Here is a 98,356-nt window from a genome sequence, read left to right on the forward strand (position 1 = left end):
CGCGCGCGCTGAGCCGCGTGTCGCAGGTCGATGCCAATCTGTTCGGCAATTATTACGAAAGCGGCCTGCCCGGCGCGGACGGCGTCTACAATCTGGGTGCAACCGGCACCTACAGTCATCAGTTCGGCCGTCTCGGCACGATCGCGTCGCTCGGCGTCAACACCTTCGATTCCGAAGCGTTCGACAGCCAGTGGTCGGCGCAGGCGCTGCTCGGCGCGCGGTATACATTCTGAGGAACCCCGGCATGTACGAAGATCATTTCGGCCTGACCGAACGCCCGTTCCAGCTGACGCCCGATCCGCGTTACTGGTTCGATTCCGCCACGCATAAAAAGGCGATGGCCTATCTCGGCTATGGCCTGGCGCAGGGGGAGGGCTTCATTGTCATCACCGGCGATATCGGCGCCGGCAAGACGACTTTGGTCGGCCACGTGACTGAGCAGATCGATCCCGCCAACCTCAACCTCATCACCATCGTCTCATCGGCGATCGAGGCTGACGATCTCCTCCGCGTTGTCGCAACCGGCCTCAACATCGATTCGGCGGGGCGCTCCAAGGCCGAGCTGCTGACGCTGATCGAGCGCGGCCTCCACGCCGTCGCCCGCACTGGCCGCCGCACCTTGCTGATCGTCGACGAGGCGCAGGCGCTGCCGGTTTCCGCCCTCGAAGAGCTGCGCATGCTCTCCAACTTTCAGGCCGGCGGCCGCGCGCTGCTCCAGATCTTCCTGCTCGGCCAGCCTGAGTTCCGCGAGCGCCTCAACGGTTCCGATCGGCTGGAGCAGCTGCGCCAGCGAGTAATCGCCATCCACCACCTCGATCCGATGGAGCCGGAGGAAGTCGCCGACTATATCGGCCATCGCCTGCGCATCGCCGGGTGGAAGGGTACGCCCGATTTCGCCGATAACGTCTTCCAGGTCCTCCACCGCGCCACCGGTGGCGTCCCTCGCCGGCTAAACCAGTTGATGGGGCGCGTGCTGCTTCACGCCGCGATCACCGACGCGGCGGTGATCGACGCTGCGCTGGTCAACACGGTTCGCGCCGATGCTGCAAAGGATCTGCCGAGCGCTGCGCGGGTCACCCCGAATGTTCGTGCGGTGCCCGATCCCGCCCCGGTTACGCCGGCTGGTTCGCCGGCTACACCCGCTCCGGACCCGCAATTGCTCCAGAGGATCGCCATGTTGGAGACCCGCATCGAGGAACAGGACGCCGCGCTTCGTCGCATTCTGACCTTGCTGGTCGACTGGGTCGAAAGCGACGCTCCCGCTCCCCGCGGCGGCCTCGAAGCGGTGCGCGGCGCCGCGGCGTGAGATGACGATCCTCAACGGCATGTCCGTCGACGTGGAGGAATATTTCCAGGTCGGCGCGTTCGAGCGGACGATCGATAAAAGCGATTGGAATCGCTGGGAAAGTCGCGTCGTAGCGAACACCGGCATGGTCCTCGATCTGTTCGCCGACGCAGGCGTCAAGGCGACCTTCTTCACGCTCGGCTGGGTCGCCCACCGCTACCCCGCGCTGATCCGCCGCATCGTCCACGAGGGCCACGAAATCGCCAGCCACGGCTGGGATCACCAGCGCGTCTTCACTATGGATGCCAACGGCTTCCGTGCCGATCTCGCCAAGTCACGGCAAGCGCTGGAGGACGCCGCCGGGGTGAAGGTCACCGGCTATCGCGCCCCCAGCTTCTCCATCGACACCCGCACTCCCTGGGCGCATCAGGTTCTCGCTGAGGAAGGCTACACCTATTCCTCCAGCGTCGCACCCGTCGCCCACGATCACTACGGCTGGCGGGAAAGCCCCCGCTTCGCCTGGCGTCCGCTTGCCGATAACCGGTTGATTGAGCTGCCGGTTTCGACAGCGGAGCTGGCCGGCCGCCGCATGGCCGTCGGCGGCGGCTTCTTCCGCCTCCTCCCCGCCGCCCTCACCGACACCGCCGTCCGCCAGTCCAATTGCGCCGGTCACGGCGGCATGTTCTACTTCCACCCCTGGGAAATCGATCCGGCCCAACCTCGCGTCCCGAACGCGCCGCTCCGCTCGAAACTGCGCCATTACAGCCGTTTGAACGCCATGTCTGGCAAGCTGCGCAAGCTCCTGCACCGCCACCAATGGGGCCGCGTCGATGCGGTAGCCGCAGCCGAGCGCCACGCGTGAACGCCCATACGTCGATCCGCACCGACCTGACGGTCCGCGAGGCTGTCGGAGAAGACGTCCGGATCGACGCCTTCGTCCGCGCGCACCCCGCCGCCACCCCCTTTCACCTCCCCGCCTGGAGCCGCGCGGTAGAGGCAGGCTGTGGCCAGCGCGCCCGCTTCCTCATCGCGGAGCGGGCAGGGGAGATCGTCGGCTTTCTCCCGCTCACCGAAATGCGCTCGCCCCTGTTCGGCAAGGCATTGGTTTCGGTCGGTTTTGCCGTAGATGGCGGCGTGCTGGGCGAGGGTGTCGAACCCCTCGCGACCGCCGCCCGTGCCATGGCCTACCCATCGATAGAGCTACGTGGCGGCCCAGCCCCCATCGGCTGGACGGTGGAAAGCGACACCTATCTGGGCTTCAGCCGCCCTCTCGCCGCCGATGAAGAGGCCGAACTCCTCGCCATCCCCCGCAAGCAACGCGCCGAGGTCCGAAAGGCGCTCGCCAATGACTTGCAGGTCGTCACCGGCACTTCGGAACTCGCGGCAGAACATTACCGTATCTATGCGGAATCGGTGCGAAATCTCGGCACGCCTGTTTTTCCCAAACGGCTGTTCCGCGAGGTGCTGGCAACGATGGACGCCGACATCCTCACCGTCCGCCACAAGGGCAGGGCAGTCGCCAGCGTCCTCAGCCTCTACTTCAAGGGCACCGTCTATCCCTTTTGGGGCGGCGGCACCGAAGCCGCCCGGGCCCTGCGCGCCAACGACCGCATGTATTTCGCGCTGATGAGCCACGCGCGCGCGCGGGGCTGCACCCGCTTCGACTTCGGTCGCTCCAAGGTTGGCACCGGCCCCGCGGCGTTCAAGAAAAACTGGGGTTTCAACGGCATACCGCTCACTTACGCGAGATGGTCGAGCGGTCCGGCGCGTGACGTGAACCCGCTCAATCCCAAATACGCTCTGATGGTCCGCACGTGGAAGAAGCTCCCGCTGCCAATCGCGACGCTGGTGGGGCCATGGATCAGCCGCGGGCTCGGCTGAGGTGGAGATCCTCTTCCTGGCGCACCGCGCGCCATTCCCACCCGACCGCGGCGACCGCATCCGCAGCTACAACATCCTGAACTATCTGGCGAAGCGCGCCGGCGTCCACCTCGTCGCGTTCGTCGATGACGACAGCGAGGTCACCCCCGAGCACCGCGCTCTGGTGGACGAATGCGTGCTGATCCGCCGCACCAAATCTCAGGCTCGCGCTGCCGTCGAAGCCCTGGCGCAAGGCAAGCCCGTGTCCCTCACAGCCTTCGCCGACCGCCGGATTGCCGCTACGGTGAAGGACATCCTCGCCCGCCGCCCGATAGACGCCATCTACGCCTTTTCCGGCCAGATGGCGCAATATCTCCCTGCCATGGGCCCTCGGGCGATCATGGACTTCGTGGACCTGGACTCCGCCAAGTTCGAAGCCTACGCCGATGACTCGCGCGGCCCCATGCGCTGGATGATGCGCCGTGAGGCTCGTCTCCTCGCCGCCCACGAAGGCACCGTCGCCAACCGCGTCGCGGCCAGCCTGTTCGTCAGCGCCCCCGAGGCGGCGCTTCTCCCCGGCAGCCGTGCGGTGGAAAACGGCATCGATACAATCTTCTACGATCCACAGATGACAACGCCTGAGAAGACGCGCCATCCGCTGATCGTGTTCACCGGTCAGATGGACTATCGCCCAAACGTGGATGCCGTCATCTGGTTCGCGCAGGCCGTCCTGCCGCTTCTCCCCGACGCACATTTCGCCATCGTCGGCCGCGCCCCGACGTCTGCCGTCCGCGCGCTTGCCAGCGCCAGTGTCACGGTCACAGGCGAGGTGGCCGACGTGCGCGGCTGGCTCGCCGCAGCTGATGTGGTGGTCGCCCCGCTCCAACTCGCCCGCGGCGTGCAGAACAAGGTGCTCGAAGCCATGGCCATGGCCCGCCCCGTCGTCGCCAGCGCCGCTGCCGCAGAGGGCATCGACCACGCCGGCACGATCCGCATAGCCATCGACGCAAAAGGCTATGCCTCTACAATCAAACAGCTTTTTGCAGATCCCGCCGGCGCGTCGGCACTCGGCGCCGCCGCCCGCCGCCAGGTGATCGCGCGCTACGGCTGGGACGCCCGGCTCGCCCCGCTCAACGTGCTGCTCGGCCTCTCCGCGTGACGATCGCGCTCCGCCGGCCGGCCGCGACATTTCCCGCAGCATGGCGCACGCACCTCGCCGCGCTGGCGCTGGCGGCGCTCGCCATCCTGCTGCTGTTCCGCCGCGACGTCGCCGATCTCGCCACGCTGTGGTGGACCAGCACCACCTACGGCCACTGCCTCTTCATCCTGCCGGTCGTCGCCTGGCTGGTCTGGACCCGCCGCGGCGAACTCGCCCTCCTCACGCCCGCCGCCTGGTGGCCCGGCCTCGCGCTCGTCGCTGCCGGGGGCGCCGGCTGGCTGGTCGGCGAAGCAGCCGGCGTCGCCGCCGCGCGTCATTTCGGGCTGGTGATCGCGCTGCAAGGCGCCGTTGTCACCATCCTTGGTCCGCACGTCGCCCGCGCTCTGCTATTCCCGCTCGCCTTCGCTTTCTTCGCCGTGCCCTTCGGCGAGTGGCTCGAGCCGCCGCTGCAGGACGTGACGGCCGCGCTGGTCATGCCGCTCCTCCACCTCATGGGCGTACCGGCGGCGGTGGACGGCGTGCTGATCCACGCTGGCCCCTATTATTTCGAGGTCGCCGAGGCCTGCTCCGGCTCCAAGTTCGTCCTGTCGATGCTCGCCTTTGCGGTGCTGGTGGCGAACACCTGCTTCCGCTCGTGGCGCCGCCGTGCGGTGTTCCTTGGCGTGTCCTTGATCGTGCCGGTGCTCGCCAATGGCGTGCGCGCCTTCGGCACCATCTACGCCGCGCAGCTCGTCGGGCTGGAGGCGGCGACCGGCTTTGACCATATCGTCTATGGCTGGCTGTTCTTCGCGCTCGTCATGGCCGCCGTAATGGCGGGCGGCTGGCGCTGGTTCGATCGCGCGCCCGACGATTCCGCCTTCGATCCCGACGCGCTGCCGGCCCCCAAACGCCACCGAGCGACGCTCGGCGCGATGACAATGCTCGCCGTCGCGACCGTCGCGCTCTTCCCCGCCTGGTCCGCAGCGATCGGCGGCCGCGAGCAGCCGCTGCCCGCGCAGATCCACTTGCCAGACGTGCCCGGCTGGACCCGCTCCCCGCTCAGCACGCGTGCCCCTTGGGAACCCTTCTATCCCACCGCCGACCACCGCCTCATCGGCCGCTACGTCGATCGTCAGGGGCAGGCGGTCGACCTCGCCATCGCCGTCTTCGCCAACCAGCACGAGGGCAAGGAGCTGATCTCCTACGGCACCGGCGTGCTGCGTGAGGCCGATCGCTGGGTGCGCGTCGCGGACCTGCGGGCGATCGACGGCGGCGCAGCGACGCGCATCACCGCCACTGGCACGAGCGGCATGCCAGTAGAGCGCGTCGTCGCGACATGGTACCGCGCCGGTGGAATCGTGACTGCCCGCCCCGCCTTCGTCAAACTCGCCACGCTGAAGGCGCGCCTGCTCGGGGGCGAGCCCGGCGCCGTCGCGCTCCACCTGTCGGCGGAGAAACAGCCCGGCCGCGATTCCGCCGCGGCCATCGCGCGCTTCCGCGCCGCCCTCGGGCCCCTCGACCAGGTCACCGCAAAGGCAATGCGCTAGATGTGCGGCCTCGCCGGCCTCTATTACCCGGAAACGCCCAAGCCGGTCGATCCCGCGCGCATCCGCGCCATGACCGACGCCATGGCCGTTCGCGGCCCGGACGGGGAGGGGGTGTGGACCGCCCCCGGGGTTGGCCTCGGCCACCGCCGCCTGTCGATCATCGACGTCGAGGGTTCACCGCAGCCGATGCACGATGCCTCGGGCGCACTGTCGCTGCTCTTCAACGGCTGCATCTACAATTACCGTGAGTTGCGCGCCGAACTTGCCACCAAGGGTTACCAGTTCCGCACCGCCGGCGACAGCGAAGTACTGCTCGCCGCCTGGGCCGCCTGGGGGCCGGCGATGCTCGATCGACTGAACGGCATGTTCGCCTTCGTCATCCACGATGCGCGCACGCAACGCCTGTTCATGGCGCGCGACCGGTTGGGGGTGAAGCCGCTCCATTACACCCGCCTCGCCGATGGCGCGCTGGCGTTCGCTTCCGAGCTCAAGGGCCTGCTCGCCCACCCCCTGCTCCGCCGCGTCCCCGACGTGCACGCGATCGAGGATTATCTCGCCTTCAGCTACGTCCCCGACGACGCCTGCATCGTCGCTGGCGTCAGCAAGCTCCCCGCCGGCCACTATCTCCTTGTTGAGCGCGGCAAGCCCGTCCCCGCACCGGTGCGCTATTGGGACGTGTCCTTCGCCGATCGCGCCAAAGGCTCGGTCAAGGCGCTCGAGGAGCAACTGGTAGAGCATATGCGCGCCGCCGTCCGCTCGCGGCTGGTGGCGGACGTGCCACTGGGCGCCTTTCTGTCCGGCGGGGTCGACAGCTCGGCGGTGGTGGCGCTGATGGCCGAGGCCAGCCCGCAGGCGGTGCGCACCTGCACGATCGGCTTCGAGGAAGCCGGGCATGACGAGCGCAGCTATGCCGCCACCATCGCGGATCGCTTCCGCACCGATCACCGCGCCCGCGTCGTCCGCTCGGACGATTTCGGCCTGATCGATCGCGTGGTCGCCGCCTTTGACGAGCCCTTCGCCGATGCCTCGGCCCTCGCGACCTATCAGGTTTGCGCGCTCGCCCGCGAAAAAGTGACGGTGGCGTTGTCGGGTGACGGCGCGGACGAGATCCTCGCCGGCTACCGCCGCTACCGCTTCCAGGCCGCCGAAGAGCGCGTCCGCGGCCTCCTCCCGCCGCACCTGCGCAGCCGCGTGTTCGGTACGCTGGGCGCGTTGTATCCGAAGGCCGATTGGGCACCGCGCCCGCTGCGCGCGAAGACGACGTTGCTCGCGCTCGCGGACGATGGCGCCGAGGCCTATGCCCGGTCGGTCGGCGTGACGACCCCAGCGACACGCGCGCGCCTGTTCACCGACACCGCTAAACGCGCCCTCGGCGGCCACCGCGCAGAAGACCGCTACGTCGTCGCGATGCGCGACGCGCCCGCGCTCGACGCGATCGACCGCGCGCAATATGCTGACATCAAGATCTGGCTCCCCGGCGACATCCTCGCCAAGACCGATCGCACCAGCATGGCGGTGAGCCTCGAAGCGCGCGAGCCGCTGCTCGACCACCGTCTGGTCGCTTTCTCCGCGAGCCTTCCGGCCTCGCTTCGCCTGCGCCATGGCGAGGGCAAGTGGCTGATGAAGAGGGCGATGGAGCGCTATTTGCCCAAGGAAGTGCTCTACCGGCCCAAGATGGGCTTCGTCACGCCGGTCAGCGCCTGGTTCCGCGGCGCGCTGGCGAACGAGGCGGCTGCGCTCGCCAAGTCACGCACGTTGGCCGACACCGGCTGGTTCGATCTCCCGGCACTGGCCGATCTCGCTGAAGCCCACCGCACCGGCCGCGCCGAACACGGCCGTACCCTGTGGCAGTTCGTCATGCTGGAACGCAGCCTCAAGCGGCTGTTCGGCTAAAGGTCTGACCCACAGACTTCGTTTGCACTGAGCTTGCCGAAGTGCGTGCCAGCAGCGGAACGTTCGATCACACGCACTTCGACAGGCTCAGCGCGAACGGGGAAGGAGGGCGTCAGCGCCGCGCCTTCGCCTGCCACGCCTGGAACTGCTCCACCGCCACCGATCGCCTGAGCACCCGCGCCATCGGATCCACCACCACATGCGCCTCCGCCGGCACCGTCACCGCACCCCGGCCGCCCTCCATCGCCACCCACTCGATCCGATCGCCGATCTTCACCTCGACCGGCATCGGAAAAGCCCCACCTGTGCGCCACTCCAGCCGCAGCACGTCGCCCTTGCGCATCTCAACCAGCTCGGGCAGCGCAGCGCGCCGCAGATAGGCATCGAAGAACCAGCCGAGATCGCGCCCGGCCTCCTCCTTCACTATCTCCTGAAACTCCCGCGTCGAAGCGAACCGCGGCGCGAAATTCCCCGGCTTTGGATCGACGCGCCCGTAAACCAGCCGCCGAGTCGCCCGGAAGAACGCCTCATCCCCGATCAGCCACCGCAGCGTATGCAGCGTCCACGCGCCCTTGAAGTAGATGTCCCCCGCCGCGCCGCCTTTTGCCGGCTCGTACACCTCTTCCTCGGTCAGCAACTTGTCACGCACAACCGGCGCCGCATTGGTGATGCGATTGCGCTGCGCCTCCATCATCACCGCATAGCGCGCCTCGCCCTCGCGCCACTGGCCGTAGAGCGGCTGCATATATTGCGCGAATCCCTCATGCAGCCAGTAATCGTCCCAGTTCGCCGCCGTCATCTGATTGGCGAACCATTCATGGCTGAACTCATGCTGGAACAGCCAGTCGAACCCCTCCGGCGCCTTGGCATAGCCATTGCCGTAGGCGTTGATGGTCTGGTGCTCCATGCCCATGTGCGGCGTCTCGACCACGCCTACTTTCTCGTCGGCGAACGGATAGGGGCCGATCACTTGCTCGAAGAAATCGAGCGTTGGCGCGAACTCGTCGAACAAGGCCCGCGCCTCCGCTGCCTTGCCCGGCAGATGCCAGTAATGAAGCGGGATCTCATTGCCGTAGCGGCTGCGATAGGTGCCGCGTATCTCGTCATACGGCCCCACCGCCAGCGCGATCGCATAGGTGTTTGGCTGACGCGCCCGCCAGTTCCATCGCGTCCGGCCATCTGGCAGCGTCTCTACGCCAAGCAGCCGCCCATTCGACGGCGCCTTCAGCCCCGCCGGCACGGTAATGTGGAGATCCACCGATGCGGGCTCGCCCGCCGGGAAGTCGAGGCACGGCCACAACAGGTCGCAGCCATAGCCCTGCGTGGTGGTCGCCATCCAGGGCTTGCCCTCCGCAGTCGCGGACCAGACGATGCCATCGTCCCACGGCGCGTTGACCGCCACGTGCGGCGTCCCGCCATAAGTGATCCGCGCCCGCACCTTGTCCCCGGCGGCGAGCGGGCGAGGGAGGGCAATCGTCAACTGCCCCTCGGGGTTGGACCAGCCGCTCTTCGGCAACGCCGCGCCATCGATCGCGATGGCGGACACCGGCAGATTGCGATCGAGATCGATCACCAGCCGCGTCAGCGGCGCCCGCGCCGTGAACGACAGCGTCGCATCGCCCCGGATTCGCCGGTGCTTGGGCAGAACCTCGAACGACAGGTCGGCATGGTCGAACGTCACCGCCGTCTGCTCCGCCGGGCGCGGCCCGCCCGAAATCTGCGTTCGGGCGGTAAGCGGCGGTTCGCCTTTGTCGGGAAGCGGCCCGGCGGCGGCGAGCAACAGGAGAAACGGGATCATGCGTGGCTAGAATGCCGAAACACAGCGGTTCGCTCCCTCACGCGCGGCGATGATTGATGGACAAGCCTGCGACCCCATATAGATTGGGTAAGCCGCCTGTTCGAAGCGGCGCCGGAGTTTGCATGACCCAGACCTACCCCGTTCTGCCGCTGCGCGATATTGTTGTTTTCCCGCACATGATCGTGCCGCTGTTCGTCGGCCGCGACAAATCGGTCGCCGCGCTGGAAGCGGCCATGGCCGCCGACAAGGAGATCTTCCTCGTCGCGCAGCTCGATCCGGCCGAGGATGATCCCAAGGCCGACGACCTGTACGATATCGGCGTCACCGCCACGGTGCTTCAGCTGCTGAAGCTGCCCGACGGCACGGTGCGCGTGCTGGTCGAGGGCAAGCAGCGCGGCCGGCTCGGCGGGCTGGTCGATGCCGGGGCCTATATGACCACCGAAGTCGCCATGATCGAGGAGGTCGAGGCAGAGGGGACCGAAGTGTCCGCGCTGATGCGCTCGGTGGTTGACCAGTTCGAGAATTACGCCAAGCTCAACCGCAAGCTGCCGGCGGAGACCGCCTCGCAGCTTGGCGAGATCGAGGACGCCTCGCGTCTCGCCGACGCCGTTGCCGGCAACATCTCGATCAAGGTCGCCGACAAGCAGTCGCTGCTGGTCGAGGGTGATCCCGCGCGCCGGCTCGAGATGGTGTTCGCCTTCATGGAGGGCGAGCTTGGCGTCCTGCAGGTCGAAAAGAAGATCAAGAGCCGCGTCAAACGCCAGATGGAGAAGACGCAGCGCGAATATTACCTCAACGAGCAGTTGAAGGCGATCCAGCGCGAGCTAGGCAATGAGGGCGAGGAAGGCGAGGGCGACGAGGTCGCCGAGCTGGCGCAGAAGATCGCCACGCTCAAGCTGTCGAAGGAAGCGCGCACCAAGGCGACTGCCGAGCTCAAGAAGCTGAAGACCATGGCGCCGATGAGCGCCGAGGCCACGGTGGTGCGCAATTATCTCGACGTGCTGCTCGGACTGCCATGGGGCAAGAAGTCCAAGCTTAAGAAGGACATCGCCGCCGCGCAGGCGATCCTCGACGAGGATCATTATGCGCTGGAAAAGGTGAAGGACCGGATTGTAGAATATCTCGCGGTCCAGGCACGCACCAACAAGCTGAAGGGCCCGATCCTGTGCCTCGTCGGCCCGCCGGGCGTCGGCAAGACGTCGCTGGGCAAGTCAATAGCCAAGGCGACCGGGCGCGAGTTCATCCGCCAGTCGCTGGGCGGCGTGCGTGACGAGGCCGAGATTCGCGGCCACCGCCGCACCTATATCGGCTCGCTGCCGGGCAAGATCGTCACCAACCTCAAGAAGGCCGGCGCGGCGAACCCGCTGTTCCTGCTCGACGAGATCGACAAGCTCGGCCAGGATTTCCGTGGCGATCCCGCATCGGCGCTGCTCGAGGTTCTCGATCCCGAGCAGAACAGCAAGTTCAACGACCATTACCTTGAGATCGACATCGATCTCAGCGACGTGATGTTCGTCTGCACCGCCAACACGCTGAACCTGCCGCAGCCGCTGCTCGACCGCATGGAGATCATCCGTCTCGAAGGCTATACTGAGGACGAGAAGGTCGAGATCGCCGAGCGGCACCTGATCGCCAAGCAGGTCGAAGCGCATGGCCTCAAGGACGGCGAGTTCACGCTGACGCCCGAGGGCCTGCGCGCGCTGATCCAGCGTTACACCCGCGAAGCGGGCGTGCGCACGCTGGAGCGCGAGATCGCCAAGCTCGCCCGCAAGGCGCTGCGCCAGATCCTGGAGAACAAGGTCGCCAGCGTCACCATCACGCCCGACAACCTCCACGAGTTCGCCGGCGTGCAGAAGTATCGCCACGGCCTCTCCGAGGAGGAAAACCAGATCGGCGCCGTTACCGGCCTTGCCTGGACCGAGGTGGGCGGCGAACTGCTGACGATCGAAAGCGTGACGGTGCCCGGCAAGGGCGCAATCAAGCTCACTGGCAAGCTGGGCGATGTGATGAAGGAATCGGCGGAAACGGCGATGAGCTTCATCAAGGCGCGCGCGCCCAGCTACGGGATCAAGCCGAGCCTGTTCCACCGCAAGGACGTCCACGTCCACCTGCCGGAAGGCGCAGTGCCCAAGGACGGCCCGTCGGCGGGCATCGGCCTCGTCACCTGCATCGTCTCCACGCTCACCGGCGTGCCGGTGAAGCGCGAGATCGCGATGACCGGCGAAGTGACGCTGCGCGGCCGCGTGCTGCCGATCGGCGGTCTCAAGGAGAAGCTGCTCGCCGCGCTTCGCGGCGGCATCGAAACGGTGCTGATCCCGCAGGAGAATGAGAAGGATCTCGCCGACATCCCGCAGAACATCAAGGATGGCCTGAAGATCGTGCCCGTGACGCATGTCGACGAAGTGCTCAACCTCGCTCTGGTCGAACCGCTGGAGGCGATCGACTGGACCGACGCGGACGAGCTGGCGGCGCTGCCCCCTGCGCCAATCGCGCCGGCCGGGGGCGAACTGCACCACTGATCCGATATCGCGGGTCATTGTAAGAAAAGCGCAACCACGGCGGTTCATCGCAGCCGCCGTGGTTTCGTTTGACAGGGGCGGGACCACGCGCCTTACTGGTTTGATCGGCCCTTCGCGGCCGAATCCACATTTCTTTATACCGCACAGGGTAACGGGGGTCGGTGCATGAATAAGCAGGAGTTGATCGCGACGGTCGCGAATGTGTCCGGGCTCGCCAAGGGCGATGCCGTCCGGGCCGTCGAGGCCGTCTTCGATACGATCACTGCACAGCTCAAGAAGGGCGACGAAGTGCGCCTCGTCGGCTTTGGCACGTTCGCCGTGACGAAGCGCAAGGCGTCGACCGGTCGCAACCCGCGCACCGGCGAGCCGATGACGATCAAGGCGTCGAGCCAGCCCAAGTTCAAGGCCGGCAAGGTGCTGAAGGATTCGCTGAACTGATTTGATAATGCGGGCTGGACAGGCGGCGAAACGCCTCCTAAAGGCCCGCTTCCGGTTTCAACCGGGCGCGTAGCTCAGCGGTAGAGCACACCCTTCACACGGGTGGGGTCACAGGTTCAATCCCTGTCGCGCCCACCATATTCAGCCCCGTTGGTCGCACGACCGGCGGGGCTTTTTGGTTCGCGGTCTGGATTTTAACCCCGTCATCCCGGACTTGATCCGGGATCCAGCTTCTTCTTGTCGCACCCGCGCAAAGGCAGCGGGACCCCGGGTCGAGCCCGGGGTGACGGAGCGTCGGAGGGTCAATCAGCGGAGAATGAGCAACCGAAAGAGCGGCGCCGCAGCCGACTTACAAAACGTGCAGCACCGAGCCCCCTCAGTCCTTCCAGCACCAGTAAAGCTGCGCCGGCGGCACGTTCCACCATTCCATGTCATGGTCGATCCGCGCGAAGTGCGGCGCCAGGAAGTCGCGCACCTTGGGACTGAACTGATAGACAAGGAAGGCGCCGCCCGGCCGGATCACGCGCTGCGTCGCCGCCGCGATCGCCGGGCCTACGCCCGCCGGCAGGGTGGAGAAGGGCAGGCCTGACAGGACGAAGTCCGCCGCCGAATGCCCGCGCTCCGCGACGATCGCCTCGACCTCGGCGGCCGAGCCATGAACCGCCTCGAACCGCGAATCGACGATCGTGTGGTTCAGATAGCGGATGAAATCGGGATTGGTGTCGATCGCGATCAGTGTCGCGTCGGGCGCCATTCGCTCCAGGATCGGACGGCAGAAGGTGCCGACCCCGGGGCCGTACTCCACGAACACCTTGCAGTTCGCCCAGTCGACCGGACCCAGCATCTTGTCGATCAGCTTGCCCGAAGACGGGATCACCGATCCCACCATCACGGGGTGCTTCAAGAAGCCGGAGAAGAACATCTGCCACGGCTTCGGAACGCCGGCATTATCGGTTCGGGCGCGGCGCACCGCACTGGTGAAGCTGGGCATGGAGGAAAACGGTCTCCCCGGAAGAACTACAATGGTGCCGAACGCGGCACGGGCAAGAGGGTTGCCATAGCGGGGTTGCGCCGCGCCCCCAAGCGCCTAATCAAGCCTTTGCGGGTGAACCGGAACAGGAGGGCGGCATCGCAATAACCGCGCGGCGCAAGCGGAAAGGGCCTTCGTTCGACCGGCGCTTTGCACTGATGTTCATGGTGATGCTGACGATCGCGGCGGGGAACACCGCGCTGCAATCGGTGCTGCCCGCGCTCGGCCGCTCGCTCGGCGTGGCGGACAGTGCGGTGGCGGCGGCGTTTTCCGTCTCGGCCTTGCTGTGGGTGATCGCCGCGCCGTTCTGGGCCAATCGGTCGGATCGGCACGGGCGCCGGCTGATGATCCTGTTCGGCATGGGCGGCTTCTGCGTCAGCCTGCTGACCTGCGGGATCTTTCTCGCCGCCGGCATCAACGGCTGGATCGGCGGCACGGCCGCGTTCGTGCTCTTCATCATGGGGCGCCTGATTTACGGCACCTTCGGCTCAGCGGCGCCGCCTGCGGTACAGGCGATGGTCGCCGGCAACACTACGCGGGAGGAGCGCACCCGCGCGCTGACTTTGCTGGCGAGCGCCTTTGGCCTCGGCACGATCCTCGGCCCGGCGATCGCGCCTTATCTGATCCTCGGTCATCTCGGCACGATCGAGATCGGCCTCTCCGGCCCAGCCTTCGTGTTCGCGCTGTTCGGCATTGCGATGTTCGTTACCGTGCGCGCGATGCTGCCCGATGATCGCGGGCTGGCGTCGGAAACGCGTGGCGCCGCCAACGCTTACCCCTCGATCGGCGGTCAAGCGAGCGGGGCCAGCGTTCGCGCGGCCACCGAGCCGAAGGGCGGCATGGGCGTCAGCTATTTCGACCGCCGCATCCGTGCCTGGATGATCGCCGGGCTCGTCATGGGCCATGCACAGGCGATGACCGGCCAGGCGATCGGGTTTCTGGTTATCGACCGGCTCAACGTGCCCCCCGCCCAGGCGCTGGAGCCGACCGGCATCGTGCTGATGATGGGTGCGGGCGCCGCGCTGCTGGTGCAATGGGGAATCATCCCGACGCTGAACCTCGCGCCGCGTGCGCTGGTGTTGGTGGGCCTGGTGCTCGCCGCGATCGGCACTGCGCTCACGGGCATGGCCACCTCGCTCTACGGTATTGCCACCGCTTATGCGCTCGCCAGCCTCGGCTTCGGCTTCACGCGCCCCGGCTTCACCGCCGGGTCCAGCCTCGCAGTCGGCCCGGCACAGCAAGGCTCGGTCGCCGGCAAGGTGACCAGCGTCAACGGCGCCAGCTTCGTGCTCGGTCCGTCGATCGGCGTCGGCCTCTACACGATCTGGCATTCGCTGCCGTATCTCGTTGCCGGCCTCGGCTGCGTCCTGCTGCTGGTCTATTGCTGGTTCACCCTGCGGGAACCCGACGAACAGGAAGTCGCCGCCTTCGACGATCCGGTGGTCTAGCGATCTTTGTATCGTCTGGCGGGGAGGGGGTAGCCGGCCCGCCTGTCCTACATGACGGTGTTCGTGGCAGAGCGGTCCCCAGACAACGGGAGCAATGCGAATGTTGAGACCAACCGTGCCAGCGCCTCAACTTCCTCAACATTCGCGCCAACAACGCCGCGATTTCCGTCACTTGCGGAACGTCGATTCGGCGGGACCGCCGTCACACCGGGGCGAATGGGCGGCGCGGCGTACGTCGACGGTTGATGGTTCGCGCGACTCGCAATACAGGCCCGCGCCATGAGCGATACCGGCATCAAGCGCGTCGTCCTGGCCTATTCGGGCGGGCTCGACACCAGCGTCATCCTGAAGTGGCTGCAGCAGACCTACAATTGCGAGGTCGTCACCTTCACCGCCGATCTCGGCCAGGGCGAGGAGCTGGAGCCCGCACGCCGCAAGGCCGAGCAGGCCGGCGTAAAGCCGGAACATATCTTCATCGACGATCTGCGCGAGGAGTTCGTCAAGGATTACGTCTTCCCGATGATGCGCGCCAACGCGATGTACGAGGGGCTGTACCTCCTCGGCACCTCGATCGCGCGCCCGCTGATCGCCAAGCGCCAGATCGAGATCGCGCGTCAGGTCGGCGCCGATGCCGTCAGCCACGGCGCCACCGGCAAGGGCAACGATCAGGTCCGGTTTGAGCTTGGCTATTACGCGCTCGCGCCCGACATCAAGGTGATCGCGCCGTGGCGTGAATGGGATCTCACCAGCCGCACCCGCCTGATCGAGTTCGCCGAACAGAACCAGATCATGGTAACCAAGGACAAGCGCGGCGAATCGCCCTTCTCGACCGACGCGAACCTTCTGCACACCTCGTCCGAGGGCAAGGTGCTTGAGGATCCGTGGGAGGAAGTGCCCGATTACGTCTATTCGCGCACGGTAAACCCCGAGGATGCGCCGGACGCGCCCGAATATATCACGATCGATTTCGAGCGCGGCGACGGCGTGGCGCTCAACGGCGAGCATTGCTCCCCCGCGACCTTGCTGACCAAGCTCAACGAGCTCGGCCGCGCGCACGGCATCGGCCGGCTCGATCTGGTCGAGAACCGCTTCGTCGGCATGAAAAGCCGCGGCATGTACGAAACGCCCGGCGGCACGATCTACCATCTCGCCCACCGCGGCATCGAGCAGTTGACGCTCGATCGCGGCGCCGCGCATCTCAAGGACGAACTGGCGATCCGTTACGCCGAGCTGGTGTACAACGGCTTCTGGTTCTCGCCCGAACGCGAAATGATCCAGGCGGCGGTTGACCACAGCCAGGCCAAAGTCTCTGGCACCGTGCGACTGAAGCTGTACAAGGGCAGCGTCCAGGTGGTCGGCCGCAAGTCGCCCAATTCGCTCTACAGCGAAAAGGTAGTAACCTTCGAGGATGACCAGGGCGCCTATGATCAGCGCGACGCCGAAGGCTTCATCAAGCTCAACGCGCTGCGCCTCCGCCTTCTCGGCCGCCGCGATCGGGGCTGACCGGTCCTTAGGAACACCACGTCATCCCGGCCTTGACCCGGAATCCCGCTTCTTCTTTCTGCCGAGCGGCGAAAGGCAGCGGGCCCCGGATCAAGTCCGGGGTGACAGCAGTAATCAACGCCCCAATCCCACAACAGCACACCTCGCACTGCACGATCGTTGCCCTTCAGGAACGATCCTGCTCCAATCGGCGTTCATCACCGGCTTGGGGCGGCATCACGCCTCGCGTACAAGGGAGATTGCGATGAAGGGTGCAACATTCGGCGCGTTGCTGCTGGGCGCGACCGTGCTCACCGCCTGCGCCAACAACCGTGAGGAAGTGGTCGCCCCGGCACCGCCGATGGGTCCGGGCGCACTGGCCGGCACCGTCGCCGCCGATCGCGACGGCGATGGCATGGTAGATGGCTATTATACGCCCGATGGCACCTATGTGCCCTTCCAGGCGCCGCCGTGCCCGACCCCGCCGCCGCCGCCGCCGCCCACCCCTCGCGGCGAACGAGGCTGATCTTGCTGGCCGGTCAGGGTGCGCCGGTCCGGCGCGCAGGCCGGCTGGTGTCAGTTCTATTGCTCGCGTCTGCGGTCGTGCTTCCGGGTACGGCTGCGGCGCAATCCGACCCGCCAGCCGGCGCGTCGACCAATGCGGTTGCTCAGACAATCCGTAATCAGGTCGGCGGCCGGCTGAAGGATTTCTACCGCACGCGCGGCTATTGGCCGCTGTGGATCGTCGACGAGAAGCCGGGGCCGCAGGCGCGCGCGCTGATTGATGTGATTGAAACGGTCGGCGTCGATGGCCTCGATCCCGATCGCTATTCACCCGATCGCCTGCGCCGGTTGATTGACGAGGCCGAGGGCGGCAACTTGCGCGCGCTCGCCTATCTCGAAGTTGCGCTAAGCGGCACGCTTGCCGACCTGATCCGCGACATGCGCGATCCGCATATCGACATCCGCTATCTCGAGAAGTCGCTCGAGCCTACGCGCGACAAGCCCGATGCGATCCTGCGCCGCGTGGCGCTCGCCAAGTCGATGCTCGATTATGTCCGCACGCTCGGCTGGATGAGCCCCCTGTACATGCAACTGCGCGAAGCGTTGCTCATCGCCGATCCGGGCGTCAGCGGCACCGCCGACGTCGATGTTCCGGCGGGCCCATTGCTCAAGCCCGGCATGAGTGGCGAGCGCGTGATGCTGCTGCGCACCCGGCTCGGTCTGCCCGAGGGCGACCAATATGACGCGGCGCTCGCAACCCGGGTCCGCCGCTTCCAGGCCTCACGCGGCTTGCCGGTTGACGGGATTGCAGGCGGCCAGACGATTGCGGCTCTCAACGGCGGCGCGGCCGCCAGCGGCGTCGATCGCCGCGACCTGTTGCGCCTCAATCTCGAACGCGCCCGCCTGCTGCCTGACGCTTGGACGCGCCACATCGTCGTCGATGCCGCTGGAGCACGGCTATGGTATTATGGCGGCGGCGCGGAGCAGGGAACCATGCGGGTTGTGGTCGGCACGCCTGAAACGCAGACGCCGATGATGGCGGGCATGGTCCGCTATGCAACCCTCAACCCCTATTGGAACGTGCCGGTCGACCTCGTCCGCAAGCGGATTGCGCCCAAGGTGCTCGCCGGCACCTCGCTGGAGCGGCAAGGCTATGAGGCACTGTCGGACTGGACCAACGAGGCCGAAGTGATCCGCTCCTCCGCGATCGATTGGCAGGGCGTGGCCGCCGGAACGGTCGAGCCGCGCGTGCGCGAACTGCCCGGTCGGGGCAATTCGATGGGGTCAGTCAAGTTCATGTTCCCCAACGATCTCGGCATCTATCTCCACGACACGCCGCAGAAGAACCTCTTCGCCAGGCTCGACCGCCATTTTTCCAACGGCTGTGTCCGGCTGGAGGATGCCGGCCGCCTCGGCCGCTGGCTGTTCGGCAAGACGCTGAAGCCCGAAAGCTCGAAGCCGGAACAGCATATTCCGCTGATGGAGCCAGTGCCGGTGTATCTCATGTATTTCACCGCCAGCCCCGCCAATGAAGGCGTCCGCTACGTCGCTGACCCTTATGGCCGCGACGCGCCCGCACTCCAACACCTCGCGAGCTCCTGACCCCTCCCGTAAGCGAAGGGGAACTGATCCGTTAACTACACCTCAACCACCTTCGTTCATGCCGTGGACCCATGGATACGGGGCGGCTACGGATGGCGAATTCCTTCGGCACGGTGGACGTGGCGATCATCGGCGCGGGGCCTGCCGGGCTGACGGCCGCGTATCTGCTCGGCAAAGCCGGCTATTCCGTTACCGTGATCGAGAAGGATCCACGCTATGTCGGCGGGATCAGTCGTACCGTTGAGCATCAGGGCTACCGCTTCGACATTGGCGGCCACCGTTTCTTCTCGAAATCGAAGGACGTGGTCGATCTCTGGAATGAGATCTTGCCGGATGATTTCATCGAACGCCCGCGGATGAGCCGCATCTATTACGAGGGCAAATTCTACAGCTATCCGCTGCGCGCGTTCGAGGCGCTGTGGAACCTCGGCGTGTTCCGCTCCGCCGCGTGCATGGCGAGCTTCGCCAAGGCCAAGCTGCTGCCCAACAAGAGCGTGAAGAGCTTCGAGGATTGGACCGTTAACGCATTCGGTTGGAAGCTTTATTCGATCTTCTTCAAGACCTACACCGAGAAGGTGTGGGGCATGCCGTGCGACGAGATGTCGGCGGATTGGGCCGCGCAGCGCATCAAGGGCCTGTCCCTCTGGGGCGCCGTCACTGACGGCCTGAAGCGCAGCCTCGGCCTCAACAAGCGCCCGAACGACGGCATGGCGGTCAAGACGCTGCTCGAAAGCTTCCGCTACCCCCGCCTCGGCCCGGGCATGATGTGGGAAGCCGCGCGCGACCATGTCCTCGCCCAAGGCAATCAGGTGCTGATGGGCCACAAGCTCAAGCAGCTCGCCTTCAACGACGTGACGCAGACGTGGACGGTCACCGCGACCGACGCCGATGGCGCACCCGTGGCGATCAAGGCGGCCCACGTCATTTCCTCCGCACCGATGCGCGAACTCGCCAGCCGCCTCCATCCGCTACCCGCCACGCTGCCAGAGGCCGCGAACCTCAAGTATCGCGACTTCCTCACCGTCGCGCTGATGATCCGCTCGCCCGATCTGTTCCCGGATAACTGGATCTACATCCACGATTCCAAGGTGAAGGTCGGTCGCGTCCAGAACTTCCGCTCCTGGTCGCCCGAGATGGTGCCCGATCCCGACGTCGCTTGCGTCGGCCTGGAATATTTCTGCTTCGAAGGCGATGGCCTCTGGTCGTCGAGCGACGAGGATCTGGTCGCGCTCGCTACCAAGGAGATGGCGCAGCTCGGCCTGTGCGACGCCGATCAGGTCGTTGGCGGCACGGTCGTGCGGCAGGAAAAGGCTTATCCCGTCTATGACGAGGATTATGCCGCCAACGTCCACGCGCTGCGTCAGGAGATCGAGGCGCGCTACCCGACGCTCCACTGCGTGGGGCGCAACGGCATGCACCGCTACAACAACCAGGACCACGCGATGATGACCGCGATGCTCACGGTCCGCAACATCGCCGCCGGCGCACGTGTGTACGACATCTGGGCGGTCAACGAAGACGCCGAATATCACGAAAGCGGCAATGAGGGCGCACAGGCCGCGCTGGCCAGCGTCCGCGCCGTACCCGAGCGCCTGAAGGCGGCGTGATGTGGCCGCGGGCAACCAACTGACCCCCCGTCACCCCGGGCTTGACCGGGGGTCCCGCTACCTTGCCCCGTCGCAAGAAGAAGAAGCGGGACCCCGGATCAAGTCCGGGGTGACGGAGCAGGAAGCGAGTATCTGCCGCCCCATCCTGATCGGCTGGTCCCTCGCCGCGATCGTCCTCACGCTGGCGATGGCCGACAGCATCATCACGCTGCGCTTCATCGACCCTGATGACGCGATGCGCCTTATGGAAGCATGCGACTGGCTCGCCGGGCAAAGCTGGTGGGACGTGTCCCAGCATCGGCTCAATAGTGGAGACTTCCCGATGCACTGGTCGCGGCTCGTCGACCTGCCGCTCGCCGCCGGCCTGGCGCTCACCGCGCCGCTCGGGGGCGCCGCCGCGATTCGGATCACGATGGTCGTCGTGCCGCTCGTGTCGCTGCTTACGGCCATGGCACTGGTCGCGCAGATCACCCGCCGGCTCGCTGGCACGGACCGCGCGCGCTACGCCGTGCTGCTCGTCCCGCTCTCAGCCTCGCTCGTCTATCAGCTGCGCCCGATGCGGATTGACCATCATGGGTGGCAGATCGTGCTCGCCCTCGCCGCCACCGCGCTGCTGCTGGCGCAGCCGTCGCGAAGGGTAGGGGCGCTCGCCGGCCTCGCGCTCGCCGCACTTCTGACCATCTCGCTCGAAGGGATGCCGATCGCCGCGAGCATCGCTGGTGTCGCCGCGCTCGCCTGGGCGTGGCAGCCCCATCGACGCGGTCATCTGCTCGCCCTGGTGTGGAGCCTGTTCGGCGGCGCGCTGCTGCTCCACCTCGTGACTCGCGGCCCAGCGTTCTTCGCACCAGCCTGCGACGCTATCGCACCAGGCTGGCTGGCGATGCTCGGCACCGCTGCGATCGGCACCAGCCTCGCCACGCTGGCGCAGCCCACGACCGTGGCGATCCGCATCGCCGCGCTCGCCACCGCCGGTGCTGCCACCGCTGCCACGCTCGCCCTCGTCTCGCCCGCCTGCCTCGCTGGCCCCTTCGCCACCCTCCCGCCGCTTGTGCACGACATCTGGTACGTCGGCGTGTCCGAAGGCCGTCCCTTGTGGGAGCAGACGGCCGACTGGGCCGCCATGACGATCGGCCTGCCGCTCGTCGGGCTGATCGCTACGGCGCACGCCTGGCGCTGCGCAACGGGCGAGGCGAAGCTCCGCTGGGCATTGCTCCTCCTGCTGCTCGCTTCGGCGACACTGGTGGCGATCATGGTCAACCGTGCCGGCGCCACCGCCAATGCGCTGGCGATCCCCGGCGCGGCCACCTTGCTCGCCGCCTTGCTCCACCGCGCGCGCGCCATCCCCAGCCTCGGCAAGCGCCTCGCGGCCACCGCCGGCGCCTTTCTGCTCGCCTCCCCCGGCCAGGTCGCCGCCATCGGCGTCGTCGCCGCCAAGACGCTCACGCCGGCAGACGGCACCCGGCCCAGCGAAGGGCAGCACGTTCCCCCATGCGAGCGCGTCGGCGACGTGCGCGTGATCGATCGCTTGCCGGCGGGCATGATCTTCGCGCCGATCGATATCGGCCCAGACATCATCGCCACCACGCACCACCAGGCCCTCGCCGGCGGCTATCACCGCGCGCCACGGCCCATGGACGTCGTATTGGAGGCCTTCACCGGCCCACCCGAAACGGCGCGCCGGCTGATCCTGGCGAGCGGCGCCGATTATCTCGCCGGATGCCCCGGCTTTAACGAAACCGAGATCTACCGCCGCGATCACCCCGATGGTTTGTGGGCGCGGCTGGAGCGCGGCGAGCGCTTCGACTGGCTTCAGCCGATCGCCACCGGCACCCCCGCGCTCGCCTGGCGAGTCATTCGCCCCTTGCCCTCGCCGAACCCGCGCCCGTAAGGCGGCGCGATGGAGCAACCGGGGGCGCCCCTTCGCTGGTGGCAGACGCGCGCGTTCGTCATTGTCGCGACGCTGATCACGATCGTGCCGCTGCTGTGGCCGCAGATCCCGCCGCTGGTGGATCTGCCGGGCCACATGGGCCGCTACCGCGTGCAGCTGACGCCGCATGATCAGGCGCCGTGGCTGGCCGATTGGTTCAACTTCCAATGGTCGCTGATCGGCAACCTCGGCATCGACCTGCTCGTCGTCCCCTTTTCCAAGCTGTTCGGGCTGGAGCTGGGGGTCAAGCTGATCGTCATCACCATCCCGGCGCTCACCGCCGCCGGCCTGTTGTGGATCGCGCGCGAGGTGCACGGGCGCATCCCGCCCACCGCCTTGTTCGCGCTGCCGCTCGCCTACAGCTATCCGTTCCAGTTCGGCTTCGTGAACTTCGCGCTGTCGATGGGGCTGGCTTTGTGCCTGTTCGCCTTGTGGCTGCGCATGGCGCGGCTGGGGCAAGTTCGCCTGCGCGCCATCGTCTTCGTCCCGATCTCCTGCCTGCTGTGGCTGTGCCACACGTTTGGCTGGGGCGTGCTGGGCGTGCTCGCTTTCTCCGCCGAGATGATCCGCCAGCACGATATCCGCAAGGACGCCGGCTCCGGCCATTGGATCGAAAGCTGGATCCGCGCTGGCCTCGGCTGCGTGCCCTTGGCGCTGCCCATGGTGCTGATGATCTTCTGGCGGTCGGGCGATCACGTTACCGGGCAGACCGCGGATTGGTTCAACTGGCAGGCGAAGGTCGCCTGGATGCTGATGGCGCTGCGCGACCGGTGGGAGCTGTGGGACGTCGTCGGCATCGGCGTCTTCTTCCTGGTGCTCTTCCGTGCGGTGCGCGATCCGGCGATCGAATATTCGCGCAATCTCGGGTTGTCGGCGCTGTTCCTGCTCGCCGTCTTCGTGCTGCTGCCGCGTATCGTATTCGGATCGGCCTATGCCGACATGCGGCTCGCCCCGTTCGTGATCGCCGTGGCGCTGATCGCGATCCGTCCGCGCCTGACGATGACGCCGCGCCACGCCGCTGTGCTCGCGACGCTCGGCCTCGTCTTCTTCGTCGCCCGCACCGCCGGCACAACGATCAGCTATTGGCAGTTCGATCGCGATTACGACACGGAGCTTGCTGCCCTCGACAAGCTGCCCGTCGGCGCACGGGTGGTCACCTTCGTGGGCACCAATTGCCGTAACGAATGGAAGATGTCGCGGCTGGAGCATCTCGCAGCCATCGCGCTTGAACGACGGCTGGCCTATGCCAACGATCAATGGTCGATGCCCGGCGCGCAACTGCTCACCGCCCGCTACAGCCAGGCCGGCATGTTCGCGCATGATCCGTCGGAGATCGTCACCCCCGGCTGGTGTCCGCGCGAATGGTGGAAGCCGGTGGATTTCGCCATGGCGCGCTTCCCGCGCGAGGCGTTCGATTATGTCTGGCTGATCCGCACCCCGCCGTTCAAGCCGCATTACGCCACCGATCTCGACCGCATCTGGCGCTCGCCGACCGGCGCCAGCGCGCTGCTGAAGGTCAACCGCGATCGCCCGGCGCCGCAGATATCGGATGAGGAGCTTTACCCGCGCTGGTTCCTGGAGCTGCGCGCCCGTCGCATGCAGCAGCGCCTCAAGGAACTGCCCCCGCCGCCGAAATCGTAGGACGAACCAACCCGCTGCAGCGCGGAATCGTTGCTGCGACGCGGCACCTTTCGGTGCCTTGCGTGTTTAATCCTCGGTAAGGGGAGGGGCGCGCCTTGAGGACGACGTGGGCGGTATCAGCTGCATTGGCGACATGTGCCGTGGCGCCGGCGGCTGCCGAGACCAACCATGGCGGCCAGATTTGGGGGAGCATCCAGGTCACGGCTCCGATCACCGACGATGTCTTCGTGTCCAGCGAAATACAGCCGCGCTGGTCGGCCAAGAATGCGGCAACTGCGCCGATCACCTTTGTGCCCCCAATCGTATCGTGGCGCAAAAGCGAGTCGCTGATCGTGTCAGGCGGCTATCTCTACGCGTTCATCGATGGCGCGCGCCTTCCGACCGACCTTCATGAACATCGGTTTCTTCAGCAGATTTCCTACCGTATCGGCGCGATCGGCCGAGTCGGAATCCGCGCCCAGACGCGCTTTGAACAGCGCAACCGATCGACCGGCAAAGACTGGAACGTGCGCGTCGCGCAGCAGGTCCTGCTCGCCACACCGCTAACCAAGAAGGAAAGCGGCGGCCCCGTCGGCGTCTTCTCGATGGAGCTCTACTGGAATCTGACGGAGGCCGATTGGGGCGCACGCCGCGGCTATGACGATCTGTGGACCTTCGCCGGCGTTCGCCTGCCGGTATCCACCAGTACCGCCTTTGAGCTCGGCTATCTCAACCAGCGCCAGCGCGCGGTGAACGGCCGCGCCAACATGAACCATGCCGCCGTCGTCGGCGTGTCCTTCCAGCTCTCGCCCTCCATCACTCCGCCCAAAGTGGTCCCGACCACCGGCCCCGGTTTGCAACCCGTCGGCGGCCGCGAACCGGTGCGGAATTAGCCGTCACTCTCCCTTTCGAAACGGCGTCAGCCGCTCCAGAAACGCCTGATCCGCCTCAACCGCCGCCCGTTCGCGCACCAGGAACTCCGCCACAGCACGGCGAAACCCTGGATTCGGGATGTAATGCGCCGACCAGGTCGGCACCGGCGCATAGCCGCGCGTCAATTTGTGCTCCCCCTGCGCCCCGGCCTCCACCGTCTTCAGCCCGCGCGCGATCGCCGCATCGATCGCCTGGTAGTAGCACAGCTCGAAATGCAGGAACGGCACGTCCTCGATGCAGCCCCAATAGCGGCCATAGAGTGTCTCCGCCCCGATCAGGTTCAGCGCCCCCGCGATCGGCATGCCGTCACGCTCGGCCAGGATCAGCAGCAGCCGATCCCCCATCCGCTCGCCCAGCAGCGGAAACACCGAACGGGTGAGATACGGCTGCCCCCATTTCCGGCTCCCCGTATCCTGATAGAAGGTCCAGAACGCGTCCCATTCGCGCGCGCCGATCTGATCCCCGGTCAGGTGCCGGATCGTCAGCCCTTCGACCGCGCCCGCACGCTCCTTGCGGATCGCCTTGCGCTTGCGGCTGGCCAGCGTGGCGAGGAAATCGTCGAAACTGCCGAAGCCATGATTGTGCCAGTGGAACTGCGTCCCCTCGCGGATCAGCCAGCCGGCATCCTCGAACAACGGCACCTGCTCGGGCGACAGGAAAGTGGCGTGCGCGGAGGACAGCTCATGCTGGTCGGTCACCGCCTCCAGCGCCGCGATCAGCGCCGGCGCCGCGGCGGAATCGCGCAACAGCAGCCGCGGCCCCGGCACCGGGGTGAACGGCGTCGCGATCTGGAGCTTGGGGTAATAGGAACCGCCCGCGCGCTCCCAGGCATCCGCCCAGGCATGGTCGAAGACATATTCGCCCTGGCTGTGCGCCTTGGCATAGGCCGGCGCCACCGCGATCGGCGCGCCATCCGCCCCGTCGACGATCACCGGGATCGCCTGCCACCCGCTCCGCCTGCCGACGCTGCCTGACTCTTCCAATGCGGAGAGAAAGGCATGGCTGACGAACGGATTGTCGCCCGCGGCGCACGCATCCCATTGTGCGGCCGGAATGCTGGCGACACCATCGGCAAGGCGAGCGGTCAGTTTGGTCATGCTTTAATGATTCCGTTCGCCCTGATCTTGTCGAAGGGCTGCCGTCCTCTGAGAGGAAGGGCAGGGCTTCGACAAGCTCAGCCCGAACGGAAGAAGGGGCAAGAGGTTCAGTCGGGCCGTAAAGTTCAGCCCGCCACCGCGATCACGGCATCCACCTCGACCGCCGCATGGCGCGGCAGCGCAGCAACACCAACCGCCGCGCGCGCATGCTTGCCGGCATCGCCGAACAGCGCGACCATCAGGTCCGACGCGCCATTCGCTACCTCCGGCTGATCGCCAAAGCTCGCAGTCGAATTGACGAACACGCCCAGCTTCACAACCCGCGCCACGCGCGACAGATCGCCCAGCGCCGCCTTCACCTGCGCCACCACCATCAGCGCGCACAGCTTGGCCGCCTCCTGGCCCGCGGCGACGTCGAGGTCGTCGCCCAGCCGCCCGGTGACGACCTTGCCATCACGGAACGGCAGCTGGCCGGAGACGTGAAGCAGCCCGCCCGCCTCGACGGCGGGAACATAAGTGGCGACGGGAGCAGCGGCCTTGGGCAGGGTGAGGCCAAGCTCTTCCAGCTTGCGATCGATATCGGTCATGGCCACGGGTTCAACACCAGCTCGCCGCGACATTCAAGCACCCCGACCATTCCCTTCCTGCAAGAGGGAGGAACCTGAACCCCCGCCTCAACCCTGCGCCGGCTGCCCCGCCGCGAACCGCTCGGTTATCCACGCCAGCGCCTCGGGCCAATCGTCGATCCGCGCATGCGCCGCCGGGGCAGGGGGTACGCCGGGCGCCAGCGCCGGCTCCGCGACCATATGCAGCCGGTGGACCTGCGGGGCATGCTCCGCCACCGATTCATGGTGCATCGGCAGGTCGTCGATGAACACCGTCACCGGATTGCCATGCTCCGCGGCGATCGCCCCCACCGGCGCGCCCTTCGGTCCCTGGTTGCACTCGACGCGATGTTCGATCCCGAAGGCGGCAAGCTGGTCGATGCGATGCGTGCGGCACTGGTCCTGCAAATTGGTCAGGATCACGATGTCGGCCACCTCAGCGATCCGCGCCAGCGACTCGCGCGCACCCGGCACCAGGGTCTGGCGGTGCATTTCGCCCGGGAAGAAGCCGTCTAGGAAGCCCATCATCTCCTCGCGCGTCGGCGCCGCGCCGCCGTTGCGCCGGCGCATGTTGCGGCCCAGCTCCCAGCTCGTTGGCGTGAAATCGATGTCATGCGCATCACCCAGCCAGTCGCCGAAATGCTTCACCATGTGCAGCAGCACTTCGTCGCAGTCGGAGATCAGGAGGGGACGGTTCATAGCGCTTCCAATTCGTGGCGGGCGCGCACCAGCGCCTCGGGTTTGGTGTCGATCGCCGCGGCGCAGGCGATCAGGTCGGGTTCGTGCGCTTCCAGGAAATGGAGGCTGGCGGCCAGCACCGCCGGTTCGCCGATCCGCGCGCGCAGATCGTCCGGATCCAGCCCGGTCAGCGAGATCAGCCGCGACGCGCGGTCGGGCTCCGAGAGCGTCCACACCAGCGCACGCAGCGCAAGCGCATCGGCCGGTTCTGCGTTTGAGTCGCGTCGCGTCATCGCCTATCGTGGGTGCAAATGGGGGTCGGGACTGGCGTGGCAAAGAAGGTGCTCGTTGTCGAGGACAACGAACTCAACCTGAAGCTCTTCTGCGATCTGCTGCGCGCGCACGATCATGCCGCGGAGCCGGTGCGCGACGGTCGGGAGGCGGTGGCACGCGCCCGTGAGTTCGCGCCCGATCTCATCATCATGGATATCCAGATGCCCTATGTCACGGGCTATGAGCTGATCCTGGAGCTGAAGGCCGACGACGCGTTGCGCGCGATCCCGGTCATGGCCGTCACCGCTTACGCCGGCCGCGAGGACGAAGAACGCATCCGGGCGGCGGGGGCCGAGGCCTATGTGTCCAAACCGATCAGCCTGGCCAAGTTCATGGAAACGGTCGGGGCGCTGGTCTGATACTGAAATCATCCCCGCTCCGAGGAGGGATATCAGCTCAAACCAACCCAAGCTCCGCCAGCTTCCCCAGCAATCCCGGTGGCAGCTCCGCCATGTCGGTGCCATCGCCACCAAGGTCCGCCGGCGCATCGTCATGCTCCAGATAGCGCCACCCCTGATGCGCCCGCTTCGGTCGCGCTGCCACCAGCCGCAGCACCGGATCGATATGGATCGCCACCCGGCCACCCTCCGCGTCGCCAAAACTGAGGATCGGTGACCGCGCCACCAGCTGATGCTTGATGATCCAGAACAAGGATCCCTGACCGGCGATCTCCTCATGCCGCTTGGGCAGGTAGCGCGTTGTCAAAAACAACGGCCCTTCCTCCCCGCGCAGCTTCAGGCGCTCGGCAAGATTTTCGACATGGGTGTGACCGAAAGCGACTTTGGTGATGTGAAGCGGCATGCTCGCCGGATGTGGGGAGCCTCAGCCGACGAGGCCAGAGGCAGTCGCAAGCCCCAGAAAGGCGAGGAAGCCGATCGAATCCGTCGTCATCGTCACGAACACCGACGATGCCACTGCGGGATCGGCGTTGAAGCGATCCAGCGTCACCGGCACCAACACGCCGGCTAGCCCGGCGACTAGAATGTTGGTCATCATCGCCGCCGCGATCACCCCGCCCAGCATCGGATTGCCGAACACGATCGACACGCCCACGCCGATCACTACCGCTACGGTTACCCCGTTGAGCAGCGCCACCCGGATCTCGCGCCCGATCGCTCGCGCGGTGTTCGATTGCGTCAGCTGGTTCGTCGCCAGCGCGCGCACCGTCACCGCCAGCGTCTGCGTTCCCGCATTGCCGCCCACGCCCGCCACGATCGGCATCAAGGTGGCGAGCGCCACCATCCGCTCGATCGTCGTTTCGAACATCGAGATGATGAAGGAGGCGAGCAAGGCGGTGAACAGATTGGCGATCAGCCAGCGTACGCGCGCCTTGTAGCTGTCCACCACCGGCTCGTTGATGTCGCCCTCGCCGGCGCCGGACAGAAGCAGCGCGTCCTCGCCGGCTTCCTCCTGGATGATGTGGACCACGTCATCGACGGTGATCATGCCCACCAGCCGCCCCGATCCGTCCACCACGGCGGCGGAGATCAGCGCATATTTCTGGAAGCGCAGCGCGACCTCTTCCTGATCCATGTCGACCGGGATCAACGTCTGTTCGCGCTGCATCACATCGGCCATGGAGATCGAGCGCGGGGTGCGCAGGATCCATGACAGGGCGCAGGTGCCGACCGGCTTGTGCGCCGGATCGACCACAAACACTTCCCAGAAGTCGGTGGTCAGTTCCTCGTGGCCGCGCAGGTAATCGATCGTGTCACCGATCGTCCAATGTTCGGGGACCGCGATCAGCTCGCGCTGCATCAGGCGGCCGGCGGATTCTTCCGGATAGCTCAGCGCCTCCTCGATCGCGGCGCGATCGTCGGGTTCCATCGCGCGGAGCACTTCGCGCTGGTCCTCCGCGTCCATGTCCTCGATGATCGCAACAGCGTCGTCGGTATCGAGTTCGGAGGCGATGTCCGCGACCTGCCGCGCGTCCAGCGCGTCGATCAGTTGTTCGCGGACATAATCGTTCATCTCAGCGAACACATCGCCGTCGAGCAGATCGGCGACCGCGGCGGCGAGCGGGGCGCGGCGTTCGTCGGGGGTCAGTTCGAACAGGTCGGCAATGTCGGCCGGGTGCAGCGGCTCGACCAGCCGGTGCGCCTCCTCGGTGTCGCCATTCTCCACCGCGTCCAGCACGGCATCGACGAATTCGGGCCTCAGCCGGTCGTCCGCGTCCAGCTGGTGCTCGTCCTCAAGGCGCCCGTCATTGCGGAGTTCGGTGTCGCTCATCGCCCGCCTCCATCGGCTGCCGGATCAAGCCGCGCCTCCTAGCGCCGCTGGCCTGCGAAGCCAACTGCGCCGATTTGCGTTCATGCCGGGGCGGGGCTACGGCGCCGCTTTCCCGATTACACCGGAAGGAGCCGTTCATGGCCGATACCTTTAACACGCTGGTGCTGACGCTCGACGGCGGCGACGTGACGATCAAGCTGCGCCCCGATCTGGCGCCCGAGCACGTCAACCGTATTGCGGAGCTAGCGAACGACGGCTTCTACGACGGCGTGGTCTTTCACCGCGTGATCCCGGGTTTCATGGCACAGGGCGGCGATCCTACGGGCACCGGCATGCACGGTTCGGACAAGCCAAATCTGAAGCAGGAATTCTCCAAGCAGCCGCACGTCCGCGGCGTCTGCTCGATGGCCCGCACCAACGATCCGAACAGCGCCAACTCGCAGTTCTTCATCTGCTTCGACGATGCGCGCTTCCTCGACGGCCAATACACCGTCTGGGGCGAAGTCACCGATGGCATGGACCTGATCGACGCGCTGCCCAAGGGCGAGCCGCCGCGCGAGCCGGGCAAGATCGTCAAGGCGCGCGCTTCCTAACCTTCGCGCACATTTGCTCGTCACCCCGGACTTGATCCGGGGTGACGCAGCACACGAATGCTCCCACCGAACCCTTCTCAGACCGTCTCCGACCCCAGCGCCCCGATCAGCCAGTCTCTGAACAGCCGCACCTGCTTCATTTGCAGCGCGCGCGGGCGGCAGACGAACCAATAGCTGTACGGGCTCACCACCTCGATCTCGAACAGCCGCACCAGCCGCGGGTCCGCTGCGTCCTGGAAATGGCTTTCGTGCATGAACGCGACGCCCAATCCCTGCGCCGCGGCTTCCAGCATCAGCGCGCCCGAATCGAAATGATCCACCGCTGCCGGTTCGATGTCATGGAGCCCGGCCGCGGTGCGCCAAGCCGTGAAGGTGTCCGGCATCTCGCGATGTACCAGTGCGGTCAAGGTGGCGAGCTGCTGCGGCCGAACGATCGGATCAGGCCGCTCGATCAGCGATCGGCTACCGATGACATAGACCATGTTGCGGTCCAAACGCCGGGCGTACAGCGCCGGGTCGATGTCGCGGGCCAACGCGATGACCGCATCCAGACCTTCGCCCAGCCTTGTCACGCCATGCGCAGCGGTATCGATATCCAGATGGATCTCCGGATGGGCGTTGCGGAGTTCCGTCAACCGCGGAAACAGGCGCTGCGAGGCGAATAGCGGAAGCACGCCCAGGCGCAGCCGCAGCACCTCCGCCGCGCTTGTCATGGATTCGACCGCGTCAGATAATTGGTCCAGCACCGGCGCGATCTGTGCCAGCAGCCGCTCCCCATCGGCATTGGGCACCATCGCCTGATGCCGGCGATCGAACAGCGGGCGATCGAGAAAACGCTCCAGCGTCTGAACGCGGCGGCTTAGCGCCGGGGCTGACAGTGCGAGCTCTTGCGCAGCCGCCTTGACCGATCCGAGCCGCGCAACGGCGACAAACGCCTCGATCGCGGTCAAGGGTGGCAATCGACGCATGGTTCTACTCGTTCCTTGTTGTGCGTTGCACGATGTTGACGTCACGTTCACCACACAAGCACATGGCCGTGCGGATGCAAATTTTGCAACCCAACCGTGTTTCTTCGCACTTGCACAATAAGAGGTTCGGACGCAAATAGGGCGGGCCTTTCAGGCATCCTCTCCTAAAAACTTTTCAGGGGCTGGTCTTCGGATCGGCCCCTTTTTTTCGCGTCAACAATCTCCAACTTTCTCCGGATTGTCCCGTAGATAGCCGGGGATAGCCCGATTTTGCCGCCGATGGGCGCCTTGTCGCCCAGTGATGGTCCAACGTTGCCCCTAAAAACTCGGGCGCGCCTCTATATCTAACGCTGAGAATCCCGGAGGAGAAGCGCATTGGCGGACAGCGAAACGCAGGCCCAGAAGTTACAGGTCGCTAATGCCCGACCGGAGGATAGCGGCCGTGGCATCGCCCACCTGCCCCGCGCCTTCATGGCGTCGCTTGGCCTCACTGATGGTGACGTGATTGAGATTGTAGGCAAAAAGTCTACTCCCGCGCGCGCCGTCGGCCCCTATCAGGAGGACGAAGGCTTGGCCCTCGTCCGCATTGACGGGCTTCAGCGGGCCAACGCCGGCGTTGGCTCGGGCGATTTCGTCGAAGTGCGCCGTGCCGAATCGAACCCAGCGACCCGCGTCGTGTTCGCGCCGGCCGCGCAGAACCTGCGCCTTCAGGGCTCCACGGTAGCGCTGAAGCGCACCTTCATCGGCCGACCTCTGGCACAGGGCGATGTTGTCGCAACCGCCGGCCACCAGCGCGTCGCGAACATGCCGCCGGGCATGCAGCAATTCGTCAATGCGCCCGCTTACGCCCTGCAGGAAATTCGGCTCGTCGTCGTCTCCGCCGCGCCGAAGGGCATTGTGCATATCGACGAGAATACCGAGGTCGAGCTTCGCCCTGAGTACGAAGAGCCCAACGACGCTCGCCGCGCTGATGTTACCTATGATGATATTGGCGGCATGGCCGCAACGATCGATCAACTGCGCGAGATGGTCGAGCTCCCCCTCCGCTATCCGGAGCTATTCCAGCGCCTTGGCGTTGATCCGCCCAAGGGCGTTCTGCTCCACGGCCCGCCCGGAACGGGCAAGACCCGGCTGGCACGCGCGGTGGCGAACGAGAGCGACGCGCAGTTCTTTTTGATCAACGGTCCGGAGATCATGGGCTCGGCTTATGGCGAATCGGAGGGCCGGCTGCGCCAGGTCTTTGAGGAAGCCGCGAAGAACGCGCCTTCGATCGTCTTTATCGACGAAATCGATTCGATCGCGCCCAAGCGCGGGCAAGTGTCCGGTGAGGCAGAGAAGCGCGTCGTTGCGCAGCTTCTCACGCTGATGGACGGGTTGGAAGCGCGTGCGAACCTCGTGGTCATCGCCGCCACCAATCGGCCGGAGGCGATCGACGAGGCGCTGCGCCGCCCGGGCCGGTTCGATCGGGAGATCATCGTCGGCGTTCCGGACGAGCGCGGAAGACGTGAAATACTGGGCATCCATACGCGTGGCATGCCGCTCGGCGACAAGGTCGATCTGGACGAACTCGCCCGCACTACCTTCGGCTTTGTCGGCGCCGACGTTGCCGCGCTCACCCGCGAGGCGGCGATCGAGGCGGTGCGGCGGATCATGCCGCGACTTAACCTTGAAGAGCGAACGATCCCGCCGGAGGTGCTCGATACTCTCGCGGTGACGCGCGAAGACTTCATGGAAGCGCTAAAGCGTGTTCAGCCGAGTGCGATGCGCGAAGTGATGGTGCAGGCGCCGACGGTCCGTTGGGACGATGTCGGGGGCCTGGATGACGCGCAGATGCGCCTCAAGGAAGGTGTCGAACTGCCGCTGAAGGATCCTGATGCATTCCGTCGCCTCGGGATCCGTCCGGCCAAGGGCTTCCTGCTTTATGGCCCGCCGGGCACGGGCAAGACCCTGCTCGCCAAGGCAGTGGCACGTGAGGCAGAGGCAAACTTCATCGCCACCAAGTCCTCGGATCTGCTAAGCAAATGGTATGGTGAGAGCGAGCAACAAATTGCTCGCCTGTTCCAGCGTGCGCGCCAGGTAGCGCCCACGGTGATCTTCATCGACGAGCTCGATTCGCTGGTGCCGGCGCGTGGCGGCGGCTTAGGCGAGCCGCAGGTCACCGAACGTGTGGTGAACACCATCCTTGCCGAGATGGACGGGCTGGAAGAACTTCAGTCGGTGGTGGTGATCGGTGCGACCAATCGACCAAATCTTGTCGATCCGGCACTGCTGCGACCGGGAAGGTTTGATGAGTTGATCTACGTCGGCGTACCGAATGCGGCGGGGCGCCGGCGAATTCTGGCCATTCAGACGCAGAAGATGCCGCTCGCCGACGACGTCGATCTGGATGTCATCGCCGAGCGCACCGATCGTTTCACCGGCGCTGATCTAGAAGACGTGGTGCGACGCGCCGGTTTGATCGCCTTGCGCGAGTCGATCGAGACAAAGGAGGTGCGCCAAGCGCACTTCGAAGCGGCGCTCACCGAATCGCGCGCAAGCGTAACGTCGGAAATGGAGCGCGACTACGAGCAGATCGCTGCAAAGCTGAAGCAGGATGCCGCATCGATCCAGCCGATCGGTTTCATCACGCCTGGTCAACTCACCCCGCGCGGCGACAAACGGGGCTGAGCGGAGGGGAGGGCGGCCGCCTCTTCCCCTGAACTGGAACGTCCTCCCCGCGGCGCGGGGAGGGCATTCAATCACACGCGCATCGGCATCAAAACATAAAGCGCCGGAGCCTTGTCATTCTCGCGGATCAGCGTAGGCGCGGCGGCGTCGGCGAGGTGCACCTCGACCACGTCGCCGTCGATCTGGCCGAGAATATCCATCAGATAGCGGCTGTTGAAGCCGATCTCGAACTCCGCGGCCACATACTCGCCCGGCACGTCCTCCGATGCGGTGCCGTTTTCCGGGCTCGTTACAGACAGGGTGATCTTGTCGCGGCCAAGGCCCATCTTCACCGCACGGGTCTTCTCCGTCGCAATGGTGGAGACGCGGTCAACGCCCTCCATAAAGGCCGACGGATCGAGCTTCAGGATCTTGTCGTTACCGGTCGGGATGACACGGCTGTAATCGGGGAAGGTGCCGTCGATCAGCTTCGACGTCAGGATTGCCTGGCCGAGATCAAAGCGGATCTTGGTGCCGCTGAGCGACACACCGACCGAGCCATCCACCTCGTCGAGCAGCTTGCGCAATTCGGCCACGCACTTCCGCGGCACGATCACGTCGGGCATGTTCTCTGCGCCATCCGGACGCGGTAGCGTGACGCGGGCGAGGCGATGGCCATCGGTAGCGGCCGCCTTCAGCACCGGCTGCGAGCCGCCGTCTTCCGAGACGTGGAGGAAGATGCCGTTGAGGTAGTAACGCGTCTCTTCGGTGGAGATGGCGAAACGGGTCTTGTCGATGATCTGCTTCAGCGCCTCGGCCGGCATTTCGAACTGCGTCGGCAGTTCGCCCTCTGCAATCACAGGAAAATCATCGCGCGGCAGCGTGCCGAGCGAGAAGCGCGCGCGGCCGGCGACGATCGTCATCCGCCCCTCGGCAGCGGTGAGCGATACCTGAGCGCCCTCGGGCAGCTTCCGCGCAATGTCGAACAAGGTGTGGGCCGACACGGTGGTGGCGCCGGGCTGATCAACGGCAGCGGCGACGCTTTCGTTGATCTGCAGATCGAGATCGGTGGCCATCAGGCGCAGCGCGCCCTCGGCCGTCGCCTCGATCAGCACGTTGGACAGGATCGGGATGGTGTTGCGGCGTTCCACCACCGATTGGACATGGCTCAGCCCCTTGAGGAGCGTTGCGCGTTCGATCGTCGCCTTCATCAAGTCTTCCCCCGGCCCGCAGGATTCGACCAGGGGCAACTCGCCCGGTTCCTAGCCAAACAGAAAGGGCCGGAGCAAGCGCCCCGACCCTTCTTTTCGGTGGATAGTTCCGATCCGACCATCACTGGGAACGGCGTGTTGCCGGCCCGGCAGTAGTTAGAAGCGGAAGCCGGCGCCCACAGCGACCTGATGACGATCCGTGTCCACGCCGAAGGTGCCGGTGCTGGCGCCGTCCGGATAGTTCAGGCGGGCGTCGCCATAGTTAGAATAGCGATACTCGAGCTTCGCATAGGTGTTCGGCGACAGGCTCTGCTCGACACCGGCGCCAAGACGAAAACCGTCGAGGTTGAAGTTCTGACCGGTTTCGGTCGTGGTGTCGTTGCGCGTCAGGTCGAGACGGGCATTGGTGTAGCCCACCTTGCCGTAGACCAGCGTCCGCGGTGCCGCGATCACGCCGATGCGGCCTCCGACGTACAGGTCACGACCTGCCTTGACGCGGCCGTAGCCGAAGTCGCTGGGATCGCGCGGATCATTGTCGACACGGCCGGTCGAACCGGTGATCTCGCCTTCGAGACCGACAACGAGGTTGTTGAATGCGATGTCATAGCCGATGTCGCCACCGTACAGGAAACCATCGCTGCCCTGATCGCCGCGGATCATCGAATCCTGCGTATCGCCGGGGCGCATCGCATCATAGCCGAGGACCACGCCGGCACGCGGGCCGGTGAAGGGGCCGGCGTCCTGCGCGGCAGCCGGAACAGCGACGGCGGCGGTCGTGGCGGCGAGGGTCGCCAGGATGAGCTTACGCATAAAAAACTCCATTTGCGTGTCCGCCACAACGTCGGCGGGGATCATCCAAATGGGCCATCGCGAACGATGTTGCATGAACCTCAGATAAACGCGCATTTGCGTTGTTTCTTGGCCACAGGGGGTTGAAGCAGGGGGGGGGCGGACTATGCGCGTCCGACGGCCGGAGCGCGGAAACGGGGAGACGGAAATGACCATCACACAGCGCCGCGGGCGCGACTTCATCGCGCGGCACGGAGAAACGGTGTTCAACGCCGCCCGCCGGATGCAGGGCGATGCGCCGCACACGCCGCTGACCCGTGCCGGCTTTGCGCAGGCCGAGGAGATGGGGCAGGCGCTGCGTGCATTCCTGGGGCCGAGGCCGAAGCTGACGATGTGGGCCTCCTCTGCCGGACGCGCCTTGCAGACGCTGGCGATCATCGCCGAGCATCTGGAGCTCGATTGGCACGATGCCCGGCATGACGACCGGCTGATCGAGATCGGCATGGGCAGCTGGGGCGGCCGCTATTACGCCGATCTGACGGGCGAGGTGGGGCCGGTGGTGGATAAACGCGGGTTGCTTAAATGCGCGCCCGATGGCGAAGGGTATGACGCGATCGCGGTGCGTGTTTCCTCGTGGCTTGCCGATACCGCCGAGGATGAGGGCGACCGGCTGGTTCTGATGCATGGCATTTCGAGCCGGGTGATGCGCGGCGTCATGACGGGGGCGCCGGTCGACACGTGCGGCGCGCCAGTGCTGCCTGCGCATCCGCAAGGCACGGTGACGATGATCGCCGAGGGGCGCGAGACCGTGATCCATCTCGGCACCGGGCAGGCGCCGGCGTGATCGCGCGCCCGTGATCCTCGCGCTTGCGCTGCTGCTCGCGGGGGAGCGCACGGCGATCGGCGTGTACGACGCGTGGGGGGCGTTCCGCGATGGCGTGCCGCCGCGCTGCTATGCGATCAGCGCGCCGGTGCGATCGGGCAGCCGCGCGTTCGTCAGCGTTGCCGCGCGCTTCGGGCGCACTCGGCGGGCGGCGCTGTATGTGCGGCTCTCGCAGCCGCGCGGCACGAGCACCCCGGTGACGCTGTCGATCGGCGAGCGCCGCTTCACCTTGTCGGGCAGTGCGCGCGCGGCTTGGTCTCCTGATGCGCCGACGGATCGGGCGATCGTGGCAGCGATGCGCGGTGGGCGGAGCATGAGCGTTTCGGCCGTGAGCGCGGCTGGGCGGCCGTTTGCCGACAGCTATGCGCTGGGTGGCGCGGCGACGGCGATCGATGCGGCGACCTTGGGGTGTGGGGGGTAATCTCCCCTCCCGCCTGCGGGAGGGGGCGGGGGTCGGCCTGATCACGGGTCGCGCTTGAGGGCAGCCCACCCCCAGCCCCTCCCGCAAGCGGGAGGGGAGTTCAGGTTTCCCGTCCTCGCGGGAATGACGGCGGCGCAGTCTACTGGAAATCGGCGCTGATTTCCGCTATATGCGCGCGATGCAGACACTGTCGGCCGCTCCCATGCCCATCCCCGGGCACATCGATCCCGTGCCCGTCGCGCGAGCCATTACGCCGCGTGCAGATGGTCGTGTCGACCTAGTCGGCCTGTCCAAGAGCGAATTGCGCGAGGCGCTGGCCGCCGGCGGACTCGACGCGCGTCAAGCCAAGCTGCGCGCAAAGCAGATCTGGCACTGGATCTACAATCGCGGCGCCACCGACTTTTCGGTGATGACGGACATCGCCAAGGCACAGCATCCGTGGTTGACTGAGCGGTTCGTGATCGGCCGTCCGCAAGTGGTTGAGGCGCAGGTCTCCTCGGACGGGACGCGCAAGTGGCTGCTGCGTTCCGACGACGGGCAGGACTTTGAGATGGTTTTTATCCCCGATGCCGATCGGGGGACCTTGTGCGTGTCGAGCCAGGTCGGCTGCACGCTCAACTGCACCTTCTGCCACACCGGCACGATGAAGCTGGTGCGCAATCTCACCGCTGGCGAGATCGTCGGCCAGGTCATGCTGGCGCGCGATGGCCTTGGCGAATGGCCCAGCCAGCCCGAGGGACGCATGCTCACCAACATCGTGATGATGGGCATGGGCGAGCCGCTGTACAATTTCGACAACGTCCGTGACGCTCTGTCAGTGGTGATGGATGGCGACGGGCTGGCCCTGTCGAAGCGCCGGATCACGCTTTCCACCTCGGGGGTGGTGCCGATGATGGCCCGCGCGGGGGCGGAGATCGGCGTGAATCTCGCCGTATCGCTCCATGCCGTGACCAAGCCGGTGCGGGACGAGATCGTGCCGCTCAATCGCAAATACGGCATTGAGGAGCTGTTGCAGGCGTGCGCGGACTATCCCGGCGCCAACAATGCCCGGCGCATCACGTTCGAGTACGTGATGCTGAAGGACAAGAACGATTCGGATGATGACGCGCGCGAGCTGGTGCGCCTGCTGCGGCGCTACAAGCTGCCGGCGAAGGTGAACCTGATCCCGTTCAATCCCTGGCCGGGCGCTGCCTATGAATGCTCAACCCCGGAACGGATTCGGTCGTTCTCCAACATCGTGTTCGAGGCTGGCATCTCGGCGCCGGTACGCACGCCGCGCGGACGCGACATCGATGCGGCCTGCGGGCAGTTGAAGACCGCCGCCGAGCGCAAGAGCCGTGCGCAGATGGATCGTGAAGCCGCCGACAAGGCAGACGCGCTAGGCTGACGATGTTCAGCCTCAGGCGGTTTCGATCAGCCGATCCGCCTGAGCCCGCGCTTCATCGGTGATTATGGCGCCCGAGAGCATGCGGGCGATTTCCTCGCGCCGTTCGCCGGGCTCAAGCTGACGCACGCCGGTGCGCGTGACCACGCCATCGTTGCGCTTGGCGATCAGCAGGTGCGCCGCGCCGCGCGCCGCGACCTGGGGGGAGTGAGTGACCACGAGCAATTGCGCCCGGCCCGCCAGGCGATGGAGTCGCTCGCCGATGGCAGACGCGACGGCACCGCCAACCCCACGATCGATCTCGTCAAAGATCATCGTCGCCGCGCCGCCTTCTTCCGCCAACGCGACCTTGAGCGCGAGGATGAAACGAGACAGTTCGCCGCCAGAGGCGATCCTGATCAGCGCGCCGTAAGGAGCCCCCGGGTTGGTGGCGATCTCGAACTCCACGCGATCGTGCCCCGCGGCGCCCCATTGTTCTTCGGGCAAGGGCGCCACGGTTGTGCGGAAACGGGCGGCGTCGAGTTTCAGCGGCGGCAACTCCCCTGCAACCGCGGCGTCGAGCCGCGCGGCAGCAGCAGTTCGCGCCTTCGTGAGCTTGGCGGCGGCTTCGACATAGGCGTCGCGAGCCGCTCGCGCCCGCTGTTCGAGCGCGGCAATGTCCTCCTCGCCCGCTTCGAGACGGCTGCGCCGACCACGAAGCTCGTCAGCGAGCGCGGCGAGGTCGTCGGGCTGCACGCGATGCTTGCGGGCCATGCCCCGCAACTCGAACAACCGTGCTTCGTCATCCTCCAGCGCGCGCGGATCAAAGGCGAGCGCGCGTGCTGCCTCGTTGACCTGGTCGCCAGCGTTGCCGGCCTCGATTACGGCGCGATCCAGCGCAGCGAGAGCCTCGCTCAGGGCAGGGTGGTCAGGCGCAATACGGTCGAGGATTCGCGCCGCCTGGCGCATGCGAGCGAGCGCGCCGTCGGAGCCGTCGAGCGCATCGGTGAGGGCGTTCAGGTCCTCCGCGATCTTCTCCGACCGTTGCATGACACGACGGCGTTCAGCGAGCGCTTCTTCCTCGCCCGGCTCGGGGGCAAGGGCGTCAAGTTCGGCAACGGCATGGTCGAGCCATTCACGGTCGCGCGTAGCGATCTCGATTTCTGCGCGGGCCTCGGCAAGTGCGGTTTCCGCGCCGCGCCAGGATTGCCAAGATGCCGCTACTCCCGCGCTGTCCAGCCGGGCAAACGTATCGAGCAACGCGCGATGGCCGCGCGGATTGAGCAGGCCGCGATCGTCGTGCTGACCGTGAATCTCAACCAGCCGCGCGCCAAGCTCGCGCAGCAACGCGGCGGAGGCGGGCTGGTTGTTAACGAAGCCCCTGCTGCCGCCATCGGCCTTCACCACCCGACGAACGATCAGCGGTTCGCCCGCTTCGGCCTCGATGCCATTCTCGTCCAAAAGCGAGGCGAGATCGGCCGGAGGGTCAAAGGTCGCGGTGACGCTGGCCTGTGCGGCGCCATGCCGGACCAGCCCGCTGTCACCACGTGCACCCAGTGCCAGGCCCAAAGCATCGAGGAGGATCGACTTGCCGGCGCCGGTCTCACCCGTGAGGACGCCAAGGCCGGGACCGAAATCGAGGTCAAGCGCCTCGATCAGTACCACGTCGCGAATCGAGAGCGCCGTCAGCATGAAGTCGCCAACGCGCCGTGCGACAGGTGGTGCCGCACGGGCTGCGTTGTCACTGGTCCTGCGGCGTGTCGCTCGGCGGTGCGGCCGGCGTGCCGGGCTGAACGCCGGTTGGGGTGGCGGTGCTTGGCGCATTGCCGCCTGGGGTCGCGCCGGCGCCGCCGGTCGTGGTGGCCGGCGTCGGTCCGCCCGGCGCTTCGGCGCGCGGTGTTGCTCCGCCTTCGATGGGAAGCACTTCCACTTCCCTGCGCACCGGGGCTTCCGGTCTGGTAACGGTCGTCTGCGGTATCACCGTTTCGCCAGGTTCCAGCGGCTGGATCGGCGTTGCCGGGTTCTCGCCCAAAAGCTCAAACGCGCGCTTGTACCACCACGTCTCGGGATAATTGGCGCCAAGCACCGCGGCGGAGCGCTTCGCTTCCTCGCGCACGCCGAGCGCAAGATAAGTTTCGGTCAGTCGCATCAATGCTTCGGGGGTGTGAGTGGTGGTCTGATATTCGTCGATGACCTTGCGGAAACGCAGGCTCGCCGCCAGCCATTGGCCGCGCCGCTCATAGAAGCGGCCGATCTCCATCTCCTTGCCGGCGAGGTGATCGCGCACCAGATCCATCTTCAGCCGCGCATCGGCGGCATAGCGCGAATTGGGATAGCGACGGGTGAGTTCACCGAGCGAATCCTGCGCCTGCGCCGTGATCTTCTGATCGCGGGTGACGTCGTTGATCTGCTCGTAATAGCTCATCGCGATGAGGTAATAAGCGTAGGGCGCGTCGCGATTGCCGGGGTGAACCGACAAGAAGCGCTGCGCGCCCTGGATCGCTTCGGTATAATTCTTGGCGAGATAATTGCTGAATGCACCCATCAGCTGCGCACGGCGCGCCCATACGGAATATGGGTGCTGGCGCTCCACCTCGTCGAACAGCGCGGCGGCCACCTTGTATTGGTGCTGATCGAGCTTCTGCCGAGCGGCGGTGTAAAGCGTGCCCACATCGCGAGCGACATAGGGCAGGTCGCCACCGGCGCGATTACGCGCGCAGCCGGCGATCGGCAGTGCCATCGCCGCGAGCATGAGGGCGACGAGCGGACGGGACGGGAGGTTACGCATCAATCGAGCCTTTAGCGCAGGGCCGCGCGCGCGAACAATGCTGAAACGTGATGGGTGAAACGCATTGGTCACGGCGGCGTTCGATAGCTACCACAAAGCTCCATCATTGCGGGGACACACATGACTGCAACCTTGCTGGCCACCAAGCGCGTCGAAAAGCCATGGGGGCGGCACACGCTTTATCCGGGCTTTCCTGATCCGTCCCCGGATGGTGAGCCGATCGGCGAAGTGTGGTTCCAGTCGCCGCATCCCGATGAGCCCGAGCTGCTGATCAAATATCTGTTCACCAGCGAGAAATTGTCGGTGCAGGACCATCCGTCCGACACGGAAGCGCAGAAGCGCGGGCTGCCGCGCGGCAAGGACGAATGCTGGCTGATCCTGGATGCCGAGCCTGATTCGACCATCGCCATCGGGCCCAAGCAGACAATGACCGCTGAAGAGCTGCGCGCGAGCGCGCTGGATGGTTCGATCGAGGACAAGCTTGATTGGAAGCCGGTGAGGGCGGGTGATTTTTATTACTCGCACTCGGGGGTGATTCACGCGATCGGCGCAGGGCTTACGCTGATCGAGGTCCAGCAAAATTCCGACACCACCTATCGCTTGTACGATTACGGCCGTCCGCGCGAGCTTCACCTGGACGATGGTGTCGCGGTGGCGGATCTGGAGCCTTATGTCGCGCCGCAACGTCCTGGCGAGATAGCGCCGGGCCGCACGATCCTGGTGGAAGGGCCGAAGTTCGTGCTGGAACGCTGGGGCGGCGGCAAGCGCAACATCGTGCTCGCGGACGGCCAGACCGGCTGGCTGGTGCCGATCCGCGGCGAAGGCGTAATCGGCGGCGTGGCCTGGCGGGCGGGCGAGTGCGTGATGGTGACCGGCGTGGAAGAATTGCACGCCTCAGTCGATGCGGACCTGCTGTTCGCTTATCCCGGAACCGCGCGGATCTGACCTTCACCGCCACGCCGGGGAAATGCCTGGCGTGGCGGGTCGCGAAACGCTCGACATTGTGCCCGCGGGTCGCGAAGAGCCCGCGGTGCTCGATCTACCCTCCACAATCCTCGTCATTGCCGCCGGTTTTATGGGTGGTGCGATGAACGCGCTGGCCGGCGGCGGGTCGTTCGCGACCATGCCGGCGCTGCTGGCGATCGGCCAGCCGGCCAACATCGCCAACGCGACCTCCAACTTTGCTGTGCTGCCGGGGGCGGCAATGAGCAGCTGGTCGTTCCGCGATGAACTGGGGCCGGTCGGCGGCGTGAACCTGGGCGTGCTCGGCTGGGTGACGTTTGTCGCGGGCCTGTTCGGCAGCGTGTTGCTGGTACTCACCCCCACGCGCACCTTTGACCTGATCGTGCCGTGGCTGGTGCTGTACGCCTTTGTCGTGCTGGCGGTGGGCAAGCGGGCGTCCGTGTGGCTGGCGCAGCGGGTGACGATCGGCGCGCGCACGCTGATCAGCGTTCAGGCGCTGCTAGGTGTCTATGGCGGCTATTTCGGTGGGGGCGTCGGGCTGATGATGACGGCGACTTATGGCCTGCTCGCCGGATTGCATCCACGGGCAATGTTTGCGCCGCGTACGCTGATGCTGACGCTCGCCAACGCCGCGGCGGCGATCGTGTTCGTGGTGTCGGGCATGATCCACTGGGCGTCGTGCGTGCCGATGCTGCTCGGCGGCCTTGTCGGTGGCTGGGCGGGCGCGGTGCTGGGGAAGCGGTTGCCGCATGGTGTGGTGCGCTGGTGGACCTTGCTGGTGTCGGGCGGCACGACCTTGGTGTTCTTCTGGCGAGCGTATTTCTGATCTGCGGCCCGTGCGAGCGGGTTGCAGTGGTGCTAAGCATCGTTCGATGACGTTTGTTTATCGCCACCGTCTTGCCACCCGTATCTGGCACTGGATCAACGCGGTCGCGATCTTCATCCTGATCGGTTCCGGACTGGGCATCTCCAATGCGCATCCGCGTCTTTATTGGGGACGGTACGGCGCGAACTTCGATCCGGCATGGCTTGAATTGCCGCGCTTCCCCTCGTGGCTGACGATCCCGGCGAGCTACAATCTCGCGCTCTCGCGCCGGTGGCATCTGTTCTTCTCGCTGGTGCTGGCCTTCGGGTTGCTCGGTTACATGATGGCTAGCCTCCTCAACCGTCACTTCGCGCGCGACCTGCACCTGCGTCGCCGCGACCTTTCGCGCCGGCACTTGTGGGCCGACCTGCGCGCCCATCTGGCGCTGCGCTTTCACGATCCGGAGCGTCCGCGCGATTACAACGTATTTCAGAAGCTCTCCTATGTGGTGGTGATCTTTATCCTCCTGCCGCTGGTGATCCTCACAGGAGTAGCGCTGTCGCCCGCGATGAATGCGGCATGGCCGTGGCTGCTTGATCTGTTCGGAGGCCGGCAATCGGCACGGTCGATCCATTTCCTGTGCATGTTCGGGCTGGCGCTCTTCACCGTTGTGCACCTTGCGCTCGTTATTCTTGCCGGGGTTGTGAATGAAACGCGGTCAATGATCACCGGCTGGTGGCGCCTCCCATGATCCTCGCCCGGCGCAGCCTGATCGCTGGCACCGCCGCCTTGCCGGCCGGGTGCGACCGCATTGCCGAGCAGCCGACCGCCCGGCGTATCCTGTTCCTGGGCGAAGACATGCACCGTGGCCTCCAGCGCGCGCTGTCTGATCGCAACGCTCTTGCCCCGGAATTCACGCCTGACCAGCGCTCGCCCTTCTTCCGTCCCAACGGCACGCGTGATCCTGGTACGACGGAATACGCTGCCTTGCGCGCGGCACGTTTTGACGACTGGCGGTTGAAGGTCGATGGATTGGTCGCAAGGCCCCTCTCGCTTGGCCTGGCTGACCTCGGCGCCCTTCCGCAGCGCGCGCAGATTACCCGGCACGATTGCGTCGAGGGCTGGAGCGCAATCGGCAAGTGGCAGGGGCCCCGGCTAGGCGACGTGCTCAAGGCTGCGGGGCTGCGCGACGCGGCGCGCTACATCGTCTTCACCTGCGCCGACCTCTATGGTGGCGAGCCTTACTACGAGTCGATCGACCTCGTCGACGCTTTCCACCCGCAGACGATCCTCGCCTGGGCGCTGAACGACCGCTTCCTGCCGGTGATGAATGGCGCGCCCTGCCGGCTGCGGGTCGAGCGGCAGCTCGGCTATAAACACGCCAAATATCTCATGCGGATCCAGGCGGTGGGCAGCCTCGTCGGGATCGGAAAGGGGCGCGGCGGATATTGGGAGGATAACGTCGATTACGATTGGTATGCGGGGATCTAGACCTAACGGTCTGGAAACCGGCCGCCGCCGCCGTTAGCAAGCGCAGCATGGCCCTTATCGATCTGTTCCTTTCCCGCGCGGTGAAACGCGGCACGCTCACCCTCCATCGTCCCGACGTGCCGGCGCGGACCTTCGGCACCTCGGAAGCGGGCTTTCCCGATGTGACGATCCGCTTCACCGCGAAGGGGGTCGGCCGTGCGATCGTGTCCGATCCCGGCCTCGGCGCGGCCGAGGCGTTCATGGATGGCCGGCTCGTCATGGAACAGGGCGACATCCGCGATTTGGTCGCGCTGCTGACCTCGAACGATCCATGGGAGCAGGGGCGCTCGGCGCTAGCCGCCAGCCGGCTGCGTCGCGCAGTGGGCGCCGCTGCGCATCGCTTCGGCCGGATCAACATGGAGCGCGCGTCGAAGCGAAACGTCGCGCATCATTACGATCTGTCCGACCGGCTGTACGACCTCTTCCTCGACGCCGATCGCCAGTACAGCTGCGCCTATTTCACTGATCCAGCCAACAGCCTGGAGCAGGCGCAGGCCGACAAGAAGGCGCATATCGCCGCCAAGCTGGCGCTGAAGCCCGGGATGACCGTGCTCGATATCGGCTGCGGCTGGGGCGGGATGGCGCTGTACCTCCACCAGAAGACCGGCGCGGAGGTGCTGGGCGTCACGCTCTCCGAAGAGCAGCTAAAGGTCGCCCGTCGCCGTGCGCAGGAAGCGGGGGTTGCCGACAAGGTGCGGTTCGAGTTGATCGACTATCGCAAAGTCATGGGGCAGTTCGACCGTATCGTGTCAGTCGGCATGTTCGAACATGTGGGCGTGAAGCATTACCGTGCCTTTTTCGGCAAATGCCGCGAGTTGCTGGCCGACGATGGAGTGATGCTGATGCACACGATTGGTCGCATGGGGGTGCCGGGCGTGACCGACGAGTTCACGCTTAAGTACATCTTCCCGGGCGGCTACAATCCCGCGCTGAGCGAGATTGTGCGCGGCTATGAAGGCACGCGGCTGTTTCCGACCGACATCGAGGTGCTGAGGCTTCATTACAGCTGGACGCTCGATCACTGGTATGACCGCACCGTCGCGGCAAAGGACGCGATTGTCGCGCTTTATGACGAGCGGTTCTACAACATGTGGACCTTCTACCTCGCCGGCGCGGCGGCGGCGTTCCGCCACGGCGGGCTGTGCAACTACCAGGTGCAGCTAACCAAGGGGCGCATGTCGGTGCCGGTGACGCGCGATTACATTTACGAGGAAGAGCGGCGGCTGCGTTCCGCCTGATCCGTCATGCCGGGACAAGCCCGGCATGACGTTGTGCTCAGCCACCTCCGTGCAGGTTGATCTTCTGCCCGTTGACATATTCGCCGTCGGCGGAGACGAAATAGGCCACCGCCGCCGCCACGTCCGCGGGCGTCGACACGCGGCCGAACGGCGATCCTGCGGCCAGGTCATGGATGTCAGCTACGCCGCGAGTCGCCTTGGCCAGCCGCTCGCCCATGTCGGTCACCGTTAGGCCCGGCGCGACGATATTCGTGCGGATGTTGTTCGGCCGTTCCTCCTTGGACAGCACCAGCGCCAGCGCCTCGGCCGCCGCCTTGCCCATCGAATAGGGCGCGCCATTGGGGGCGTGGTAGAGCGTGGCGACGCTGGAGATCATGATGATGTCCCCGCGGCCATTCTCCTTGGCGCGCTGCCGCATCGAGGGGAGGACGAGCTTCGACATGTAATGCGGCGCGAAACAATGCGTGCGCATCACGCGCTCAAACTCGCCCGGATCGGTGTCAGCGACGCTCTGTCCGCGGCTGGCGATGCCGGCGTTGTTCACGAGGATGTCGACGCCTGGAAAGCCGGCGAGCACTGCATCGACCAGCATTTGGCAATCTTCGAAGCGATCGACGGACGCGGCATAGGCTTTCGCCTTGCGCCCGAGACCTTGGATCTCGCGGACCACTTCCCCGGCGGCCTCGGCATCGCGGCGATAGTTCACCGCCACGTCGGCGCCGTCGCGCGCGAGCCGCAGCGCGATCTCGCGCCCAATTCCGCGTCCGCCGCCCGTAATCAGCGCGATTCTGCCCGAAAGTCCCCCGCTCATGCCGCCTTCTCCCCCGTTTTCTTGCTGTAATCCGGCCGGCGCTTTTCGAAAAACGCCTTGATGCCTTCACCGAATTCTGGCGCGGTTGCGCACAGGATCTGGTTGCGATCCTCCATCGCCACCGCAGATTCGAGGCTCGGCGCGTCGATCGCCATGCGCAGGCATTCCTTCGTCAGCCGCAGCCCCATCGGCGAGGTGGTGAGCATCGATTCGATCAGCGGCGCAGCGGCCGCTTCCATTTGGTCGTCGGCCACGACACGGCTGACGAGCCCGGTGGCGAGCGCGCGGTCAGCGGTGATGAAATCACCCGTCAGCATGAACTCCGCGGCCACGCTCGCACCGACGAGCCGCGGCAGGAAGTAGCTCACGCCGATGTCGCACGCCGACAGCCCGATGCGGATGAAGGCGGCATTCATGCGCACCGATTCGCCAGCGATGCGGATGTCGGACGCAAGCGCCATGGCAAAGCCGCCGCCGCAGGCGGGGCCGTGGACCAGGCTGATGATCGGCTGCGGGCAGTAACGCATCTTCATCACGATCTCGGCGATCGACCGCTGGTGTGCGAGGCGATCGATCGTGTCGAACTCGGAACGGCCGCCCTCCTGGAGATCGAGCCCGGCGCAGAACGCGCGGCCGGCACCCTTGAGCACCACCACGCGGCAGTCCCGATCCTTGGCGAGCTTGCCGAAATAGTCGTTCAACTCCTCGACGTGGCGATCGTTGAGCGCGTTCAGGACATGCGGGCGGTTCATCGTCACCCAATCGACTTCGCCCCGGCGCTCGACCGAGATCATCTCGTAATCCACGCTTCCTCTCCCGTTCCTGCTTGTTGCGTTCATGCTTGTTGACGGAGCAATCTACATAACTAAAGTTATCCTGCAATCGCGGAAGGCCGATGGGGGCGCCGCTGGATGGGTGAGGGGAGAGGGGCGTGAAGCTCGGACCGGATATCGCAGCTGTCATCACCGGGGGTGCCTCGGGGCTGGGGCTGGCCACGGCAAAGGCGCTGATCGCGCATGGCGTGAAGGTCGCGTTGTTCGACAAGAATGCCGAGATCGGTCCCGGCGTTGCCGCGGAGATCGGTGCGGTGTTCTGCGAGGTGGACGTGATGGATCAGGCATCGGTCGATGCCGGCTTCGTCAAGGCGCGTGCGGCAAACGGGCAGGAGCGGCTGCTGGTCAATTGCGCCGGTGGCGGCTTTGGCGGGCCGAACAAAACGGTCGCGCGGTCGAAGGAGGACGGCGCGATCACGCCTTACCCGATCGAGAATTTTCAGAAGACGCTGGAGCTCAACCTCGTCGGCTCGTTCCGCTGCATCGTCGGCGCGGCCGCCGGCATGATGACGCTGGAGCCGACCGAGGATGGGGATCGCGGCGCGATCGTCAACACCGCCAGCGTGGCGGGCGAGGAAGGGCAGATGGGGCAGGTCGCCTATGCCTCGGCCAAGGCCGGCGTGATCGGCATGACGCTCAATGTTGCGCGCGATCTCGCGAGCGAGGGTATCCGCTGCAACACGATCCTGCCCGGCATCTTCGACACGCCGCTGCTGGCGCGCGCCAAGCCGCAGGTGAAGGCGGCGCTGTCGGCGATGGTGCCGTTCCCCAAGCGGCTGGGCGCCGCGGAGGAATATGCCGCGCTGGCGGTCGAGATGCTGCGCAACGGCTATTTCAACGGCGAGGACGTCCGGCTCGACGGCGCAATCCGGATGCAGCCTAGGTGACATACTCCCTCTCCCCGCTTGCGGGGAGAGGGCAGGGGAGAGGGGCGGTGGAGGGCGGCTCATGAGTGCCCTTCTCCCCAGTCCTCTCCCCACAAGTGGGGAGAGGGAGTGTAATATGAATTTCGATTATTCCGACGACCAGAAGATGCTGAAGGACGAGGCGCGCAAGTTCCTCGCCGCCAAGTGCGACGCCAAGGTGGTGCGCAGCGTGCTCGACAATGCCGATCGCGCTTATGACGAGGGGCTGTGGAAGGGTGTCGCCGAACAGGGTTGGCTCGGTGTCGCCATCCCCGAGGAGTTCGGCGGTCTCGGTCTCGGCCACGTCGAGCTTTGCGGCCTTGCCGAGGAGCTGGGCCGCGCCTGTGCGCCGATCCCCTTCGCTTCGACGGTCTATTTCGTCGCCGAAGCGCTGATGAAGTTCGGCTCGGCCGAGCAGAAGGCCAAGTGGCTGCCGAAGATCGCCGCCGGGGAGGTGATTGGCGCCTTCGCCACCAGCGAGGGCAAGGGGCCCGTGACGGCGCGCTCGATCGGCACAAGCGTGTCGGCCGGCAAGCTGTCGGGCGAAAAAATCCCGGTCACCGACGGTGACGTCGCAGACCTGATCGTGGTGCTCGCCAAGGACGGACTATACCTCGTCGAGAAGGGCGAAGGCGTGTCGGCCGAGGTGCTCGAGACGCTCGACCCGACGCGCTCGGTGGCCAAGTTGACCTTTAGCAATGCACCGGCTGCGAAGCTCGGGTCCGAGGACGGCATCGCGGCGATGCAGGCGGTGTTCGATCGCGCCGCGGTGCTGCTGGCGTTCGAGCAGGTCGGGGGCGCGGACAAGAGCCTTGAGATGGCCAAAGCCTATGCCTTTGAGCGGCAGGCGTTCGGCCGCGCAATCGCTGGCTATCAGGCGATCAAGCACAAGCTGGCTGACATGTACGTGAAGAACGAGATCGCGCGCTCCAACGCATATTACGGCGCCTGGGCGCTCAACACCGATGCGGGCGAACTGCCGCTGGCAGCAGCCACCGCGCGCGTCGCGGCGAGCGAGGCGTTCTGGTTCGCGTCCAAGGAGAATATCCAGACGCACGGCGGCATCGGATTTACCTGGGAGGCCGATCCGCAGCTCTATTATCGCCGGTCGCGGCAGCTGTCGCTGGTCGCGGGTGCCCCCGCGACGTGGCGTGAGCGGCTCGTGAGCCAGCTCGAGATGAAGAACGCCGCGTAACTCCGTTCGCCCTAAGTTTGTCGAAGGGCTGTACTGCTAAACCGACGAAGAAAGGGCGGGGCCTCGACAAGCTCAGCCCGAACGGTTCGAGAGGAACCAGATCATGGACTTCAACGATTCCCCGGAAGAGGCCGAATATCGCGCCACTGCGCGCGCCTGGCTCGAGAAGAACACCGCCGAGCACAAAGCCGAAGCACATGCCGACGATATGGCGGCAGGCAAGGCGTGGCAGCGGCGTAAAGCTGAGGCGGGTTACGCGCAGATCACCTGGCCCAAGGAATGGGGCGGGGCGGGCGGCACGCCGATCCAGTCGGTGATCTTCGGTCAGGAGGAGGCCAAATTCCCGGTCAATTACGGCTATTTCACCATCGGCCTTGGCATGTGCGTGCCGACCGTGATGGCCTTTGCCGACGATGAGACCAAGAAGCGCTTCGTTGGCCCAGCGCTGCGCGGCGAGGAGATCTGGTCGCAGTTGTTTTCCGAGCCGGCCGGCGGCTCCGACGTGGCGGCGATCCGCACCAAGGCGGTGCGCAACGGCGACGATTGGGTCATCAACGGACAGAAGGTGTGGACCTCGGGCGCGCATTATTCGGACTACGGCATCGTGCTGGTCCGGACCAATCCCGACGTGCCCAAGCACAAAGGCCTGACGATGTTCTGGCTCGACCTGAAATCGCCGGGTGTCGAGATCCGGCCGATCCACCAGATGTCGGGCGGGTCGAATTTCAACGAAGTTTATTTCACCGACGTGCGCATCCCCGATGCGCAGCGGCTCGGCGCGGTGGACGACGGTTGGAAGGTCGCGCTGGTCACGCTGATGAACGAGCGTCTCGCAGTCGGGGGCAGCCGCGGCGTGGGACCGGAGGAGATCCTGTCGTTGGCGCGCGACATGGATGCGGCTGACGGCCCGCTGCTGAAGGACAGCGCCTTTCGCCAGCGGCTGGCGGATTGGTACGTCCAGTCGCAGGGGCTCAGCAACACGCGCATGCGCACGATGACCGCGCTGAGTCGCGGCCAGACGCCGGGGCCGGAAAGCTCGATCGGCAAGATCATCGCTGCCAACCAGATGCAGGAACTCGGCAACGCCGCGGTAGAGGCGGGCGATCAATATGGCATTATCGCCGATCCCAAGCTGGCGGCACTCAAGGGCCTGTTCCAGGGCGCGGTGATGAACGCGCCGGGACTGCGCATCGCGGGCGGCACTGACGAAATCCTGAAGAACATCATCGCCGAACGCGTGCTCGGCATGCCGGGCGAGATCCGGACGGACAAGGATGCGGCGTTCAAGGATTTGGCGACGGGACGGTAAAACTCGCTGCCGTACTGGCACCGTCATTCCGGGAAGGCGGAAATGACGTTGCCGGTACGGCACGGTACCCGAGCTTCGTCATCCGGACTTGATCCAGGATCCCGCTTCTTCTCCGGCCTTGCGTAAGGCCGCGGGACCCCGGACCAAGTCCGGGGTGACGGTGGCTGGTTAGAAAACCCCCGCCTCATCCGTCATGCCGGGCTCGGCCCAGCAACCACGGGGCCGCGACTTGATCGGCCGAAAGGCGTGCAGATCAGTAGATCCCGGCACTAGAGCGGCATCCCAAACACGCGGGGCAACAGCGCCCTTATCCCTCAATCCTTCTTGCGCGTGAACAGCACCGCAGCAGCCACAGCTGCCGATCCGATGCCTACGCCGAGCCCGATCTTGCCCAAATCCCAGCCGCGATGGCGGCGCGCGCGCTTCGCTTCTTCCGCCGCAGTCTCTCGTTGCTTTGCCGCAGCGGCAGCGGCGAGGATCTCATTGGGTTCGTCGGACACGCTCACTCTCCTTTTCAGCGCTGGTACCGCGCGCGAAACGCATCGGCAAAGGCTTTGAGCCGGCCTTCTGCGATCGCGGCGCGCAGATCTGCCATCAGCTTTTCGTAGAAGAAGATGTTGTGCTCGGTCATCAGCATCGCGCCCAGGATCTCCCCCGCGCGTACGAGATGGTGGAGGTACGCCCGGCTCCATGTCGCGCACGTCGGGCACCCGCATTCGGGATCCAGCGGCCCTTGGTCCTCGTTGAAGCGAGCGTTGCGGATGTTAATCGGGCCGTCGCGGGTGAACGCCTGGCCAGTGCGACCGGAGCGCGTCGGCAGCACGCAATCGAACATGTCCACGCCGCGCTCCACCGCGCCGACGATGTCGTCGGGCTTGCCCACGCCCATCAGATAGCGCGGCTTGTCCGCGGGCAGCTGGCCGGGCGCGAAATCGAGGCAGATGAACATCGCCTCCTGCCCCTCGCCAACCGCCAGACCTCCGATCGCATAACCGTCGAAGCCGATATCGATCAGCGCATCAGCGCTTGCCTTGCGAAATCCCTGGTCCAGCGCACCCTGCTGGATGCCAAAGATTGCATTCTGCGCGGCATGGTCGCCGCCGCCATCAAACGCGTCGCGGCTGCGCTTTGCCCAGCGCATCGATCGCTCCATCGCCGCCGCCTGCACCTCGCGCGTCGAGGTGGTCGGCACCAGCTCGTCAAATGCCATGACGATGTTGGAGCCGAGCAGCCGCTGGATCTCGATCGACCGCTCGGGGCTCAGCAGATGCCGCGTCCCGTCGAGGTGCGACTTGAAGGTGATGCCTTCCTCCGATCGCTTGGTCAGATCGGACAGGCTCATCACCTGATAACCACCCGAATCGGTCAGGATTGGCCTGTCCCAGCCCATGAAGCGGTGCAGCCCGCCCAGCCGCGCCACCCGCTCGGCCCCCGGACGCAGCATCAGGTGATAGGTATTGCCCAGGATGATGTCCGCACCAGCGGCCTCCACATCCTTCGGCTTCATCGCCTTGACGGTGGCGGCGGTGCCCACGGGCATGAAGGCCGGCGTGCGGATCGTGCCGCGGTGCATGGCGATGCTGCCGGTGCGCGCGGCGCCATCAGTTGCGGCGATGGTGAAAACGAACCGCGTGCTCACCGGCGCCGCTTCCGCTTCTTGCCATCTTCGGGCAGGGGGCCATCGTCGCCGAAAACGCGTGGACGGATCGTCAGCAGCTCGGCGCGGGTGAGCACGCCATCGCGATCGCGGTCGTAGCGCGTGAAATATTCGGAGAAGCGGGTCTGCAACTCGCGCGGGGAAATGCGATGGTCGCCATCACGATCGACCTCGAAAGGGCTGGGAAGCGCGTTGCGATCGCCGAGGTAGCGCTCGGCCCAATCGGCAAAGGCGATGTAGCCGAGCGTGCCGGTGTTCGCGCGGTCGATTGCGGCGAAGGTGCGGGTCAGGCCGTCCTCCAGCTCCTCGCGTGTCACAAGCGCATCGCCGTCCGAATCGAACGTGGCGATCAGCATCGCGGCGGGTTCGTAGGCCATGGTTGCCGGCGGCTGTGGCGCGCCGGGCTGTGGCGCGGTCACAACGATGGGTGCGCCCTGAAGGAGCAGGGATAAGATCAACATGTCATGCACATACCACGAAGCGCACGCCGTCCCGATCTTCAGAGCGTAGCGTCAACGGGTTTTCGTCGTGTCGATGAATGAAAGCTGGATGCCCGACAAGGACTCGAACCTTGATTGACGGAGTCAGAGTCCGCTCTCTTACCATTAGAGGATCGGGCATCAGCTCGCGTCGCAGCGATGAAGCAACGACAGGGACGCGCCTCTAAGCCTACGTGATTTGTTGGTCAAGCACTCAATTTCGTATCCGGGTTGCAGCGGGTCACGACGCACGCTAGCGTCAGCGCCAAGCACCGAGCGGGCCAACCCGTGACGGCAGAAAAGAAGAAAGAAGACGGCACGTGGCGCATCAATTCGCCGACTTGCCGTACCGGCGCGACGATCGCCGCGCCCGTCCGGCTAGCGAGGGCCAGAAGCAGGCCCCTTTTCGCCAGCATTACGCACGCCATTATGCGGCGCTGGATCTTGGTACCAACAATTGTCGATTGCTCATCGCCCGGCCGCAGGGTGATGGCTTTGCGGTGGTGGACGCCTTTTCGCGGATCGTCAGGCTTGGCGAAGGCCTGGCGACGAGCGGCCGGCTTTCCGACGCGGCGATCGAGCGTACCATCGGCGCGCTACGTATCTGCTCCGAAAAACTGAAGCGTCGCAACGTGACACTTGCGCGCTCCGTCGCCACGGAGGCATGTCGGCGTGCATCGAACGGCGCATCTTTTATCGAACGCGCCTATCAGGAGACCGGTATCCACCTCGATGTGATTTCGGCGGAGGAGGAGGCAAGGCTCGCCGTTCTCGGCTGCCATGTGCTGCTCGAACCGGGCAACGCGCCTGCGCTTGTTTTCGACATCGGTGGGGGATCGACCGAACTGGTGTTGATCGACACTGCGACCACAGTTCCAACGGTGATCGACTGGCATTCGGCGCCCTGGGGCGTGGTGTCGTTAACGGAAAGCGCGGGGGGCGGTGAGGGCGCCGCTGGGCTTGCCACCGCCTATGAGCGGATGCGCGGGCTGGTGCGCGAGAGTTTCGCGCCGTTCGCCGCGCGCTTGCCGAACGTGCATGGGCCCCGTCGCCTGCTTGGTACGTCGGGCACGGTTACGACTCTGGCGAGCGTGCATCTTGGTCTGGATCGCTATGATCGCGCGCAGGTCGATGGATTGATCGCGCCATCTGCCTCGATGCGCGCGATCAGCCAGAAACTGGCGCATCTATCGATCGGGGATCGTGCCAAGCTGCCGTGCATCGGTCGTGAGCGGGCCGATCTGGTAGTGGCTGGATGCGCGATCCTTGAGACGATCCTGGATCTGTGGCCGGCCGAGCGGCTCGGCGTGGCTGACCGCGGAATACGCGAGGGCATTCTGCGCCGCTTGATGGCGACGGCCGCATGAGGGGCGGGGGTGGACTTCGCACGCGGGTCAAGACGGCACGCGGACGCACGGCGCAATCAACGCGCTGGCTGGAGCGGCAGCTCAACGATCCCTATGTGAAGCGCGCCAAGGCGGAAGGGTATCGAAGTCGCGCCGCCTACAAGCTGATCGAGCTTGATGAACGCTTTGACTTCCTCAAGGGCGCCAAAAGGATCGTTGATCTCGGCATGGCGCCGGGTGGCTGGAGCCAGGTGGTCCGCCGCACGGTGCCGGGCAGCGCGGTCGCAGGTATCGACCTGCTGCCGGTGGATCCGCTTGACGGCGTCGAGATCCTGCAACTCGACTTCATGGCTGATGATGCGCCGGATCGCCTGATGGCCGCGCTCGGCGGCGCGCCGGACATCGTCTTGTCGGACATGGCCGCAAATACTGTCGGCCATCCGCAAACGGACGCGCTGCGCACGATGGCTCTGGTCGAGGCGGCGAGCGATTTTGCCATCACCGTGTTGAAACCGGGCGGCGCGTTCGTTGCAAAGGTATTCGCCGGAGGCGCAGACTCGACACTTGTCGCCCTGCTCAAGAAGAATTTTGCGACTGTGAAGCACGCCAAGCCGCCGTCCAGCCGCAAAGGCTCGGTGGAATGGTTCGTCGTGGCGCAGGGTTTCAAGGGACGTAACAAAAGGGGACCCGAGGCGTAGCGCCCCGGATCCCTTTGATGTTGCACTGAACGATCGGCTCAGCCGTTGGCGGCGCTGGTTCGAATCGTTCCGTTGACGCCGGCAGGGAAGAAGCCGCCGGCAGTGACGGCAGCACGGTTCTGATAAACGACGTTGAGCACCTGCGGCGCGGTGCGGCCGAGCACCAACCCGCCGGCATCGGTCGGCACGAGGTTCGCCGTGGCCGCCGTGCCGATATCCTGATCCGTGTCGCTGGAGCCATCCAGCCCGTCGCGCGCGTTCGAGATCTGCGTGATGCGAGTATAGATGCTCGGCACCGTCAGGCCCCGCCGCCACAACTCGGAACGGATCACGCCATCGTGATAGCATTCCGTGGCAAGGATGCCCGCGGAGGCTTCAAGGAACGTCTTGTTGGTGATCAGCCGTGCCGAGCCTCGATAGGCCGTCACGCCCACATCGGTCAGCAGATATGATCCGATCAAGAAGTTCTCGTCGTTGGCGAACGGATCGAAGATGTCGTTGGGACCAATCACCCCGGCGGCGCGTGCTGCGGCCGTGAAGGCGCCGACCGGCGTTGCATTTCCAACCGTAACCGTGGCGCTTCCCGAGAGGTTAATCACGGGTTGCGCCACCGCGGCGTTGCCCAGGGTCCGGCGAAGAAAGCCGATGTGGCCAAGCTCGTCAAAGGCGATCTCACGGGCATATTGCTCGACGATCCGGTCACTGAATTCGACCTTGCGGGCCGCGCCCCCTCCAGTTCCGGCGATTACCGCGCCCTGCGTGCCGGCGCCGGTCTGAAGATTGGCTGGGATGCCCTGACCGGAAACGGCGTAGGAGTAATAATTACCCTCAAGATATTCCAACTGCAGCGCGAAGTTGAGCACGTCGGCATCGCTGACAGCGGGCGTCGGCGTGCCCGTCGGTGAGGGAGTGGGGGACGGCGTGGGTGCCGGTATGAGATCATTGTCTTCGTCGTCGCACGCGGCGAGCAGCGACAAGCCGCCCGTCATGGCCGCTGCGCCGCCGCACAGGCGAATGAAGCTGCGTCGCGCCCGACGCTGAGTCTCGGCGCGTTCCATCAGGTCCAGAAATTCGATTTGATCGCTCATCGCCCGCCTCCTCAATTCGCGCCGGAGCGGCGAAGCGCCGCGTTGGGATTGTTGGTGCCATTGGGGAAGAAGCCCCCTGACGTTGCCTGATTGCGTGTGAGATAGGCTATGTTGTGGACCTGTTCGGGCGTGCGACTGAACACAATGCCGTTTTCATCGGTGGGCACGAAGTTGGACGTCGTGCCGAACTGAGTCTGCACCGGTGAAATCCCCTGGTCGTCATCGGCGACTCGTATCGGCGGCCCCGCGGAAGTCGTTGTGCCGTCCAGCAGATCGCGCGCGTCGGAGATCTTGTCCGCGTTGGTCCGCACGATCGGCACCTCGACGCCGCGGCGGTAGAGCGCGCCGCGGATGATCCCGGCGTGAAACGCTTCGGCAGCAAGAATGCCGGCCGCCGCGTCAATGATGTCGGGGCTGCTCAGCAGCGGCGAGCCGCCCTTATACGCCGTGACGCCGACGTCCTCGAAAATATAGGCAGCCAGCAGGAAATTGTCGTCGTTCGCATAAGGATCGAAGATCCCGCCCGAGTTCGATAGGTCGATCCCGGCGGCCGTTGCGGCAGCAGTGAAGACCGCGGTTGACAGGTCGATGGCGGGCTGCGCCACAGCTGAGGTGGACAGCGCGCGGCGGAGTGAGTCAACGTGCGCAGCCTCGTCGGCAGCAATCTCGCGCGCATATTGGATAACGGCACGATCCGTAAGGTTCGCCTTACGCGCGCCGACTGCCTCCCCCCTGGTCTGCGTTCCGGTGAGTTGGTTCGCCGGCAGCCCGGCGCCATTGACCGCGAAGGAGTAGAATTGCGCCTCGAGATATTCGAGGTTCAGGGCAAAGTTCAGGATATCGGCTTCGCTCGGCGCCGTTGCCGCTTGCGCCTGGGCACGTTCTGCGAGGGTAAGGCCACCCGCACCGATTGCAGCGGTCGCGACGGCGAACTTGAAGAAGTCCCTTCGCTGATGGCGGCGCTCGGCACGCGCCTCCAGCACATGGATAGCTTGCTCACTTCCAGGCATCTGTTTCTCTCCATCCCCGATCACCGCGAGGTTCGGGACGCACTGTTCTCGCGCAGCGGCGATGCAGATACGAGCAGGACGGAGAAAGGATGCCGATAAACAAACAATAATGTTGTTGATGTAGTCTAGAGTTTTGACGGGCGACTTCGCGTGCGCCCAGTTGTTGATCTTGGGAAAGCCAGCTGCCTTTGAACAATCGGAAAAGTTAGCCACGTCTGAGGGTGCTGAAAACGACAAAAGCCGCAGCGTTGCCGCTACGGCTTCTGTCATTTTGCAGATCCGCGGTTTGCAGCCGCCGTGTCCGTCAGCCCTCGTAATCGGCACCCAAATTCTGGTTGCGCGGCGGGGCAGCGGCGGTGAGGCGAAGCGCCTCCGCCGAAGCCGCCAGCGAGCCGACTGCGTCCGCTTCTTCCTCATCGTCAATCTGCACGCGTTGCAGGCTCTGCACCACGGCCTCCTTGAGGTCCTTCGGCTTCACCGTCTGTTCCGCGATCTCGCGCAGGGCGACGACCGGGTTCTTGTCTCGATCGCGATCGATCGTCAGTTCGGCGCCACCTGATACCTGCCGCGCGCGCTGCGCGGCGAACAGGACCAGATCGAACCGGTTGGGGATCTTGTCGACGCAATCCTCGACCGTGACGCGCGCCATGGACGCTTCCTTCAATGAAAAATAAAGCTGGATGAAGGGCGGCTGTGTAGTTGGCGCGCCGGCAGAAGTCAAGAAAAGCGCGTTCTTGCCCCTGTCATGCGGGCGCGTCATCAGGCCGCCTGATGAACAGCACGCGCACCTTCACCGTTGCCGGCAACCGGCTCACCTTGTTGGTGGAGGGGGCCGATCGGTTCGACGCGTTGATTGATTTGATCACTCGCGCTCGCCGCTCGTTGCGCATGCTTTATTATATCTATGCCGACGACCATGCCGGCCAGCAGGTGAATCAGGCGCTGATCGAGGCGGCGCGGCGCGGGGTCAAGGTGGCGCTGATCGTCGATGGATTTGGCAGCGACGAGGCACCGGACGGCCATTTCTTCGGTCCGCTGAACCATGCAGGCGTTGCGGTGTGCCGATTCGTCCCGCGGCTGGGCCGGCGGTATCTTTTGCGCAACCACCAGAAGCTGGCCCTGGCCGACGCCGAAACGGATGATCCGCGCATCATCGTCGGCGGGTTCAACATCGAGGATGATTATTTCGGCACTGCAGGCGATCAGGCGTGGCGCGATTTGGGCCTGCTTCTCGAAGGGCCGGCGGCGTCGCGTATGGCGGGCTATTTCGATGCGCTGGACAATTGGGTGCGGCAGGACAAAGGGAAGCTGCGCCACCTCAATCGCACGCTGGCGCAATGGAGCGAGCGCGAGGGGGCCATACGCTGGCTCATCGGTGGCCCCACGCGCCGGCTGTCGCCCTGGGCACATGCGGTGCGCACCGACATGCGGCGTGCCGAGCGGATCGACATCATCGCAGCTTATTTTACGCCGAGCCCCACCATGTTGCGGCGTATCGACAAGGCCGGTCGGCTCGGCCGCGTCGTGCGCGTCGTGACGGCGCGCAAGTCGGATAACAATGCCACGGTTGCGGCGGCGCGCTTCACCTATCGCGGCTTGCTGAGGCGCGGCATCCGAGTATTCGAATATCTGCCCACCAAATTGCATACCAAGCTCTATGCGGTGGATGAAGCGGTCCACATTGGCAGCGCCAACTTCGACATGCGAAGTCTGTTCATCAATCTGGAGCTGATGCTGCGGATCGACGACCATGCCTTCGCCGCGCATGTACGCAGGTACATCGACGGCGAGATCGCGCAATCGGAGGAGATCACCTATGAACGCTATCTCGCCACAACTGGCTGGTGGCAGCGCACCAAGCAATTTGTCGCCTACATGGTAGTCGGAGTTGCCGATCCTGTTGTTTCGCGCAGCCTGAATTTCGGCATCGACGAATAGGATTCTTCGATCCCGAAACGGCACCGTGCGGCGCGATGTCACCCCATCGCAACAAATCCGTCATCGCACCGACGCTGAATATGCACACTCCTGTCACGCCCAGTCCCTAGCGGCGCATCCGGAGGACGATCGGGCAAACGGCTCGGCTCGTCCTAGGTCCAGGGGACGGACCGATCAGTTATAACGGGAGTGAGACATGCTCAGCTTCAGCCGCCGCAATCATTTTCTTGCCGGCACCGCCTGCCTTCTGCTCGCCGCTTGCGGTGGCGCTGACGATGTCGCTTCGCCCGGCGCCGGCAACATCGACGTGATCGTAAACCCGCCGGCGCCTGCCCCAACGCCCGCGCCGTCGCCCACGCCGTCGCCGATCACCGCTGCGGACTTCGCGCAGGAAACGACGCAGAGCGGCGTGCTCGTCACGGCTGCTGAGCAGCTCGCGATCGTGAACGCCGGCAGCAACAATGTCACCAACGGCGCGGCGGGCCTGAACGGCTTGTATCCGGTCAGCGCAACCTCGCTGACGCCGGCTAGCAACCCGTCGCTGCTCGGCAACTTCTTCACCAACACCAACTTCGTCGGCGCGCTGAACGGGCCGACCGATACGTCGTTCCAGAGCTGGACCTGCAACTCCAGCTTCGCGAACTTCGGCGGCAGCGGCGCGGCCTGCACCGCGGTGCCGAACATCGGCACCGGCGGCGCGAGCGCGGCGTGCCCGACCGGCACGAGCGACGCCGGCCTCGTCGCTGGCTTCCGCGCCTGCGCCCTGCCGCGTAACATCACCGCAAACCTGACGCTGCCGAAGATCGCCGGCGTGTTCTACCGCTTCAGCGGCCAGACCGAAGTCGGTGGCAGCACCATCGGCACCACCGACGCGCCGAACGGCCCCGTGCTCACCATCGCGCCGGGCGTTGTTCTCGCCGCCGACTCGAGCCAGGCTGATAACGACCTGATCGTCGTTAACCGCGGCAGCCGCATCGAGGCGGTCGGCAACCCGGCCAACCCGATCATCTTCACCTCGCAGCAGAACATCGAAGGTACGGTCAGCGACACGTCGCAGGGCCAGTGGGGCGGCCTCGTGCTGCTCGGCCAGGCACCGACCGCGGTCTGCGCGACCGGCACCGGCCCGAACAACGCCGGCGGCACCAGCGCGACCTGCCAGGCGCCGATCGAGGGCATCACCGGCCGCTTCTACGGTGGCCCGAACCAGGCCAGCAACTCGGGCACGCTGCAGTATGTGCAGATCCGCTACACCGGCATCGCGATCAGCGAAGGCAACGAGCTTCAGGGCCTGACGCTCGGCGGCACCGGCACCGGCACCACGATCGATCACGTGCAGAGCCACAATTCGTCGGATGACGGCATCGAGATCTTCGGCGGCACGACCAACCTGAAGTATTTCGCAGTGACCGGTGCTGACGATGACGCATTCGACGTCGACAACGGCTGGCGCGGCTTCATGCAGTTCATCATCTCGGCACAGCGCCCGACCGCGACGTCGGACTCCTATGCCAGCGAGATCGACTCGAACGGTTCGGAAGACATCCTTCCGCGCACCTACGGCCGTTATGCCAACTTCACCTTCGTCCAGGGCGGCACCTCGGCCGCAGCGGCGATCCGCCTGCGCGGCGGTGCGGACTTCGCGTTCGTTAACGGCGTGATCAAGACGGCGACCGGCCAGAAGTGCATCAACATCGTCGCCGGCGCGGGCACGGGTGCGGACCGCACCACGATCCGTCCGGCCAACGAGACGCTGCAGGACGCCGGCGCGCCGACGTTCAACTCGGTCTACTTCCAGTGCGGCGGCCGCTGAGCCCCAGCCAACACTCGTGACTAAGGCGGGCCCCGGCGTGCGTTTTAACGCCGTCGCGGGCCCGTTCACTTCAAATCGACTGGAAGGCTCGACCATGCGCCAGCGCACCGCTTATGCATCCCTACTTCTCCTGACGACCACCCTGGTCGCTCCCGCGGCGCTCGCACAGGTCGCGCCGTCCACCGGCGCTCCGTCGACCAGCGCGCCCGCCGGCCCGCCGTCGACCAGCACCATGTCGACCGGCGTCGAGCCCGGCGATCCGCAGGGCACGAACCCCGTCGCGCAGGAGCAGGCCGATCAGGAAGCGGCCGAGGTTTCCGCTCCGGGCGTCGACACCTCGACGGGCGCCGACATCGTCGTCGTCGGCCGCAACATCCCGAACAGCGTCCGCTCGACCGCGCAGGTCATCAACGTCCTGTCCAGCGCGGATATCGCGCGTACGGGCGAAGGCGACATCGCTGGCGCGCTGACTCGCGTCACCGGCCTGTCGGTGGTCGGCAACGGCTATGTGTTCGTTCGCGGCCTGGGCGACCGTTATTCCTCGGCGCTGCTCAACGGCTCGCCGCTGCCCAGCCCGGAGCCGCTGCGCCGCACGGTGCCGCTGGACATCTTCCCGACCACGATCGTCGGCTCGGCGCTCGTGCAGAAGACCTATTCGGTCAACTATCCGGGTGAATTTGGCGGCGGTGTCATCAACCTGACGACCAAGGCGCTGCCGGAAGAGAATTTCGTGACGATCGGCGCCTCGGGCGGGATCGACACGCAGACGACGGCCAAGCTCGGCAACACCTATTATGGATCGAAGAGCGACTGGCTCGGCTTCGATTCGGGCGAGCGTGACGTGCCAGGCTTCATCAAGAACGCCCCGAACGGCAGCGGCATCATCCCGACCGCACAGGTGGCGCAGCTATCCAATGCGCGCACCACATTGCTTCAGCGCAACACCGATATTCCGGCGAACTGGTCGGGCGACATCAATGTCGGCCTCGTCGGCGATCTCGGCCCGGGCCGGATCGGCATGATCGCGACGGGCAGCGTCGCCAACACTTGGCGCACCCGCGCGACCACGCAGCAGGACACGATCAGCGAAGACGGCACGCTGCGCAACAATTTCGACACACTGATCACCGACAATCGCGCGGTGGTTAACGGCTTGCTCGGCTTCGGCTATGAGTGGGACCGCAACCGCATCCGCTGGACCAACGTGTACATCCACGACACGCTGAAGCAGGGGCGCGCCTCGGCCGCGACGGTGTATAACAACTCGTCGGGCAACCCGATCTTCCAGCAGAACACCAACTGGTTCGAACGCCAGCTGATCGAGACGCAGCTGGTCGGCGAGTTCAAGCCGATCGACGATCTGTCGATCGATGTGCGCGGGGCCTACGCCAACTCGAAGCGCAACTCGCCCTACGAGCGTCAGTTCGTCTATAACTGCAGTACCAACCTGAACATTCAGGTCAACGAGCCGGTGAACGGTCCCGGCGTGAGCTGCCCGGGCGTGTGGCAGTCGACCAACGCGTTCGATCGCTTCGCATCGGTGGTGTTCAGCGAACTGGACGAGGATCTCTACTCGGGCCAGGCCGACGTGTCGTACAAGCTAGCGACCGATCGCCCGATCACGCTGTCGGCGGGTTATTATTACTCGCAGAACGAGCGTACCTCGATCCGCCTGCCGTTCGTCTATCAGACGGTCACGGGCGGCGCGATCCCGTTCCCGTGCAACCTGTTCCGCCCGGACCAGCTGTTGTCGCCGGATGTGCTGAACGGCTGTCCGGTCGCCACGTCCGGTACGCAGGCCGACAATGCGGTGCAGATGCGCTTCGACGCGGGTCTGAACGGCTCCTATCGCTATGACGCGAGCTTGCGCATCCACGCTGGATACGCCCAGGTCGAAGCCGAAGTGATCGACGGCGTGCGCGGCATCCTCGGCGTGCGCTATGAGACGGCGAAGCAGGAAGTGACGCCGATCGGCGCGCCGACGACGCGGCTTGACAATGATTACTTCCTGCCGGCCGCAACGGTGACCTGGAACTTTGCCCAGGACATGCAGCTGCGACTCGCGGCGGCGAAGACGATTGCCCGTCCGCAGTTCCGCGAACTGGCGCCACAGGCGTTCCGCGACTTCGAGAGCGATCGCCTGTTCTTCGGTAATCCGAACCTGCGCGATTCCGAGCTGTACAATCTTGAAGCACGCTATGAGTGGTTCTTCGACCGCGACCAGCGCCTCACGCTCGCCGGCTTCTACAAGCGGATCGAGAACCCGATCGAGCAGGTCGGCTTCTATCCGACGCCGGACGCACGATTGCAGACCGGCTTCACCTACCTGCCCAAGGCGACCCTGTGGGGCGCCGAGGTCGAGGTGCAGAAGTATATTCCGCTCGACTTCATCTCGGATGATTGGGGTGGCAAGCGCGCGGTGATCATCGCCAACTACACCTACACCCAGTCGAAGATCACCGCCGACGACGAATGCGTGCCGAGCGTTCTCGGCGTGGCTCTGGGCGGTTGCCAGGCGGGCTTCGGCCCGGCGAACCTCCAGTTCCGCGACGGCGCGCCGCTGACCGGCCAGTCGGATCACCTCGTGAACCTGCAGCTCGGCTATGAGGATCGCGACAATGAGACGCAGATGACGCTGCTGTTCAACTACGCCAGCGAGCGTGTGACGAACCGCGGCCCGTCGCTGCTGACCGGCGTCGGCTTCCAGCCGGACATCATTGAAAAGCCGGGTATCCGCCTCGACTTCGTCGCGCGTCAGACCGTCGACTTCCTGGGCACGCGCGTCGAGCTGAAGGGCGAAGCGCGCAACCTCACCGGCCAGCGCTATCAGGAGCGCCAGACCTTCGAGGATGGTCGCCAGGTGTTCATCAATCGCTTCGAACAGGGCCGGATGTTCACGCTGGGCGCCAGCGTCACCTTCTGATCGGATCGGCAATGGTCAGGAGACCCCGTCCGACCGGAAGGTCGGGCGGGGTTTCCGCGTTTTGGGAAGGGGGTCGCGCGGCTCCCGCCAGCATCGTCATCCCCGCGGAGGGGGGGATCGATACGCGCGGGCCATCGTGGGAGCCGCGGGCTAAGCGCTTATGGATTCCCGCCTTCGCGGGAATTACCGCCCTTCTTTACAAAGCGTCGATCAACCCCAAGGCCGCTCGCGAAACCATTTGGTGATCACATACTTCACGCCCGCACGCACCTTCATGCCATGGTGGATCGTCGCGGGATTTAGCGAGCGATCCGCGCGCCGGTTGTTCCACGCCACCAGCTTGCCAGTCTCGGGCTGGACCGTCTTGTCGACCGCCTTGAAGCGAGTCGCGCCGCCCGCGTCGGGCGTGTTCAGATAGACCATCACCGTCCAGGTCCTGTTGCCCGCCACCGAGCAATAGCGCTGGAAATCCACGCCGTTCGGCTCGAAATAATCGGTGTGCGCCTTGAACTCCTGCCCCACGGCGTAGCGCTGCCCCTGCAGCGGCTCGCCGAACATCGGGTCGAGTCCCGTCGCCGCCGCGATCGCCGCCTCGACCTGCTGCACCAGCGGCTCGGCAGCGTTCAGGTCGCAGGTCTCGCTGGTCCGAAACGCCGCATCGCCATTGCTGTCGGAAATGGTCGAGGGACGCCGGTTGGCATCGATCAGCGCCACCAGACCCGCGCAGGTCTCAGCATCCAGAAAGTCGCGCCTCAGGAGCAGGGTCAGCTTGGGGTTCGGCACGCGCTGCACGCCGGACAGAGCGCCGAGTTGCGCGACGACGCTGTCGCCGTCGAGCCCGGACGCCGCAGGATCGAAAAGGGCGGTTTCCATGGTCTGCACTTTTGCCACTCAAGCCCATGGCTCGCCAGCCCCGGAAATATTACAGTGGCTTGCAATGCAGCTGTAACATCGCGGACATAGCGGCGGCTGCGCGGGGATTGGCAGACACATGCGATTGAGTTTCGACGCCCGCGCGCGGGCGCTTCTGCGGCGGCTCCCCGTCGTGAACGTCTATTCCGCGGCGGAGCTGGTGCTGCTGGGCGCGCTCGCGATCCAGTGCGCGCGGCTGGTGTGGACGGTGGTGACGCCGGTGTCGCCATTGGGCGACTGGCGGCCGGCCGGCTTGGCACTGCCTGCCGCGCCGGACCAGGTGCTGCGCGGCTTCGATCCATTCTACCGCATCAGCGGCGCCGCGGCGCCGGGCGGCCCCGCGGTCGTGACCTCGCTCCAGCTCAAGCTGTTCGGCACCCGCATTGACGAAGCGATGGGCCGCGGCTCCGCGATCATCGCCGGTCCGGACGGCGAGCAGAAGAGCGTCGCCGTGGGCGAGGAGATCATGCCCGGCGTGATCCTGCGCGAAGTCGCGTTCGACCATGTCTCGATCGAGCGCGGCGGCACGCGCGAGAATGTGTTCCTCGATCAATCCGGTAGCGGCACGCCCGCAACGCCAGTGCCCGGCAGTGACGGTTCCGCCGCAACGTCCGCCGCCGCCGCCCCAGCCACATCAGGAATCACCGTGCAGCAGTTTCAAAGTGACATCGGCTTCGTGCCGCGGGTCGAGGGCGGCCGGATCAGCGGGCTCGTGGTGCGGCCAGCGGGATCGGGCGCCGCTTTTCGTGCGGCCGGGCTGCGGGAGGGCGACGTCATCACCCAGATTGGCGGCCGCGCGGTGCAAGGCCCGGCGGATATCGAGCGGCTCGCGAGCCAATATAGCGGCGGCGGCGCGATCGCGCTGACGGTGGACCGTGGCGGCCAGACGCTGCCGCTCAGCGTACGGGTGGCCGGGCAATGAAGCGGTGGCTGCTCGCGCCGGCCATGGCGCTCGTCCTTGCCGCGCAGGCACAGGCACAGACGACGCTGAACGTGCGTGATGCCGATATCCGCGCGTTCATCGCCGATGCCGCCAAGGTGACGGGGCGCACCTTCATCATCGACAGCCGGGTGCAGGGCAAGGTGACCGTCGTCACCGATCGCCCGCTCAGCCGATCCGAATATTTCGAGGTGTTCCTCTCGACGCTGCGCGCGAACGGCCTGGTCACCGTGCCGACCGCCAATGGCGCGCTGCGCGTCCAGCCGACCGAGAATGCCGCCGCCAATCCCGGTCGCATCGGCGTCGCTGGCGCCGCGCGCAACCAGTTCGTTACCGAGATTGTCCGCCTGCGGTCGATCGATGCGCAATCGGCGGTCGATACCGTCCGTCCTTTGGTCTCGGCGCAAGGCGCGGTCAGCGCCAATCGCGCCGGCAGTTCGATCGTCATTGCGGACTTCGCCGACAATGTCCGTCGCGTCCGCGAAGTGCTGCGCCGGATCGACTCGGATAATAATTCCACGCGCGTCGTCGCGCTCAAGAACGCCGGCGCGCGTGACATCGCCACCGCGCTCCAGGGCTTGATCGGCACGCCGGCGCAGGGGCAGACCGCCACCGCGAGCGTCGTTGCCGTTGAGGGCGCCAACTCGGTCGCGCTGCGCGGTGATCCGTCCACGGTCGCGCGCCTCGCGCAGGTCGCCGCCGATCTCGATCAGAAGGCGAAGAGCGGCACCGAGATCCGCGTCGTCTTCCTCGAACATGCAGATGCCGCGCAGCTGCTGCCGGTGCTTCAGCAGCTCGTCGGCCAGACGCCCGATTCGGTGCCGCAGAACCAGCTCAGCCAGTCGAACTTCGGCGCCTCCACCAACGGCGCCGGCACCAGCGCAGGCCAGCCGTCGGTCAACACCGGCAACCAGACGCAGACGCAAAGCGCGCCGGGTGGCGGCTCCAGCGGCCAAGCGGCGGTGCAGGCGCAAGGGGGCAGGGCGCCTGCGGTCGTCACGCGTTTCGTCGGCGCCAATGCGATCGTCATCGCCGCACCGGCCGATATTCAGCGCCAGTTGAGCGAAGTGGTCCGCCAGCTTGATACGCGCCGCGAACAGGTGCTGGTCGAGGCGATCGTCGCCGAAGTGTCGGATCAGACGGCGAGCCGGCTCGGCTTCCAGTTCCTGCTCGGCAGCCTGTCGGGCGGCGCATTCGGCGCGACCAGCTTCTCCAACTCCGCGCCCAGCCTGCTCACCATCGCGGGCGCGATCGCCGCGCGCGAGATCGGCGGCACCTCGACGACGGTGGTCGGCGCTGACGGGTCGCGCACGACGACCAACACGCCCAATTCCGCGAGTGATGCGTTGGCGCAGCAGGCGCTCAACTCAGTGCTGGGGGCGGGCGGCGGCTTCGGCGGCTTTGGCGGGGATATCGGCGGCGGCACGATCCTCGGCACGATCATCAACGCGGTAAAGGCCGACACCACATCCAACCTGCTCCAGGCGCCGAGCCTCATCACGCTGGACAATCAGGAAGCCCGCATCCTGGTCGGCCAGGAAATTCCGATCACGACCGGGCAGGCGCTCAGCCAGAATTTCGACAACGCCTTCCGCACCGTGCAGCGCGAGAATGTCGGCATCCAGCTTGAGGTGCGGCCGCAGGTGAATTCCTCTGGCTCGATCAAGCTGTTCCTGCACCAGCAGGTCAGCTCGATCGCGGGGCCGGTGAGCGACGACAATTCGGACCTCATCCTCAACAAGCGCGAGGTGGAGACGACGCTGACCGTCGACGACGGGCAAATCGCGATTATTGGCGGGCTGCTGTCGGATGACGAGCGGCGCACACTCGAAAAGCTGCCGTTGCTCGGCGACATCCCGGTGCTCGGCAACCTGTTCCGCTCCAAGGCGCGGCAGCGTACGAAGACCAACCTGATGGTCTTCATCCGCCCCACGATCCTGCGCTCGCCGGAGGATAACCGCAAGGTTACCGAGCAGCGCTACGGCTATCTCCGCCTCCAGCAGGGGCAGCATAATCCGGATCGCGAGCCGAGCATCGACGAACTGGTGCGCGATTACATGGGCGCCGCCGCGCCAATCCCATCCGCGCCGATCCCCGGCAATATCGAGGATCCGCGCGTCAACGTGCCGGTCCAGCGCAACACCACCACCACGATCAGGCGGCGCGACAAGTGATCCGGACGGGTCGGGATTTAGATGATGAGGTGGGCGGGCCGTCTCCTCTCCCGCTTGCGGGAGGAGCCGGGGGTGGGCCTGTTGTCCAGCACGCTTCGCTTGAGGACAGGCCCACCCCTAGCCCCTCCCGCGAGCGGGAGGGGGACTTAGTCTCGCTTCCCTATGCCTTTGCCCGCAAGTTTGGCGTCACCCTCTCCGGCGATGCGGTGGCGCTGCGCGAAGGCGCCGATCCGCGTGCGCTGATCGAGGTGCGCCGGGTGCTTGGGCGGCCGTTCGACATCACGATCCTCGAACCGGCTGCCTTTGATCGCCTGCTGGGCGACAATTATGCGATGGACGGCCAGGCCACCGCGCTGGCCGCGGTCGGCATGGGCGACGAGCTCGATTTGCTCGCCGACGGTATCCCCACTGCGGAGGACCTGCTCGACACCGCCGACGATGCGCCCGCGATCCGGCTGATCAACGGGGTGATCGCCGACGCCGCGCGCAACGGCGTGTCGGATATCCATATCGAGCCTTATGAAACGGGCCTCGTCGTGCGCATGCGGATCGACGGCGTGCTGCGCGAGACGCTGCGGATGCCGCCGCATGTCGCGCCGGTGGTGGTCAGCCGTATCAAGGTGATGGCGCGGCTCGACATCGCCGAGCGGCGCGTGCCGCAGGATGGGCGCATGGGGCTGACGCTCGGCGGCAAGTTGCTCGACGTGCGCGTCTCGACATTGCCGAGCCGCGCGGGCGAGCGCGTGGTGTTGCGTATCCTCGACAAGGACAATGCCGGCATCGATCTCAATGCTCTGGGCATGTCGGCGCCGGTGCACGCGCTGCTCGAAGGCGCGATCAACGAGCCCAATGGCATCGTCCTCGTCACCGGCCCGACCGGCAGCGGCAAGACGACCACGCTCTACGCCGCGCTTCGCCTGCTCAACGACGGCAGCCGCAACATCCTGACCGTCGAGGATCCGGTAGAATATGCCGTCGAGGGTGTCGGCCAGACGCAGGTGAATGCCAAGGTCGGCCTCACCTTCGCCGCCGGACTGCGCGCGATTCTGCGCCAGGACCCGGACGTGGTGATGGTCGGCGAAATTCGTGACCGCGAGACGGCGGAGATCGCGGTGCAGGCGTCGCTGACCGGCCACCTCGTGCTGTCCACCGTTCACACCAACGACGCGATCGGCGCGATCACGCGCATGCGCGACATGAAGGTGGAGCCGTTCCTGCTCGCCTCCACGCTGCGCGCCGTGATCGCGCAGCGGCTGGTGCGGCGGCTGTGCCCGACCTGCCGCCGCGCTGTGCCCGCCGGGGACACGGTGGCGCCGCTGCTTGGTGTGGCGCGTGAGGCGACGGCGTATGAGGCGGTGGGCTGTGCCGAGTGCAACCACACGGGCTTCAAGGGGCGTGTCGGCGTCTATGAAGGCGTACGCGTCGACGAGACCGTGCGTCGGATGATCAACGACGGCGCCGACGAAGCGGCGATAGCCGCGCATGCGTTTGCGAAGAGCGAGACGCTGACGGCTGCGGCGCGGCGGATGGTGGAGCAGGGCGTGACGACGCCGGAGGAAGCGGTCCGCGTCTCGCGCCGCGACAGCGATGGCTGAGGTATCCTCCCCGGAACTGGGAGGGGGACCAGCCGAAGGCTGGTGGAGGGGCGCCTCCACAAGCGAGTCGGCTGCGGCAACGCCCCTCCACCACGCGCTTCGCGCGCGGTCCCCCTCCTCCTGCGGGGGAGGATATGGCTGACTTCGATTATCTCGCGATCGACACGCGCGGGCAGGAGACGCGTGGGCACATCGCGGCCGCCGACATCGCCGCTGCGCGCGCGGTGCTCGACCGACGCCGCCTTTACGTCGTTCGCATCGAACCCGGCAGCGCCCCCGCCGCGCGCGGTCGCCCCTTGTTCGGGCTCCAGCTCGGGCGGCCGAAGATGTCGGGCAAGCAGCTGACGCTCTTCACTCGCCAGCTCGCCACATTGTCGCGCGTGTCGCCGCTGGAGGAATCCTTGCGCACCATCACGCGGCAGACCGAGCAGGAGAAGGTCCGCGACGTGGTCCAGCATGTCCACGCCGGTGTAGTGGAAGGCCGCAGGCTCGCCGATTCCATGTCGCGCGAACCCAAGAGCTTCCCGCCGCTGTATCGCGCGATGGTTGCGGCCGGCGAAAGTTCGGGGACGTTGCCGGCAATTCTGGAGCGTTTGTCGGCGCTTCTGGAGCGTCAGGCGGAAATCCGCGGCAAGCTGCTGACCGCGCTGGCTTATCCGATCATCCTCGCGCTCGTCGCGACCGGCGTTGTCGCCGCGCTGATGATCTTCGTCGTGCCGCAGGTGGTCGAGCAGTTCGACACCGTCGGCCAGGAGCTGCCGCTGCTGACCCGGATCGTCATCGCCATTTCCGACCTGCTGGTCGGCTGGTGGTGGCTGATGCTGCTTGCGTTCGCCGCCGGGATCGCGGGCTTCATCATGGCCCTGCGCCAACCGCCGATCCGTCTGGCGTTCGACACCTGGTTGCTCCGCATCCCCTTGCTCGGCCGCCTGCTGCGCGACCTGCACGCCGCGCGCATGGCGCGGACGCTGTCGACGATGGTGGCGAGCCGGCTGCCGCTGCTGGAGGGCCTCGTGCTCACCGCGGGGACGATCTATAATCGCCGGCTGAAGGCCGCGTCGGACGAGATCACTGATTCGATCCGTTCGGGCGGCAGCCTGTCGGCGGCAATGCGCCGCGCCGGCGTCTTCCCACCGCTGCTTACCTATCTGGCCGCGTCGGGCGAGGCGGCGGGGCAGCTCGACGAAATGCTCGAACGCGCTGCCGATTATCTCGAGCGCGAGTTCGATCGCTTCACCGCCACGGCCATGTCGCTGCTCGAACCGTTCATCATCGTCATCATGGGCGGTGTCGTCGCGACGATAGTGCTATCGATCCTGCTTCCCATCCTGCAGCTCAACACGCTTGCGGGGCAATGAGAGACGTCATGCGTATAGTAGAGAAAAAGCGCCGGAAGAAGAACGGCTTCACCCTCGTCGAGCTGATGGTGGTGATCGTCATCGTCGGGCTTCTCGCCACGATCGTCGCGCTGAACGTGATCCCATCGGGCGACACTGCGCGGGTGCAGAAAGCCAAGGCGGACATCGCCACGATCGAACAGGCGCTGGAAATGTATAGGCTCCAGCAGAGTAACTATCCGACCACCGCACAGGGCCTCGCCGCGCTGACCAGCGCGCCCGCAGGCCTGCCGAACCCGGCTGCCTATCAGGCCGGCGGCTATATCAAGAAGCTGCCCGAGGATCCGTGGGGCAACGCCTATCTCTACGCCTCCCCGGGCAAGCATGGCGCGGTGGACATCTGGACCAACGGCGCCGACGGCAAGGAAGGCGGCGAGGGGATCAATGCCGATATCGGCAGTTGGCAGTAAGCTGAGTGCCGGGCGCGCGCGCCGTTCCCGTTACCTCCCCTCCCGCTTGCGGGAGGGGCCGGGGGGCGGCGCGTCCGCGCGAGCGATGGCCTGATCTGACGCTCCCACCCCCGACCCCTCCCGCAAGCGGGAGGGGTGAACAGGGCTTTACGCCCGTGAGGCGTTCCGCCGAACACGGTTTCACGCCCGTGAGGCGTTCCGCCGAACACGGCTTCACGCTGGTCGAGCTGATGATCGTCATCACCGTGATCGGCCTTGCTTCCGCCGTCGCCGTCCTCGCCATGCCCGATCCGCGCGGGCGGCTGGTGGACGAGGGTGCGCGCTTCGCCACCCGCGTGCGCGCGGCGCATGACGCGGCGGTGATCAGCGGCCGGTCGGTGAGCGTGTGGGTCGATCCGAGCGGCTATGGTTTCGACGAGCGCCGCGGCGGGCAGTGGATCGCCATCGCCGAAAAGCCGCTGCGCGTCTCGCAATGGGGCGAGGGTACTCAGGCGCTGGTCGCGGAGCGCACCCGCGTGACGTTCGATTCGACCGGCATGGCGGATCGCGCGCTGGTGGTGCCGCTGCGGCGCGAGCGGACTCGGGTGCAGGTGACGGTGGGTGTCAATGCCGGGGCGCGGGTCGATGGTTAGCCTTCGCAGGCGTGATAACGGCTTCACCCTGGTCGAGGTGATGGTTGCGCTTGCGGTGTTCAGCCTTGCCGCGCTGGCGCTGATCCGGCTGGAGGGGGCGACGATCCGCTCCACCGCGCTGCTGGGCGATACGATCGTTGCGCAGATGGTGGCGCGCAACGTCGCGGTGGATGCCGTCACGGCGCCGCGCGCGCCCACCGTGGGCCGGGCCGGCGGGGTGGAGCAGAATGGCGGCCGCGCCTGGCGCTGGGTGCGGGAGGTACGCCCCACCGGCGATCCGCGCATCCTGCGCATCGACGTGGCGGTGGTGGATGCGGGCGGGCGGCCGCTGGGACGGCTGACGATGATCCGACCGCCGCAGCCCGAAGTGATCGTCTCGTGAGAGCGGCCCACGCTATTCCCCTCCCGCTTGCGGGAGGGGCTAGGGGAGGGCCTGTCCGCGCGGGCAACGCTGTCAACAGGCCCTCCCCCGACCCCTCCCGCAAGCGGGAGGGGAGGCGGTTGCGCCCCGCCAACGGCTTCACCTTGGTCGAGGTCATGGTCGCGCTGATGATTTTCGGCATGATCGCCTCTGCCGGCGTCGGCATCCTGGCCTTCAGCGTCCGCGCGCAAGCCGCGACCACCGCACGCCTCGACGACGTCGGCGCGCTCGCGCGGCAATCGTCGCTGCTCGCGGCCGACCTTGCGCAAGCCCTCAATCGGCCCGCGCGCGACGATCGCGGCACCTTGCTCCCCGCCTTCGTCGGCGACGCAACCAGCCTTACCTTCGTGCGTGCCGGCTGGAGCAACATCGACGATCAGCCGCGCTCGACGCTGCAAAAGGTGAGCTATCGCCTCACCGGCGACGCGTTCGATCGCATCGCCTGGCCGATGGTCGATGGCGCCGCCGCGCTCCCCGCCTCGACCGCGCTGGCCAGCGTGAAGGGCGTGCGGCTACGCTATCGCCTCGCCGGCGGGTGGAGCGACAGCTGGAACGGCACGCAAGGTGCGCCCTTGCCGCAAGCGCTGGAACTGGTGGTCGAGCGCGCCGACCGGGTCACCTTCCGCCAAATGTTCCTCGTCGGCAGCGGCGCGCCGCCCCTTCCACAGGCACCTACCCAGGCCGGCGACGATGCGCCCTAGGCGCCCCGGCGAACGCGGCGCGGCGCTGCTCACCGTCATGCTGCTCGTCGCGATCATCGCGGTGATGGCGACGACTGCGCTGGAGCGGCTGCGGCTCGGCACGCGGCTCGCCGCCAACGCCGTCCAACTCGACCAGGCGCGCGGCCTCGCGCTTGCCGCCGAGGCGCTGGCCACCGGCCGCGTCACCGATCTGCTTCGCCGCGATGCAAGCCGTGTCACCCTGCTGGGCGGCTGGAGCAATCGTCCTTACACCATCCCGATCCCCGGTGGCGTCGCCACCGCCCGGGTCAGCGATGGCGGGAATTGCTTTAACCTCAACGGACTGGTGAGCGATCTCGACGGCACATACGTCGCCGATCCCACCACCATCGCCCAGTTCGCGCGGCTGATCCGGCTGGTCAACATACCGGGCGGGGAGGGGATCGCCGCCGCCGCCGCAGACTGGATCGACAGCGACGATCAGGCGCTGGGCACCGGCGCGGAGGACAGCGCCTATACCGGCCTCGCCACGCCCTATCGCACCGCCGGCACGCTGATGGCCGATCCCAGCGAGTTGCGCGCCGTTACCGGCGTGACGGCCGAAGCGTATCGCAAGCTGCGCCCGTGGATCTGTACCCTGCCGCGCGCCGGGCGCTCGCAGCTGAACGTCAACACCCTCACACCTGAACAGGCCCCGCTCGTCGCCATGCTGCTGCCCGACACGCTCGGTATCGATCGCGCCCGCGCGCTGCTGCTGCGCCGCCCGCCGGGCGGCTATGAGGAAGTCGCCGACTTCTGGAAGCCGCTGGCGGAGAACGGGATCACGCCCGATCCTGCCGCGCAGCAGCAGGCCGATGTCACCACCAAATGGTTCGACCTGCGCGTCGACGTGACGGTCGGGGCCAGCGAATTGCAGGAACGCGCGCTGATCGACGCTTCCACGCTTCCCGCGCGGCTCGTCTCGCGGCAATGGGGCGAACCGTCATGACCGCGACCTTGCTCTTCCTTCCGGCCAGTGCCGATGATTCGTGGCGCTGGCTGCGCGTGGACGACGATGCCGTCGTCGCGCGTGGTGAGGGCGTGCCCGAGGGCGACGCCGGCGAGGTGATCGCCGTCGCGCCGGCCGATGCGGTGACGTTGCACTGGGGCGCGCTGCCGGCGCGCTCGCCGGCGCAGGCCGCTGCGGCAGCGCGCATCCTCGTCGCGGATGCCAGTGCCGCGCCGCTCGACGGGCTGCATGTCGCGGTCGGCGACGAGGCGCAGGAGGAACGACCGATCGGCGTCGTCGCGGCCGATCGTATGCGCGCCTGGCTCGATTCGCTCGCCGGACTGGGGCTCGATCCTGCCACCGTGGTGCCCGCGCCGATGCTGCTGCCGCGCCCGGAGGCGGGCTATGTCCGCGCCGATCTCGGCGGGCAATCGGTGGTGCGCGGGCTCACCAGCGGCTTTGCGGACGAGGCGCGGCTGACCGCGCTGATCACCGGCGACCATGCGCCGGAGACGCTCGGGCGCGAGGCGGTGGAAACCGCGATTGCCGCCAGCGCGCTTCGCCCCGCGCTCAACCTGCGGCAGGGCGCCTTTGCCAAGCGCAAGCGGCGCGCGATCGACTGGGCGCTGATCCGCCGGCTCGCGGTGCTCGGCGGGCTGGTGCTGGTGGCGACACTGGCGATCGATCTGGTGCGGATCACCAAATACGCCATCGCCGCGGACAGTGCGGAGGCGCGCGCCGATGCCCTGGCGCGCGAGGGCCTGCCGCGCGGCGCCGACCAGGGCGATGCCGATCGCTTGCTAGCCGAGCGGCTGTCGCGGCTCCGCGGCCCCGGCGCTGGTTTCAGTGCGACGGCGGCGGCATTGTCGAGCGCGGTGCGCGGCGTGGAGGGCACCGAATTGGTCGCGCTCGCCTTTGAGCCGAACGGCGATCTGCGCGCCACCGTCGCGGCGGAAGGGGAGGCGCAGGCCAACCAGCTCGTCTCGCGGCTGCGCGAATCGGGCTTTGCGGTCACCGCCAGCACGTTCGAGTCCAACGGCCAGCGTTTGCGCGGCGACCTGACGGTGACTCTCCCATGACTAATCTCACGGCCTGGTATCAGGGGCGCTCGCTCCGCGAGCGGCGGCTGATACTCATCATGCTCGCCTTGCTGGTCGTGACGATCCTTTGGGCGGGGATCATCCGCCCGGTTCGCGACGGCCTCGAATCGACCCGCGAGCGCCACGCTCGCGCCGAGGTGCGGCTGGGCGAGGTGCAGCGGCAAGTGGCGCAGGTGAAGGCGATCCAGCGCGGTCGCCCGCGGGCGCCGGAAGGGCCTCTTGTCGATGCAATTCGCACGCGTGCCGACGAGGCCGGTTTCTCGCTGTCGAGCCTGGAGCCAGAGGGCAACAACGTGCGGATCGGCATCGCCACCGCCAAGCCAGGTGCGTTGCTTGGCTGGATCGCCGGGCTGGAGCATGACGGGCTGCTGGTCGATGCCTCCACCATCACCGGCAATGGCGACGGCACGGTGTCGGCGACACTGACGCTGAAGGGACGCGAGGCATGAGGCGCATCCGGCTGACAACGGGGCCGAGCGCGCTGTTCCTCGCCTTCTTCGTGGCGGCGCTGCTCGCCTTCCTGCCGCTGCGCCTCGCGCTCGGCTGGTTCGGGCTGGCGGGGCAGGGGATGACGGCGCGCGAGGTGACCGGCAGCATCTGGGCCGGCGAATTGCGTGAGGCGCGCTTCGGCCAAATCGGGCTGGGTGACCTGAAGGCGGGCGTCTCGCCGCTCCAGCTTCTCGTCGGGCGGGCGCGCGTCGATCTCGACGGCACGGCGGAGCCGCCTGCGCCGCGCCTGTCGGGCGCGATCGGCGTCAGCCGGCACAGCTTCGGCCTCGACGATGTCACCGCGTCGCTGCCGGTCGGCAACGCGTTTCGCCCTGTGCCGGTGACCATGCTTGATCTGGAGGACGTCAGCGTCCGCTTCCGCGGCGACGTGTGCGAAGAAGCGGAAGGCCGTGTGCGCGCGACCATGTCGGGGGAGATCGGTGGGTTGGCCGTGCCAGCGTCGCTCACCGGCAACGCGCGCTGCGACGGCGGCGCGCTGCTGCTGCCGCTGGTCAGCGCGGCGGGGAACGAGGGCAGCACGATCCGCCTCTGGCCCGACGGCCGCTACCGCGCCGAACTGACGCTGCAACCCAGCGATCCTGCCGCAGAGGCGCGCCTGCAGGCGACCGGCTTTGTGCAGACGCAGACCGGCATGGAATTGGCGATCGAGGGTCGGTTCTGACGAGAGGACAAGCTTTCCCTTGACGCCCAAACTTGCGCGCCGTAGGGGCGCCACTTCTTGCGGCGACCGTAGTTCAATTGGTTAGAGCGCCGGCTTGTGATGCCGGAAGTTGCGGGTTCAAGTCCCGTCGGTCGCCCCATTCCGCCCTAGAGTCATGTCCTGGTATTTCCTGCTCGCATTTTTGGCGCGGCAAGATTATTTCACGTCTGAGTAACATTCGTGCGATGAACGGAGAGTGACATGACCGCCTGGGGCTTTCCCGATTTCGATGACCATGAGGGCGTCCACCTCTTCACCGATCCGGCGTCTGGGCTACGGGCGGTAATCGCTGTCCACTCCACCGCGCTCGGGCCGGCAGCGGGCGGTGTACGCTTCTGGCATTACGCCGATCACACCGCCGCGATCACCGACGCGCTGCGCCTTTCGCGCGGCATGAGCTTCAAGAACGCCATGGCCGGCCTCGACCTCGGCGGCGGCAAGGGTGTGGTCCTTGCCGACAAGCCGGGGGCGACGATCAGCGAGGCGCAGTTGCGCGCGTTTGGCCGTGTGGTCGAGTCGCTGGGCGGCCGCTACGTCACGGCCGAGGACGTCGGCATGTCCGAAGCGCGGATGAAGGTGATCTCGGAAGAGACGCGCTATGTCTCCGGCCTGCCGGTGGCGAGCGGCGCGGCGGGCGGCGATCCCGGGCCCTATACGGCGCTGGGCGTCTATCTTGGCGTCAAGGCGGCGGCCAAGCGTGGTCTGGGCGCCAGCGACATGAAGGGCGTGCGCGTCGCCATCCAGGGCGTCGGCTCGGTCGGCGGCGGCCTGGCGAAGCTGCTGGCGGCGGACGGCGCGGTGCTGACGCTGGCCGACGTGAACCGCGAGCGCGCCGAAGCGCTTGCCGCGGAACTCGGCGCCTCGACGGTGGCGACCGACGCGATCCTTTCCGCCGATGTCGATCTCGTCAGCCCCAATGCGCTCGGCGCGGTGCTCACCGAGGCATCGATCGCCTCGCTGAAGGCGAAGGTGGTCGCGGGCGGCGCGAACAACCAGCTTGCGACGCGCGAGGACGGGCGCCGCGTCCACGAGCGCGGCATCCTGTTCGCGCCCGACTACGTCATCAACGCGGGCGGCATCATCAACGTTGGGCTGGAATATCTCGGCCACGGCGACGAGGCCGAGGTGAAGGCCCGAATCGCGCGCATCCGCGATCGCTTGGTCGAGGTGTGGGACGAAAGCGACGCCAGCGGTGATCCCGCGGCGGATGTGGCGGATCGGATCGCGCGGCGTCTGATCGGGCGCGGCTGAGCCAATAACCCCGTCCGTCCCAAGCGAAGTCCAGGGACAGAGCCGCAAGCGCTTGCGCGTGAGGCCCATGCCTCGACGTTGCTCGGCACGAACGGAAGGTCAAGGCGGTGCGCTCAACCAGATGACGCGCCGCCTTTTTGCCAATAAGGGCTAACCTATCGTGCCCGCCCTCCACGCCTTCGCTAATCCTGCGCGCTTCCTGAAGATCGCACGCCCGCTCACGCCGCTGCTCGGTGGGCTGGGCGCGTTGCTGGTGGCGATCGGCTGCTGGGCGGGGCTGACGCAGACGCCGCCTGACTATCTGCAAGGCGAGTCGGTGCGGATCATGTACATCCACGTGCCTTCCGCGTGGCTCGGCATGGGGGGGTGGAGCGGGATCGCCTTGTCCAGCATCGCCTTTCTCGTCTGGCGCCATCCGCTAGCCGATGTCGCCGCACGCGCCATCGCACTGCCGGGCGCCACCTTCGCCGCCATCTGCCTCGTCACCGGCGCGATCTGGGGCCGGCCGACCTGGGGCACCTATTGGCAATGGGATGGGCGGCTCACGTCGATGCTGCTGCTGTTCTTCGTTTATCTCGGCTATATAGCGCTTGCCCGCGCCGATCGCGAGCGTGGTGGGGATGGGCGGATCGCCGCGCTGTTCGGCATCGCGGGCACCGTGCTGCTGCCGATCATCCGCTATTCGGTGGTGTGGTGGAACACCTTGCACCAGGGGCCCAGCATCGGCCTCACCCGCTCCACGATCGACACCTCGATCCTGTGGCCGCTGCCGATCATGATGGCAGGCTTCACCTTTCTGTTCGGATCGATCGTGCTGATGCGCATGCGGACCTTCCTCGCCATCGCCAAGGCCGAGGCGCGGCTGCGGCGCAGGACGACAGTATGAACGCTTGGCCGTTCGTCATCGCCGCTTACGCGGTAACGCTCGGCGCGACCGCGCTGCTCGCGCTGGCAAGCTGGTACGCGTTGGGTCGCGCCGAAAAGGATAAAAGGTGAAGGCCAAACATCAACGCCTGTGGCTGGTCGGCGCTGCGGTACTCGCGATCGCGGTCGCGGCACTGCTCGCCTTGTCCGGGCTGCGCGATCAGGCCGCGTTCTTCTACGCGCCGTCGGACGTGACGCCCGACGTGCTCGCGGCGGACCGCGCCGTGCGGCTGGGCGGCATGGTCGCGGGCGGATCGGTGTCGCGTGCCGCGGACGGCGTCACCGTGCGCTTCATCGTCACCGATGGCCGCGCGACCACGCCGGTGCGCTTTGCCGGCATCGTGCCCGACCTGTTCCGCGAAGGATCGGGGGTCGTGGCGGAAGGCCGCTTCCAGCGCGACGGCTCGTTCGTCGCCAGCAATCTGCTCGCCAAGCATGACGAGAAATACATGCCGCCCGAACTCGCCGGCAAGATGCACGAAACGAAGACGCTGGAGCCATGAGCGGCTTCGTTGCCCTTGCGGTGATCGGCGCGCTTGCCTTCGGGGCGATGGTGCTGCTGCGCCTGCCGCGGATGCTGTGGTCCTTCGCCGGCGCCGCCTTGTTCCTCGGTGCGGCGGGCTATGCCTGGCAGGCCCGTCCCGCACTTGCCGCCGCACCGGCCCGCCCCGCCGCCGATCCGGTCGCGGTCGAGCCGGAAGCGGTGATGTTCCGCGAGCGGCTGATGGGGCGCTTCACCGCGGACACGGCGTATCTCGTTGCTTCGGATGCCATGCTGCGCGCCGGCGATCGGCGTGCGGCGGCGCGAGTCGTGCTTGGCGGCGCTCGCGCAATCCCGTGCAGCTATATTCTGTGGACTCAGCTTGGCAGCAATCTGGCGCTGCTCGACGGCAACCAGATGTCGCCCGCCGCCAAGCTCGCTTTCGGCCGCGCGTTCCAGCTCGCCCCCGAACACCCGGCACCGCCTTATTACGCCGGCCTCGCCTATATCCGCGCCGGCGACCTGCCGGCCGCGCGCCGCCTGTGGCTGCGCGCAGTGTCGCTATCGCCCGAGGGCGCAGACTACCGCCGCTCGATCGCGACGCGATTGCTCCTGCTCGACCGTTATATGGCGGCGATGGAACAAGGCGGACTACAGTCCCGCTGACTCATCCTCCCCCGCCAGGGAGAGGTGGCGCCTTAGGCGCCCGAGGGGGAGGGCGGCGGTGTCCTTCCGATTGTTCCGCTTCCGCCCCCTCCGTCAGCGCTTTGCGCTGCCACCTCCCCCTGGCGGGGGAGGATCGGACGTCGATCCTACTACTTCCCGCGCCCGGTCTTCTCCTGCAACGCATCGATCCGTTTCGACGCATCCGCCTTGCTCAGGCCTTCATCGAACGTCTCGCCAGCTTCCTCGCTCAACGTCTTGAGATAGCTTGCCTGCGCGCCGGTCATCGGCTCGTCGCCGGTGGTCCAGTCGTCGGGATCCTTCTCCGCGTTCGAAAAGGGTTCGCTCTTGGGGTTGGCCTCGGCCATGTCGGTCTTCCTTTCGGAACAGCCAACTCCTATGTTCTCGCAACGTTCCCCCTTGCGGCATCATCAGCAGATGCTAGGCGCGCCGGGGCTTTGACAGGATAACGGTGGCTTTTTTCCCCTTGAACCTGGCGTCGGCGGTCTTCCGGTGAGCACCGCTGCCACCACGGCCGCGCCGCACGCGCACGGCCATCACAACGATACGCTCGCCAAGCTCGCGCTCGGCGCCGTCGGCGTGGTCTATGGCGATATCGGCACCAGCCCGCTCTACGCGATGAAGGAAGTGTTCGTCGGGCACCATCCGCTGACGGTGGACCGGCTGCATATCTTCGGGGTCGTCAGCCTGATCTTCTGGTCGTTGGTGCTGATCGTGACGTTCAAATACGTCATGACCATCCTGCGCGCCGACAATAATGGCGAAGGCGGCAGCCTCGCGCTGCTGGCGCTCATCCAGCGTCGCAGCGGCGCTGGCAAGCGCTGGGGCCCGAGCCTCGTCGTGCTTGGCGTTCTCGCCACCGCTTTGTTCTTCGGCGATTGCATGATCACGCCCGCGATCTCGGTGCTGTCGGCGGTCGAGGGACTCGCGACGGTGGAGCAGCGATTCGACAGTTTCGTCATCCCGATTGCGGCGACGATCCTGATCGGGCTGTTCTATCTCCAGTCGGTCGGCACGGCGAGGGTCGGTAAGTTGTTCGGGCCGATCATGGTGGTCTATTTCATCACGCTGAGCGTGCTCGGCCTGACGCAGATCATCGCGCAGCCCGAGATCCTGCTCGCGCTCGATCCGCGCTGGGCAGTTCGCTTCGCCGCGACGGACGGCACGCTGGCGTTCCTTGCGCTCGGCTCGGTCGTGCTCGCCGTTACCGGTGCCGAGGCGCTCTACGCCGACATGGGGCATTTCGGGCGCAAGCCGATCGCTTATGCGTGGCTGTGGTTCGTCTTCCCCGCGCTCATGCTAAACTATCTCGGGCAGGGGGCGCTGCTGCTCGGCGACCCCAGCGCGGCGCGCAATCCGTTCTTCCTGATGGCGGGTGACGAATGGCGCCTGCCGCTCGTCATCCTGGCCACCATGGCCACGGTGATCGCCAGCCAAGCGGTGATCACGGGTGCCTATTCGGTGGTGCAACAGGCAGTGCAGCTCGGCTTGATGCCGCGCCTGCGCATCGAGCACACCAGCGCGTCGGCCGCGGGGCAGATCTACATCCCTGCGGTGAACTGGGCGCTGCTGACGATGGTGCTGCTGCTGATCCTGGGCTTCAGGGAATCGTCGAACCTCGCCGCGGCCTATGGCATCGCGGTGACGGGGACGATGTTCATTTCCACCTGCATGGTCGCGGTGCTGATCCAGCGCGTATGGCGCTGGCCGCTATGGGCGGTGCTGCCGTTCGTCGCGACCTTCCTGTTCATCGACGGCATGTATTTCTCGTCGAACCTGACCAAGGTGCCCGACGGCGGCTGGTTCCCGCTGCTGATCGCGATCATCGTCTTCGTCCTGCTCACCACTTGGGCGACCGGGCGCAAGCTGATGCTGCAGCGGATGCGTGAGGGCGCGATGCCGATCAAGGTGTTCATCGGTTCCGCCGCCAGCAGCGCCACGCGCGTCGCGGGCACGGCGGTGTTCATGACCTCCACGCCGGAGGGGGTGCCGCATGCGCTGCTGCACAACCTCAAGCACAATCGCGTGCTGCACGATCGCGTGATCCTCCTGACGGTGAAGGTCAGCGACATGCCGTACTTCCCCGAGGCGGACCGATTCATGCACGAGGATCTGGGCGAGGGGTTCCACCGCGTGATCTTGCGCTACGGCTTTATGGAATCGCCTGATATTCCGGCGGCACTCAAGTCCTTCCACGAATGCGACGGCGAGTTCCGCATGATGGACACCAGCTTCTTCCTGTCCCGCCAAACGCTGCTGCCGTCCGAGCGGCCGGGCATGGCGATCTGGCGCGAGAAGCTGTTCGCCTGGATGCTGCGCAACGCCGAAAGCGCGATGGAATTCTTCCGTCTGCCGACCAACCGGGTGGTCGAGCTCGGCAGCCAGATCGAGATTTGAGCGCGCTGGCCCCCGCGCCGATCCCCGCACCGATCATCGTCACCGCCTTGTTCGGCAAGGCGGACCAGGCGTGGTTCGATGGCCTGCGCCAGCGCCACTTTCCGCCCGAACGCAATCACATAGCGGCGCACCTGACGATGTTCCATCACCTGCCGCCAAGCGCGGTAGAGGAACTGAAGCGCCGCCTGACCGACGAAACGCGCGGCATGCCGGCGCCGGAGGCCCGACTAGGCGCGCCGTTTTCGCTCGGGCGCGGCGTCGCTTATCGTATCGTCAGCCCGGCGCTGGAGCATATCCGCGCGGGAATCGCAGATGCGTTCGCGGGCCTGCTGACGCCGCAGGATCAGGCCGGCTGGCGGCCGCATGTCACCGTCCAGAACAAGGTCGAGCCAGCCGCCGCAAAGGCGCTGCTGGCTGCGCTCAGCGCCGATTACCGGCCCCGTGCGCTGGCAGTGGCCGGCCTTGCCGCCTGGTGGTATCGCGGCGGCCCATGGGAGCCATTGTCGCGGCACATGTTCGCCGCTTGACGCCCGAAAATGCCCTGCTATAGCCCGCGCCTCGCGAGCGGTACTTGCCCCTTCACGAAGGCGCGGCGGAGTAGCTCAGCTGGTTAGAGCACGGGAATCATAATCCTGGGGTCGGGGGTTCAAGTCCCTCCTCCGCTACCACTCGCGACGTTTTCCCAGCGACATGATGCACACCGTTCGCCGTGAGCTTGTCGAAGGGCGCGTCTCGGATACAGGCGTGCGTGGCCCGTGCTCCGATCAGAGCGGCACCCCGAACAGGTCGTGCTCGTCGGCATCCTCGATCGCCACGCGCACGATGTCGCCTTCTGAAAGATGCCCAGCGTCGCGCAGATGCACCTCACCGTCGATCTCCGGCGCGTCGGCATAGGAACGCCCCGTGGCGCCGTCCTCACCCACCGCGTCGATGATCACCTCAAAGGTACGGCCGATCTTCGCCTGGAGCTTGGCGGCGCTGATCGCGGCGGTCTTGGCCATGATGCGGGCGTAGCGCTCCTCCTTAAGCTCTTCCGGCACCGGGTTCGGCAAGGCGTTCGCGCTGGCGCCCTCGACGGGTTCGAAGCGGAAGGCGCCGACGCGATCAAGCTGCGCCTCATCAAGCCATTCGAGCAGATACTCGAAATCCGCCTCGGTTTCGCCGGGGAAGCCGACCACGAAGGTCGAGCGGATTGCGATATCCGGGCAGATCTCTCGCCAGCTGCGCAGGCGCGCAAGCACCTTGGCGTCGTTCGCCGGCCGCTTCATCGCGCGCAGGACGTTTGGCGCAGCATGCTGGAACGGAATGTCGAGATACGGCAGCACCAGCCCTTGCGCCATCAACGGGATGACCTGATCGACGTGCGGATAGGGATAGACGTAGTGCAGCCGCACCCAGGGCGCGATCCGGCCGAGTTCGCGCGCCAGATCGGTCATGTGCGCGCGCACCTCGCCGCCGCCCTTCAGCGGGTAGGACGCGTGCCGAAGGTCCAGACCATAGGCGGACGTGTCCTGGCTGATCACCAGCAGCTCGCGCGTGCCGGCCGCGACCAGCTTCTCCGCCTCGCGCAGGATAGCATCGGGACGCCGACTGACGAGGTCACCCCGCAAGGATGGGATGATGCAGAAGGAGCAGCGGTGATTGCAGCCTTCCGAGATCTTCAGATAGCTGTAATGCCGCGGCGTGAGTTTCAGCCCGGCGTCAGGCACTAGATCGATGTAGGGCGACAGGTTGGCGGGCGCCGCTTCGTGCACCGCCTCGACGACCTGCTCATATTCATGCGCGCCGGTGATCGCGAGCACATTGGGAAAGCGGGCGCGAATCACCTCGGCTTCTTTGCCCATACAGCCCGTCACGATGACGCGGCCGTTTTCGGAGATCGCTTCGCCGATTGCCTCCAGGCTTTCCTCCTTGGCCGAGTCGAGGAAGCCGCAGGTGTTGACCAGCACCACGTCAGCCCCCGCATAATCCGGAGACATGTGATAGCCGTCTGCGCGCAGCTGGGTGAGAATGCGCTCGCTGTCGACCAAGTTCTTGGGACAGCCGAGCGACACCATGCCCACGCGGGGCGGTGAGGGAAGACGTGTTGCCATGAGTGGCGGCGCACATAGTGCGGGACGAGCCGATTTGCCATATGCGCAAAGCTGTGCTCGATGAAGGGTTTGCGATCCGTGGGGGCGGATCGCGTGTGAATTTGGGGGTAAGGCCATGCTGGCGATCGGGCTGATGTCCGGCACGTCGCTCGATGGGATCGATGCGGCGCTGATCGAAACTGATGGGGAAGGATTGGTGCGTCCGCTCGCGTTCCGCGGCGAGGCGTACTCGGATGCCGCGCGTTCGCAGCTTGCCGCGGCGACGGCGCTCGCGCTCACCTTCGATAAGCCGCGCGCCAGCCCCGACGTAGTGGCCGCGGCCGACCTTATCACGCGGACGCACGTCATGGCGGTGCAGAAGCTGCTGCGTGACGCCGGACGCAACGCGGCGGAAATCGACGTGATCGGTTTCCACGGCCAGACGGTGGCGCATCGCCCCGATCGCGGCTGGACGTGGCAAATCGGCGACGGTCAGGCGCTTGCCGATGCGACAGGGATCGCAACCGTTGCGGACCTGCGCAGCGCCGACGTTGCGGCGGGTGGGCAGGGCGCACCGCTGCTACCGGTCTATCATGCCGCGCTGACCGCTGGTTTGGAACGGCCGCTGGCAGTGCTGAACCTCGGCGGTGTCGGGAACGTCACTTGGATCGGCACGGACGGCGCACTGGTGGCGTTCGATACCGGCCCGGCCAATGGCCTGATCGATTCGTGGATCGAGGACCAGACCGGCGCGCGCTACGATGCCGACGGCGCGCTCGCCGCCGCGGGAGATGTCGATCAAGCGGTGTTGGCCGTAATGCTCGACCATCCGTTCTTCTCGCAGCCGGCGCCCAAGTCGCTGGACCGCAACGATTTCACCATCCAGCCAGCGCGCGGCCTCAACCCCGCCGACGGCGCGGCGACGCTCACCGCCTTTACTGCCGCCACTGTCGCCGAGGCGTTGGCACTGCTGCCCGAGCGTCCGCGGCGGCTGCTTATCGCCGGGGGCGGGCGGCACAACCCCGTGATGCTGGCGATGATTGCCGAGCGTACGGGCATAAGCCCCGAGCCCGTCGATGCCTTTGGCTGGAATGGCGATGCGATCGAAGCGGAGGGCTTTGCCTATATGGCAGCGCGCTCGGTTAGAGGTCTGCCCATCTCCTTCCCGGGCACCACCGGCGTGCGTGAGCCGATGACCGGGGGTGTCTTGCACCAGCCGCAGGCCCGCGCGGGAGCGTGATGGGTTCAGTTCGATCCTTGGCGACCGATAGAGGGGACCCGCTGACTACCGCTCCACCGTCACCGTCGCAGGGTGATGTCGATCCAAATAACTCTTGATTGTCTTCACGTTGCGGGTGTTCGACCGGTAGAAGAAATCAGCAGCGTCGCCGACGATCGGTACGATACCCAGCATTGCGTCGAAGCCGACGCGCGCGCCCATTCGCGCTAGCTGAAGCTTGCCCATGCCCAGGTTATGCGCTTCCCAGACGATCCACGCACCCATGGCGGCAGCAACCGCGTCGCCCACGATCGGCACCAGGCCGAGCAGAAAATCGAGCCCGACCTTACGGTTAAGCCCCGGCACCTCGATCATGCCCTCCAGCAATCGCTCCATTGCCTCGATCCGGCGGCGCACCGAGGCGGGATCGCGCCCAAGCGGCAGGCTGGCCATATAAACGTTGGCACGCGGATCAATGCTCTGGACCATGAACCATCAAGTGGGATCGCGGCGCAGTTGGTTCAACGGATGCCAGGCGCGTTCGTTGGGTCGCCACGCCCGCAGCCGTTGCGCGACCAATGACCAGCGCAGCGGACGGGCAATGGGGATGAAAGCAACATCTTCGGCGACGGCGGCGTCAGCTTCGGCGATTTTTCGGGCACGTTCGGCGAGTGTCGGCGAAAGGCGTGCCGCTTCGATCGCCGCCGACGCGCTCTCTCCGCAAGGTTGGCAGGCCTGATCGAGATACCAGCGCGCACTATCATAGGGGGCCACCGCATCAACAAGGCGGAGATCGGCATCGTCCTCTGGCCCCACCCGGATCGGCCGGACACCAACCGCATACAGGTCCGCGGCCAGCCGTGCCCAAAGCAAGGTGCCGCCGGACGCATTCGGCAGTGCGATCCGGAGCGCTGGCGGCGGCTCCCCCCTGGCGCGCCAGGCGGCGATCTTTGCCTGCGCGGCCGCTCGACGCTCGTTTGCCGGCACGACCCGCCACGGCGCTTGCGCAGGGGGCACCGCGGAGTCGAGCGCGGCCGGGAACAGATCTTCCGTGGGCAACCAATCCCGGCTGAAGCTTTGCACCAGCGTTGTCCGGTCAATGGCGAGCGCAATCGCCCCGCGGTTCTCCGCTGCTTCCAGGAAGCCCTCCCGGTTGACCACTGCAAGCCCGAACAGGCCCGCTGCCGGATCGAGCCGGATGCTTGCAGGTTCAGCACCCGCGGCGGCGAGCAACGGCCATTCGGCGATCGTGCCACCAGTGAACAGGTCGGAGCGGTGGGTTACGAAGCGGGCGATGCCGGCTGCGGCCCGCTCGCCTACCAGCAGGACATCATCCTCCGGCTGAGCTTCCTCGCGTTCGTCGGCGGCGCGATCAGGATCGGGGATCGGCGTCAGGCGCGCGACTCGCCCGCGCCGGTCGCTGATCCGCATTGGGCCGCTGCCAATTGACCGTGTGGGATCGACGATCACCATGTCGGGTTGCGCGAACAGCTTGAGCAAATCAGGCCGTGGGCGCGACAGTTCGATCTGGATCACCTGCGGCGTCATTTCGACGATCGAATCGATCGCCGTGAGGTACGGCGCGAGCGGATTGCGCGCGCGTGACTGGAGCTGCCGTCGAAGAATAGCGACTACGTCCGCGGCCTTCATTCGACGTCCGTCCGTCCAGGTCATTTCGCGCAGGCGGAAGATATAGGTTCGGCCTTCGTCCGTAACGATCCAGCGTTCGGCGACGCCGGGCACGATCTGCCCGGCTGCATCGAACCGCACGAGCCCCTGTGCGGAGGCATCAGCGAGCAGCCGTTCCGCCATGTCGTCACTGGTCCGCCGAATCGCCTCAGGCCGAGCCGCGTCGCCGGTGGCGCTGACGATCACCGGCCCGACATCGCGCCGCTGCTCGCAACCTGCGGCCGCCAGCGCCAAGGTCAGCATGATGGTGCGGACGGCGGGACTCGAACCCGCACGCCCATACGGGCAGAAGATTTTAAGTCTCCGGCGTCTACCGGTTCCGCCACGTCCGCGCATCACGCCCTCCGAAAAGCGGCAGAGAAGCGCTGTCGTCAAGCGCTCAGACGTTCAATCGCTGACGCATTTCCTTGCCTGGCTTGAAATAGGGCACCCGCTTGGCGGTGACTTCGACCACTTCGCCGGTGCGTGGGTTACGACCGGTGCGGGCATCGCGGGCACGAGTCGAGAAGGCGCCGAAGCCGCGCAGTTCGACTCGTCCGTTCTCCGCGAGCCGCCGCACGATCTCGTCGAAGAAGGTGGAGACGATCGCCTCAACCTCACGCGCAGACAATTCGGGATTCTGTTCCGCCAGATGTTGAACAAGCTCCGATCGGATCATTTGCTCCAGCCCTTGATCTGCCACCGCGACGGCAACGCACGTTCACCTTAATACAGGTAAATCCAACGGGAAACAGGAGCGACACGCCTGATAACGACGCAATGACTCCCTGTGCCGCAAAAAAAAGAGGGCGGAGTGACATTTGCCACCCCGCCCCGGTGCAATCGACCGCCTGGCGGCAGTCTTATTCCTTGTTCTGACGAGCCTTCAGCGCCTCGCCGAGGATGTCGCCGAGCGACGCACCCGAGTCGGACGAGCCGTACTGCGCCACGGCCTGCTTCTCCTCGGAGATCTGCATCGCCTTGATCGAGAAGGTCGGCTTCTTGGAACGGTCGAAGCCGGTCACCATTGCATCGAACTTCTGGCCGACCTGGAAACGCTCCGCACGCTGCTCATCACGGTCGCGGCCGAGATCGGTGCGCTTGATGAAGCCGGTCGCGCCATCGTCACCAGCCTGAACCTCGAGGCCCGCGTCGCGGACTTCGAGAACGGTGACGGTGACGATCTGGTTCTTGCCCAGACGGTCGCCCGAAGCCGCCACGCCGCCAGCTGCCGGTGCGCCACGCTCGAGCTGCTTCATGCCGAGGCTGATGCGCTCCTTCTCGGGATCGACGTCAAGCACGATTGCCTGAACGGTTTCACCCTTGCGGTGCAGGTTGAGCGCGTCCTCACCCGACACGCCCCAGGCGATGTCGGACATGTGGACCATGCCGTCGACATCGTTGTCGAGGCCGATGAACAGGCCGAACTCGGTGGCGTTCTTGACTTCGCCCTCGACCGTCGCGCCAACCGGATGCTCGGCGGCGAAACGCTCCCACGGGTTCTGCTGCGCCTGCTTCAGGCCCAGCGAGATACGACGCTTGTCGGCATCGACCTCGAGCACCACGACTTCGACTTCCTGCGAGGTCGAGACGATCTTGCCCGGGTGGACGTTCTTCTTGGTCCAGGACATTTCGCTGACGTGGACGAGGCCCTCGATGCCGGCTTCCAGCTCAACGAACGCACCATATTCGGTGATGTTCGTGACACGGCCCGACAGCTTCGCGCCGACCGGATACTTGACCGACGCGCCATCCCACGGATCGCTCTCGAGCTGCTTCATGCCGAGCGAGATCCGCTGCGTGTCCTTGTTGATGCGGATGATCTGCACCTTCACCGTGTCGCCGATGTTGATCATCTCGGACGGGTGCTGGACGCGCTTGTAGCTGAGGTCGGTGACGTGCAGCAGGCCGTCGATGCCGCCCAGGTCGACGAAGGCGCCGTAATCGGTGATGTTCTTGACGACGCCGTCGATGATCTGGCCTTCGGCCAGGCTCTGGATCAGGCCCGAACGCTGCTCGGCGCGGGTTTCTTCCAGAACGGCGCGACGCGACACGACGATGTTGCCGCGCTTGCGGTCCATCTTCAGGATCTGGAAAGGCTGCGGGATGTCCATCAGCGGCGTGACGTCACGCACCGGACGGATGTCGACCTGCGAGCCCGGCAGGAACGCCACGGCGCCGTTCAGGTCGACGGTGAAGCCGCCCTTCACGCGGCCGAAGATCACGCCTTCGACGCGCGCGGTCTTGGCGAATTCGGTTTCCAGCTTGTCCCATGCGGCTTCGCGGCGTGCGCGATCGCGCGACAGCATCGCTTCGCCATGCATGTTCTCGACGCGGTCGACGTACACTTCGACTTCGTCGCCGATCTTCAGCTCGGCCTTCTGGCCCGGCGCCGGCGCGAACTCGCGCAGCGGCACGCGGCCTTCGCTCTTCAGGCCGACGTCGATGACGGCGAGGTCGTTTTCAATGCCGGTAACGGTGCCAAGCACCACGCGGCCCTCGAAGCTGTCGGCGCCGCCGAACATGTCATCGAGCATCGCCGCGAAATCGTCCCGCGAGGGAGCTGCCGTTGAGGCCATAAAGTCTAGTGTCCTAATCAGTTCGTTTCCGGCCAAGCGGTTGGTTCCGCTGGTCTTGGCCATCACCGCCGCGCCGGCCTCATACCGGTGCGGCATCCATGTGAGAGGAGAGGGAGGCCAAGCCGCAGCAAATGCGAAAAGGGCGCGAGAGGATCACCTTTCGCGCCACGCCTCCACGAGCCCCAGCCCGCCGGACGGCGCGCCATACTGCAAACCGCCCACGGGAGCAAGGTTGACAAAGAGCGCGTTAAGGCCGCGTACCGCGCCGCGCCTCCACCAGTGCTATCGCTTTCTCCACCGACGCCTCGATCGACAGAAAGCTCGTATCAAGCAGCGCGGCGTCGATTGCCGGCACCAGTGGCGCTGTCGAGCGCGAACTATCGCGCTGGTCGCGCGACCTGATATCGGCGAGCACCTGGTCGAAAGTCGTGGTCGCGCCGCGGCCTTGCAGTTCGGCATGGCGGCGGCGGGCGCGGATCGTGGGGGTCGCGCGCACGAACAGCTTGGCGTCGGCGCCGGGCGCAATCACCGTGCCGATGTCGCGTCCGTCGAGCACCGCGCCGCCTTCCTGATGGGCAAACCTCTTTTGCCGCTGGAACAGCGCAGCGCGAACCAGCGGATGCGCCGAGACGATCGAGGCAAGCTTGCCGATCTCGTCATCGCGCAGCACCGGGTCGGCGAGAGTCAGCTCGTCGAAGTCGGACGCCGCCACCGCATCCGCCTCGCGTGTCGGATCGAGATCCAGCCGCTTCACCGTGGCGGCCACCGCGCGGTACAGCAACCCGGTGTCGAGGTGCGGTAAGTTGTAGTGGCGCGCCAACGCCTTGGCGATCGTGCCCTTGCCCGATGCGGCGGGTCCGTCGACCGCGATGATCATGCGATGGCATCCTGTCGCGCCAGCCAGGCACGCAGCAGCGCCACCGTGTCGGCCGGACGATCGTTGAACAATCCGTGTGCCGCGCCGGGGATCACCGCGAATTCGGCGCCGGGCACGCGCGCGGCAAAGGCGGCGGTGGTGACAGGCCGTGCCTCGTCATATTGGCCACAAAGGAACAAACTACGCTTTCCTTCCAGCTTGGCGAGCAACGGCTCGCCTTCATAATCCCTGAGCGTGCCGGTGGAGACGAACTCGCTCGCCCCCCACATCGCCCGATACAGGTCCGGATTGAAGCCCCGGCCGCGCCCGCGATAGGCGCTAACGTCCGCCGCCACCGGCTCGCGCCGGTTGAAGGCTGCGTAGAACGCTTGAGTCGGCCGGTCACAACTGGGCGGCGGTGAGGGCAGGGTGAGCGCGCCGCACCGCTGGAGCTCGCTCCTGATCGCCGGCGGCAACTGGTCGATCAGCGCTGCGGCATCGGCGAGCCAGCTCTTGGTCGAGATCAGCGGGCTCGCCAGCGCCAATCCGCGCAATGCCGCGGGGCGACGCGCACCATATTCGAGCGCGACCGTCCCGCCCCAGCTTGCACCCAGCACATGCCACTGGTTGATATTCAGCGCTGTGCGTATCGCCTCCAGCTCATCGACGAACCGTTCGACACACCAGTTGGCGGGATCGTTCGGTCGATCCGACCGGCCCGAGTCAAGCTGGTCGTAGAGGATCACCGCACGCTCGTTGGCGAGCGGCAGGGCCTCGAGGAAGGCGACGTGCGTGCCGCCCGGCCCACCATGGATCATCACGATCGGCGCGCGTCCGCTGGCGAGATCGCCATCGACACGCACGTAGATTTGGCCACCTTGGACCGGGACCATCAGCTCTCGCGTCGGCCGATCAAGGTCGCGGGCGAGCGCCGGTGCCGCGACCAACCCGGCCGCCATGCCGGTGATCAGGGATCGGCGGTCGATCAGCCCCAAGTCACGCTCCCGCCGAGATCGGCCAGCAGGTCGAAAAAGGTCGGGAAGCTCGTCGCCACGGGACTCGCATCGTCGATCGCGATCGGATTGGCGGCGTGCAGGCCGGCGACCACCATACCCATCGCGATGCGGTGGTCGAGGCTCGACGCGACCGTCGCGCCACCTGGGATAGGGTCGCCGCCCGTGCCGTCAATCGACAGGCCGTCCTCATGCTCGATCGTCACGACGCCGTTGGCTTCGAGCGCCGCCTTCATCACCGCGATCCGATCCGATTCCTTGACCCGCAGTTCGTCGGCGCCGCGCGCCACCGTGCGACCTTGCGCAAAGGCGGCGGCGACGAACAGCGCCGGATATTCGTCGATCATCGACGGGGCGAGATCGTGCGGCACTTCGATTCCCGACAAGGCCGCATGGCGAACGCGCAGATCGGCAACCGGCTCGCCGCCCACAGTGCGAGGATCCAGTTCCTCGATATCCGCACCCATCAGCCGCAGCGCAGTGACCAGCCCGGCGCGCGTGGAGTTCAGGCCCACATTCTCGATCACCACGTCGCTGCCGGGCACAATCGTCGCGGCAACCATCCAGAAGGCGGCGGATGAGGGATCGCCCGGTACGACGATCGTCTGCGGCTTCAGCTCCGCCTCGCCGGTGATCGAGATGATCCGCCCGCGCGCGCCCGGCTCGACAGTGATGGTCGCGCCGAAGCCGGCCAGCATCCGCTCGCTGTGATCGCGCGTCGCCACCGGCTCGATCACGCGCGTGATGCCGGGCGTGTTGAGGCCAGCGAGCAGCACGGCCGACTTCACCTGTGCGGAGGTGACCGGCAGTTCATATTCGATCGGGACGGCGGGGCAGAGGCCGCGCACCATCAGCGGCAGGCGACCGCCCGGCGAAGCGGTGATGTCGGCGCCCATGGCCGACAACGGATCGATGACCCGCTTCATCGGGCGTCCCGACAGGGACGCATCGCCGGTGAAGGTGGCAGTGATTGGGTGGCTGGCAACCAGGCCCATCAACAACCGCGTCGAGGTGCCCGAATTCCCCATATCCAGCGCGGCTTGCGGCTGCAGCAGCCCGCCGACGCCCACGCCATTGATGCGCCAGATCGCGTCGCCACCGCGCTCGATCGTCGCGCCCATCGCCCGCATCGCGGCGGCGGTGGCGAGCACATCCTCGCCCTCCAGCAGCCCCTCGACGCGACTCTCTCCCACCGCCAGCGCGGACAGCATCAATGATCGATGGCTGATCGACTTGTCGCCGGGAACGCGGATACGGCCGGCCAGACGCTGCGCGGCATGGACGGTGACGGGGCGGGGTTCGGGATGCGCCATTGCGGGCGGCGCCTTGCCAGCGGGGTTGCACTATGGCAAGGCGCCCGCCACTTCACGGGGCACACCCGTAGAACCAATCTTCCGAAAGGCACGACACGGCATGATCAAGCCGGAATGGGGCACGAAGCGGACGTGCCCGAAATGCGCGACGCGTTTTTATGACCTGCAGAAGGACGAGCCCGTCACCTGCATCGAGTGCGGATATGCCTGGGAGCCGGAGCCGATTCTGAAATCCAAGCAGCCAATGCCGTTCGAGGCAGCCAAGACGGAGAAGGCAGCGCCTGACAGCGATCTGGCTGGCGATGACGATACCGATCTGGTCGCGGACGAGGATGAAGAGCCCAACGCGGACGATGAGGTCGATCTGGGCGGCGACGACGACCTTGGCGTTGAAGCGACCAGCGACGACGACGAAAATAATTGATTGAAAATGGCAGGCGGCCCAAAAGGCCGCTTGCCAACCCAGAAGCGCCCCGTTAGTGGGCGCCTTCCCAACGGAATGGGGCCGTAGCTCAGCTGGGAGAGCGTCGCAATGGCATTGCGAAGGTCAGGGGTTCGATCCCCCTCGGCTCCACCATTCCTCAAAGGTTCGGCACCGTTAGCTCGCCCGCGATCGGAGCGATTTTTCCCTTGATGCTCAGGTGCGCGCAGACCCGTGTGAGCGCAGCTGACGGCAATACATATCCTTACAGGCCGCGGCGCCGACGATCCCGGCACTTCCAACAACGAACTCTGATCCGGTCTGCTCCTGCAAATGACTGGCTCTAGCGCTTGGATGTACGAGACCTGCCCCACGAGCTGGCTCTAAAGCATCCAGCAGAAAGCGGGTTCATCAAGTCCGGCCGGTCCCGCATTTAGCCGCCGCGCTGAACCAAGTCGGCCGCCGCAAAGCGTTGAAGCTCGGCGAACTCCCGCCCCGCCGCGGGTTTGGCGCGCGCGGCAAGATCGCGCAGGAACGACAGAATGGCGTCGGCACTCGGCGCCATCTTGGTGGCGAGCGACCGTTCGACCGGATCCTTGTACCCCAGCAAGGTCGCAGCCTCGTGGCGCAGTTCCAGGATGCGCGCGATCCGCTCGCTATTGTCGAACTTGCCGGCATCGGACCCCTGATCGGAGGCGCGGGTGGTCGATGCCTCGTAAACCCGGAACCGTAGTTGCCGGTTTTCGGCGAAGTTCATGATCGCGCTGGTGCTGGGCGCCTGAAGCATGACGACCCAACCGTCCAGGTCACGTTGACGCGCGGCTTCGGCGAACATCGCCTTGTCCGGTTCGGCCACGCCGGCGAGCAAGGCTTCATCGGTGATGTGTTCAAACCAATGATCGGTTGCATCGAGCAGCGCGCTGGAAAAGGCGTTGCTGAGCGACGACAGCTCCACCGAGATCGCGGCGAAGCGTTCGCGCGCCGCAAGTTCCAGCGCCACCCCGGCAAGCCGGAAATCGCGCAAGGCATGCTCCACGGCGACCCGATCCGCGAGCGGCAGCTGCGGGAAATCCGGTGAGGCTTCGACGCCGACGAAAAGACCCTAGAGCGCATGATTTTGGCGCGTCTTGATCGAGTTTTCCACAATCAGCGCCTGGCCGGCGGCGTGCGCGGCGCGAAGTTCGGGATTGTCGGCAACGCCGTGAAGGTGGCTGACAGTGCTCCAGAGCGCGTCGATCGCCGTGTCCGCCCGCTCCAGCGGGAGCCAGGCAGATGCGAAGTCGGTCGGCGCGGCGGTCGTCAGATGGGTGACGACTTCCTCTTGCTCTGCGATGACTTGCGCCAGCGCGCCCTCGATCGCCGTCGGCGTGCAATCGCAAAATCGCGGTAGCGCCCTTGCGTCAGCGAGGACCGGAGCGTTCATCATGCCACTTCTTGCTTCTCGTCGTCTGGCCACCGGGCGGCCGCTTGCGGCAACGCCTGACACCTTGCCGCACGCTGCTGCGCAGCAGGGAGGAAGACCAGCCGAAGGTCGATCGCGTCAGTCTGTATGGCAGCATGACTGCAACGAAACTTTAACTGTTCATGACGCCATGAACAGGACTGATGCACGTTTCTCTCGGTTGATCCCGACCGGATGCGGCGGGGCAGCCTTGATACCAGAGTAGCTATGCTATGATGGGATTGAGCCAAATCGCAGTCGAGGAGGTCGGCGCCGAACGCAGGGGCTGGCGCAACCACGGCTCGGCAAGATGTTGACGTTCCCCTTTTTGTTTCCACCGCCTGGAGCCGGTGCTCCACCTGGAGCATCGCCTGCCTTGAAATTGAAAGGGTGTTTAGTGGAGTGAGGCATTGGTGGGGTGGGGGTGTCGCGGCATAGATGTGGTTCTTTTTACCCCTGCGATTGCGGCAAACCGATCAGCAGCAAAGCCTTGGCAAGTTAAAGACCGTTAAAGATGTCCTTGACACCCGTTAAACCGAATGTCTAGCGTGGCGATAAGCGGCGAAAAGCCGCGCGAAATCGGGAGAGAGACATGCGGCATCATTGGCTTACCACCGCTTCAGTAGGTGCGCTTGTCTCACTCGCATCGCCGATGCACGCAGACGCGCAGGAGGCGGCGACGGCAGCCGACACCCAGGCTGAAGCGCGCACGCCAGATCAGGTCCTCCAACCCGTAGAGGAGGCTCCCGAAACTGCAGCCTCCTCGTCGGCGGGCACTGCCGATCTTTCCGACATTATCGTCACTGGTTCGCGCGTGCTGCGCGATGGCGGAGCTTCGCCAACGCCGGTCACGGTGGTGGCCGCGGAGCAGTTGCAGCTCGCCGCGCCGGGCAACGTCGCCGATGGCCTTAACCAGCTCCCGGCCTTTCGTGGGTCGTCGCGTCCGCAGACGGCTGGCGCGATCAACCTTGCAACGAGCGGCGGCGGCGGTAACTTCCTCAATCTGCGCAATCTGGGCGTGCAGCGCACGCTGACGCTGCTCGATGGACGGCGCGCACCGCCGAGCGCGACGACGGGTGCCACGGACGTCAATCTGTTGCCGCAGCTGCTGATCCAGCGCGTCGACACCGTCACCGGCGGCGCCTCGGCCGCTTACGGTTCGGACGCGGTCGCCGGCGTCGTCAATTTCGTCCTCGATCGCAACCTGACCGGGCTGCGGACCGAGGTTCAAGCCGGCATCTCCACGCGCGGCGACGGCGGTTCGCAGAAGGTCGCGCTCGCCGGCGGCACGTCCTTCGCGGATGGCCGCGGCCACCTGCTGCTGAGCGGCGAATATGCCAACAGCGATCCGATCGAGCGCTACGAAGGCCGCGACTGGGCGTTGCTCGGTGCCGGCATCATCCCGAACACCGCCGGAGGCGCGACGCAGATCCGCGCCACGAACGTCAATCTCAACATCGCCGCCAACGGTGGTCGCATCGTCACCGTTCGCCGCCCGAACGGCACCGCGATCGCCGGCGACCCGCTGACCAACTTCGAATTCGCCAACGCGGCAAGTGGCGGCGGGCTCGACCCGTTCGTTGCCGGCACCAACCGCTCCGCACAATTTCAGCAGGGGGGTGACGGCGCGCGCCAGTCGACCAGCATCTCTGGCGGTCTCCAGCGCAGCAATTTCTTCGGCCGGGCAAGCTACGAGCTGGCCGACAATGTGACCGTGTTCGCCGAGGGCATCTACGGTCGCTCGCGCTCGCGCTTCAAGATCCTGCCGTCATTCAACTACAACGCCACCGCTTATCAGATCTACAACGGCAATCCGTTCATCCCCGCCGATCTCCAGCGCATCATAGATACGCGGAATAGCGATGCGGATACGACCAACGACATCGGCTCGTTCGCGGTCGGCCGGTTGAACAGCGATTTCCCGCCGATCACCGCGGACATCCTCACCCGCACCTGGCGAGGGCTCGGCGGGTTCGAGGCCACGTTCGGCGATTGGGAAGTCGGCGGCTACTTCTCGCACGCCGAAAGCCGCGTCCGGCAGGCCTACCATAACAACCCGATCTACTCGCGCGTCGCCGCCGCCGCCGATGTGGTGCGCGCTGCCGACGGATCGATCACTTGCCGCGCACAGCCGGTTCCGCAGGGCCCCGTCGGCGTCGTGTCGCCACCGTGCGTGCCGCTCAACATCCTGGGCAGCGGCTCGCCATCGCAAGCGGCGCTTGGTTACGTGCTGGGGACCAACGTCTCCGATCTCACCTACAAGCAGGATGTCGCGGCGATCAACATATCGGGCACGCCGTTCGCCACCTGGGCGGGTGACGTCAGCATCGGTTTCGGTGCAGAGGCGCGGCAGGAATCCGCTGCGGTGACGGTCGATGCGCTGTCTACCGCCGTGCCCAATTTTACCGGGGTTCGCGGGCTGAATGTCACCGGCGGCACCGGCAATTATCAGATCGGTAACGCCCAGCCGATCGCCGGGCGCAACACCGTGCGCGAGGCCTATGTCGAGGCCGCCGTGCCGTTGCTGAAGGAATCGGCGATCGGCCATGCCCTCGATATCAACGGTGCGGTCCGCTACGCCGATTATGATCGTGGCGGCGGCGTCACGACGTGGAAGATCGGCGGGGTGTACGAACCGGTCGAGGGCGTTCGCCTCCGCGCTACCCGCTCGCGCGACATCCGCGCGGCGAACATCGGCGAATTGTTCGGCGTCGGCAGCCAGAACCAGGGCACCGTGATCCAGCCGAACGGAACGACGATCTCCTACATTAGCTACAGCGGCGGCAATCCCGATCTGGTGCCCGAAACGGCGGACACCTTCACCGCCGGCATCGCACTGCAACCGCGCGCGCTCCCCGGCTTCACCGCGACGGTGGATTACTACAATATCGAGATCGGGGGGGTCATCGGCAGCCTCACCGCGCAGCAAACGTATGACCAATGCGCCGCCGGGTCCGCGCTGGCGTGCAGCAACGTCGTAGCGACGCCCACGCGCCTGACGATCTCCACCCGCCAGCTCAACCTCAACCGGTTGGAAACGCGCGGCGTGGACGTGGAGCTCGGCTGGCGCGGCGACGTCGCTGGTGGCCAGCTGTCGACCCGTCTGCTGCTCGGCTATCTCGACAAATATGTGCTGAGCGTGCCGGGTGCCGCGCCGATCGACTATACCGGCGAAGTTGGCCAGCTGAATGCCAACCCGAAATGGACTGGCGTGTTCTCGGTGAACTATGACAACGGCCCGATCGGCCTGTTCGTGCAGGAACGCTATATCCACAAGGGCGTGTACAATTCGACGCTGGTGGAAGGCGTGACGGTGAACGACAATTCCGTCCCGGCGCGCTGGTATACCGACGCGACGATCCGCTTCACGCTGGAGGATAACGCGTCCAAACCACAGCTGTTTGTGACGGCGAACAATCTGTTCGACCGGGATCCGCCGATCGCACCATATGCATTGGGCACGATCTTTCGAGCGACCAATCCCCTTCTTTACGACGTAGTGGGACGTTACGTCACGGCAGGGTTCCGTTTCCGCTTCTAGGTTGGGAACGAATTTGATCCACTCGGCGGCCGCAGCAACAAGAGCAATGCCGGCGAAATAGTTGCAGGTGTGGCGGTCGTATCGGCTTGCGATGCGCCGCCAACTCTTCGTTCGGGAGAAGAGGCGCTGAGCGGTGCTGACCTGCTCCCCATTTTCAGGCCGCTGATAAGTTAGCTTTGGTGTCCTCATGCCTTTGGCGGGGGCGGTTGGTGAACTCGGCGGGTGCCATGCCGCCAAGGCTGCTGTGCGGACGCACGGTGTTGT

89 protein-coding genes, 6 tRNA genes and 1 pseudogene are annotated in these 98,356 nt (G+C 66.1%); 61 read left to right on the forward strand and 35 right to left on the reverse strand.

Annotated elements, in window-relative coordinates; translation table 11 throughout:
• The 7 genes and pseudogenes from SPHI_RS15010 to SPHI_RS12395 all read left to right on the forward strand — a co-directional run.
• A pseudogene (locus SPHI_RS15010) lies at nt 1–233 on the forward strand (hypothetical protein); the annotation flags it as partial.
• 11 nt (nt 234–244) lie between these two features.
• On the forward strand, nt 245–1,306 hold the full coding sequence (locus SPHI_RS12370) for an ExeA family protein (RefSeq protein ID WP_076745273.1): 1,062 nt from the start codon (nt 245–247) through the stop codon (nt 1,304–1,306).
• A gap of 1 nt (nt 1,307) precedes the next feature.
• Nucleotides 1,308–2,147, forward strand: a complete 840-nt coding sequence (locus tag SPHI_RS12375) for an XrtA system polysaccharide deacetylase (RefSeq protein WP_076745274.1) — start codon at nt 1,308–1,310, stop codon at nt 2,145–2,147.
• Complete coding sequence (locus SPHI_RS12380) at nt 2,144–3,166, forward strand: FemAB family XrtA/PEP-CTERM system-associated protein (protein ID WP_233130911.1); 1,023 nt, start codon at nt 2,144–2,146, stop codon at nt 3,164–3,166. Before SPHI_RS12375 ends, SPHI_RS12380 begins: the two co-directional genes overlap by 4 nt.
• A 1-nt stretch (nt 3,167) precedes the next feature.
• Nucleotides 3,168–4,304, forward strand: coding sequence for a TIGR03087 family PEP-CTERM/XrtA system glycosyltransferase (locus tag SPHI_RS12385; RefSeq protein WP_076745275.1), 1,137 nt, complete (start codon nt 3,168–3,170; stop codon nt 4,302–4,304).
• Nucleotides 4,301–5,830 (forward strand): exosortase A, encoded by a 1,530-nt coding sequence (gene xrtA, locus SPHI_RS12390; protein WP_076745276.1) that lies wholly within the window; start codon nt 4,301–4,303, stop codon nt 5,828–5,830. The genes SPHI_RS12385 and xrtA overlap by 4 nt, the downstream gene beginning before the upstream one ends.
• Nucleotides 5,831–7,723 (forward strand): XrtA/PEP-CTERM system amidotransferase, encoded by a 1,893-nt coding sequence (locus tag SPHI_RS12395; protein ID WP_076745277.1) that lies wholly within the window; start codon nt 5,831–5,833, stop codon nt 7,721–7,723.
• A 112-nt stretch (nt 7,724–7,835) separates the two neighbouring features.
• On the opposite strand, the gene SPHI_RS12400 is transcribed toward SPHI_RS12395, so the two are convergent.
• Nucleotides 7,836–9,521: a M1 family metallopeptidase gene (locus SPHI_RS12400; RefSeq protein WP_076745278.1), complete on the reverse strand. Its 1,686-nt coding sequence runs from the start codon at nt 9,519–9,521 to the stop codon at nt 7,836–7,838.
• Nucleotides 9,522–9,643: 122 nt separating this feature from the next.
• On the opposite strand from SPHI_RS12400, the gene lon reads away from it, so the two are divergent.
• The 3 genes from lon (at nt 9,644) to SPHI_RS12415 (ending at nt 12,616) form a co-directional block, all read left to right on the forward strand.
• A complete protein-coding gene (lon, locus tag SPHI_RS12405; RefSeq protein WP_076745279.1) occupies nt 9,644–12,040 on the forward strand; it encodes an endopeptidase La in 2,397 nt (798 codons plus the stop codon).
• Nucleotides 12,041–12,205: 165 nt separating this feature from the next.
• On the forward strand, nt 12,206–12,478 hold the full coding sequence (locus SPHI_RS12410) for an HU family DNA-binding protein (protein ID WP_076745280.1): 273 nt from the start codon (nt 12,206–12,208) through the stop codon (nt 12,476–12,478).
• 63 nt (nt 12,479–12,541) lie between these two features.
• A tRNA-Val gene (locus tag SPHI_RS12415) sits at nt 12,542–12,616 on the forward strand.
• Between the two features lie 238 nt (nt 12,617–12,854).
• Here SPHI_RS12415 and SPHI_RS12420 read toward each other — a convergent pair.
• Nucleotides 12,855–13,469 (reverse strand): class I SAM-dependent methyltransferase, encoded by a 615-nt coding sequence (locus tag SPHI_RS12420; RefSeq protein WP_076745281.1) that lies wholly within the window; start codon nt 13,467–13,469, stop codon nt 12,855–12,857.
• A gap of 203 nt (nt 13,470–13,672) precedes the next feature.
• Here SPHI_RS12420 and SPHI_RS12425 point away from each other — a divergent pair, with 203 nt between their 5' ends.
• The 8 genes from SPHI_RS12425 to SPHI_RS12460 all read left to right on the forward strand — a co-directional run bounded on the left by SPHI_RS12425 (nt 13,673) and on the right by SPHI_RS12460 (nt 24,591).
• A complete protein-coding gene (locus SPHI_RS12425; RefSeq protein ID WP_233130912.1) occupies nt 13,673–14,956 on the forward strand; it encodes an MFS transporter in 1,284 nt (427 codons plus the stop codon).
• 279 nt (nt 14,957–15,235) lie between these two features.
• Nucleotides 15,236–16,459, forward strand: coding sequence for an argininosuccinate synthase (locus SPHI_RS12430; RefSeq protein WP_076745283.1), 1,224 nt, complete (start codon nt 15,236–15,238; stop codon nt 16,457–16,459).
• Nucleotides 16,460–16,703: 244 nt separating this feature from the next.
• On the forward strand, nt 16,704–16,964 hold the full coding sequence (locus SPHI_RS12435; protein WP_076745284.1) for a hypothetical protein: 261 nt from the start codon (nt 16,704–16,706) through the stop codon (nt 16,962–16,964).
• Between the two features lie 2 nt (nt 16,965–16,966).
• Entirely contained in the window at nt 16,967–18,544 is a 1,578-nt protein-coding gene (locus tag SPHI_RS12440; RefSeq protein WP_233130913.1) for a L,D-transpeptidase family protein, read from the forward strand.
• A gap of 92 nt (nt 18,545–18,636) precedes the next feature.
• Nucleotides 18,637–20,151, forward strand: coding sequence for an NAD(P)/FAD-dependent oxidoreductase (locus tag SPHI_RS12445; protein WP_076745285.1), 1,515 nt, complete (start codon nt 18,637–18,639; stop codon nt 20,149–20,151).
• 109 nt (nt 20,152–20,260) lie between these two features.
• Entirely contained in the window at nt 20,261–22,039 is a 1,779-nt protein-coding gene (locus SPHI_RS12450) for a hypothetical protein (protein ID WP_083719977.1), read from the forward strand.
• 9 nt (nt 22,040–22,048) lie between these two features.
• The gene (locus SPHI_RS12455) at nt 22,049–23,719 is read left to right on the forward strand and encodes a hypothetical protein (RefSeq protein ID WP_076745286.1); all 1,671 of its coding nucleotides are present in this window, start codon (nt 22,049–22,051) and stop codon (nt 23,717–23,719) included.
• Nucleotides 23,720–23,814: 95 nt separating this feature from the next.
• Entirely contained in the window at nt 23,815–24,591 is a 777-nt protein-coding gene (locus SPHI_RS12460; protein ID WP_083719978.1) for a DUF2490 domain-containing protein, read from the forward strand.
• Between the two features lie 3 nt (nt 24,592–24,594).
• Here the strand turns inward: SPHI_RS12460 and SPHI_RS12465 are convergent, their stop codons facing one another.
• The 4 genes from SPHI_RS12465 to SPHI_RS12480 all read right to left on the reverse strand — a co-directional run bounded on the left by SPHI_RS12465 (nt 24,595) and on the right by SPHI_RS12480 (nt 27,304).
• A complete protein-coding gene (locus SPHI_RS12465) occupies nt 24,595–25,728 on the reverse strand; it encodes a GNAT family N-acetyltransferase (RefSeq protein ID WP_076745288.1) in 1,134 nt (377 codons plus the stop codon).
• A 125-nt stretch (nt 25,729–25,853) separates the two neighbouring features.
• Entirely contained in the window at nt 25,854–26,315 is a 462-nt protein-coding gene (locus SPHI_RS12470) for a RidA family protein (protein WP_076745289.1), read from the reverse strand.
• An 87-nt stretch (nt 26,316–26,402) separates the two neighbouring features.
• Nucleotides 26,403–27,032, reverse strand: a complete 630-nt coding sequence (locus SPHI_RS12475; RefSeq protein ID WP_076745290.1) for a hypothetical protein — start codon at nt 27,030–27,032, stop codon at nt 26,403–26,405.
• Entirely contained in the window at nt 27,029–27,304 is a 276-nt protein-coding gene (locus SPHI_RS12480) for a DUF3572 domain-containing protein (protein WP_076745291.1), read from the reverse strand. The genes SPHI_RS12475 and SPHI_RS12480 overlap by 4 nt, the downstream gene beginning before the upstream one ends.
• Before the next feature lie 36 nt (nt 27,305–27,340).
• On the opposite strand from SPHI_RS12480, the gene SPHI_RS12485 reads away from it, so the two are divergent.
• Nucleotides 27,341–27,703, forward strand: a complete 363-nt coding sequence (locus SPHI_RS12485) for a response regulator (protein WP_076745292.1) — start codon at nt 27,341–27,343, stop codon at nt 27,701–27,703.
• A 37-nt stretch (nt 27,704–27,740) separates the two neighbouring features.
• Here SPHI_RS12485 and SPHI_RS12490 read toward each other — a convergent pair whose 3' ends face one another.
• Nucleotides 27,741–28,145, reverse strand: a complete 405-nt coding sequence (locus SPHI_RS12490; protein WP_076745293.1) for a DUF1489 family protein — start codon at nt 28,143–28,145, stop codon at nt 27,741–27,743.
• A 21-nt stretch (nt 28,146–28,166) separates the two neighbouring features.
• Nucleotides 28,167–29,573 (reverse strand): magnesium transporter, encoded by a 1,407-nt coding sequence (gene mgtE / locus SPHI_RS12495; RefSeq protein WP_076745294.1) that lies wholly within the window; start codon nt 29,571–29,573, stop codon nt 28,167–28,169.
• A 137-nt stretch (nt 29,574–29,710) separates the two neighbouring features.
• Between mgtE and SPHI_RS12500 the strand changes: the two genes are divergently transcribed.
• Nucleotides 29,711–30,166, forward strand: coding sequence for a peptidylprolyl isomerase (locus SPHI_RS12500; protein ID WP_076745295.1), 456 nt, complete (start codon nt 29,711–29,713; stop codon nt 30,164–30,166).
• Nucleotides 30,167–30,243: 77 nt separating this feature from the next.
• Here SPHI_RS12500 and SPHI_RS12505 read toward each other — a convergent pair whose 3' ends face one another.
• Entirely contained in the window at nt 30,244–31,134 is an 891-nt protein-coding gene (locus SPHI_RS12505) for a LysR substrate-binding domain-containing protein (protein ID WP_076745296.1), read from the reverse strand.
• Nucleotides 31,135–31,509: 375 nt separating this feature from the next.
• Between SPHI_RS12505 and SPHI_RS12510 the strand changes: the two genes are divergently transcribed.
• Nucleotides 31,510–33,801, forward strand: coding sequence for a CDC48 family AAA ATPase (locus SPHI_RS12510; protein ID WP_076745297.1), 2,292 nt, complete (start codon nt 31,510–31,512; stop codon nt 33,799–33,801).
• A 71-nt stretch (nt 33,802–33,872) separates the two neighbouring features.
• Here SPHI_RS12510 and dnaN read toward each other — a convergent pair whose 3' ends face one another.
• Both dnaN and SPHI_RS12520 read right to left on the reverse strand, forming a co-directional pair.
• Entirely contained in the window at nt 33,873–34,991 is a 1,119-nt protein-coding gene (gene dnaN / locus SPHI_RS12515) for a DNA polymerase III subunit beta (RefSeq protein ID WP_076745298.1), read from the reverse strand.
• 156 nt (nt 34,992–35,147) lie between these two features.
• Nucleotides 35,148–35,801 carry an outer membrane protein gene (locus SPHI_RS12520; protein ID WP_076745354.1) on the reverse strand — a complete coding sequence of 218 codons (654 nt, stop codon included), beginning with the start codon at nt 35,799–35,801 and terminating at the stop codon, nt 35,148–35,150.
• 187 nt (nt 35,802–35,988) lie between these two features.
• Between SPHI_RS12520 and SPHI_RS12525 the strand changes: the two genes are divergently transcribed.
• The 3 genes from SPHI_RS12525 (at nt 35,989) to rlmN (ending at nt 38,471) form a co-directional block, all read left to right on the forward strand.
• Nucleotides 35,989–36,624, forward strand: a complete 636-nt coding sequence (locus tag SPHI_RS12525) for a histidine phosphatase family protein (protein WP_076745299.1) — start codon at nt 35,989–35,991, stop codon at nt 36,622–36,624.
• A gap of 10 nt (nt 36,625–36,634) precedes the next feature.
• Complete coding sequence (locus tag SPHI_RS12530; protein ID WP_076745300.1) at nt 36,635–37,084, forward strand: invasion associated locus B family protein; 450 nt, start codon at nt 36,635–36,637, stop codon at nt 37,082–37,084.
• A gap of 202 nt (nt 37,085–37,286) precedes the next feature.
• On the forward strand, nt 37,287–38,471 hold the full coding sequence (rlmN, locus tag SPHI_RS12535) for a 23S rRNA (adenine(2503)-C(2))-methyltransferase RlmN (protein WP_233130914.1): 1,185 nt from the start codon (nt 37,287–37,289) through the stop codon (nt 38,469–38,471).
• A 12-nt stretch (nt 38,472–38,483) separates the two neighbouring features.
• Here the strand turns inward: rlmN and recN are convergent, their stop codons facing one another.
• Nucleotides 38,484–40,139: a DNA repair protein RecN gene (gene recN / locus SPHI_RS12540; protein ID WP_076745301.1), complete on the reverse strand. Its 1,656-nt coding sequence runs from the start codon at nt 40,137–40,139 to the stop codon at nt 38,484–38,486.
• A 49-nt stretch (nt 40,140–40,188) separates the two neighbouring features.
• Nucleotides 40,189–41,235: an outer membrane protein assembly factor BamD gene (locus SPHI_RS12545; RefSeq protein WP_076745302.1), complete on the reverse strand. Its 1,047-nt coding sequence runs from the start codon at nt 41,233–41,235 to the stop codon at nt 40,189–40,191.
• Nucleotides 41,236–41,355: 120 nt separating this feature from the next.
• Between SPHI_RS12545 and SPHI_RS12550 the strand changes: the two genes are divergently transcribed.
• Genes SPHI_RS12550 through SPHI_RS12570 form a run of 5 tightly spaced genes read left to right on the forward strand, consistent with a single transcriptional unit; the run spans nt 41,356 to nt 45,771 of the window.
• Nucleotides 41,356–42,180, forward strand: coding sequence for a class I mannose-6-phosphate isomerase (locus tag SPHI_RS12550; RefSeq protein WP_076745303.1), 825 nt, complete (start codon nt 41,356–41,358; stop codon nt 42,178–42,180).
• A gap of 22 nt (nt 42,181–42,202) precedes the next feature.
• Nucleotides 42,203–43,024 carry a sulfite exporter TauE/SafE family protein gene (locus SPHI_RS12555; RefSeq protein ID WP_076745304.1) on the forward strand — a complete coding sequence of 274 codons (822 nt, stop codon included), beginning with the start codon at nt 42,203–42,205 and terminating at the stop codon, nt 43,022–43,024.
• A gap of 46 nt (nt 43,025–43,070) precedes the next feature.
• A complete protein-coding gene (locus SPHI_RS12560; RefSeq protein WP_076745305.1) occupies nt 43,071–43,754 on the forward strand; it encodes a cytochrome b/b6 domain-containing protein in 684 nt (227 codons plus the stop codon).
• Entirely contained in the window at nt 43,751–44,494 is a 744-nt protein-coding gene (locus SPHI_RS12565) for a molybdopterin-dependent oxidoreductase (protein ID WP_076745306.1), read from the forward strand. Before SPHI_RS12560 ends, SPHI_RS12565 begins: the two co-directional genes overlap by 4 nt.
• 47 nt (nt 44,495–44,541) lie before the next feature.
• Nucleotides 44,542–45,771 carry an SAM-dependent methyltransferase gene (locus SPHI_RS12570; RefSeq protein ID WP_076745307.1) on the forward strand — a complete coding sequence of 410 codons (1,230 nt, stop codon included), beginning with the start codon at nt 44,542–44,544 and terminating at the stop codon, nt 45,769–45,771.
• A gap of 37 nt (nt 45,772–45,808) precedes the next feature.
• Here the strand turns inward: SPHI_RS12570 and SPHI_RS12575 are convergent, their stop codons facing one another.
• Together SPHI_RS12575 and SPHI_RS12580 are read right to left on the reverse strand one after the other, a co-directional pair.
• Complete coding sequence (locus tag SPHI_RS12575; protein ID WP_076745308.1) at nt 45,809–46,582, reverse strand: SDR family NAD(P)-dependent oxidoreductase; 774 nt, start codon at nt 46,580–46,582, stop codon at nt 45,809–45,811.
• Nucleotides 46,579–47,421: an enoyl-CoA hydratase/isomerase family protein gene (locus SPHI_RS12580; protein WP_076745309.1), complete on the reverse strand. Its 843-nt coding sequence runs from the start codon at nt 47,419–47,421 to the stop codon at nt 46,579–46,581. The genes SPHI_RS12575 and SPHI_RS12580 overlap by 4 nt, the downstream gene beginning before the upstream one ends.
• A 92-nt stretch (nt 47,422–47,513) precedes the next feature.
• Between SPHI_RS12580 and SPHI_RS12585 the strand changes: the two genes are divergently transcribed.
• The 3 genes from SPHI_RS12585 (at nt 47,514) to SPHI_RS12595 (ending at nt 50,824) form a co-directional block, all read left to right on the forward strand.
• Entirely contained in the window at nt 47,514–48,302 is a 789-nt protein-coding gene (locus tag SPHI_RS12585; protein ID WP_076745310.1) for an SDR family NAD(P)-dependent oxidoreductase, read from the forward strand.
• Nucleotides 48,303–48,417: 115 nt separating this feature from the next.
• Entirely contained in the window at nt 48,418–49,515 is a 1,098-nt protein-coding gene (locus tag SPHI_RS12590) for an acyl-CoA dehydrogenase family protein (protein ID WP_076745311.1), read from the forward strand.
• A 103-nt stretch (nt 49,516–49,618) separates the two neighbouring features.
• The gene (locus SPHI_RS12595; protein ID WP_076745312.1) at nt 49,619–50,824 is read left to right on the forward strand and encodes an acyl-CoA dehydrogenase family protein; all 1,206 of its coding nucleotides are present in this window, start codon (nt 49,619–49,621) and stop codon (nt 50,822–50,824) included.
• Nucleotides 50,825–51,138: 314 nt separating this feature from the next.
• Here SPHI_RS12595 and SPHI_RS12600 read toward each other — a convergent pair whose 3' ends face one another.
• The 4 genes from SPHI_RS12600 to SPHI_RS12615 form a co-directional block, all read right to left on the reverse strand.
• Nucleotides 51,139–51,324 (reverse strand): hypothetical protein, encoded by a 186-nt coding sequence (locus tag SPHI_RS12600; protein ID WP_076745313.1) that lies wholly within the window; start codon nt 51,322–51,324, stop codon nt 51,139–51,141.
• A gap of 14 nt (nt 51,325–51,338) precedes the next feature.
• Nucleotides 51,339–52,463, reverse strand: coding sequence for a tRNA guanosine(34) transglycosylase Tgt (tgt, locus tag SPHI_RS12605; protein ID WP_076745314.1), 1,125 nt, complete (start codon nt 52,461–52,463; stop codon nt 51,339–51,341).
• The gene (locus SPHI_RS12610) at nt 52,460–52,858 is read right to left on the reverse strand and encodes an EF-hand domain-containing protein (protein WP_233130916.1); all 399 of its coding nucleotides are present in this window, start codon (nt 52,856–52,858) and stop codon (nt 52,460–52,462) included. The genes tgt and SPHI_RS12610 overlap by 4 nt, the downstream gene beginning before the upstream one ends.
• A 169-nt stretch (nt 52,859–53,027) precedes the next feature.
• Nucleotides 53,028–53,101: transfer RNA gene (locus tag SPHI_RS12615), tRNA-Gln, on the reverse strand.
• A gap of 179 nt (nt 53,102–53,280) precedes the next feature.
• Here SPHI_RS12615 and SPHI_RS12620 point away from each other — a divergent pair.
• The gene (locus tag SPHI_RS12620) at nt 53,281–54,327 is read left to right on the forward strand and encodes a Ppx/GppA phosphatase family protein (protein ID WP_083719979.1); all 1,047 of its coding nucleotides are present in this window, start codon (nt 53,281–53,283) and stop codon (nt 54,325–54,327) included.
• Nucleotides 54,324–55,004 carry an RlmE family RNA methyltransferase gene (locus SPHI_RS12625; protein WP_076745316.1) on the forward strand — a complete coding sequence of 227 codons (681 nt, stop codon included), beginning with the start codon at nt 54,324–54,326 and terminating at the stop codon, nt 55,002–55,004. Before SPHI_RS12620 ends, SPHI_RS12625 begins: the two co-directional genes overlap by 4 nt.
• 38 nt (nt 55,005–55,042) lie before the next feature.
• Here SPHI_RS12625 and SPHI_RS12630 read toward each other — a convergent pair whose 3' ends face one another.
• The 3 genes from SPHI_RS12630 to rpoZ form a co-directional block, all read right to left on the reverse strand.
• A complete protein-coding gene (locus tag SPHI_RS12630; protein ID WP_076745317.1) occupies nt 55,043–56,092 on the reverse strand; it encodes a ferritin-like domain-containing protein in 1,050 nt (349 codons plus the stop codon).
• Nucleotides 56,093–56,103: 11 nt separating this feature from the next.
• Nucleotides 56,104–57,102, reverse strand: coding sequence for a ferritin-like domain-containing protein (locus SPHI_RS12635; protein ID WP_076745318.1), 999 nt, complete (start codon nt 57,100–57,102; stop codon nt 56,104–56,106).
• A 304-nt stretch (nt 57,103–57,406) separates the two neighbouring features.
• Complete coding sequence (rpoZ, locus tag SPHI_RS12640; RefSeq protein WP_076745357.1) at nt 57,407–57,751, reverse strand: DNA-directed RNA polymerase subunit omega; 345 nt, start codon at nt 57,749–57,751, stop codon at nt 57,407–57,409.
• 122 nt (nt 57,752–57,873) lie between these two features.
• On the opposite strand from rpoZ, the gene SPHI_RS12645 reads away from it, so the two are divergent.
• The 3 genes from SPHI_RS12645 to SPHI_RS12655 all read left to right on the forward strand — a co-directional run bounded on the left by SPHI_RS12645 (nt 57,874) and on the right by SPHI_RS12655 (nt 63,773).
• Complete coding sequence (locus tag SPHI_RS12645) at nt 57,874–59,040, forward strand: phospholipase D-like domain-containing protein (protein ID WP_076745319.1); 1,167 nt, start codon at nt 57,874–57,876, stop codon at nt 59,038–59,040.
• Between the two features lie 196 nt (nt 59,041–59,236).
• Complete coding sequence (locus SPHI_RS12650; RefSeq protein WP_076745320.1) at nt 59,237–60,850, forward strand: hypothetical protein; 1,614 nt, start codon at nt 59,237–59,239, stop codon at nt 60,848–60,850.
• A 94-nt stretch (nt 60,851–60,944) separates the two neighbouring features.
• A complete protein-coding gene (locus SPHI_RS12655; protein ID WP_076745321.1) occupies nt 60,945–63,773 on the forward strand; it encodes a TonB-dependent receptor domain-containing protein in 2,829 nt (942 codons plus the stop codon).
• 210 nt (nt 63,774–63,983) lie between these two features.
• Here the strand turns inward: SPHI_RS12655 and SPHI_RS12660 are convergent, their stop codons facing one another.
• Nucleotides 63,984–64,646: a prolyl hydroxylase family protein gene (locus tag SPHI_RS12660; RefSeq protein ID WP_076745322.1), complete on the reverse strand. Its 663-nt coding sequence runs from the start codon at nt 64,644–64,646 to the stop codon at nt 63,984–63,986.
• A gap of 118 nt (nt 64,647–64,764) precedes the next feature.
• On the opposite strand from SPHI_RS12660, the gene SPHI_RS12665 reads away from it, so the two are divergent.
• The 17 genes from SPHI_RS12665 (at nt 64,765) to SPHI_RS12745 (ending at nt 79,554) form a co-directional block, all read left to right on the forward strand.
• Nucleotides 64,765–65,607: a type II secretion system protein N gene (locus SPHI_RS12665; RefSeq protein ID WP_076745323.1), complete on the forward strand. Its 843-nt coding sequence runs from the start codon at nt 64,765–64,767 to the stop codon at nt 65,605–65,607.
• Nucleotides 65,604–67,799, forward strand: coding sequence for a type II secretion system secretin GspD (gene gspD, locus SPHI_RS12670; protein ID WP_076745324.1), 2,196 nt, complete (start codon nt 65,604–65,606; stop codon nt 67,797–67,799). The genes SPHI_RS12665 and gspD overlap by 4 nt, the downstream gene beginning before the upstream one ends.
• Before the next feature lie 29 nt (nt 67,800–67,828).
• Nucleotides 67,829–69,394: a GspE/PulE family protein gene (locus SPHI_RS12675; RefSeq protein WP_083719985.1), complete on the forward strand. Its 1,566-nt coding sequence runs from the start codon at nt 67,829–67,831 to the stop codon at nt 69,392–69,394.
• A 134-nt stretch (nt 69,395–69,528) separates the two neighbouring features.
• Entirely contained in the window at nt 69,529–70,752 is a 1,224-nt protein-coding gene (gspF, locus tag SPHI_RS12680; RefSeq protein ID WP_076745326.1) for a type II secretion system inner membrane protein GspF, read from the forward strand.
• Nucleotides 70,753–70,760: 8 nt separating this feature from the next.
• Complete coding sequence (gene gspG, locus SPHI_RS12685; RefSeq protein WP_076745327.1) at nt 70,761–71,201, forward strand: type II secretion system major pseudopilin GspG; 441 nt, start codon at nt 70,761–70,763, stop codon at nt 71,199–71,201.
• Nucleotides 71,202–71,389: 188 nt separating this feature from the next.
• Entirely contained in the window at nt 71,390–71,833 is a 444-nt protein-coding gene (locus tag SPHI_RS12690) for a GspH/FimT family pseudopilin (protein ID WP_332888923.1), read from the forward strand.
• The gene (gene gspI, locus SPHI_RS12695) at nt 71,826–72,215 is read left to right on the forward strand and encodes a type II secretion system minor pseudopilin GspI (protein WP_076745358.1); all 390 of its coding nucleotides are present in this window, start codon (nt 71,826–71,828) and stop codon (nt 72,213–72,215) included. Before SPHI_RS12690 ends, gspI begins: the two co-directional genes overlap by 8 nt.
• Before the next feature lie 119 nt (nt 72,216–72,334).
• Nucleotides 72,335–72,955 carry a type II secretion system minor pseudopilin GspJ gene (gene gspJ, locus SPHI_RS12700; RefSeq protein ID WP_076745329.1) on the forward strand — a complete coding sequence of 207 codons (621 nt, stop codon included), beginning with the start codon at nt 72,335–72,337 and terminating at the stop codon, nt 72,953–72,955.
• On the forward strand, nt 72,945–73,922 hold the full coding sequence (gspK, locus tag SPHI_RS12705; protein ID WP_076745330.1) for a type II secretion system minor pseudopilin GspK: 978 nt from the start codon (nt 72,945–72,947) through the stop codon (nt 73,920–73,922). The genes gspJ and gspK overlap by 11 nt, the downstream gene beginning before the upstream one ends.
• Nucleotides 73,919–75,001 (forward strand): type II secretion system protein GspL, encoded by a 1,083-nt coding sequence (gene gspL / locus SPHI_RS12710; RefSeq protein WP_076745331.1) that lies wholly within the window; start codon nt 73,919–73,921, stop codon nt 74,999–75,001. The genes gspK and gspL overlap by 4 nt, the downstream gene beginning before the upstream one ends.
• Nucleotides 74,998–75,471 (forward strand): type II secretion system protein GspM, encoded by a 474-nt coding sequence (gene gspM, locus SPHI_RS12715; RefSeq protein WP_076745332.1) that lies wholly within the window; start codon nt 74,998–75,000, stop codon nt 75,469–75,471. The genes gspL and gspM overlap by 4 nt, the downstream gene beginning before the upstream one ends.
• Nucleotides 75,468–76,193, forward strand: coding sequence for a type II secretion system protein N (locus tag SPHI_RS12720; RefSeq protein ID WP_076745333.1), 726 nt, complete (start codon nt 75,468–75,470; stop codon nt 76,191–76,193). Before gspM ends, SPHI_RS12720 begins: the two co-directional genes overlap by 4 nt.
• 62 nt (nt 76,194–76,255) lie before the next feature.
• Nucleotides 76,256–76,332 (forward strand) — tRNA-His (locus SPHI_RS12725).
• A gap of 101 nt (nt 76,333–76,433) precedes the next feature.
• The gene (locus SPHI_RS12730; RefSeq protein WP_076745334.1) at nt 76,434–77,483 is read left to right on the forward strand and encodes a Glu/Leu/Phe/Val family dehydrogenase; all 1,050 of its coding nucleotides are present in this window, start codon (nt 76,434–76,436) and stop codon (nt 77,481–77,483) included.
• A 160-nt stretch (nt 77,484–77,643) separates the two neighbouring features.
• The gene (ccmC, locus tag SPHI_RS12735; RefSeq protein WP_076745335.1) at nt 77,644–78,369 is read left to right on the forward strand and encodes a heme ABC transporter permease CcmC; all 726 of its coding nucleotides are present in this window, start codon (nt 77,644–77,646) and stop codon (nt 78,367–78,369) included.
• A 106-nt stretch (nt 78,370–78,475) separates the two neighbouring features.
• Nucleotides 78,476–78,910, forward strand: a complete 435-nt coding sequence (ccmE, locus tag SPHI_RS12740; RefSeq protein ID WP_076745336.1) for a cytochrome c maturation protein CcmE — start codon at nt 78,476–78,478, stop codon at nt 78,908–78,910.
• Nucleotides 78,907–79,554, forward strand: coding sequence for a tetratricopeptide repeat protein (locus SPHI_RS12745; protein ID WP_076745337.1), 648 nt, complete (start codon nt 78,907–78,909; stop codon nt 79,552–79,554). Before ccmE ends, SPHI_RS12745 begins: the two co-directional genes overlap by 4 nt.
• A 149-nt stretch (nt 79,555–79,703) precedes the next feature.
• Here the strand turns inward: SPHI_RS12745 and SPHI_RS12750 are convergent, their stop codons facing one another.
• Nucleotides 79,704–79,919, reverse strand: coding sequence for a DUF3072 domain-containing protein (locus tag SPHI_RS12750; RefSeq protein ID WP_076745338.1), 216 nt, complete (start codon nt 79,917–79,919; stop codon nt 79,704–79,706).
• A 145-nt stretch (nt 79,920–80,064) separates the two neighbouring features.
• Here SPHI_RS12750 and SPHI_RS12755 point away from each other — a divergent pair, with 145 nt between their 5' ends.
• The 3 genes from SPHI_RS12755 to SPHI_RS12765 all read left to right on the forward strand — a co-directional run bounded on the left by SPHI_RS12755 (nt 80,065) and on the right by SPHI_RS12765 (nt 82,637).
• A complete protein-coding gene (locus SPHI_RS12755; RefSeq protein WP_076745339.1) occupies nt 80,065–81,969 on the forward strand; it encodes a potassium transporter Kup in 1,905 nt (634 codons plus the stop codon).
• Nucleotides 81,966–82,496, forward strand: a complete 531-nt coding sequence (locus SPHI_RS12760; RefSeq protein ID WP_233130917.1) for a 2'-5' RNA ligase family protein — start codon at nt 81,966–81,968, stop codon at nt 82,494–82,496. Before SPHI_RS12755 ends, SPHI_RS12760 begins: the two co-directional genes overlap by 4 nt.
• Nucleotides 82,497–82,560: 64 nt before the next feature.
• A tRNA-Met gene (locus SPHI_RS12765) sits at nt 82,561–82,637 on the forward strand.
• Nucleotides 82,638–82,733: 96 nt separating this feature from the next.
• On the opposite strand, the gene rimO is transcribed toward SPHI_RS12765, so the two are convergent.
• Nucleotides 82,734–84,062 carry a 30S ribosomal protein S12 methylthiotransferase RimO gene (gene rimO, locus SPHI_RS12770; RefSeq protein ID WP_076745340.1) on the reverse strand — a complete coding sequence of 443 codons (1,329 nt, stop codon included), beginning with the start codon at nt 84,060–84,062 and terminating at the stop codon, nt 82,734–82,736.
• A 115-nt stretch (nt 84,063–84,177) separates the two neighbouring features.
• On the opposite strand from rimO, the gene SPHI_RS12775 reads away from it, so the two are divergent.
• Complete coding sequence (locus tag SPHI_RS12775; RefSeq protein ID WP_076745341.1) at nt 84,178–85,281, forward strand: anhydro-N-acetylmuramic acid kinase; 1,104 nt, start codon at nt 84,178–84,180, stop codon at nt 85,279–85,281.
• 45 nt (nt 85,282–85,326) lie between these two features.
• Here SPHI_RS12775 and SPHI_RS12780 read toward each other — a convergent pair whose 3' ends face one another.
• The 8 genes from SPHI_RS12780 to aroA form a co-directional block, all read right to left on the reverse strand.
• Complete coding sequence (locus SPHI_RS12780; protein WP_076745342.1) at nt 85,327–85,749, reverse strand: DUF4112 domain-containing protein; 423 nt, start codon at nt 85,747–85,749, stop codon at nt 85,327–85,329.
• 6 nt (nt 85,750–85,755) lie between these two features.
• The gene (locus SPHI_RS12785; RefSeq protein WP_076745343.1) at nt 85,756–87,192 is read right to left on the reverse strand and encodes an ABC transporter substrate-binding protein; all 1,437 of its coding nucleotides are present in this window, start codon (nt 87,190–87,192) and stop codon (nt 85,756–85,758) included.
• Between the two features lie 2 nt (nt 87,193–87,194).
• Nucleotides 87,195–87,281, reverse strand: a tRNA-Leu gene (locus SPHI_RS12790).
• A 47-nt stretch (nt 87,282–87,328) separates the two neighbouring features.
• Nucleotides 87,329–87,607 (reverse strand): integration host factor subunit beta, encoded by a 279-nt coding sequence (locus SPHI_RS12795; RefSeq protein WP_076745344.1) that lies wholly within the window; start codon nt 87,605–87,607, stop codon nt 87,329–87,331.
• Between the two features lie 184 nt (nt 87,608–87,791).
• Nucleotides 87,792–89,507, reverse strand: coding sequence for a 30S ribosomal protein S1 (gene rpsA, locus SPHI_RS12800; RefSeq protein ID WP_076745345.1), 1,716 nt, complete (start codon nt 89,505–89,507; stop codon nt 87,792–87,794).
• Between the two features lie 247 nt (nt 89,508–89,754).
• Complete coding sequence (gene cmk, locus SPHI_RS12805) at nt 89,755–90,384, reverse strand: (d)CMP kinase (protein ID WP_076745346.1); 630 nt, start codon at nt 90,382–90,384, stop codon at nt 89,755–89,757.
• A complete protein-coding gene (locus SPHI_RS12810; RefSeq protein WP_233130918.1) occupies nt 90,381–91,358 on the reverse strand; it encodes an alpha/beta fold hydrolase in 978 nt (325 codons plus the stop codon). Before SPHI_RS12810 ends, cmk begins: the two co-directional genes overlap by 4 nt.
• Nucleotides 91,349–92,689 carry a 3-phosphoshikimate 1-carboxyvinyltransferase gene (gene aroA / locus SPHI_RS12815; protein WP_076745347.1) on the reverse strand — a complete coding sequence of 447 codons (1,341 nt, stop codon included), beginning with the start codon at nt 92,687–92,689 and terminating at the stop codon, nt 91,349–91,351. The genes SPHI_RS12810 and aroA overlap by 10 nt, the downstream gene beginning before the upstream one ends.
• Nucleotides 92,690–92,789: 100 nt before the next feature.
• Between aroA and SPHI_RS12820 the strand changes: the two genes are divergently transcribed.
• Together SPHI_RS12820 and SPHI_RS12825 are read left to right on the forward strand one after the other, a co-directional pair.
• Nucleotides 92,790–93,113: a TIGR02300 family protein gene (locus SPHI_RS12820; protein WP_076745348.1), complete on the forward strand. Its 324-nt coding sequence runs from the start codon at nt 92,790–92,792 to the stop codon at nt 93,111–93,113.
• Nucleotides 93,114–93,190: 77 nt separating this feature from the next.
• Nucleotides 93,191–93,266: transfer RNA gene (locus tag SPHI_RS12825), tRNA-Ala, on the forward strand.
• Between the two features lie 277 nt (nt 93,267–93,543).
• On the opposite strand, the gene SPHI_RS15340 is transcribed toward SPHI_RS12825, so the two are convergent.
• Both SPHI_RS15340 and SPHI_RS15345 read right to left on the reverse strand, forming a co-directional pair.
• Nucleotides 93,544–94,134, reverse strand: coding sequence for a M3 family metallopeptidase (locus tag SPHI_RS15340; RefSeq protein WP_233130919.1), 591 nt, complete (start codon nt 94,132–94,134; stop codon nt 93,544–93,546).
• Nucleotides 94,135–94,212: 78 nt separating this feature from the next.
• On the reverse strand, nt 94,213–94,533 hold the full coding sequence (locus SPHI_RS15345) for a hypothetical protein (RefSeq protein WP_233130920.1): 321 nt from the start codon (nt 94,531–94,533) through the stop codon (nt 94,213–94,215).
• Between the two features lie 670 nt (nt 94,534–95,203).
• On the opposite strand from SPHI_RS15345, the gene SPHI_RS12840 reads away from it, so the two are divergent.
• Nucleotides 95,204–98,092, forward strand: coding sequence for a TonB-dependent receptor domain-containing protein (locus tag SPHI_RS12840; protein ID WP_158049704.1), 2,889 nt, complete (start codon nt 95,204–95,206; stop codon nt 98,090–98,092).
• Nucleotides 98,093–98,356 lie beyond the last annotated feature (264 nt).

The sequence above is a fragment of the Sphingomonas jeddahensis genome (assembly GCF_001981525.1).
In the GTDB taxonomy this organism is placed as follows: domain Bacteria; phylum Pseudomonadota; class Alphaproteobacteria; order Sphingomonadales; family Sphingomonadaceae; genus Sphingomonas; species Sphingomonas jeddahensis.

Excerpts from the sequence above, each read along its gene's own strand:
- SPHI_RS12370 (WP_076745273.1), top strand. The coding sequence starts at position 245 with ATGTACGAAGATCATTTCGGCCTGACCGAACGCCCGTTCCAGCTGACG.
- SPHI_RS12375 (WP_076745274.1), top strand. The coding sequence starts at position 1,308 with ATGACGATCCTCAACGGCATGTCCGTCGACGTGGAGGAATATTTCCAG.
- SPHI_RS12395 (WP_076745277.1), top strand. The coding sequence starts at position 5,831 with ATGTGCGGCCTCGCCGGCCTCTATTACCCGGAAACGCCCAAGCCGGTC.
- SPHI_RS12400 (WP_076745278.1), bottom strand. The coding sequence starts at position 9,521 with ATGATCCCGTTTCTCCTGTTGCTCGCCGCCGCCGGGCCGCTTCCCGAC.
- lon (WP_076745279.1), top strand. The coding sequence starts at position 9,644 with ATGACCCAGACCTACCCCGTTCTGCCGCTGCGCGATATTGTTGTTTTC.
- SPHI_RS12410 (WP_076745280.1), top strand. The coding sequence starts at position 12,206 with ATGAATAAGCAGGAGTTGATCGCGACGGTCGCGAATGTGTCCGGGCTC.
- SPHI_RS12420 (WP_076745281.1), bottom strand. The coding sequence starts at position 13,469 with ATGCCCAGCTTCACCAGTGCGGTGCGCCGCGCCCGAACCGATAATGCC.
- SPHI_RS12425 (WP_233130912.1), top strand. The coding sequence starts at position 13,673 with ATGGTGATGCTGACGATCGCGGCGGGGAACACCGCGCTGCAATCGGTG.
- SPHI_RS12430 (WP_076745283.1), top strand. The coding sequence starts at position 15,236 with ATGAGCGATACCGGCATCAAGCGCGTCGTCCTGGCCTATTCGGGCGGG.
- SPHI_RS12435 (WP_076745284.1), top strand. The coding sequence starts at position 16,704 with ATGAAGGGTGCAACATTCGGCGCGTTGCTGCTGGGCGCGACCGTGCTC.
- SPHI_RS12445 (WP_076745285.1), top strand. The coding sequence starts at position 18,637 with ATGGCGAATTCCTTCGGCACGGTGGACGTGGCGATCATCGGCGCGGGG.
- SPHI_RS12455 (WP_076745286.1), top strand. The coding sequence starts at position 22,049 with ATGGAGCAACCGGGGGCGCCCCTTCGCTGGTGGCAGACGCGCGCGTTC.
- SPHI_RS12465 (WP_076745288.1), bottom strand. The coding sequence starts at position 25,728 with ATGACCAAACTGACCGCTCGCCTTGCCGATGGTGTCGCCAGCATTCCG.
- SPHI_RS12470 (WP_076745289.1), bottom strand. The coding sequence starts at position 26,315 with ATGACCGATATCGATCGCAAGCTGGAAGAGCTTGGCCTCACCCTGCCC.
- SPHI_RS12475 (WP_076745290.1), bottom strand. The coding sequence starts at position 27,032 with ATGAACCGTCCCCTCCTGATCTCCGACTGCGACGAAGTGCTGCTGCAC.
- SPHI_RS12480 (WP_076745291.1), bottom strand. The coding sequence starts at position 27,304 with ATGACGCGACGCGACTCAAACGCAGAACCGGCCGATGCGCTTGCGCTG.
- SPHI_RS12490 (WP_076745293.1), bottom strand. The coding sequence starts at position 28,145 with ATGCCGCTTCACATCACCAAAGTCGCTTTCGGTCACACCCATGTCGAA.
- mgtE (WP_076745294.1), bottom strand. The coding sequence starts at position 29,573 with ATGAGCGACACCGAACTCCGCAATGACGGGCGCCTTGAGGACGAGCAC.
- SPHI_RS12500 (WP_076745295.1), top strand. The coding sequence starts at position 29,711 with ATGGCCGATACCTTTAACACGCTGGTGCTGACGCTCGACGGCGGCGAC.
- SPHI_RS12505 (WP_076745296.1), bottom strand. The coding sequence starts at position 31,134 with ATGCGTCGATTGCCACCCTTGACCGCGATCGAGGCGTTTGTCGCCGTT.
- dnaN (WP_076745298.1), bottom strand. The coding sequence starts at position 34,991 with ATGAAGGCGACGATCGAACGCGCAACGCTCCTCAAGGGGCTGAGCCAT.
- SPHI_RS12520 (WP_076745354.1), bottom strand. The coding sequence starts at position 35,801 with ATGCGTAAGCTCATCCTGGCGACCCTCGCCGCCACGACCGCCGCCGTC.
- SPHI_RS12525 (WP_076745299.1), top strand. The coding sequence starts at position 35,989 with ATGACCATCACACAGCGCCGCGGGCGCGACTTCATCGCGCGGCACGGA.
- rlmN (WP_233130914.1), top strand. The coding sequence starts at position 37,287 with ATGCCCATCCCCGGGCACATCGATCCCGTGCCCGTCGCGCGAGCCATT.
- recN (WP_076745301.1), bottom strand. The coding sequence starts at position 40,139 with ATGCTGACGGCGCTCTCGATTCGCGACGTGGTACTGATCGAGGCGCTT.
- SPHI_RS12545 (WP_076745302.1), bottom strand. The coding sequence starts at position 41,235 with ATGCGTAACCTCCCGTCCCGTCCGCTCGTCGCCCTCATGCTCGCGGCG.
- SPHI_RS12550 (WP_076745303.1), top strand. The coding sequence starts at position 41,356 with ATGACTGCAACCTTGCTGGCCACCAAGCGCGTCGAAAAGCCATGGGGG.
- SPHI_RS12555 (WP_076745304.1), top strand. The coding sequence starts at position 42,203 with ATGCCTGGCGTGGCGGGTCGCGAAACGCTCGACATTGTGCCCGCGGGT.
- SPHI_RS12560 (WP_076745305.1), top strand. The coding sequence starts at position 43,071 with ATGACGTTTGTTTATCGCCACCGTCTTGCCACCCGTATCTGGCACTGG.
- SPHI_RS12565 (WP_076745306.1), top strand. The coding sequence starts at position 43,751 with ATGATCCTCGCCCGGCGCAGCCTGATCGCTGGCACCGCCGCCTTGCCG.
- SPHI_RS12570 (WP_076745307.1), top strand. The coding sequence starts at position 44,542 with ATGGCCCTTATCGATCTGTTCCTTTCCCGCGCGGTGAAACGCGGCACG.
- SPHI_RS12575 (WP_076745308.1), bottom strand. The coding sequence starts at position 46,582 with ATGAGCGGGGGACTTTCGGGCAGAATCGCGCTGATTACGGGCGGCGGA.
- SPHI_RS12580 (WP_076745309.1), bottom strand. The coding sequence starts at position 47,421 with ATGAACGCAACAAGCAGGAACGGGAGAGGAAGCGTGGATTACGAGATG.
- SPHI_RS12590 (WP_076745311.1), top strand. The coding sequence starts at position 48,418 with ATGAATTTCGATTATTCCGACGACCAGAAGATGCTGAAGGACGAGGCG.
- SPHI_RS12595 (WP_076745312.1), top strand. The coding sequence starts at position 49,619 with ATGGACTTCAACGATTCCCCGGAAGAGGCCGAATATCGCGCCACTGCG.
- SPHI_RS12610 (WP_233130916.1), bottom strand. The coding sequence starts at position 52,858 with ATGGCCTACGAACCCGCCGCGATGCTGATCGCCACGTTCGATTCGGAC.
- SPHI_RS12625 (WP_076745316.1), top strand. The coding sequence starts at position 54,324 with ATGAGGGGCGGGGGTGGACTTCGCACGCGGGTCAAGACGGCACGCGGA.
- SPHI_RS12630 (WP_076745317.1), bottom strand. The coding sequence starts at position 56,092 with ATGAGCGATCAAATCGAATTTCTGGACCTGATGGAACGCGCCGAGACT.
- SPHI_RS12635 (WP_076745318.1), bottom strand. The coding sequence starts at position 57,102 with ATGCCTGGAAGTGAGCAAGCTATCCATGTGCTGGAGGCGCGTGCCGAG.
- rpoZ (WP_076745357.1), bottom strand. The coding sequence starts at position 57,751 with ATGGCGCGCGTCACGGTCGAGGATTGCGTCGACAAGATCCCCAACCGG.
- SPHI_RS12645 (WP_076745319.1), top strand. The coding sequence starts at position 57,874 with ATGAACAGCACGCGCACCTTCACCGTTGCCGGCAACCGGCTCACCTTG.
- SPHI_RS12650 (WP_076745320.1), top strand. The coding sequence starts at position 59,237 with ATGCTCAGCTTCAGCCGCCGCAATCATTTTCTTGCCGGCACCGCCTGC.
- SPHI_RS12655 (WP_076745321.1), top strand. The coding sequence starts at position 60,945 with ATGCGCCAGCGCACCGCTTATGCATCCCTACTTCTCCTGACGACCACC.
- SPHI_RS12660 (WP_076745322.1), bottom strand. The coding sequence starts at position 64,646 with ATGGAAACCGCCCTTTTCGATCCTGCGGCGTCCGGGCTCGACGGCGAC.
- SPHI_RS12665 (WP_076745323.1), top strand. The coding sequence starts at position 64,765 with ATGCGATTGAGTTTCGACGCCCGCGCGCGGGCGCTTCTGCGGCGGCTC.
- gspD (WP_076745324.1), top strand. The coding sequence starts at position 65,604 with ATGAAGCGGTGGCTGCTCGCGCCGGCCATGGCGCTCGTCCTTGCCGCG.
- gspF (WP_076745326.1), top strand. The coding sequence starts at position 69,529 with ATGGCTGACTTCGATTATCTCGCGATCGACACGCGCGGGCAGGAGACG.
- gspG (WP_076745327.1), top strand. The coding sequence starts at position 70,761 with ATGCGTATAGTAGAGAAAAAGCGCCGGAAGAAGAACGGCTTCACCCTC.
- gspI (WP_076745358.1), top strand. The coding sequence starts at position 71,826 with ATGGTTAGCCTTCGCAGGCGTGATAACGGCTTCACCCTGGTCGAGGTG.
- gspK (WP_076745330.1), top strand. The coding sequence starts at position 72,945 with ATGCGCCCTAGGCGCCCCGGCGAACGCGGCGCGGCGCTGCTCACCGTC.
- gspL (WP_076745331.1), top strand. The coding sequence starts at position 73,919 with ATGACCGCGACCTTGCTCTTCCTTCCGGCCAGTGCCGATGATTCGTGG.
- gspM (WP_076745332.1), top strand. The coding sequence starts at position 74,998 with ATGACTAATCTCACGGCCTGGTATCAGGGGCGCTCGCTCCGCGAGCGG.
- SPHI_RS12720 (WP_076745333.1), top strand. The coding sequence starts at position 75,468 with ATGAGGCGCATCCGGCTGACAACGGGGCCGAGCGCGCTGTTCCTCGCC.
- SPHI_RS12730 (WP_076745334.1), top strand. The coding sequence starts at position 76,434 with ATGACCGCCTGGGGCTTTCCCGATTTCGATGACCATGAGGGCGTCCAC.
- SPHI_RS12745 (WP_076745337.1), top strand. The coding sequence starts at position 78,907 with ATGAGCGGCTTCGTTGCCCTTGCGGTGATCGGCGCGCTTGCCTTCGGG.
- SPHI_RS12750 (WP_076745338.1), bottom strand. The coding sequence starts at position 79,919 with ATGGCCGAGGCCAACCCCAAGAGCGAACCCTTTTCGAACGCGGAGAAG.
- rimO (WP_076745340.1), bottom strand. The coding sequence starts at position 84,062 with ATGGCAACACGTCTTCCCTCACCGCCCCGCGTGGGCATGGTGTCGCTC.
- SPHI_RS12775 (WP_076745341.1), top strand. The coding sequence starts at position 84,178 with ATGCTGGCGATCGGGCTGATGTCCGGCACGTCGCTCGATGGGATCGAT.
- SPHI_RS12780 (WP_076745342.1), bottom strand. The coding sequence starts at position 85,749 with ATGGTCCAGAGCATTGATCCGCGTGCCAACGTTTATATGGCCAGCCTG.
- SPHI_RS12785 (WP_076745343.1), bottom strand. The coding sequence starts at position 87,192 with ATGCTGACCTTGGCGCTGGCGGCCGCAGGTTGCGAGCAGCGGCGCGAT.
- SPHI_RS12795 (WP_076745344.1), bottom strand. The coding sequence starts at position 87,607 with ATGATCCGATCGGAGCTTGTTCAACATCTGGCGGAACAGAATCCCGAA.
- rpsA (WP_076745345.1), bottom strand. The coding sequence starts at position 89,507 with ATGGCCTCAACGGCAGCTCCCTCGCGGGACGATTTCGCGGCGATGCTC.
- cmk (WP_076745346.1), bottom strand. The coding sequence starts at position 90,384 with ATGATCATCGCGGTCGACGGACCCGCCGCATCGGGCAAGGGCACGATC.
- aroA (WP_076745347.1), bottom strand. The coding sequence starts at position 92,689 with ATGGCGCATCCCGAACCCCGCCCCGTCACCGTCCATGCCGCGCAGCGT.
- SPHI_RS12820 (WP_076745348.1), top strand. The coding sequence starts at position 92,790 with ATGATCAAGCCGGAATGGGGCACGAAGCGGACGTGCCCGAAATGCGCG.
- SPHI_RS15345 (WP_233130920.1), bottom strand. The coding sequence starts at position 94,533 with ATGAACGCTCCGGTCCTCGCTGACGCAAGGGCGCTACCGCGATTTTGC.
- SPHI_RS12840 (WP_158049704.1), top strand. The coding sequence starts at position 95,204 with ATGCACGCAGACGCGCAGGAGGCGGCGACGGCAGCCGACACCCAGGCT.